Origin of the sequence: Bradyrhizobium sp. ARR65, assembly GCF_000472385.1 — a bacterium.
GTDB lineage: Bacteria > Pseudomonadota > Alphaproteobacteria > Rhizobiales > Xanthobacteraceae > Bradyrhizobium.
Map to the genome: position 1 here is coordinate 1 of NZ_AWZU01000023.1, position 109362 is coordinate 109362.

A 109362-nucleotide genomic window follows, 5' to 3' on the forward strand; every position below is an offset into this window, starting at 1 on the left:
CGCCACCCGCCCAGGCGCCGTCACGGCTGCAATCGGCTCGACGCTCTTGCGCTCACAAGGCAGCATCAGCCCCGCGCAATAGTCCCGAAGCGGCTGCGCTCGATCCTTGTGCCCAATCACGCTCACCAGGCCATCGACATAAGCGGCAAATCGCGATTCGCTGCTCTTCAACCCCCCGCGAGCCATCCTCAGTCCCTTCCGCTGATCGCAACCTCCCCCAANTACCGGATTCATTGCGGGCCAACACTGTGACTTTCTGACTCAGTAGAANTAGAGCATGATCCGGAAAAGTGTGAAGCGGTTTTCCGAAAAGATCATGCTCAAACAAGAATCTAAAGCGCGATGGCGTTTCGACCTAACCCCGTCGCGCTTTAGAATTTTGCCGAAGGATCAGGGCTGAAGCATGTTTTCCTTGGCCGCCCGCCGCAACGATTGCGGCGGCTGGCCGAAGGCGCGGATGAACGCACGGCGCATGCGTTCGGGATCGCGGAAGCCCGTGACTTCGGCGACGCGCTCGATCGCTTCGCTTGAGGATTGCACGCGCGAGCGCGCCACCTCGATGCGCAAGCGCTCGATCGCCTTCGAGGGCGTGGTGCCTGTCTCCGCGATGAAAGCGCGGGTGAAATGCCGCGAACTCATGCCGGCGCGCTCGGCGAGATCCTCTACCGTCAGCTTTTGGTCGAGATGTTCGCGCGCCCAGGTCAGCAGCGCACCGAAACGCCCGGTCGGCGCCTTCAATTCCAGCAGCGAGGAAAACTGCGACTGCCCGCCGCTCCGGCGATGATAGAGCACGAGCTGGCGCGCGGTCTTCTGTACGACCTCCTCGCCGAAGTCCTCACCCGCCATCGCGAGCGCCAGATCGATGCCGGCGCTGATGCCGGCCGAGCTCCAGATATTGCCGTCGCGGACGAAGATCTGGTCAGGCTCGAGCTTCACCTTCGGATAGGCGGCCAGGAATTGCCGGGTGCGCCGCCAATGCGTGGTGGCGCGCTTGCCATCGAGCAGGCCGGTTTCGGCGAGAATGAAGGCGCCTGAGCAGACGCTGGCGACGCGGACGCCGCGTTTCGCCACCGCACGCACGAATTGCAGCGTGCACTTACTGGCTGCGGCGGCATCGACGCCCTCGCCGCCCGCGATGATCAGCGTCGTGAGCGCGGAGGGCGCGCCGAATTTGCGCGCCAGCATCTCCACGCCGGCTGAAGACCGCACAGGCCCCGGCTTTGCGGCGATGACCTTGATCGGAACGGGCGCCTTGGCGAAGCGGCCGGCGATTTCGAACACCGAAATCGGCCCCGCCGCATCGAGCAACTGGAAATCGGGAAAGATCAATATGCCGATCATCTCTGCGCCCGTGTCTTAAAATGAGGGAAGTTAGCCATTTAAGACGAAAACCCACCATGGCACGCTGTTGCCGTCAAGCGCAATCTTTGAGGAGGTCCTTGCGATGTCCGCTCCCCTGCAAATCGGTCTTCTGCTGTTTCCAAAGCTCACCCAGCTCGATCTCACCGGCCCCGTGCAGGTGTTCGCCGGCGTTCCCAACGCGAAGCTGCATCTGGTCTGGAAACGCATCGAGCCGATCACCAGCGACTCCGTGCTGACGCTGACGCCGACGATCACCTTTGCGGACTGCCCGCAACTCGATGTGATCTGCGTCCCCGGCGGCGCCGGCGCAGACGATATGGTCAATGACGAGGAGGTGCTGGCCTTCCTGCGCAAGCAAGCGCAGCACGCCCAGTTCATCACCTCGGTTTGCACGGGATCGCTGGTGCTCGGTGCCGCCGGGCTGCTGTCCGGCTATCGCGCCGCGACGCACTGGTCGGCGCGCGAGCATCTTGCCGCGTTCGGCGCGATTCCGAGCAAGGAGCGCGTCTGCGTCGACCGCAACCGCATCACCGGCGGCGGCGTCACTGCAGGGATCGACTTTGCGTTGACGCTGGTCGCGCATCTCGTCGATCGTCGGATCGCGGAACTAATCCAACTGCGCATGGAGTATAATCCGGCCCCGCCGTTCAATGCAGGATCGCCGGACACGGCGCCTTCAGAGGTGCTCGCGCTGGTCAATGAACGTATCGCGCCGTTCAAGGCGCGCCGCGCCGAAGCCGTTGCACGCGCGGCTGCGCGGGTCTCGGCGCACGCCGCCAGGGCGTGAAGCCCGCGACGCCAAAAGACGCCAAAAGAAAAAGGCCGCCCGGTTTCCCGGGCGGCCTTTCCTTCCTACGGTGGACGCACATTGGCGGGCGATTTCAGAACCTCGTTCGCCAGGGGCCTATCTCCCAGCCCGGTCCTACTCGGCATCCGCTGCTGCAATCGGGGCAGTCGCGATACTGGCACCCGAACCGACGCGATGGTCTCCCATCTCCGTAAGATGGGTGCATGAAGCCACAACCACGCGTAGAGCACAATGCGCGCCTACACGCTGTCCCCGCTGTTACCGTTGTTCACAGGCCACCACGCGCCGCAACGACGCTTGCGCGCGCTGCACCACGCGCGGCGGAATTCTTCGAAGCAAAGGGGAGCCCGGCAGGCCTAGTCTAGCTACCCGGCGTCCACGGCACGTAGTCGCCGGTCGCCTTGGGCCGCTTGCCACTGGCAAGCGTCGAGCCGGATGGCCGATAGGCAAACGGCGTGCCCGTGAGGTTCGGCACGTGCGGCTTTTCCCATTCGCGCGGCTTGTAGTCGATCTCGGTCGGCGGGGTGTCGACGACGTGATGCAACCAGCCGTGCCATGATGGCGGAACGCGGCTGGCTTCCGCGAGCCCGTTATAGATCACCCAGCGTCGCTCAAAATGCAGAACCGGGTCGATCTTGCCGCCGCGGGTGCGGTAATAGCGGTTGCCCTGCTCGTCCTGACCGACCAGTTCGCCAAACCGCCAGGTCCAGAGTTGCGTGCCGAAGGTCTGGCCATTCCACCAGGTGAAGAATTTCAGCAGGAATTGTTTCATGCGGCGGGCAACCTCTTGATTTGCCGCTGTTTGCCATCCGAAGGCCGAATTGTCCAGTCGAGCCGAAGGCGTCAACGCCTGGATCAACTATTTGCGATGCTTGATCCGGCTCAACATGTCGCATGCCCGCCAGGGAACATTACCGCAGACGGACAATTAAATGCACATCACGTCGCGCCTCACGTCAATGGAGCTCCTATCATGCGTAAATTCGGCCTTTTGAGCGCCTCAACGGCCCTCGCGCTGTCCCTTGCCTTAGCAAGCCCGAGCCTCGCCCAAAGCAAGTTTGGTGGCGGTGGTGGCGGCGGCCACGTGGGCGGCGGCGGGATGGGCGGCGGCGGTGGCGCCCGCATCGGCGGCGGTGGCGGGATGGCCGGCGGTGGCGCGCACTTTGGTGGCGGCGGCGGTTTTACCGGCGGCCGAGTCGGCGGCAGCTATGCTGCAATGGGCGGATCGAAATTCGGCCCCGGCGCCGGTGCGGTTGCAACAGCTCCGGGCGCAGGCGGCGGCTGGCGCGGCGGCGCGACGGCCTGGAACGGCGGTCCGCGCGGCTGGCACGGCGGCGGATGGCATCACCGGGGCTGGTGGCCGGGCGCGGCGTTTGCGGCGGGCGCGGCACTGGGTAGCTACGCCTATTACGGCGGCGGGCCGTATTACGACGACGACTATTATTATGGCGACTACGGCCCCGATTATTACGACGCGGGCGTGACGGTCGTAGCTCCGGTCGGCGGCGATGCGAGCTACTGCGCGCAGCGCTATCGGTCGTATGATCCGGCGAGCGGCACCTATCTCGGCTATGACGGCCTGCGGCACCCCTGCCCGTGAGCCGGAATCCCAGATGAAATGAGAGCGGCGCCTTCGGGCGCCGTTCTTTTTTTGCCTCAACTGCGGGTTGCCAGCGCCACCGCGGCGAGCGTGAGCACGAGCGCGCCGATCTGACCCGCCCCGAGCGGCTCATGCAGCGCCAAGGCCGAGGCGAGCACGCCGATCACGGGCACCGCCATGGTGCCGATCGCCGCGATCGAGGCGGGCAGCCGCGTCAGCGCCGCAAACCAGCTCACATAGGCGATGCAGAACTGCACCACGGTGGAATAGAACAACAGCGCCCAGCCGATCGGCGTGACCGCCGCCCAATGCGTGGTTTCGATCGCAAGCCCCACCAGCGCGACCGGCAGGCAGCCGATTCCGATCTGCCAGGCGGCGGAAGGAATCGGCGGCAGCTTGACCGGCCAACGCTTGGCGAGCACGGTGCCGACCGCAAAGCCGATCGAGCCGCACAGCGCCATGACCATTCCCGGCAGTTTTGCCAGGCTCGCGTTAAACCCGTTGCCGCCCATGATCGCCGCGAGCCCGGCGAAAGCCATCACCAGCGCGATGCCGCGGAGCAGGGTCGGCCGCTCCCCGAGCACTGGCCAGGCGAGCGCGGCGGCCCAGACCGGCATGGTGTAGGCGATCAGCGCCGCTTCGCTCGCCGGCAGCCATAGCAGCGCGAGCCCCATCAGCACCATCCAGCCGGTGACGTTGAGGGTGGCGGCCACCACCAGCCGCGGCCAAAGCTGAATCGGAACATGCAGGCTCTGTCCGCGCATCAGCGCGAGCACGGCCAGAAGCACCGCGCCGACCACGCCCGTGGTCCCGCGCAGCGTCAGCGGCGGCAGTTCGGAGAGCAGGAATTTGGTCGCGGGCCAATTGAAGCCCCAGCCGATCGAGGTGATCGCGAGGAAGGCAAGCCCGGCGGGCGCAATCCGTGCCCGCGCCGCCTTTGGCGCTGATTCTGTCATGGAAGAGAAGCTAAGGTCGAGGAATCGCGGCGCGACTTTGGCGCCCTTGCGGGCCTTCCACCATACGTCCACGGACATGCCAGCCAAGACCTACCCGTTGCCTTACGTTTGAGTCTTACAAACGCAAGGCTTTGCGCCCCACAAAATCTCGCCCTGTGTAAAGGGCGGGCAACGCCCGGGCGGGACCCCTTGGGGATATTTTTTAGCTTGGCGAATCCTGTTGGACTCACTGATACTTGCGGCCATCACAGGCGCGGCATTGGCCCCTGTTATCCCCCCTCTTTCCACCATATTTAGTGTTTGATTCAGAAAGTCGCACTAGTCCTTGACGGGCGCAACGGAGCGTCCTAGCCTCCAATCCGTTCGGCGCGAGTGTGTTTTGGGTCCCCGCCGGTCGCTCCCACAAGGGTTCCAGAATGACCACTCCGTCCGCCGGTCGAGGCAACGGGTGAAGGGCTTGTCTGCCCTGATTCTGGGGAAATCCGGGGCGCTAAAACGAGGCCGAAACGGCCCTAGAAGCGTATCGCGTGAAGCGTTGGGGCGTTGAACGCATGGTCCGAGATTCCGGGGTGGGATCTCAAAGGGACGTGCCGGGTGCGGGATCGATCCTGGTCGATCGCGCGCCGTGAGAGGCGGGCCGGGAAACTCACCGGCTTGAGCATGCGAAACGAACGACCGCAGAGCGAAAGCTCGGCGGCCTGGGAGGTTCGCGTAAGGTTTAAAAAACTGAACCGGCCGCCGGTCAGCGGTCCGGTCAAAGAGAAGACGGGGCACGACAATGCGAATCGAACGTCGCCACACCAAAGCAGGCGAGTCACCTTACGCGCGGATCGATTTCCGCCAGACGACCTCCGAGATCAAGAATCCGGACGGATCGGTGGTGTTTCGGCTGGATAATGTCGAGGTGCCCGCCTTCTGGTCGCAGGTCGCCTCCGACGTGCTCGCGCAGAAATATTTCCGTAAAGCGGGCGTCGCCGCGCGCCTGAAGAGGGTCGAAGAAGAGACCGTGCCCTCCTGGCTCTGGCGTTCAGTGCCGGATACCGAGGCGCTGCAAGTGCTGCCCGAGAATGAGCGCTTTGTCAGCGAGCTCTCGGCCAAGCAGGTGTTCGACCGCCTCGCCGGCTGCTGGACCTATTGGGGCTGGAAGGGCGGCTATTTCTCCAGCGAAGAGGACGCACAGGCGTTCTTCGACGAGCTGCGCTATATGCTCGCCATGCAGATGGTGGCGCCGAACTCGCCGCAATGGTTCAACACCGGCCTGCACTGGGCCTATGGCGTCGACGGCCCCGGCCAGGGCCATTATTACGTCGATCACAAGACCGGCAAGCTGACCAAGTCCAAATCGGCCTACGAACATCCGCAGCCGCACGCCTGCTTCATCCAGGGCATCGAGGACGACCTCGTCAACGAGGGCGGCATCATGGACCTGTGGGTGCGCGAGGCGCGCCTGTTCAAATATGGCTCCGGCACCGGCTCGAACTTCTCCAAGCTTCGCGGCGAAGGCGAGAAGCTCTCCGGCGGCGGCCGCTCCTCAGGCCTGATGAGCTTCCTCAAGATCGGCGACCGCGCGGCGGGCGCGATCAAGTCCGGCGGCACCACGCGCCGCGCGGCCAAGATGGTGGTGGTCGACGTCGATCACCCCGACATCGAGACCTATATCGACTGGAAGGTGAAGGAGGAGCAGAAGGTCGCCGCCCTCGTCACCGGCTCCAAGATCAACCAGAAGCACCTCAAGGCCGTGATGAAGGCCTGCGTGAATTGCGAGGGCTCCGGCGACGACTGCTTCGATCCGGAAAAGAACCCAGCGCTGCGCCGCGAGATCAAGCTCGCGCGCCGCGCGCTGGTGCCCGACAACTACATCAAGCGGGTGATCCAGTTTGCCAAGCAAGGCTACAAGGACATCCAGTTCGATACCTATGACACCGACTGGGACAGCGAGGCCTACCTCACCGTATCAGGCCAGAACTCCAACAACTCGGTCTCGCTGAAGGACGATTTTTTGCGCGCGGTCGAGACCGACGGCGATTGGAGTCTGATCGGGCGCACCAACAAGAAGGTGACCAAGACGCTGAAGGCGCGCGATCTCTGGGAGAAGATCGGTTACGCCGCCTGGGCGTCCGCCGATCCGGGATTGCACTTCAACACCACGATGAACGACTGGCACACCTGCAAGGCGTCCGGCGACATCCGTGCGTCCAATCCTTGCTCGGAATACATGTTCCTGGACGACACCGCCTGTAACCTCGCCTCGGCCAATCTGCTCACCTTCTACGACACGCAGACCAAGCGCTTCGACGTCGGCTCTTACGAGCATCTGTGCCGGCTCTGGACGCTGGTGCTCGAGATCTCCGTGCTGATGGCGCAATTCCCGTCCAAGGCGATCGCCGAGCTGTCTTACGAGTTCCGCACCCTCGGCCTCGGCTTTGCCAATATCGGCGGCCTCCTGATGACCATGGGCCTGCCCTACGACTCCAAGGAAGGCCGCTCCCTCTGCGGCGCGCTGACCGCCATTATGACCGGCATCGCCTACAAGACCTCCGCCGAGATGGCGGGCGAGCTCGGGACCTTCCCGGGCTATAAGAAGAACGCGGCCCACATGCTCCGGGTGATCCGCAACCACCGCCGCGCCGCCCATGGCAACTCCGCCGGCTACGAGGCGCTGTCGGTCAACCCGGTGCCGCTCGATCACGCATCCTGCCCGCAAGCCGACCTGATCGCGCACGCGAAAGCCGCCTGGGATGATGCGCTCTCCCTCGGCGAGCAGAACGGCTATCGCAACGCGCAGGTCACCGTGGTCGCGCCGACGGGGACGATCGGCCTCGTGATGGATTGCGACACCACCGGCATCGAGCCCGACTTCGCGCTGGTGAAGTTCAAGAAGCTCGCCGGCGGCGGCTACTTCAAGATCATCAACCGCGCCGTGCCGGAAGCGCTGCGCGCGCTCGGCTATCGCGAAAGCGAGATCGCGGAGATCGAGGCCTATGCCGTCGGACACGGCTCGCTCGCCAACGCCCCCGGCATCAACGTCACGACCTTGAAGGCCAAAGGCTTCACGGACGAGGCGATCGCCAAGGTCGAAAAGGCGCTGCCGACCGCCTTCGACATCAAGTTCGCCTTCAACAAATGGACTTTTGGCGAGGACTTCATCCGCGACCAGCTCGGCATCGGCCCGGAGGCGATTGCCGCGCCCAATTTCGACCTGCTCGCGGCGCTCGGCTTCACCAAGCGCGAGATCGAGGCGGCGAACGTGCACATCTGCGGCGCCATGACGGTGGAAGGTGCCCCGCACCTGAAGCCGGAGCACTATGCGGTGTTCGATTGCGCCAACCCCTGCGGCAAGATCGGCAAGCGGTATCTGTCGGTCGAAAGCCACATCCGCATGATGGCGGCGGCGCAGCCCTTCATCTCCGGCGCGATCTCCAAGACCATCAACATGCCGAACGACGCCACGGTCGAGGACTGCAAGGCAGCCTATATGCTGTCCTGGAAGCTCGCCCTGAAGGCCAACGCGCTCTACCGCGACGGCTCGAAACTGTCGCAGCCGCTCAACTCGCAGCTCATCAGCGACGATGAGGACGAGGACGATGCGGTGGAAGCGCTCTACGAGAAGCCGATGGCCGCGCGTGCCGCGCAGGTCTCGGAGAAGATCGTCGAGAAGCTGGTCGAACGCATCGTCGTGATGCGCGAGCGCGAGAAGATGCCCGATCGCCGCAAGGGCTACACCCAGAAGGCGGTCGTCGGCGGCCACAAGGTCTATTTGCGCACCGGCGAATATGACGACGGGCGTCTGGGCGAAATCTTCATTGACATGCACAAGGAAGGCGCGGCGCTGCGCTCCTTCATCAACAACTTCGCGATCGCGGTCTCGCTCGGCCTGCAATATGGCGTGCCGCTGGAGGAATATGTCGACGCCTTCACCTTCACCCGCTTCGAGCCCGCGGGCCCCGTGCAAGGCAACGACTCCATCAAATACGCAACCTCGATCCTCGACTACGTCTTCCGCGAGCTCGCGGTGAGCTACCTGTCCCGCTTCGACCTCGCCCATGTCGATCCCAACGAGACCGGCTTCGACGCGCTCGGCAAGGGCGTCGAGGAAGGCAAGACCCCGGACGATGGCGGCGCAGCCACCCAGGCGGCGAAATATCTGTCGCGCGGCCTCACCCGCTCGCGCACGGATAACCTGGTGGTGATGCGCGGGGGCGGTAACGTTCCCTCGCAGGCCGAGGGAGGGGGGTCGAATAGAGTGACCGCCCTCTCCTCCCACGGCGGCGCCAATCGCGCTGGTGATGCGGTGGAAGGTGCCGCGGCACTCAAGCACGAGGTGAGCCACGACCTCTCGCCCACCGAGAAGCTGGAAGCCCTGCAATGGAGCAAGCCCGGCACCGCCACCACCCACGTCGCCACCAAGGCCGAACGCCGCGCCGAAGCGAAAGCCAAAGGCTACGAAGGCGAGATGTGCTCGGAGTGCGGCAACTTCACCCTGGTAAGGAACGGCACGTGCATGAAGTGCGATACGTGCGGGGCGACGACGGGGTGTTCGTGAGGGCAGCCGTCAGTTCCCCGGGGGCTTGTCCCGGGCATTCATGAACCAAAAAGGGCAGCCGAGAGGCTGCCCTTTGCTCTTGTGCAGACATTCAATTCGGGTTCAACCCAAGGTTATATTTGTGCTAAAGGGGGCAGCCTTCCAACAGCAAAAAGCAACGCGTAATCATGGGGTGGTGGGATTCAATTTTGACCGAGCGGAAGCATATCCGAAATGCTCCCGCGCATTTTTCGGCTGCTGTATTTTCTAGTGTTACGCTGATCGCAGTTGGAATGTGGTTTTTGTTGTCATTCCGATACGATACTAAGATCGACATCGACGAGAGCATCTGAAAACCAAAGATGCTACTATAGAGTTGCTCGGTAAAACCATCGATATCCAAAACCAGCAACTTACCACATTTCGCAATATTCCGGCTTCCGGTAAGACCGATTCTTCAAGTAAATCATCGCCCAGTGAGCGCGCTTCTGCCGGAAGCGCTGTCATCCAGTTTCCCTCCGATCCAAATAAGCAGCCTACACTTACAAGTAGCGAGAATTTGTGGAGGTGGAATTACACGGTGTCGAAACTTCAGCCGAGCGATGGTTCAAAGCCAATTTCTACGAGCTATGCGATATTCTTGGTATTCGACAAGCCAGTCGATTTTAAGCTCATGTCGGTTACCTCGTCGAAGCCTGGGGCGGTACCACAATGGTCGTTGGCAGATTCTTCTGAACGCACTGCCTTGCTATTCTTCATGGGCGACTTAGCCGATCAATCGATTACGTTGCGAACTGGCCCGTAGGAGGGGTGGAGTGAAGCGATACCCATGAATTGCGGTTCGCGATGATGATGGGTTTCGCAGCAAGTGTAGCGCCGTAGGGCGGATTAACGAAGGAGTAATCCGCCATTCCATCCGACGGATCGGCGGGTTACGCTGCGCTAACCCGCCCTAATGGCTACATCCCTTCCTTCCCCGGGATGTCGTTAGCGGTGCCCCACAGTTGGGAGAGATCTCGTTGGAGCAATCTTAGGTCTTCCCTCTGCCTCAGAGCATTACGATAGGCACGATTCATGATTTTTGGTGCCTCATCGTGGTCAGTCGCGTGAATCATATGGTACATTACGCGCCCTCCACGCTCGCGGCTGTAAATCGGCCAACCGTATGCGTGCTTATAGCCGAGTTCCTCGCTTATGCGCGTGCAAAAGAGGTTCATGCGATCGAACGAATTCATTCCTCGAAGTTGAGCGTAATCTGGACGCCCCCACCATTTTTCGAGGATCGATTTGTTTTTGATGCCCTCCATTGATCGATCAAGCCAACCCGTCGCAAGAAAATAGAAAAGTTCGATCTTGTAGTCCGACCTATGTTTGGAGAGCGTGACGAGCGTTTGCCACTCACATTCGAACGTGCGCTGATCCAAGAGACAAAAGGTGGCAACGGAATCGTCGATTCCACTTGTCTGGAGCAAACTGGCGACATTCGCGTTGAAATCGCCCGGGACGATTTCGATAGCTCTATTTTTGATGAACGGTTGAGCGTCCTTCAATGCTCTGAGCATCTGAACGCTCTTTGGATTCAACTCGCAGAGCCAGAAATTGCGAAGAAACGGCGGCTTGGACTCCAAAACCATCTTGGCCGCCCAAGCATCTCTTCGCTTCAAATACTGGGGCCCCGCAAAGCCGTCTATATACGCCCCGTGCTTCGTAATAAGCACGAAATAGAAAAGATACCGCTCGATAAGCTTAGCTTTGTTCTCCGTCCAAATTGCGCGTTCGGCCGGTTTGAACTTTAGCGGCTTATCTGCTGGCGGCGGCAGATCGTCAAATAAGTTTAGTTGCCCCTTCACAATTTAGGATTGTGATGCAGCTTTATCCTTCTCGTCAAGCGGCAATGATAGATAACCTCCGGTTCTCCGGAAAATTCCGACAAAGTCTCCCATCGAGCAGCCCCCCGCCCTTCCCGTGCGCATCGAGGGCTTCAGCTTCCTTAGCTGAAAGCCCCATCTCAAAGCAGAGCGGGTTGTTCAGAAATGAACCCCATTGCTTGTGGAAAGCGGCCACTCCGAACCGTTCGCAATCAGCGACGATGTCCCTAGCCCATTGCGGATGCATTGGACGCGCGCCATGCCCGCTTTCGCCACCAGAAATGAGCCAGTCTGGCTGCGGGCCACTCGTCCGGAGCCGCAGCGGACCGATTGCAGGTTCATATGAGATGAACCTGATCACAGCAGGAACCATCGCAAGGACCGGCCACCGCTGATCGAAATGGTCTTGATTTTCAGCAGTTGCGCCTAACCATACATTGGGCTTGCCACTCGCCGGCCAATTGGGAGGTAGCATCTTCAAAATATTCTGCGGCCGTTTCGTTAATAGAAGCCAATCTAAGTCTGGCGTAGCTTCGATCAAGTCGAAGAGATCCCGACGCCAAGTCTTGTCGGCTTTGTTGTCGAACACGTCAGCAAGCGACGCGCAAAAGACTCGTTGACGCCGGCCGTGTCGCGCCATGAACGATGCGGCTCCCGCCTGCCATTTAAGCGGCGTCCGCCAATAGGCTTCGGACGTGCGGCGACGCGGTTGGTTTCCCCACTTCACAAGACCTGAACGTTTCGACCAAGACTCAGCATAACAATGATCGCAACCAGGGCTGATGTTGGTGCAGCCAACCCATGGATTAAACGTGTGATCAGTCCATTCGATCTTGGAATCTTGAGCCATGCGCGTTCACCTCGATGGTTCAACCATGACAACCTATAGTTAAGCAATAGTTTTTGTTCTTATTTTGTTCCGAACAACCTTAGCGCCCGTGCGGCAACTGTTTCCTTGGTGGAACGCGGGCCTCGGAAGGGTGTTCGTCCATCGCGCATTCCACGCTTGGATGGTCCGGCGGGCGATCGCGGGTGACGGCGACTAATCACCTCTGGACTTCGGCAGCCCATAGGAGCCTCGAACAATGGCAAGCATTCCCGACGAAGGCGGCCTCGACCACTCGCTCGCCCTTGTTTCCGAAGGGTACAATTTCATCACCAATCGCTGTCGCAAGTTCAATTCGGACATCTTTTCCACCCGTCTGCTCGGACGTGCGTTCTACTGTATCAGGGGCGCCGATGCGGCTGCGATGTTCTATGAGCAGGGTCGCTTCACGCGTCAGGGTGGATTGCCGAATTCGGTGCTGCACCTGTTGCAGGACGAAGGCAGTGTTGCGGTGCTCGATGCCGATGCACATCACCATCGCAAGGCAATGATGATGTCGCTGATGTCCGCGGGACGCCTGCAGGAGATTGCCGAGTTGGCGTCCAGCGGCTTGCGCGATCACGCGCGGCACCTCATCGGGCATGGCGCCGTGGTCATGCACGGCGAATTGCGAAAGGTGCTCTGCGCCGCAGCCTGTCGCTGGGCGGGCATAGACTTGAATGAGAGTGATCTTGCCGATCTCACCGTCGACATCGGCGCGATGATCGACAATGCCGGATCGGTCGGGCCGTCCAACTGGATCGCGCGGGTCGAGCGTCACGGGGCCGAACGTCTCCTGCGCGGGATCGTCGAGGACGTGCGCGCCGGGCGGGCCCGGCCGGCGGAGGGAACGGCCCTGCATGCGATCTCGGTGCACCGTGATCTCGACGGCGAACTCCTCAGTCCCGAGGTTGCCGCGGTTGAGCTGCTCAACATCCTGCGGCCCACCGTCGCGATCGCGCGCTTCATGACCTTTGCCCTGCTCGCGCTAAGGGAGCATCCCAAGGCCCGCCAGCGGCTCGGCAGCGACGATACCTATCTGGAAGCCTTTGTGCAGGAGGTCCGCCGGTTCTACCCCTTCTTTCCATTCGTGGCCGGGAAGGCGCGAACGCAGTTCGACTGGCGCGGCTGTCACTTCCATGAAGGCGACCTCTTCCTGCTGGACCTCTACGGCACCTGTCATGATGACGCATCATGGGACGAGCCGATGGCGTTCCGTCCCGAGCGCTTCATCAAATGGCCTGGCGATCCCTTCACAATGATTCCGCAAGGCGGAGGCGATCATTTCGTCAATCACCGCTGCGCCGGCGAATGGCTGACCATCAACGTGATGAAGGCGATGCTGCGAACGCTGGCACGCGACATCGACTTGGAGACACCGGAACAGGACCTCTCCATCGATCTCGCCAAAATGCCGGCGCTGCCGACCAGCGGCTTCCGCGCGGAGGTCAAGGCTCTGCGGGAATGAAACGCCGTGCACAGCCAGCGTGCCGCCAAGCGTGAGCGCGACGGCCGCGATTCATCCTGGCTTTCGCATTCAAAAATCGCTGCGCGCAAATCGAAATTTGCCGAGCGGAATCAAGGCCTGTGACGGCATTCAAGATGCCGGCGCAAAAATATTTCTCTTTCGTTTTTTCAGAAATTGATGTTTCTTGCTTCCCGTTCCGCTTCCTTGCAGAGGGACGTACGCGTCGTCACGAACGTGGAGCGGAATGCGGTGGACGTGATCGTGCCGATCGACGAGCGGCAGGCATCGCGGACGGCGAAGTCGTGTGGTCCTGGCGCGCCCATGCAGGCGCCAAGTTGGCGACGATGCTTAACGCTCGCGCCGATGACGGTGGCAAACAAGCTGGTTCACCGGGGAGAGCTCGAAGTAAGCCGTAAAACCACTCGCGCAGGGAAGGCCGGCGTGTTTTCCGCCTGTACCTGTGGTCAACGCGCTCTCGCGCAAATTTTTCGCGCGGGGGCCCCGGGTGCAAGCGGCCACCCGGTCTTCCCTGCGCCCTCTGCTCTAGAGCGTGACAAAGGCGCAAAAGCTCGGACGCGACATGCGCCGCGAGAAGGTGAACTCATGTTTTTTCCAGCGTGATGCCCGAGCCCATCCATGCTACGCCAAGTCCTTCTCGCGCAAGATCCATGTCAAGACAAAGCAAGAGCCTCCTCTCTCCCCTGCGCCTGAGGCGAAGCGTGCGTTGGGCGCGAGGCAAGCTGGGGAGAACGCCGCGGGCGATCCGGATCGTTGGCGCCGCGGCAGTTCTTCTCGCGGTCATCTCGCTGACGAACCTTGTCTATCACGTGGTCCACAAGCCGACCGAACTGTTCTTCTTCGTCGGCAACGCGCTCGACAAGGAGCCGGCCGAGACGTGGCGGCAGTACGGATCGCTCTTCCGCACCTATTCCACCGGCACGATCACGCCCGAATTGCTGGCCGCGCTGGCGCAGGTCGAAAGCACAGGCAATCCGGTGGCGCGCACCTATTGGCGCTGGCGATTGAGCCTGAATCCTTTTGCAATCTACCAGCCGGCCTCGAGCGCTGTCGGCCTGTACCAGATGACCGATGCAGCCTACGCCGAGGCCGCGCGCTACTGCATTCGCGGGAATGCTGTCGCGGACGCCGGCTGCGGGTTCACCAGCCTCTATATCCGCGCGATCCCGAGCCATGCCGTCGAGCTGACGGCCGTGTATCTGGACCGCAATGTCGCTGATGTTCTCGCCCGCGCGGGCGATGCGAAGGCAAGCCCGCAGCAGAAGCAGGATCTGGCCGCATTCATCCATCTCTGCGGCGCAGGTCCCGCCAGGGCCTTCGTGCGCCGTGGCTTTCAGACGATGGCCGGCGAGCGCTGCGGCGATCACCTCGTCGCGGCCTATCTCGCCAGGGTCAATGCGATGAAGCGCCAGTTCCTGCGCCTTGCTGCCGACGGCCGGAATTAGCGTTGTGAGTCCGGCGCTTCATTTCGTCATTCCGGGACGGCGTGCCAGCGCCGAACCCGGAATCCGGAGATTACGGCGGGAGATTCCGGCTTCGCCCTTCGGGCGCCCCGGAATGACACTGCGTGAATCAGACGTCGGAGACATTACACCAGGGGCTAACGCGCTAGCCTCCACCCGGCTTGAAGAACATCTTGTCGAAAGCACACACCGCATCCGGAATACGCCCAAATGAGATGCTCCCAATCACGCGATTCTCCGCGTCGTACACATTGATGATCGGAAATTCACTGGCATTCGGACTTGTGTACAGCAAAGCCTTCGCCGCACTGTAATTGACGGGTCCACATCGAACGCGCCCTGCATCGCCCTTCGCAACGCTATACCACGCTCCGGCTATCTTGTAGTTCGTCGGGTTCGGGCCGCTGTCCTCGGCACGGGACGCTTGCCCCGTCCAAAGCAGCGCCAACACCAGCAAAGCAACTCTGGTTCTCATTGCCGTGCATTCCCTCGATCAGGTGTCATGCGGACCGCCATTGGTGTTAGCAAGCCTAGCCCGGATGAGCTCGCAGCACAGATCAACGAAAGCGTGATCCGCCATTTTTCGCGCGGCGGGTTACGCTGCGCTAACCCGCCCTCCTTATTGTCGCATCAGAGCAGCACACCACGTATCTTACACCCATGTCGCGCATGATCTTCCTATCGACTGCCATTCTCCTCTCGCTCCTGCCGGCCGTTGCGTTCACCGCGCCCGCGCACAAACGTCACAAGCCTCACTGGCATGGCTATGGCTTCCTGCCCGGCTATCATCAGCCGCCCAACAACAACGTTCCGGTGTTTGGCGAGAAGGGAGCCATCCGCTCTACGCCCGACGATGCCCCGCAGTACTGGTACAACGGCGAGTGGCACTATTTCGGCCGTCCCGGATTTTACCGTGGGCGCTACAACGGCGGCAGTTTCGGCCCGTGCTGGTCCTGGACGCCGATCGGGCCGGCGTGGAATTGCGGCTAGCAAGCCTACGTGCACACGCGGATCAGCAACGTGTCGGCCAAGGCTCGCAGAGCGAAGGCGAAGCGTTACCCCCGTCCCGCCTTTGGGCACAATACGCCGGCGCTATTGCGCGCTGCGCGCTCGGTCTGCCGCAGCAAAATGCGCCATCTGGTCTGCGTGTGCCTTGACGAAGGACGGACGGGCCGTGGCGCGCGCGACGTAGTGACGACAGGCGGGATGTCCCGCCAGCCCATCGAACCGATCGACAATGCGCAGCACATCCGCCATGAGGATATCAGCGACGGAGAAGGTACCGGCCAGCCATTCGCGTGCTGCCAAGACCGGCTCCATGTGCTGGAGCCGCGATTTGAGGAACGCGTCCAAGCGCTTCCATCCGGGCGTATCGGCGGTCTCGCCAGAGAACTTGAAGATCAACCAAGGCAGGCTCGCCATCTCCACCGAATTGAGCGCCGCGAACAGCCATTGCAAAGCCTCGCTGCGACGGCGCGGATCGGCAGGCATCAGCGCCTCACTCCGCTCGCCGAGATGGAGCAGGATGGCGCCGCTCTCGAAGATCGAGATCTCTCCATCGATCAACCACGGCACCTGGCCGAAAGGTTGATGCGCGAGATGCTCGGCATTCCGAGGGTCAAATGGGGTACTCTTGACGCGATAGGGCAAGGCGGCCTCTTCCAGCGCCCAACGCACACGCAAGTCGCGCACGTAACCCCGCGGCATCTTGGGAACCCAATCGAAGGTGGTCAGCGTCAGGTCGGCCATTCGGCATCTCCGTTTCTTCCTTCGCAGCAAAGGACGAACGAACGGCTCGCGTGCCGACATCAGCGACAACTTTTTTCCTCGCTGCGGAACAGGAGCTGAATCGCCGATGCTGGGTCTATTGCGCTCCTCCTCACCCCTATCGGGGTGCGCGTTCGCGCGGCGCTTGAACCCGCCAACTCCTTTTCAGACCAATGGAATGGTGAGGCGATGCTCCGCGCCGAACCGCCTTGCCGGAGCGAATACAGCCGCTCGCAGTTGCAGCCTCTCCTGGCGCCGATAGAAGGATTGCAAGTCATGGCGAACGTTCTTGAAATCGCGAAGGCCTCGATCACCGCGTTCAACGAGAAGGATTGGGACAGGATAAGAGACCTTTATGCCCCTGATGCGGTGTATGACGAGAAAGCCACCAACCGCCGCATCCAGGGCCCCGATCAGATCATCGAGGCCCTGCAAGGCTGGACCACCGCTTTCCCCGACGCCACGGGCACCATTATCCGTGAACTGGCCGTCGGCGACACCGCCGTCCTCGAGCTCGTATGGAAGGCCACTCACACCGGCCCCTTGCAAACGCCGTCAGGGACCATTCCCCCATCGAACCGCGTTGCGGAACTGCCGGCTTGCTCGTTGATGCAGATCGAGGGTGAAAAGGTCAAATACGACACGCACTATTTTGACCTCCTCACCCTGCTCACCCAGGTCGGCGCGGCCGGTCTGCCGCCCGAGCAAAGCCGCGCGGCATAACAGGGCATAGGTCCGGTGAGCGAAGGCGTAATCCGCCACTCCATTCAAGAGATCGGCGGGTTACGCTTCCGCCGTCGCTTGTTAAGCTATCAATCGAAGGTAACACCCATTCGAAAATCCCTTTGCCAGACGACGCGGCACGACAGCCTCAAGCGATCTTCCGGGATCAGCAGCGTGAACTCTTTGACGCGACGAACGATAATCATTGAGTCCGGAAGCTCCAACGCCGCGCCTGTGCTGGAAATGTCGCGAACCGTGCACGGATATTTGTCCCCACCATAGTCGATGGTGGCCCGCTTGTTGACGCGATAACGAGGCGCAATACGACCCTCGATCATGGAGACTCAACCTCCGGCATATCACCCGCAGAGGTAGTATTATTGAGATAACTTAATTAATCTTAACTGAGCAAAGCTTTATTTGGGCGGGCAAGGATGCACTTGTCCGTCGTAGCCTCGATACGTTCCAGACTCGGAATCGTAGGAGTGGAACTGCATGCAGGCGGGGCTTCCCTTCTCGTGCTTGCGCTTGCCTGCGGCCCCATCGCGAGGTGCTGTTGCCTCACTGTCGGTGTCAGCCACCTTCCGCTCGGGCTTCGGTTTCTCTCCGACGGTCTTGCCTTTCGGGGCGGCCGGAGCATTCGCCACAGCGGCCGCTCCATTGTTGCTCGACTCGTCGGCAGCGTCCTTTGTAGCAGGCGTCGCCGCCTTGGAGGCGGCCGGCGCCGCTTCGGGCGCGTGAACCTCGCTTGTGCTGCTGGGCGGGTTGGGAGCACCGCCCACCGTGGCCGACTTGTCCATGTCGGCCTTGTATCTGTCGAGAAACTCTTTGCACTCGAATGGAAAGACAACTTCGCCGGCAGCCGTGATGCCGATCGGCATGCAATTACCTTTTTGCGGCGCTGCTTGCTGCGCGGGCGTTTGATCTGGCGTGGAGTTCGGGTTGATGGCGCCGGTTGTCTGCTGCGCCATGCCTGCGCCGCTCGCCGTCGCGAGAAGGAGTAATCCGAGACTATGACTTAACAATCTCATCGAAACCACACTCTGACTACGGGCAATGCAGAAGTGGCGCACAAAGATGGGGCGTTGAAATGCCGAGAGGATGGCACTTTGGTGACCGCTGGCCCTTCGACACAAGGGAGAGATCGACGAGGCGCTTGCATTCTCGCATCGCACCCTCGCGCTCGCGCCAGACCACGCGCTCGTGCGCACCAATCACGCGCACCTCCTGCTGATGTGCGGCGATCTGCGAAATGGCTTCGCGGAGTATCGTTGGAGAGTGAAATCCAAGGCCTTGTCCGAGACCATCCAGCGGTTCAGCAGCCAGGAGTGGCAAGGGGAGTCGTTCGTGGGCCGCACGCTGCTGCTGTTTTCCGAACAGGGGATCGGCGATGCCCTACAGTTCATACGCTATCTGCCGATGGTCGCGGCCAGGGGAAGGACAATCGTGCTGCAGGTCCGGCAAGGGTCGAGCAGTGGCATCGTGCCTTCCGCGACGTTGCTGCATTGAAGGTCGGGATCGTCTGGGCCGGCAGCCCCACGCACAAGGCGGACCGCTATCGCTCGCTGACGGCGCAGGCAGTGATGCCGCGCCTCATCACGCCGGGTGTGCAGCTCTACAGCCTGCAGAAGGAGCCGCGGCCTTCGGTCCTGGCCGGGCTTGCGCCAGACGTGATTGATCTTGTGCCAAGGCTCGGCGACTTCGCCGACACTGCCGCCGCATTCGATCTCGTCATCTCAGTGGATACGTCGGTGGCGTATCCGGCCGGCGCCATGGGCCGCCCCGGCCTGGACATCTGAGGCGCGCCGTTCTGAAGGGGGAGCGGGATTGGCGCATAGCGGATGCTGGAAAGCGTAATCCGCCATGCTTCTCTGTTAGGTCGGCGGGTTACGCTTCGCCAACCCGCCCTGCTTCTGGATGGATGGAACTCAGTGACCGGCCCCGGTGGTGATGGGAGCGGTGGTCGCCGTCTTCAGTTTCCGCTGCGGCATCAGGATGCTCGGCTGGTGGAGAGAGGCGGCGGATGCAGCCGGCTGCTCCTGGACATTCTTGGCGCCCAGCAAGCCGACCTGCACGGGAGAGACCGGAAAACCGTTCACTTCATAGGTCGGCCGCTCGGCGGCGAAGGCGGCACTGCTAGCCGCAATGGAAGCGGCGGCTGCGATTGACAAGCTAATCTTCTTCACTGTTCATTCTCCTCGGAAGGATTCGAAGAACAGTCTAGACGTTTCTTGCTGCATTGCGGCATGTGTTTGTTGCATTGCAACATCGCGCTTCGCGCATAGTACCCGCCCCCTGCGGACGACCCAGTTCCGGTTCGAGTCACACGGGCCGTGCCGCCGGGTCACGTCATTAACGGGCTCGCCCGCCGCGCACGCCATCACGCGCGGACATCCACGAAAGAGGCCGCTTATAAAACGCGCTGCTGATGGCCGACCGGCTCGCCGCTCCGAGCGTCGGCTCTGGAGACCGGCGAGCGTCGGCAAACAGCCGGCCCCGACGGCGCCTCTGCGGTCACACCAATCCGTTCACGATCTGCTCGTATTGGTCGTCGGTGAAGAGCCTCACGGTCGTTGTGCGTAGCGCTCCGATGCCGGCCAGCGACAGGACGAATTTGGCGAGCGTCTCATCATCGGGCGCATCCACTCGGATCATGAAATCGTAAGCGCCAAGTGCAAGGTAAGCCTCCTTGATCTCCACGCCCAGCTTCTTGGCCTTTTCCCGCGCTGCCGCCCGACGGGTCGGCATCTCCTTCATATTGCGCACCGCCTGGTCGGTGAAATTGCACAGCAACATATGCATGGACATGACAGTCTCCCTTGATCATAGGGCCGCACCACCGGTCCAATGTGGGGAAGGATGCCATAAAGCCTTGTCCATTCCGAGCCCGCTTCGCGGCTCAAGACGGCGGTTGCCGTCAACATGTGTGTTCCGCCAGGCTGGTCTTTCGGAACGTGGAAGAAGGTGGGCGACGCACAAGTTTTCGCGGCCCGCCTCCTGGGTCGAGCCGCCGCGCAAATCAACGTTGCGCCCCAGATACGTTATGCGATTTTCTTGCTCCGCAGCCCCTCATGTGGATGGCGACGATCGCCACGTCGATTGGATTTGCGAACATAGGTGATCAGTGCCTCTGGATTTTCGAGCTTGCTCTTCAGCGCCGCGAGCAATGCGTCCTCGGCTTCGATCGTGAGCGCCCTGGTGCGCGCCCCGGTTTTCAACCCGACCGTATAGTTGGCCATAACAGCTCCCTTGGTTCTGTTCCCCCACGATGAGCCCTGCCCTCGATCCTCGCGCAGGCGATTTGACAGGCGATGAGGCTAACATAGGACAGCCGCTTGGCGCCAACGGCGGGATCATTGAAGACGATCGATCCAGCCCGCCTGGCCCGGATGCCGGTGACCGGGCAATATGATATAGACGCAGTGAAGTCCTTCTGACCGCATAACCAAAGCCGGTCCGGCGCCGTCCGGATTTGCGCCTTGAGGGGTCACAGCAAGGGAACGACAAGCGGGGGAAAACGACCATGGCCGATCTTAGTTCAATGTCTTCTGCGGAGCTCGCCCATCGCATCGCGATTCTGCGCGACAACATCCGCCAGATCACCGCACAAGCCACCTCGCAGTCAGGCGCCGCGGACGAGGAGCGAAACGCCGAGCGCCTCGCGCGGCACAACGATGAGCTTGAAGCCCTGCTCAAGGAGCAGGAGCGCCGTTTGGCCAAATGACCACGCCTTCCGCGGGATAACACCGGCAAGCTGCATCGCTGCGTAAAGTCACACCCGAGCGAATGAGCGATTTCTAGCCGGACTTCCCGGCTTCGACCTGGCTACAAAATTCGGTTGTCCCGATCGGCTGGCGGCGTTGGCGCGCGTGTCCTGCGGCCAATAAAAATTGTTTCGATTTGTCAGCTTGCAAAAGCGCGGTTGTTAAGATTTGCGCACCACTTTGCCGCGCGCGGGCTCCTGCCCCCAAGACGATGGGTCGCGTCCGACCGGATGAGTGACGAAGAAATGTCGGACACGCCAGAAAGAGATGCCGCGGTCGAGGAGCTTCTGTCCCGATTTCCGGGACCCATCACATTGCACCCGTCGCGCGAGAAATGGGCGATGCTGGCCGCCGGCTCACTGCCCTTGGTCGTCATCGGCCTCTTGATCCTCGATGATGGCACTTACCCGGTTTGGGGCTGGATCGGCATCGGATGTTTCGGTGCCTGCCTGCTCGTCTCCGCAGCCCGGCTCACTCCTGGAGCGGCTTCTTTGACGCTGGATGCAAGCGGATTCGCGGAACGAACGCTGTTCCTCCAGCGGCCCCGCGCGCACTGGCGCGACATTACCGCTATCAAGGCCAACGCGGCGCCTGGCGCGCGTTCCGAGATCAAGTCGGTCTGGTACCGCAACCCGCAGTCGAAGGAAGGTGGGCCCGCGAGCGAAGACGCGGCGCAGCCGAGCCGCAATGTCGCGCTCATCGACACTTACGGATTGTCCGCCGAAGCACTCGCCGAGCTGATGCTACGCTGGCGGCAGCGAGCGCTTGCGGCAGAACGAGACAGAAGCAGCCGCGTCGATCTCTTGATCTGACAATCCAGGCCGATGAGCAGATAAGCAGGAGGCGCCGTTACGTCCTATGCGCTTGCGTTTTCACTTGATCGTGCATCGTGCCGCAGCCGCCATTAACCGGGCCTTAAATTGTTGGCTACAAAAACTGCTTCCACAGCGCGGGACTTTGGTTCGGGGAGTCCCAATGAATTATCAGGCGTTCACAAACGACACCCTGTTGATGATGCACCATGGTGCGCGAGGCGCACTGGCTGTGGACGACGAGCTCAACAAGTTAGGCCAGGAACGACGATTTCGAGTTCGCGAAACACCTGATTGGATCGAGCATGCAAGCGCGCTGGAAGCAGAGATGCTGAGGCGCGGCATGAGCTTCGATGCGATCACATGGTCTGAAGATCACGCTTCGGCCGCCAAGCTTACCGATCTTCCCGGGCGGACAGATGATCATGATCCCCCGCAAAGAGACCCCACGTCTGTCGGCCACGGCCAGACCGTGGAGGCCCAGATTGAAGGCCAGATTGTCGAAAGCGCCGCGCGCCTGCGCAGCAGGATAGCCGCAATTCTCAAGATGACCTCGAGCGGTTGAACCGCTGTTCGCCGACCTTCGTTGCGATCACCTAGTGCCGCGCCGTTTCCAAGGTACAGCCGCGATTGCGAGCGACAGCAGCTTTGCCAGCGCCGCCAACTATCGCATCGCGGCTCCGCGCTCACCACCATCGATCTGTCGTCCCATCAGCGCGATCGCCTTCTGGTAGACCCCCGCCGCATTCCAGGCTTGGATGGCCGCGAAATTCGGCTCGCCCGGCTGGTAGCCCGCGCCGGCCTGCCAGCCATGGGCTTTCAGGAAGTTCGCGGTCGAACTCAGAGCATTGGCGGCGTTGTCGAGATTGCCGGTGCCGTATTCCAGCATGGTCTTTGGCAGGAACTGCGTCTGCCCGAGTTCACCGTGCATGGAGCCGCGCGTGCTCGCCGACAGCACCCCGCGATCGACCAGTTTCAGGGCAGCATAAAGCTGGTCCGTGAAATATTCCGGCCGCCGGCAGTCATAGGCGAGCGTGGCAATCGACGACAGCATGTTCTGATTGCCGCGCTGGCTTCCGAAGCCGGTCTCCATGCCCCAGATCGCGATCAGCGGGCCCGGCGGCACGCCGTAGCGTTGCTCGATCGATGCGAACAGCGCGGCGTGGGACTGTTTCATGGCGCGACCGCGCGCCACGATCGTGGCGGCGCCGCGCTTGGCGAGGAATTGATCGAGCGACAGGCTGAAACTATGGAGGCTGCGGTCGGCGGCGATGGTCGCGCTCGCATAATTCGTCTGCATCAAGGCGGAAATGCCCGCTGCGCCGATGCCTTTCGCCCTCGCCTCCTCGGCAAACGTCCGTTTCCAGGCCTCGAAGCCCCCTGGGCCGCTGCCGCACTGTGCGGCCAGCGCGTTCGAGCCGAGACACGCCAGAACCGCCCAGGTGGCGAATGTGGCCGCCGCAAGCTTCCTTGCCTTAATCATTCAAAAACTCCCTTTCGCCTGCGAGCCGTGTCGGCGCGGCGCCGATTCCACTCCGCCGCGGCACTTCATCGCGGGAGTCAGTATAGCTCAAATAGCCGCAGCGCCGTAGGCCCTAAGGGGGATCAGCAAACACGTCCCGCATGCGGAGCCGCGCGGCCACCTACGTCATGGTGCCCGGCATGAAGCACCTTATCTCGACCCGTAACGGTCCGCCGACCGTCCAATGATAGATCGGCCATACTATTGTGCGCCCGGCACGGTTCGGCTCTTTAATCACGGCCTCGTCCGGCACGTCCCACCACTGGCCTTCGATGCGCACACGATAGTGGCCCTCCTTCGCCTCCCAATCGACATCCGCCAATGCGGTCCCGTCGGCGTCGGAGCAGCAAGGGCCTTTGCTTGAGTGCAGGCTTTCGAACCAGCCCTTGAGTGGAGAATTCGCGTAGCGGCCGTCCAGGTCGCGCGCCGCCGCGTCGTGAAGCGTTAGAATATGAACCGCGATAGCGAGGACCAGAAAAAATGTCACAAAGATCGCCCGGTCCCGCCAAACTGCCGTTGATCGTTCCATCACCATCGATCCGTTGAAGCCTCTCGGAATTCGCAAAGCCGCAGAAGGTGACGGCGTTCCAAATTGGGAAGCCAGCCGCCTCATCCCCTGAATTGTGCATTGCAAAATAGGTGCCGGCGGAAGCGAGCACCGTAGTCTTACGGAGTGCGCTCATCCTCGTTCGCGCCGCGAACCTTGCGGCATCACGTCACCGCGAAGCGGGATTCCAGCAGATCCACTTCTCTCACGAGCTTGCGGGCCGTATCGTCTGAGAGGGCGCGTTCGCGGGCGATGCGATACAATTCCGCGCGTTCGGCACGAAGGCCGACAAGGCGAAGGCGGCGTTCGATATCGTCGATTTTCTGCGCCAGCTCGGCTTCCTTGCCCACCTTCGAACGACCATCAATACGCTGGCGATACAGCGCCATGATGCGAACGCCGGCGTCGGTATAGAGATCGGCGTCGCTTTGTCCTTCGCCCATGTCGTGTTGGGCCTGCTCAATCGCCTGGATCGCGGCCTCCGCTGCGGCGACGCGAGCCCGGTCCTCTTCCTCCTGATGCGACGGCTCAGGCGGCAGCTCCAAATCCCGCAGCAGATACGGGAGCAACAGGCTTGCGGCGAGCAGCGAGACGATGATGACGCCGCCGGCAAGGAAGATCGCGAGATCCCGCGCCGGGAAGACAGATCCATCATTCATCGTCAAAGGCAGCGTCAGCACACCCGCAAGCGTGATCGCGCCCCGCACGCCGGCGAATGCGGTTGCCGCGATCAGCCGCCAACCGGGAATATATGGCTTTTCGCCCTTCAGATGCGCGCGAAACAACGTAAACCGCAGCGAGGTCCACGCCCAGACGTAGCGCAGGAACGCAAGCGTGAGAGTGATTGCGATGACATAGACCAGGAGCCAGACCGGATCATGGTGCCCCGTCTCGTGGACGACCCTCGCCGCACCGTCGAAGAGATTCGGGAGTTGCTCACCAAGCAGGACGAAGATCACGCCATTGGCGGTAAACTGTACCAGGTCCCAGACGGCGCTGCGGCGAATGCGGGTGACGGGCAGCGCCTGGCCGCCCTGCTCGGCGTAACTCATGGTGATCCCGGCGGCCACCGCCGCAAGAATGCCCGAGCAGTGCAGGCGTTCGGCCAGAAGATACGCGCCGAACGGGATCAGCAGGCTGATCAGGATCTGTGAGCCCGTCTCTTCGCCGAAATGCCGCGACACCCAGTTCTTCGCCACGGTCACGGCCCACGTCACTCCGACGCCTATCGAGATACCCCCCGCAGCAAGCCAAAGGAAGGTCGTGAACGCCGCCGGCAGCGAGAACGTCCCGGTAAGCGCTGCGGCGACTGCAAATTGCATGCAAACGAGGCCGGACGCACCGTTGAGCAGCGATTCTCCTTCCAGGATGTGCATCAACCGGCGCGGAATCGGCACGCGCGCGGAGATCGCGGACACCGCGATAGGATCGGTGGGAGAGACGATGGCTGCCAACGCAAAGGCCACGGCCAGCGGCATCGTCGGAATCATCCAGTTGATGAAGTAGCCGACGCCGACGACCGTGAACACCACGAGCCCGAGCGCCAGCTCCAGGATCGTGCCCTTGTCGCGAAACAGACCTTCCTTCGGGATTCGCCAGCCGTCCAGAAACAGAAGCGGCGGCAAGAACAGCAGGAAGAAAATGTCCGGCTTTAGTTCCACTCCGAGATCAGCGACCGACGCAATGAGCGCGCCGATAACGATCTGGACGAGCGGCAGCGGCAGAGAGATCGGCGACATGCGCGCGAGCGCGCCACTGACAATCACGGCCAAAAGCAGAATCAACGCAACGGTAATGGTCTCCACGCTCTCCCTCGTGATGCTGAAGGATCTTCGTACGGCTCCCTATATATCGTCTCCGGCTCTGCCACGAACCGCTTTGTGCCGCAGGTGGCGGCTACTGCACACACGACGTGCCGTAGCGCCAATCTGCCGCATGATCGCGGCCTGCTCTCGACCGCAAATCAGCCGCATTCGCGCCAATGTGCTGGGACGACCTTCGCCAACCGTCTTGAGACTCAGTGTGGCCTGGCCGCTACTGTGAGAACTTCTTCTCAGGACGCGCAGCATTCGATCCGCGATCCGCTGTCGCGGCATCCTACCTGATTCAGATCGCCGTTTTGGACCCTTGCACCGACCGGCATTGAGCGATTCGACAATCGACATCAAAGGCACTGAGCCGATCGGCGACGATGTCTCCGTCATCTTTGACCTGGATGCCCGCTTCGGTCCCTATTCCCTGCGTCTCTCGAAAGGACCAGGAACGGTTGCTGCGAATGCCGGCGTGCCGCAGAACCTGCAAAGCGCCTACGCCGACTCAATCCGGGCAGGCCAGTGGTACAACGCCAAGGGTACGTAGGTGTCTGTTCTCCCACCCACGGTACTCTGACGCTTTTTCGCCAGAACTCGCTGACACTGGATGCCGTCTTCGACTATGACCCGTTCGGCGCCTCCTATGCTTTTTCGCCGATCGGCTTTCCGGGGATCACCTGCGGCGGCGGCAACACCGAGAATATAGGCAGTCCACATCGGTGAAATACCGGATCAAGGTCGGCAACTTCCGCGCGGGGGCGCTGTGCCAGTTCGGCGGTTACGGCGAGAACAATGCTTTGAAGACTTCCCGCGCCTGGCGCTGGATCGTCCTGTTAGCAGACCACTTCCAGCGGAGGTCACGGGGCATCATCAATGCCCGACATAATCCATCCGACCGCCATCCACCGTGATAATCTGGGCCGTCAGCCATCCGCTGTCCGGAGCGGCCAGGAAAGCCACGGCGTTGGCGATATCGGCCGGCTCCCCGATCCGCCCCATGATCGATCGCTCGGCGATGGCCTTTTCGATCGCCTCCCATTCGGCGGCACTGCGCTTTCCCTGCGTCATATCCGTACGGATGAAACCCGGCGCCACGGCGTTCACGGTGATGCCCTGAGGTCCGAGTTCCATCGCGAAGCGCTTGGTGAGGATTGCGGCCTCTGCTTTGGTCGCAGCGTAGAACGCATTGCCTGGCAGGGCGGTGCCGAATGCGGCGATGGAGGCCACGTTGACTATCCGGCCGTAGTGACGCGCGCGCATGCCTGCCATCACCGCGCGCGTCGCGTGGATGATGCCGTCGGCATTGACGCGCCGCATGCGCTCGAACTGCTCGTGGTCGAAGGTATCGAGCGTCGCCTGATAGACCACCCCGGCGTTGTTGACCAGGATCGTCACCGGACCGAGCTGCGTCTCGGCCTGCGCGATCATGACCTGGATGGCGGGAAAATCCGCGACATCCGCACGGGCGGCGATGGCGCGCCCGCCGCCGGCCTTGACTTCCTGCACTACCTTTTCGGCCGCTTCACCATGCGCGGCATAGTTGATGCATACGGCTGCGCCCCGCTCTGCGAGATGAAGCGCAATCGCGCGGCCGATACCGCGCGCACCGCCCGTAACCACCGCCACCTGGTCGCTCCACGTCATCATCGTCCTCCTCGGGCTGTCACACGGGTCTTGCTTGGGACTCCTCGCCGCAACGAATGGCGCGGCAACACGTTCCCATTCGATGACTACGCGCCCGCGACCGGCGCCTGTTCTATTCGCCTGGCCGGTCCGGGCAAACGATATCGACGCGCCCACCCTGTCCGGGATGGATCACAAGATGGAAGCCGTGCAGCTTCACGATCGCTGCCACCAGGCTCAGCCCCAGGCCAACGCCCGGCGTGTTGCGGATCTTATCGGAGCGATAGAAGCGTCGCAGCACCGCGTCACGCTCCTCCTCGCTAATCCCGGGACCGGTATCTGTCACGCGCACGATGGTCTGATCGTCGAATGACAGCAAACCGATGTCGACCTTGCCGCCTTTGGGTGTGAACTTGATGGCGTTGTCGACGAGGTTGGCCACCGCCTCGAACAGAAGATCGCGGTCCGCCCGCACGATCCGCTTATGGCTGATCGCGACCCTCAACGTGATGTCCTTGTCCTCGGCGATCGGCTCATAGACGTCGCAGACTTCGCGCAGCATCTCGTCCAGCGCCACGCTGCCGAAGGCCGCGGAGCGCCGGCCGTTTTCGATCTCGGCCAGCCGCAACAATGCCGTGATGATCGCGAGCGCCTGATCGATGCCCGCAATTGCCTTGTCGACGACCTGCTGCAGTTGCTCGAGACTCTGGGCATTGGTGCGGCCGCGCTCGAGCGCCAGCCGCGCGCGGGTGAGTGGCGTCCGCAGGTCATGCGCGATGTCGTTGCCGACGCCGGCGAGCGCGTTGATCATGGCCTCCATTTCGTCGAGCATGCCGTTGACGATGCCGGCGAGCCTGGAAAACGGCTCATCGACGTCGCGATGCGGGAGCCGCTCCTGCAGATTGCCTGCAATGATGCGCTGGACCCGCCGGTTCACCTCCTCGACGCGGCGCTGCGCCCGCACGCTTAGCCAGGCTCCCGCCAGCAGGCAAAGGCAAAAGGCCGGCAGCAGGCCTAAGGCCAGCGCCTGGCCGACGACATGGGAGATTTCCCGGGCCTCGTCGACATTGCGTCCCATCACCAGCACATTGCCCGTGGGCAAGCGCTGCCCAGCCGCCCGCACGAGCTGGGCGCCGCGGTCCTCCTGATCCATCCGCCGGACATATGCGTTCTGGACGGTCCCATCGAGCTTGAGCTCGGGCAGGCGCGCGAGATTGCCCGCGAGGCGATGTCCGTCGGAATCGAACAGCCCCGCAAACTGAACGCCCCTGGAATCCTCCGCCAGATGATCCTCGATGGCATTGATCCTCCGCTCCGGCGGCAACGCCGCCAGGACTGTCACCTGGTTTCCGATCATGCGATCGGTGCGCACCACCAGGTAGTCATCAATGCGCAGATAGATGAACCCAAACAGCAGGAGAATGAAAGCAGCGAACACGCCCGCAACGGCGGATGCCCACCGGAAGGTGTTGGATCGTATGAAACGTACCTGCGGCATCGAGTTGACGCGCTCGCACACTCCTCCCCAAATTGCGACGGCATTCGGCGTGCCCGATGAAGCCATCACGAGGCGTTGCGCAAGATAAAGCCGGCGCCCCGGACATTGTGGATCATGGGCGCCTCGCCCGCGCCATCCACCTTATGCCGCAGGCGGCCCATATGCACGTCGACGAGATTGGTCGCGGGGACGAATTTGTAGTTCCAGACCTCTTCCAGCAGCATGGCGCGCGTCAGCAACTGATCGCTCCGCCGCATCATGTATTCAAGCAGCCGGAATTCGCGTGGCAAGAGGTCGATCTGCCGGTTGCCGCGCTTTGCCGTGCGTTTGAGCAAATCCAGTTCGAGCTGCCCGACCCGCAACGTGGTCTCGCGGGATTCCACGGGCCGGCGCAGCAGAGCCTCGATTCGCGCGACGAGCTCGACGATGGCGAACGGCTTAGTGAGGTAATCGTCGCCGCCCATGCGCAAGCCGCGCACGCGGTCGTCGACGGCACCCAACGCGCTCAGCACCAGCACCGGGGTCGAAAACTGATCCTTGCGCAGGGTTTCGATGACGGCGAGACCGTCCATCCCCGGCAGCAGCCGGTCCACGATCATGGCGTCCGGCCGCAACGCGCGCGCCTTGTTCAGACCATCGACGCCGTCTGCGGCCCATGCCACCTCAAAGCCCCGATCTGCGAGCTCGGCGGAGATCTCCTCAGCCGTTTCGCCGTCATCTTCGATGAGAAGTACCTTGGTCATCCACTTGGCCCCGACTGCCGCCCCGATATTGGCGGTGCGCCCATCGCGCTTATCCGAAAGCATACGCCTCTCAGCAGGCAGCGCCAGCATATCGATGGTGGCAAGGCATCCCGTTTACGCCTGTAAGAGCCGGACAGCGACGCCCGCCCCTCTGAGGGAGGAGGCATGAAGGGGCGGCGCGCGCTGTCCTCTCTGCGGCCTGGTCCGCCGCCTTCCTGGCAAGCTCGGCGGGACCGCTCGTGGACAGAGTTATGCGCGAGGAACGGTCTGCGCCATTAAATAGCGTTTTAATGTTGCCCCTGCCGCATCTGACTTACCGTTTCTTCGGCACGACCCGATGATCATCCCGACACGCGCTCAAGATCAAGTGATGGCGCGACCAGCTGGTGTATGCGCTTGTTTCGACGCTGCTTGTTATCGAGCGCGCGTGCGCGCGTCGCATCCTAAAAACCTTTTTAGTCGAACTCGCGCGCGATCCCGACCATCTTGATCGCTAGCCGCGGCAGATCGCGCACCGCTCACTGCCAATCGCGTTCGAGGAGTCTGTCATGAAACGCCTTCTGATCGTCGCAGTCATCTCGCCACTACTCACAGGCCCCGCCTTCGCGCAGATGGCCGTGACGCCCACGCCCTCGGTATCCGCGACCTCGCCTCTCGGAATTGATCCAAGCACGCCGGTCGGCGGCACCGGAATCCCGCTCGGCGCGACAGAGATAGCTTCTCCTGGCGTAAGCCCGGCGCCGACGTCGACCGGCGCGGTCGGCACCTCCGGATGCGCGACCATCGGCACGTCGCCCTCGGCGATGTTCGGGTCGACGGCCACGTTTGATGGCGGCGGCACGACTCTCGGCGCCACGGCGCCCGCCACAACGGCTAGCACGATGTCGATGTCGGCGTCGCCAACCTCGACCATGATCGACACGTCGGGCATGTCCGGTATGTGCGGCTCCGGTTCGTCCAATATTGCAACATCGTCGACGCCGATGACGCCGGCTGCGCCCGGCGGTCTCGGGCGGCCTGGCATTCCCCTGGATTCGACCGAGATCGGCAGTCTCGGAGTCAGCTCCGCTGCGGCAATCCCGACCCCGAGCGTCGCCCCGACGTCCGATCTTGTGGTCCCAACGATTCCGACGATGCCCGTCATCACCTCGCCTACCACAACAACGGCAATGCCGACGACGACAGCCATTTCCTCCCCGAATCCCAGCACCCTGCCCGGCCTCGCAGCGGGAGCCACCCAGCTCCGCTAGGCAGACATTTCCAACCACGAGCAAGCAGCCATGAAGAAAGCAGTGGTGGTTTCCGCAAGCCTGCTGGCCGCGGTCGTTGCGGGCGGCCTCCTTTATTCCAGCCATGTCAGTCCGCTGCGGAAGGCGGTCGCAGCTCCGGCGCCGCCCCCGTCGGTTCCGGTCGTCGCCGGCGTTGTCGCCCAGCATGACGTGCCGATCTATCTGAATGGGGTCGGCACGGTGATCGCGTACAACACCGACGTCGTGCGCGCCCAGATCCAGGGGCAGATCACCAGCATCAACTTCACCGAAGGTCAGGCCGTGCATGCCGGCGACCTGCTCGCCCAGATCGATCCGCGCCCCTACCAGGCGCTGATCGAACAATACACGGGGAATCTCGAGCGCGATCAGGCCCAGCTCACCAACGCGCAGGCCAACCTCACGCGCTACAGTCAGCTCGGAGATAAGGGCTGGGCCACGCCGCAACTAATCGAGACGCAGAAGGCGCAAGTCGGACAGTTGCAGGCGGCCATCAAGACCGACAAGGCGCTGATCGACGCGGCCAACGTGCAGCTCAGCTATACCCGGCTGACTTCGCCGATCGAGGGCGTGGTCGGGATCCGCCAGATCGATGTCGGCAACATCATCAGCCCGTCAACGACGAACGGCCTCGTCGTCGTCACCCAGCTCGATCCGATCTCGCTAATCTTCACGCTGCCCGAGACGGTGCTGCCGCAGATCCAGCGGCGGCAGCAAGAGACCAATGCCCCACTGCCCGTCCTCGCTTACAGCCAGGACAATACGATCCGGCTTGCCGAAGGCCAACTTGCGCTCGTCAACAATGAAATCCTGCAGACCACCGGCTCCATCCAGCTCAAGGCGAACTTCCCTAACAAGTCGCGCGCGCTATGGCCGGGCGAGCTCGTCAACGCGCGCCTCCTCGTCGACGTCAGGCACAACGGCCTGACGGTCCCGGCTTCCGTCGTGCAGCAGGGACCGAACGGAGCCTACGCCTATGTCATCAACCCTGACAACACCGTGTCGGCACGCCAGATCAAGGTGGCGCAGATCAGCGACGGCCAGGCGCTCATCGATTCGGGACTGAAAGCCAACGAGCAAGTGGTCGTTGACGGACAATACAAGCTGCAGCCGGGCACGCATGTCACGATCCTGCACGGCAAGGCGGCCGAGGAAGCGGCCGCGCAGGATGCAATGCAGGCGCCGATCCCATGAACATATCAGCTCCCTTCATCCGACGGCCGATCGCGACCGCACTGATCATGGTGGGATTGCTTGCGGGCGGACTCGTCGCCTATCCCCTCCTGCCGGTGGCGGCGCTGCCGAATATCAACTACCCGACGCTCACGGTCACCGCTCAGTTGCCCGGCGCCGATCCGCAGACCATGGCGTCTTCGGTCGCATCGCCGCTCGAAACGCAGTTCGGGGAAATTCCCGGCCTCAGGCAGATGACCTCGGCCAGCGCCCTCGGCTACACCCAGGTCACGCTGCAGTTCGATTTAAGCCGGCAGATCGATGGCGCCGTGAGCGACACGCTCTCGGCGATCAATGCCGCGAGCCCGTATCTCCCGACGGGCTTACCCTATCCACCCACCATCCGAAAGGTGAACCCCGCCGACACGCCGATCCTCGTGCTGGGCGTCACCTCGGACACCTTGCCCATCACCACCGTCGATGCCTATGCGGAAAACATCCTGCAGCAGAAGATCTCGCAGATATCTGGCGTCGGCCTCGTCGGCGTCGGCGGTCAACAGAAAGCATCGGTTCGCGTCCAGGTCGATTCGCAGGCGCTCGCTGCGCGCGGCATCAATCTGGAGGACGTGCGCACCGTGCTCGGCCAGGCGAATGTCGACCTCGCGAAGGGCACACTCAACAGTCCACGCCAGACCTATACGCTCAATACCAACGACCAACTGTTTCAGCCCGACAAATACGCCGACCTTGTCATCGCCTACCGCAACGGATCGCCGGTGCGCCTGCGCGATATCGGTCGCGTCATCAGCGCCCCTGAAAACGACCTGATCGCGGGCTGGTACAATAACCAGCGCGCCATCATTCTGGCGATCCAGCGCCAGCCCGGCGCCAACGTCATCCAGACGGTCCAACGCATCAAGGACATGATGCCGGCCCTCCAGGCGTCGATTCCCGCCGCCATCAAGATCAATGTCATCTCCGACCGGACCGATACGATCCGGGCGTCGGTGGCCGACGTGCAGTTCACGCTGCTGCTCACGGTCGCACTCGTCGTGATGGTCATCTTCATCTTCCTGCGCAGCCTCTGGGCCACCATCATTCCCGCCGTGACCGTGCCGTTGTCCCTGATCGGCACCTTCGCCATCCTTTACGAACTGGGCTACAGCCTCGACAACCTTTCACTGATGGCCCTGTCGATCGCCGTCGGATTCGTGGTCGACGACGCGGTGGTGGAGATCGAGAACATCACGCGGCACATCGAGGAGGGCCTTTCTCCCTATGACGCGGCAATGAAAGGATCCGGCGAAATCGGCTTCACGGTGATGGCGATCACCTTTTCGCTGATCGCCGTGTTCATTCCCCTGTTCCTGATGAGTGGCTATGTCGGGCTGCTGTTCCGCGAATTTGCCGTCACGGTCAGCGTCGCCCTTGTGCTTTCGCTCGCGATCTCACGCACGCTGACGCCGATGATGTGCGCTTACCTGCTCAAGCCCGAGAATAAGCAGCATGGTTGGATCTACCGGATGTCCGAGCGAGGTTTCGACGGTCTGCTCAGCGTTTATGAGGCGGGATTGAAGATCGTGATGCGCCATCGCTTCATCACGCTCATGGTGATGATCGGCACGATCGCGTTGACCGGATATCTCTACGTGATCGTCCCGAAGAGCTTCTTTCCCGAGCAGGATACGGGATTGATCATCGGCCAATCGGAGGCGGCACAGGATATTTCCTTTCAGGCCATGGCTGAGCGCCAGCAGGCTTTGCTCAATGGCATCATGCGAGATCCGGCCGTCGCCAGTGTCGGCTCGGCCGTGGGCGCCGGCGGCGGCACTTACACGATCAACGACGGACGCGTGTTCATCCAGCTCAAACCCGCTGATCAGCGTGACCCGATCGACAAGGTGATAGCGCGCCTGCGGACCAATCTCGCCAAGATCCAGGGCATCACCCTGTATATGCAGCCCGCCCAGGACATTACGATCGGCGCGCGGCTGAACAAGACGCAGTTTCAATACACCATGAACGATGCCGATCCCGGTGAACTCAATCACTGGGCTGGGCTGTTCCTTGACAGGATCAAGAAGCTGCCCGGCGTCACCGACGTCACCACCGACCAACTCGCTGCCGGGCCGTTGCTCGACATCACGATCAAGCGCGAAGTCGCATCAAGCTACGGCATCCTGCCCTATACCATCGACAACACGCTCGACGACGCGTTCGGCCAACGGATCGTCTCGACCATGTACACCACCTTGCAGCAGTATCATGTCGTGCTCGAGGTGAATCCCAAATTCCAATATGGGCCGGAGGCGCTCACCGGCATCTACGTCAAGTCATCGAGCGGCCAGGAAGTGCCTCTCTCCACGCTGGTCGACAGCGTGGTGAAGGTCGCCCCGCTCGTGGTGAACCACCAGGGTCAGTTCCCCTCGGTGACGATCTCGTTCAATCTGGCACCTGGCGCTGCGATCGGCGAGGCTGTCAGCGGCATTCAGGCGATTGCAAAGGAGCTACACCCGCCGCTCTCATTGCAGACCAGTTTCCAGGGCAACGCGCAAGCGTTCGGTGCATCGCTCAAAAGCACGCCGATCCTCATCGCCGCATCGCTGTTTGTGATCTATCTGATCCTTGGGGTGCTCTACGAAAGCACCATCCATCCGATCACGATCATCTCGACCCTGCCCTCCGCTGGCGTCGGCGCGCTGCTGCTGTTGATGGCGGCTCACTACGATCTGAGCGTCATTGCCATCGTGGGCATCATCCTGCTCATCGGCATCGTCAAGAAGAACGGCATCATGCTGGTCGACTTCGCGCTGCAAGCCGAACAGAATGAAGGGCTGACGACCGAAGAATCAATCTACCAGGCCTGCGTCAAGCGATTCCGGCCGATCCTGATGACCACGATGGCGGCCCTCCTCGGCGCGGTACCGATGATGGTGGGGACCGGGGTTGGATCGGAGATCCGCCAGCCGCTCGGCTATGCCATCGTCGGCGGCCTCGCCGTGTCGCAGGTGCTGACGCTCTACACCACGCCCATCGTCTATATCTATCTCGACAAGCTGCAGACTTGGTTGTTCGGGGCGAAGGAGCACGGCCTCGCCGGCAATCCTACGCACGTCCCGGCCGAATGAGCGGCAACTCCAGCGAGGATTAATCGAGCGCAGCATGAATTCCCCTGACATCCAAGTCATCTCACCCGACCAGTTTGACCGTGACACGGCGCAGACGCCGGGCTCCGAGCGGTACGCCGCAATTTCGCCGTCGCTTGGAATTTTCTCCGCCCTTTGGGGTGGCCTGTTTGAGGTCAGGCCTGGAGCCAAGACGGGAATCCACCACCATGGCGAGCAGGAAACCATCGCTTACGTGCTATCAGGCGTTTGCGAGATACGCTGGGGCGAGCGGGGGCAGTTCAGCGCGCGCGCCAAGGCCGGCGACTTCATCCGCGTCCCGCCATACCTCCTGCACATGGAAATCAACGCCTCGCAGACCGAGCCGTTTCGCTGGGTGGTCGTACGTAGCACCGCAACGCCCATCGTCGTCAATTTGCCCGAGGACACCTGGCCGTGACTCGATCGGCCTCGCAACACGCTCACGCCTTGCGCATACCCGTGAACGAGCTCGCTGAAATATCCGGTAGACCGACCGGGGGACACGACCTACGGTCCGAAGCCTGTCCTGGTCGCAGGCCGACCTTCATTCCATTTTTGACACAGTAACCTTGATCGAGAACACATGAAATCGCCGCACCTTCTGTTCCCGCTGTCGGCTCTGATCGCTTCTGCCGCGCTGACTGCGCCGACCCTGATCGCCGGCGAGCAGACGCGGCTCTCGCCCGCGGCCCTTCGCGAGATCGCGAAAGTGGAAGCCGAGATCGACCACATCGAAGCGCAGACGCTCGAGCGGCTGAGCACGCCTCCCGACAATCAGGTGCAGCAGGTCGAACTGCTCGGCAAGGCCATCCTCTACGACAAGCAGCTTTCCGTGAACCGCAACGAGGCCTGCACGTTCTGTCATATGCCGGAGACGGGATTTACCGGACCCGTTTCGGAGCTGAATCGCACCACGGGATCCTATCCTGGATCGGTGCGTACCCGCTTCAGCGAGCGCAAGCCGCAAAGCCACGCCTACGCGCCGCTGTCGCCGGTGCTCCACTACAACGCCGAACAAGGCGATCTTGTCGGCGGCAATTTCTGGGACATGCGCGCAACCGGACGCAGGCTCGGCAATCCCGCCGCGGAGCAGGCGGAGGGACCGCCTGTCAACCCGGTCGAGATGGGCCTTCCAGATGCGGCCTGCTTCGTCTACCGCGCCTCGCAGCGGCCCTATCGCGCACTGTTCGAGAAGGTGTGGGGCGCGCAGGCCTTCGCGGTTAGCTGGCCGACTGACACGGAAACGGTCTGCAACAATCCCGGCCCAGCCCCTGCCAACGATCCCCTGCCGGTCCATCTTAACACGGTCGATCGCGGCCGGATCACCGCGACATTCGACCAGATGGCGCAATCCATCGCAGGCTACGAGGCCGCCCATGAAGTGACCGCCTTCTCGTCCAAATTCGATGCGGTGCTGGCGGGCAAGGCGCAATTCACGCCACAGGAGCAGGCCGGCTACGAATTGTTTCGCGGCAAGGCGCGTTGCAACGAATGCCACCGCGACGGTGGTCCCGGCGAAGATCCGCTCTTTACCGATTTCACCGCAAGTAACATCGGCGTCCCCGCCAATCCTCGCCTCCCCTACTACGCCGAGGGTTCACCCGACGATCGCGGCTATGTCGCCAACAAGAACGGTATGTCCTTCGTCGACCTCGGCGTCGGCGGCTTCCTCGAGCACGGTCATCCGCTGAGCGATCCCTCGCCGGTTGATGCGCGCTGGCAACCCTTGGCGCCACAAAATCGCGGACGCTTCCAGGTGCCGACGCTGCGCAATGTCGACAAGCGGCCGAGCCCCGATTTTGTCAAAGCCTACGGCCATAACGCCTACTTCAAGAGCCTCAAGGAGGTCGTGCACTTCTACAACACGCGCGACGTGCTGCCGCGCTGCGCGCCGAACGATCCGCGCGAGGGCACCGGTTGCTGGCCGACCCCCGAGACGACGGAGAATATGAACAAGAGCAAGATGGGCAATCTTGAGCTGTCGGATCAGGAGGAGAATGCATTGGTGAGCTTCCTGCAGACACTCACCGACGGCTACGACTCTGGCGGCCAGAAATAGAAAAGGCCGGCGGCGCGGGCGAGGCGCGCCTCGCCCTTCCCGCGCATCGGCACCTCACCTGCGGTGATGCCAACGGCCATGGTGGCCAGGGAGTACGCGCGGCGCGAGATCATAGGCACCATAGCCGTCGTCGCAATTCGTAATACCACCCCCGATCGCGGCACACGAATTCTTCAAGACCGGCCAGTCAGGGGACAGCCTGGCTGCGGGCGTTGGCCTGCCTCCATTGAGCACGTCGAGATTGGGATAGAAGAACGCGAACGCGCCCGGCTCCTGGATGGCGGCTTGCGCGAATGCCGGTGTGACCATGCTTGCCGACAGCAGCACGGCCGCGGCGAGAGTCTTCAATGAAACCATTGTCGTTTCTCCTGTATCGATCAAATGCGCGCGGCCAAGACGAAGCGATCGCGCTTCACGGGGATGAGCGTGCTGCCTGGACTGCGAGCTATTTGCTTTGTTTCAGCATCCGATCGCGGATGCCCTGCACCAGATGTAGGGAGGCGGCGCGCCTATCCCATTAAATTTTGCTTCACGAAGCTCAACTCGCCTTGAGCGGTGCGTGACACGTCAACAACACAATGCGAGCCATCGTCGCGCGGTGCGACTTGGCTCACCCAAACCTGATCGCGAAATCAATTGGGAAGATCCGAACGGCGCGGCGGATCGCCACGCGGGCTGCACCCGCTCAATGCATGTTCATGGAGCTCATGGCACCAGTGCTGCTCGCAGCACCCGAGACCGCGCTCGAACGCTGCTGCGCCGCCTCCGGTCTTGCCGGCGAAGCTCCGTCGATGGCGCGCTGCATCTGCGTAATTTCCTGTCCCTGTTGCGCAACAATGCTTTGCGCGAGCTCGCGAAGCTGCTTGTTGTGCCCGTATTTGAGCTCTGCTCGTGCCATGTCGATTGCGCCTTGATGGTGCGGGATCATCATGGCGACGAAGTCGCGATCTATATCGCCTGACGGATCGACCATCATGTCCCTGCTCATTTTGCTCATGGCGAGATCATTGTCGATCATGAATTGCTGCTCACTGTTGTCCCTTGGCACAGGCAAATGGTGCTTGCCCGTCTGGTCCTGCGCGAGGGCAAAGGAGGTCGCCGAAACCGACATTGTCGTCGCCAGCGAGATGAGTCGCTTGCGCAGGAATGACCGCGATAGCCAGGCCATGGCAACCTCCATAGGAGCGAAGACTCCGCGGATGTCTCCACCCGGCGGGGTTTAAGCGCGCCAATGGTCGCGCACAGGTCCGGCAGTCTCAATTAAAAAGCCGTTTACGATCGTCTCTAACGCGTGAACCCGGCCGTTCGAGACTTCAACTCAAGTTGAATTCCCTGGAGTCTCGTTGATCGAGCGCGGCGTAGCCTTCGACCGTCAATGGCGCGACGCTGGACAAGGTGCTCGCCGCATTTTTCGAGCCGCTTGAGATTCTCAGGGGTCGCCATTGCCCGACAGAATCTGCGCCGCGCCGCCGAGGCCGCGCCGAAAGGCCTCGTCAAACGTGACGCCGCGAAGCTGCCATCGGTGCTGCCGGCCTTGCCAATCGATCTGCCACTCAGTGGCCCATCCGAGCTCCTGATCGCTCCAAACGAGATGTCCGGCGAGCGCCACTTCACCGCCAAGTTCGGCCGCGGCGGACGCGGGCTGCGAGGATGCCGCTTTCGACGCTTCCGCGAGCGTGACGCCCAATTTCTCAAGGGCTGCGCTGCTCGGCAGCACGACACTCATTCCCCGCTTCATTGCTGCGCCAAGGAGAGATTCGCGCTGCAAATCGGACTGCCGCGCATCCGATGTCACCATGTATTTTCGTGCGCCCTGCTCCATCACGACGAAGACGGCCAGAACTGGACGATGCGAGAGCCATGGGTTCAGTCCGAGGGTGCGAAGCAGCGCATCGACTTTGCCCTCGTCGAACTCGACGCTCAAATCATAGGGCCGATCGCGCGTGCCCTGCTCGTCACGGGTCGGCGTACCCGCCATCTGATCGTGATAGCTATAGGCTCTGACGTAGTCACTCGCCTTGGCTTTGTAGGCAGCCAACCGTGGATCGCCTGCAAGCTTTTGCGCGCCGGAGACCTTGATCAGAACGTCCTCGAGACAGACGCCGAAACCGATTGTGCGGTTCGGTTCGCCTTGGCCCGTGACCACGGCCTGCGCGCGATAGAGACTATCGGCCGCGGTCGCCATCGTGCCGCACCAACAGGTCGCAACCAGCGCCAGCAACGCGCTGATGAGTCTGTGTGCCGCGCGGCGGGCGCCAACCTGCCGCCAGTAATCCGTCAGATATCGAGTGACCACGCTCACCTCCCGATCTTGAGCGTCCATCATATTAATCGGCCGCTGCTCCTCGATGCACACCAGAAACTCAGCACCGCAGACGGTCCCGCGCAGGCCGGTGTGAATGGGGAACGGTATCCCGCTGCCCACAACTCACATGATGCCCGCAATATCAAGTGGACACGGAGGTCGCCCGTCAATTCCAGCCACAATTTGCACTTTTCTCGCCGCTAATGACTGGATTCCAAGCCGGGGCAACGTCGGCAGCGTCCTTGTCGAGTGCAAGACGGAGCGGCTATGCGCGTCGCGGTGATCGTTGTGTCGCTGTTGGTGGTAGGTACGCCATCGCATGCCTCGGATTCGTGCATGAGCATGGCCGAGGCGCGCCAGCATTTTGGTTCGGTGCACATCTACTGGCATGGGCCGGATCATTGCTGGGACGCCACGCCGACCCGGCAGCGCATCGCCCGTCGCTCGCAATCCAGGACCGACAGGCCGGTTCAGCGGGAGGCCATCCAGCCCAAATGGCGCGAAGCCATGTCCGAGATGTTGTCAGACGCCGCCCCGGCTCAAGCGCACTCAGCGCATGCGTCCTGGGCGCCTGACGCGAGCGAGACGGCTTCCGACGCCCCCGATTGGCGCGACCGCTGGGTGGATATCGCTCAGGTCGCGCCACCGAGCGCCGGCGACACCGCCGTGGCAATGAGTGCAGCGACCAGTGCCGAGCGCAAAATCGAGCCCATCGTCACGCCCGGCGTGGTGATCCTGGTGTTGCCGACACTTATCCTCGTTCTCATAAGCGCCGAGCTTGTGCTCCGCACTGCGTCTCTTAGACGGCGATGGTAGGACTTCGCTAAAAGCGCGCGGATGGATGAATCGGCGTAGCAGAGACTACTGGCGAATAGCCGTGATCTCCGCCTCATCCTTGCCGGCGCGCACGACATCGCCCACTCGCTTGCCGAGCAGCGCTCTGGCCAAGGGCGAGACATGCGAGATCGAGCCTTGGGCCGGATCGGCCTCGTCCTCGCCCACGATCCGGAATGTCTGCTGCCGGCCGTCCTCGCGGAGGATGGTAACGGCGTGTCCGAACTGGACGGTCTCTGCAGTTTGTGCGGGAACGCGCAACTGCGCGGTGCTGCGACGCGCGCTCCAGTAGCGCAGGTCGCGTCCCGCGCTCGCCAGCGCCTCGCGGTCGCCCGCAGCCTGAGCCTCACCATAGGCAGCGCGCGCGGCCTCCAGCGCTTGTTCGATCAAGGCAAGCCCGCGCTCGGTGACCAGATTGAGGTGCTCGGAAACCGGCCGGTCCGGAAGCGAATCGACAAATGTATCCTCGTTGACGAATGCTCTGCTCATGTCCTCTCATGTAGGTCGTCGCAGCAATTTGTCATTAGATTATGATCCGATTAGACGAATCGGATCATGATCCCATTCCTTGCTTGAGCCTCAGCTCCACGCAAACGCTTCGCGTTGTTAGCTAAGGAAAACCGGTTTCCACTTTGCGCTAACGCGGCCCTCCGGGTCCGGATCATGCTCTAGCGGCGCAAGCGCCGACGCTTTCTCTTCGCTGTACCAGCCGACCTACTGCACCACGTCCAGCTTCACCTTGGCGACACCCTGGTCGACCATGCCGAGCGCCTCAGCCGCGGATTGGGAGACGTCGACCACCCGCCCCCCAACATAGGGACCACGATCGTTGACCCGCACCGTTACCGAGCGGCCGGTGGCGACGTTGGTCACGCGCAAGCGTGTGCCGAACGGCAATGTGGGATGCGCGGCCGTCAATTCGTGCGCATCGAATTTCTCGCCGCTCGCGGTCTCCGACCCCTCGGCATAGAAGCTGGCCATGCCTTGCGAGGTCGGCTGCCTCCTCCTGGCGTGATCCTCCGATGCGGCAGCGGTTCTTCGCAGGAGCTTCACACGCGCATGCGTCGCGACATGGATGTTCTGACGATGTCCGAGCGAAGCCTGTCGCGTCGGAGCAACCGGCGCTAGGCTATTGCTGACGACGGAAGACTGCGCGCACGCCGCAAGCCAGGCTGCACTCAACCCGACGGCCGACAGTTTCATGAGCCTGCGAGCACCGGCAACGGAACTGATCCGCATATACGCGCGGTTTACGCCACAACTCACCTGCAGCATTCTGGCACGGCCTGTCGAAGACATCCTGTCCCCCCTGAGTGCCAGCCTCCAGCAACGCCACGTCCGCAGCGAATGGGGGCAGAAGCGTGGCCGCGGCCGCACTGGCACGCCAGCGGCGTCACGATTTCACGTTGAGTGTGGCGATCTGGTCACAAATAGCGGCGACGGTTACGTGATCCGTCGGCACGAGGATGCATTGCGCGGCAGTGTCGATGACGCTAGCCTCGCTGAAAAACAGGGAGGCAACGATGCGGCACGCGGCATTCATCACGGTAACAACAGGCTTGCTCGCGCTTGCGGCGCCCGCTCATGCGGAGCCCCGCTCGGCCTATGTCACGCTGGTCCTGGAGGCGTTCGCCGCGAAGGTGGAATGCCCCGGCACTGATGTCGTGTATCAGGATCTGGTGCAGAAGGCGCAGGAGATGCACCAGCCGGACGGAACGACGGAAGCGGTGCGCAAGGCCATCGCCTACATGCTCACGGGCGGCAAAATGGGCGAGCGCGGCGATGAGGAGCTGAGCAAGGAAGTCGCCCTCGCGGTGCAGTCCACGGACTTCGATCAGAAACGGCTGGGGATGGAAGGGTGGTGCGAGACCGCGAAGCCGACCCTTGCCGGGTTCATTCGCAGCAAGAAATAGCAGCGCAGCCTATCAGTCTCCCGCATGACTGCCGCCGCGCCCGCGGTATTCCGGTGAATTGGCGCGGTCGTCCTCGTGTTCGGTGCTCACATCTATGATCTGTTCCGGCACGTCCGACAGCACCGGGCTCCAGCGATGAACGAAGCTAGGTTAACAGGCGTGAAAGCCTCGGCTGCGCTGCCGGGCGCCGGTCTGGCAGCGCATCGCCAGCGCGCCATACGATCTTGATCTGGAACTCGCGGTCATCGACGCCGAAGACCCGCACGCCCTCGTCTTCCCCTGCCGCCGCGGTGTTCCCGGCTGGGTCAATGCGGAAACCGCCGATCCCGTTGATGTTCACCCGACACATTGGCGGGAATGGCAGAATTAGCCCTTCGCCTCCAGTTCCCGATACGGCCTCGCTCTGTCCACGGCCCCATACTTTCCATTCCTTGGCCTTGCTTTGGTCAAAACGGGAGTGAGTCTTGGGCAGTCCGACATCAGCGGAAATCCGACGGCCGCCCTCATTCGGTAACATGGGGCGGAGCAAGGAGGCCCAATGGATTCCACAGTGAAGCCGGAACAGACCGGCGCGCACGATGTCCTGCTCGTGCGCGGGGACGACAAGCCTACAAGTGACTATGAGAAGGTGGTGCGCGAAGAACTCGCGCGTGTGCAGGAGCGGCTTGCCAAGCTTGCGAGCGAACGCGCGCCAGAGCCTCCAAAAGCTGACATCGCGCCGGCCGCGTTGGATCCGAAGATAACGACCTTTCGTCCCACTGTTGTCGACGATCTTCATGGCGCCGGCGAGCGGCACGCGCTGAGGAAGGCCGCGATGAGCGGTGTCACCGCCCTGCTTCTGGCTATGGGCGCGGCGGGCGCCGCGATCGCCTGGCAGTCGCCTTATGCCGATGCGCCCAAAGCCATGATCGAGCACTGGGCACCACAACTTGCCTCGATCTTGTCGCTGCCCTTGAACAGAGCGGCGCCGGCCGCGGAGCCCACCGCGCCGGCCGTTCAGCAGACGGCCGCGGCGGACACAGCCGCTCCCCAAGCCCCGGCACAACCAGCGCCGGCACAAGCGGAAAGCCCGCCGCAAGATGCCGCGCCCGCGGTCGCCGCACCGTCTGCTCCGGATGTGGCCCAATTGCTCCAGTCCATGGCGCGCGATCTCGCCAACCTGGAACAAGGCATGGAGCAGCTCAAGGCCAGTCAGGACCAGCTCGCGCGCGACAATGCGAAACTCGCCGAGCAGCTCAAGGCGACCCAGGAGCAGATGACCCGTGTCATTGCGCGGGCCTCCGAGCCGAACCTGCGGCCCAGCAGGCCGCCTGCGCCGAAGCCGGTTGCGCCGCCCCCGCTGCGCAGGCCGGTGGCAACGCTTCCGCCGCCGCAGACTATCGCGCCCGCGCAAGCCGCCGCGGCACCGCTCCCGCAACCTGCCCCGGCGCCGCAGATGCAGGCCGAAGAACCGGACATGCTTGCGGCGCCGCGTCCGCCGAAAGCTGTTCCGTAAGCTTGCCGGCCGCCAACTCCTCCTCACACTGGGCAACCACCTGCGGGTGGACGCGTTGATGAGGAGCAAGGAGGCAGCCATGACGCAGAAACAGCGCGAGAAGAGGAATGGCGGCTTGCGCGTGCGCGCATCCGGCCAAAGCCTCAATCCCGGCGACGAAGCCGCCCCCGGAACTCCCGGCACCGGCGAAGACATCTGCCCGCAATGCCAAGGCAGCGGCCGTATCGACGGCGCAGCCTGTCCGAATTGCGGCGGCCGCGGCACCATCATCAGGGGCATTGGCGGTGCCTGATTACGAGCGGCGGACAAGCGTCTGCGCGGTCCGCTCATCTCTCCCTCATCTCGAAGGAGACGCCGCATGGTAAGGACCGAAGACATCAGGGAGCACATGGAGATCGTGGGCAATGATGGCCGCCACGTCGGCACCGTTGACCACGTGGAAAACGGCGAGCTCAAGCTGAGCAAGTCCGACGCCCCCGATGGAATGCATCACTTCCTGCCGCTCGCCACCGTCGAATATGTCGACGAGTGCGTGCATCTGAACCGCTCCAGCATCCGCGCGATGGCCGAGTGGCGCTGAGCGCCTCGGTCTAGCGGAAGGAGCGAAAATCCGGCGCAGAAATGCGATCGCATACGCATGCTGCGACTGCACGCAAAGCAAGACGACGGCGCCTCTCTCTACGCAGGATTCATCACCAGCGATGCATGATAATCGCGGGATGGCAAATTGACTGCGCTCGCGTTGCCCCGCTCGACTGCAGGCGTCGATCTGCCCACCTGCCAGCTTTTTTGGCGAGGCTCATTGGCCCGCTCCATTTGCCTGCTTGACGACACATATCGCTGCGGTTATATGTCAATCAATAGCCAGTGAGTTATAAATTCCAGATGCGGAACGTTCACGACGTCCTCTTCAGAACGCTCGCCGACCCAACCCGGCGGTCCATCTTCGAGCGGCTGTGCCGTGAAGGAGAGCAGACGGTCGGGGCCCTGACGGCGCGGGCCGGAATCTCGCAACCGGCCGTCTCAAAGCATCTCGGAGTTTTGAAGCAGGCCGGGCTGGTACGCGACCGCCACGAAGGTCGCCAGACGCATTACAGCGCGCAGCTTGGCGCCTTGGCTCCGCTGATCGACTGGACCAGCCAAATGGCCGCCTTCTGGCAAAGCCGGTTCGACCACCTCGAAGATCTGCTCAAAAGGATGGACCAATGAACGAAACGTCGGCCGAAACGCTCTCCGTCGTCGTCGAACGGGAGATACCTCATCCGGTGGAAAAGATCTGGCGGGCGCTGACGCAACCACACCTGATTGAGGAGTGGCTCATGAAAACCGACTTCAAGCCCGTCGTGGGTCACCGCTTCAATCTGCGCGGAGACTGGGGCGGCGTGCTGGACTGCGAAGTCCTTGCGATCGAGCCGAACAGAACGCTGTCCTACACCTGGAATTTTGCGCATGACGATGCGGCGTATAATCTGAAGAGCGTGGTGACCTTCACGCTCACCCCAACGAGCACTGGCACCCATCTGCGCATGGAGCAATCGGGCTTCCGACCGGATCAGAAGCAGGCCTATGGGGGCGCCAAATACGGTTGGCAGAAGTTCTTCGCAAATCTGGAGCAGCTCCTGGCGCGAGATTGAAGTCGGCGCTCGTGCGGTCTCCGATCTGCTATCTTCTGCTTCGGCTTGCTTGGGAGGTTTCATTGGATTGGAACAAGAGGATTCGGCAGCTCCATCGCTGGCTGTCGATTGCATTTACGGCGGCCGTCATTGCCAACGGGCGACACACCGGCGGACGGGAGTGACCGCAATGGCCGCCAAGACTTCCAAGATGCCCAAGACGTCGGCGAAGGTCGCAAAGAAGGCGGCCGCGAAGCGGTGCGCTGCGACCCCGCCCCTCCTTGCCGGCGGCAACCCTCAAATCGCGAAGGGCGAGGGTGATGCTCGCGTGCAGGCCTACATCGCGGCCATGCCGGGTTGGAAGAGCGGCGTCGGACGGCGCATTGATGCGCTCATCGCACGCACCATCCCGGGCGTGCGCAAGGCAGTCAAATGGAACTCACCGCTTTACGGGATCGAGGGCCAGGGCTGGATTCTGGGCCTCCATTGTTTCACGAAGTACGTCAAAGTGGCCTTCTTCCGTGGCACATCGCTGCGCCCTGTCCCGCCCGGCGTGTCCAAGAGCAAGGACACGCGCTATCTGAACATCCATGAGGACGATCAGCTCGACGAAGCTCAGTTCGCCGCGTGGGTAAAGCAAGCCAGTCAATTGCCTGGCGAGCGAATGTGAGCGACCAGTGCGCGATCTTCAAGCGAGGTGAACGACAACAACCATGAAGAAAGTGACGACCACCGTGAAGACCACGAAGAGCGACAAGGAAGGAAAAGGCGGAGACTCCCCTTCTCGACTGATAGACGCGAGAATCAAGGAGCTCGGCGACTGGCGGGGCAAGATGCTCAGCCGGATTCGTGCACTGGTGAAGCAAGCTGATCCTGAGGTCGTCGAGGAGTGGAAATGGAGAGGCGTTCCGGTGTGGTCGCACGACGGATTGATCTGCACAGGCGAGACTTACAAGAACATCGTGAAGATGACCTTTGCCAAAGGTGCGGCTCTGAAGGATCCTTCAGGGCTGTTCAATTCCAGTCTTGACGGAAATACAAGGCGCGCCATCGACTTTCACGAAGGCGACGAGATCGACGAACAGGCATTGAAGACGCTCATTCGCGCTGCCGTGGCCCTGAACAAGTCAACAGCCCAACGCTAGCGCACTTAGCCGATGAAGCCGGCGAAATCGAACGAGCGCTTTCGACCAAGCCGTCATTGCGAGGAGCGAAAGCGACGAAGCAATCTAGACTGCATCCGCGGAGAAAGTCTGCATTGCTTCGTTGCAGCTCATCGGGCCGCGCGCTTCGCGCGGACCCGTTGGCTCACAATGATGTCGCAGGTTGAGCGCGCGTTCTCGCGATTGGCACGATCTCGGCGACCGCTCTAAGCCACGCGATCAAGCATTTCTAAAACGCCGCGGCGCGCGGCGGCGATGCTTTGCATGCGCTGTTATGCCTGTCGCGCTACACGCATGGCCGGCCCCGACATCGCCACGCTGCCAGCGCAAAATCGTCAAAAAACCAAGTCTCAAGAACCTCTGCTACCCGCGATTGACATCTGCAAGGGGTTCTCGCCTTGGCTCGTGCTGCTTTCGCTTCCGTACTCGCCTCGTCAGCTCTCCTGTTTGCAATCTCCTCCGCGCAAGCCGAGTCCGGCCTTGCCTCCTATTACGGCGGCCGTGGTCATGCTGGTGAAATGACATGCGCGCATCGAACCAAACCGTTCGGCAGCATCATCACCGTTACGCATGGGGGCCGTTCCATTCAATGTCGCGTCAATGACCGCGGCCCCTTCATCCGCGGGCGCATCATCGACGTATCCATGAGCGCCGCCCGCGCGCTTGGCATGACGCGGTCGGGCGTAGTCCGTGTCTCGATTGAATGATCGGGCGGCCGTCAAGCCGCCCAATCCATGATCGCGTCGATGAAGGTCTGGGCCTGGCGGACCGCGTCGGCTCTTGTGGCGCAGACCCCGACGGTAACTGTTCTGTCCTGGCGAACTGTCCACTTCCAGCCTTGCGGGAAGCCGATCTCGGCTACCCAATAAGAGATGCCACGGTGTTTCACGGAAAATCTCCGGCAACATCACGGGTAATGCGCTAAATCCTTTGCTGTTCCCGCACCAAAGGAGCACCTGTGCCGGTTGCCGTTCAAATCTGCAGCTCGTCGGGCACACTGCCAAATCGCCTCAGCACCGTTGTTCTGAAATCCGGGTAGCCCGTGCGCACGAACGCGATGGCGCCAGCGTGACCAAGGATCGTCCAATAACCCTTGGCGCGCTCGATTGCGGATGCGGGGCTCGCGCATTTGAAAGGCTCCCCCGCAACGAAGCCCTCGTCGGTCAGGTCAATCGGCATGGCAATGAATTGGGCGATGTCACCCACGGCGTTTCCCTCTATTCTTTTGTAAGAAGCGAATGCCGAATTTCGGCAGGGCATATTGACCCAGATCAACTATTGCTGCGGGCCGGACAGCGGGATTTCGCGCTCGGCGCGGAAGACATTAGCGTAAAGGTTGGCAATCCATTGCCGTCCGCTCGAGGTCTTGTTGAGATAGCCGATTTCGGTCTGGATATGCGGCGCCACGCTATTCCAATAAAACTGCGGATAGCGATGGACGATGTCGGCGGGTGATTCATAGCCAAGCTGGCGGTTGATGCCGACCTCTTCGAACTCGTGATACAGCGCGTTGGCCTTCCTGATGTAGTTGGGATCGCCGAGTTGCCCGATGAAGTCGGCCGCACGAACGATCGAGGCCTCCTCGTCATATTGCTGGCCTTCCGATGGCGGAAATCTCGTGCCTTCGATCGCATCGGCGATGCGCTGCTTGTCGAGCGCCGGCAGGCCATCAATTCGCCTCATGACATAGAGCTTGGAGCGGTCGACATGGTAAGGCATGAGGCCGGCATCCGACGCGCCGCGCGGAAGCGTCACCTTGCCGCCCGTCTCATCGATCAAGAAGCCATCTTCGCCATCCTCCTCGAACAAGCCGCGCACATAACCGATATCATGGGCGAGGCATGCGATGATGACGTGCGCATAATCGTCTGCGCTTACATCCGTGTAGGCCGAGCGACCGCGCAGAATGTCGTGTCCTGCCAGAGTGACCAGCAACGTATGTTCGACATTGTGGTAGAGCGCGTCGCTGTTTCCGATGCATTCCAGCGCAAGCCGGGCCGCTCCCGGCACGAGGTCCAGGAAATGAGCCTGCGAAGAGCCGAAACGACTTTGCATGAAGCGCCGGAGAAACTCCTCCAACGCGCCGACCGCCAGCTCAGGTAAAGTGATCATGAATGCGGCCCCTCTCCGCTCTGGCAACCGCGCAGATTCCTGACATCCCATGTCATCGCCGATCGAGTTCCAGGATAGCGCATCTGCTTGCCGACAACCATAAGCCCGGCGCCATACGGCTTGACAGTCCTTCTCGATCGGAGTTGCATGAGGCCTGTCGTCAATGGCGACAAATCTCGAGAGAGAGGAGGTTTTGATGACGCCACCTCCGCAGAGACAGCCGCGTAGTGCGACGGGATACGTTCGGACCGTGGCATAGCGGCGAACACGCGAACGGCACGCCGGGAGAAGGTTTTGCGGGCCGCATCAGTGAGGCAAGGCCCCTTACCTCCCCGGCTGTGTGTCCCGCGTGAAACTCCCGCATAGAAGAGGCGCAGAGAGTGCGGCCCCGCCGTCGGCGTCCCGCAGCTCAGAGGAGCTGAGCGGAAGCGACATCCCTGAGTCTTCGCAACGTCCAGCCGGTGATCGATGAGGATCGCCGCCGCTCAAGCAACATTGACTTGAGCGCCTGCCTGTTCGTCCGCCGCAAGCGCATCGAGATCGACGAGTTCCGCACTGTCGGGAGTGCCGTCGCCGTTACCTCCAGTACCGTGAACATGCATCAGGGTCTGCACGCGGCGGGCGTTGAGATAGTCGACATGCTGATGCCGCAGCGCAAGCGGCAGCAATGTTTTGGGCAGTTCAACCAGCGCGAAGGCAGGCACTTTGCGCACCTCGCTACCTTCGCGCCAGAGCAACGGATTGAGCGTGTAGATCACTTGCCGCTCGATCTCAGGAACCTTCGGCTGCGCGACCTCGGGCGGTGGCAGCAACGGGACATTGGCATTGCCGGCGCGCGTGCGCATGGCGAGGCTCCGCAGCTCCCAGCAAACGAGATCGGCGGCCGAGAGCACCTCCCCGCGCACAGCATCGACGCTGGCGGAGAACGTCGTGGCTTCCGGCGACGACACCGCGCTTTTGGTTACGGCGTCGACCAGCGCCGCGGCACCGGCGGCAAATCCAGGCACGGCCTGCTCGATCGATGCGGCAAGCGACTCGATCTGGTCGGCCAGCAATTCGCGCTCGCGCTGCGATCTCGCATCCGCCAGGGCGCGTTCGGTAGCAACGATCTGCTGGTCGATTTCCGCCAGCGCGGCACGCAGGGTCCTGGCGCGATCCTCCACCAAGCGCAGCTTGGCTTCCGCGCGTTCCAACTTGGCATTGCTGGCGCCGGCCACCGCCAGCCGCTCGGCCTCGGTGCGGTGCTCGGCGAGCACTGTTTCGGTCGCGTTCAGGCGACCGGCGAGCTTGTCTCGCTCGACCTGCTTGCTCTTGAGCGCAGTCGCGAAGCGCTCGACCGGGCTGAGCTCACGCTTGAAGAAGGCCATGGCAACGTCCCCGCGAAAGGCGCGACGATCTGCCGAATCAACCGGCGGATCCAATGCTACGCGACCTAATCGCGAAGTTGGATAAGATTGCGGCTCAGCCGCACGGTCTATACACCGCTTTTAGATCATGGCCCGATTAGAGGTCGGATCATGATCTAATCTCTTTGTTTGAGCATGGTCTTTGCGGAAAACCGGCTTTCCACTTTGCCGGGTCAGGCTCTAGCTGCGACGGCCAAAGAGAGCGGCGGTGGAATTTTGACCAGGCGGCAACACGACCACCGTGGTGCCGAGCTTCACCCGATTGAAGAGATCGACGACGTCCTCGTTGGTCATGCGGATGCAACCGGACGAAATCGCCTGGCCGATATATTCGGGCTGGTTGGTGCCGTGGATGCGATACAGCGTGTCCTTACCGCCTTCATAGAGATAGAGCGCCCGCGCGCCCAACGGATTGGCCGGACCGCCAGCGACGCGCTTGGGGTAAGGACCGAGTCGCTCCTGGATCTCCTGAGTCGGAATCCAATCCGGCCACTCGGACATGCGGCCCACGGTGGCGACGCCGGACCACGCCATCGCTTCTTCCCCCACCGCGACGCCATAGCGGATCGCCTTGCCGTTCGGCAGCACGTAATAGAGGTAGCGCGCGTCGGTATCGACCAGGATCGTGCCCGGCTGCTCCTTGCGCGTATAATCAACGATGTGCCGCTGGAATTGTTGTGGGATCTGCGCCTGTGCATAGGGCGGATGAGCCAGTAGCTGCCGATCCCTCGGCGTCAAAACCGCATCCGATGTCGGTGACAGCGTTGCCTGCATGCAACCGCCAAGCACCAACAGCCCCATCAGCGCCAACGCGTGCCCATACCTCGACATCGCCCGCCCTCCAACGCTACGTTAACTATATTGGCTGCCTCAATCGTGCTGAAATGATGGCAGCGTACAATCAAACCAACTTGAGCGCGAGTTCGGCCGCGCTCACAAAAGCTTGGAGCTGACGAAAAGCGCACGCACCGCATCGGTCGCCTGCACCGTCAGCATCGCATCGTCTGCAGCGCGCTCCAGCAAAGCGAGAGCATCGCCATACAAGGAGCGAAACTCCATCCACTCGATCTTGCTGTATTCGGTCAAAAACCGATAGGCCTGACCGACGGTCGCGATCGAAACCGTATCGCCGTTCAACCTGATCCTGAACGTCGTACGCAGCGGCGTTTCGGAAGCGACCGCCTTGCTCATTTCCGGGTTCGACGACGACACAACAAAGGTCCGAATTCGCGGGACGCATTGCCCGCGGAGACAAGCGTCAAGACTGCGAGGTGGCCCGCTGCGAGGCCGACAATGCATGATTCAGGCTGGGCACGACGACAAGGCGATGGATCTCTCCGTCGTTGTAGGCCTTCAGGAAACGCTCATAGTTCTTGATCGACACGCAGCCGTTCGAGTCGCCTTCAGGCCCGAGCATGTAGGGGTGCACGAGCAGCCCGGATCGCCCGAAAATGCTGCTGCCATCGGCCGGCGTCATGCGCAAAGCTGGAACGCCATGAAACAGCTTTTCCCGGGGCTTTAAGTCATACACCGCCGGCGGGGTCGCACCGACCATCCGCTGGTCGACATGGCCGGGATCGTCTCTTAGGCCGCCCATGCCGGAATGCGCCTCGAGACTCACGCCGCCAGGCAGATAAACGGCGCGTGCGGAAATGTCGTAGACGGCCGTGGTACTGTCATAGCCGAGCGCCGCGAGATCCGGTCCGTGACGCATCAACCCGCTCTCCGGCGTGAGGGAGGCCAGCGTGACACGTCCCGGCAGCAAATCCGAGAGCTTGTCGAGCAGCGTGCGGTTGTCCGCTTTCGGCGCATTGTCAGGCTGGCTCGCAGGCAGGCTCGCTTGCGCGTCCAGGCTTGCTACAACCACCGGGCGCGGTCTCGGCAATGGAATGCCGCTCGCCGTCACCGCTGGCTTGCCCTCGTCGGCCGATTTGGCCTCTTCGGCGGTTTTGGCGTCCTCGGCCGGCTTGGTATCGATGGATGATCTGACGTCCTCGATCGAGGCAAAGCGCCAATCGCCATACATGAGCTGCTGGGCCAGCAGGGCCTTGGCGTCCCAAAGCTTGGTCTGGATCGCGGTCAACGCCCGACGATCAAGGGACTGCAGAGCAGGCACGTCCACTGTCCGTTCGCGCCCAGAGATCGCTGCGAAACGATCCTCGAACAAAAGGTGATCCGACCCGGGGGGCAATGCTGCGGATGCGAAAGAGCTGGTCTGGCTGGAATCAGCAATCCAGGCAGCCGCTCCCGCTGATATTGCGAGAGCAGCGAGGACAAGCACCAGCCTCTCGGACCGCCCCATGGAGCGGCGCGACGGCAGCCTGTCAGCCTTCGTTGCGTCGAAAGCCATCAACTCCCCAAGTCCCAACTCCCTAAGTCCGCACCCCAAAGTCCACGCCTGCGGAGCGAGCGCCCCGCAAGGGATTCTCTACCAGCCAAAGACAATATGAGGCCCCAAAGTGCGGCAGATTCGAGACAAGACAGCGCCCATCCCTAGGCTCGCAACCTACTTTCTATCATATCACCTTTGGTTAATCACCTCCTCAAAGGCCGCCTGCGATGTCCGATCCCTACGACCTCCAGCGTTTCATGGATGCTCAGCGCAACGTCTACGCGAATGTCATCGCTGAGTTGAAGGCGGGCAGAAAGCGCAGCCATTGGATGTGGTTCATCTTTCCGCAGATCGCGGGCCTTGGCTTCAGCGCGATGTCGCAACGCTTCGCGATCACTTCGCGCGAGGAGGCGACCGCCTATCTCGAGCACGATGTCCTTGGCCCACGCCTGCTCGAATGCACGCGCCTCGTCATGGACGTGAACGGCAAATCGATCCACAGCATTTTGGGATCGCCTGATGACATGAAGTTTCGTTCGTCGATGACGCTGTTCGGCGCGGTCTCGGAGGATCCGCTCTTCAGCCAGGCGATCGCGAAATATTATCCCGACGGTGCGGATCAGGCGACGCTTGCCATTCTGGCGCGGCTTGATGGCAAGCGCGATCTGAGGCCCAGTCCGGAATAAAGAACGGCGCAACAGCCTTCGCTGCGACGCCGTTGCTGGTCGCCAATGCGTTGCGTCTCGTCAGCTTTGATTCGGGCCGCGCATGATCTTCATCGCAGCCTCGATGTGGCGCCACTCCCTGGCTTCCTCGCTGTCGCCCTTGCTCTCGCAAGCCTGCGCATTTCGGGCCGCATGGGCGATTGCTTCAAAGCCGTGCTTTTCGAGCATCTGCCGCGCGATCATGTGAATCTGCGTCTCGGGTATCATATCGGGCTCTCCCCTCGGCTGGCCGCTCTCGGGAACGGAAGTTCCGCCGCTCATTGCGGCGCCGTATCAACCGGCTCGGCGGTGACCGTGTTCCACGTTGCCTTCTGGCCACGTCATCGCGTTTTCTTGCTCGCGATAGCCTGCGCGCCCCGGAACGTACTTTTCTCGCCGCATTTCCTGATATTGCTGCCCCCAAGTGGGGAGATTTCGAATGAAGCGAGCGATCGTGACTGCGGTATTTGCATTGTCGTTGGCCTCGTCCGCCGCCGTAGCGGAGGAGCGCGCGACCGACGCTGCGCTTGGAGCGGTATCGGGAGCCGTCGTGCTCGGGCCAATCGGCGCGGTCGCCGGTGCTGTCGTCGGCTACACCGCAGGACCCGCGATTGCGCATTCCTGGGGCGCGCGGCGATCCGGCAGACCGCGCCAGGCGCGTCGACCGCCCCGCCCGGACGCGCAGGCTTCCATGAGTAGCAACGAGCCCGCGCCGAGCATTCAGTCCAGCGCGCCGCCCGTTTCGACCGCCCCGGCAGCGAGGCCGGTGCCGCAGGCCTCTGCCGCGCCTCCACCGGTCCAGCCGTTGGAGTGAGTCTGGCGCTGCCTCAAGCGCTGTCGACGGCGCGACAGATGCATCTCCGCTTACAGCATCGCAAAACCCATCGCGAAAATCGCGCGATGGGTCTTGCTTTATCAGAGCGCGCAGAGGCGATGCACCTCATGCGATTATTCGATCACTGTTCGATCGACTGCTTGACGGCGCGATGCCGGCGCACATGGTTGGGCTGATAGGCGAGCGCTGAACGGGCGCCCTTGAGCGAGGTGCTGGCGTCCTTGTAGAACGGATCGCGCATGCAGGTGCCGAGACCGCCGGACATCGTCGCCTGGCATTGCTCCAGCGTATCATAGCCGCAGCCGCGCATGCCCGAGGTATTGACGCTGCAATATTCGCCCGCCTGCGCAGCCGGCGCCGCAAAAGCAACCAGCGCCAGCGCCGAGAGCGCAGCGGTAGCAGTCAACATCTTGTGGATCGACTTCATGGTGATTTCCCCTGTCAGTAAACAATCGGATGCGCGGGATACCCGCCGTCCACCACTGACTTGAGCCTGCAGAGGCCTTTTGATAATATGAAAGAAACGGAATAGCTTATTCGGATTGGGCAAAGAATGTCCGGTATCCAGCTTGCCGAGCTGATGGCCTTTACGGCTGTCGCCGAGCACCTCAGTTTCACCAAGGCAGCTCATCAGGTGGGCATCGCGCTGCCGACCATGAGTCAGACCATCCGTTCGCTCGAAGAGCGCCTCGGGGTGCGCCTGTTCAATCGCACCACGCGCAGCGTCGCGCTCACCGAAGCCGGCGAGCGGCTGCTTGGCGAGATACAGCCGGTCATCGCCGGCCTCGATCATGCGCTGGAGAGTGTCAATCTGTTTCGCGACAAGCCGATCGGCACGTTGCGTCTCGCGGTATCGCGGCCTTCATCCATGCGCAGGCTTGCGCCGCTGCTCCGACCCTTTCTTGCCGAATATCCCGCAATCCGCCTCGACATTGCCGTCGACGATACGCATGGCGACATTGTCGGCGGCCGCTTCGATGCCGGTATCCGTGTCGGTCAACGCGTTGAACGCGACATGACGGCGTTACGCCTGGGTGACGATTTCAGGATGATGGTGGTCGCCGCGCCAAGCTATCTCGCACACCATCCGAAGCCGGCCGTTCCACGCGATCTTCTCAACCACAATTGCTTGAGATACCGGGCGCCATGGGAAGGCGCCATCCAGCCCTGGATTTTCTGCAAGGGCCGTCAGAAGAAGGAGGTTTCCATCGAGGGCTCGCTGACGGTCAACGACATCGAGTTGCTCGTCGCCGCCGCCCTCGATGGCGTCGGCATCGCCTATCTTCCGGAGCCGTTGGCCGCACCGCACGTCGCGCAGGGCCGGTTCGTGGCGCTGCTCGATGACTGGTGCGGCGGCACAATGCCAGGAGTCTTCCTCTATTATCCGAGCCGCCGCCAAATGCCGGTGCCGCTGAAGGTCTTCATCGAGTTCATTAAGAAATGCCGAAAGCGCGGCATCGAACGTGAAGAGCGGATGAAGGCATCGACATCCACCACGCTCGCCGGGACGAGAGCCAATGACGCGATCGGCACGCTGACATCCCTCAATAAGGCGGAGCCTTCCGCGCGCGCTGCGCCTTCGCCGCTTCAACCCACCAGCTAAGGTCGTCGGCAAAGCGCGGAAACGCGTTCTCCAGCGCCTTGCCGCCCTCGCCGATCGGCTTGCCGTCCGCTGAAAGCGTCTGCGCGATCGGGCCCGCCGCGATCGTGCTCGACACAACCACCATGCCCATTTCGGACAGCGTGCCGTGCCAGGTGGTCGCCGCGCGAGCGCCGGAGAAACGGCCCGCCGAGTAGCTCGCAATCGCGGCCGGCCGCCAGAACCATTCCTCCAGGAAATGATCGGTGAGATTCTTCAAGCCCGGCTGAACACCCCAATTATACTCACCGGTGACGAAGACGAAGCCGTCGGCGTCGCGGATCTCGCCGGCGAGCTTTTCCATCACCTCCGGCGCCTGCCCCTTCGGATACTCCTTGTACATGCGATCGAGCATCGGCAGGCCGACAGCCTTGGCATCGATCAGCGCCACATTGTCGCCGCGCGCGCGAAAACCCTCGACGACGAACTGCGCGAGGCGGATGCCCATCCGGTCGGAGCGATAGGAACCATAGAAGACGAGGATGCGGTGGCTCATGGGCGCATTCTAGGCTGCCAACCTCTCCAAATGAAGCCAAGCCGCGCGTTTTCCAGTTGTTAAGCAAGCCGTCGCCCCTGGGGCGATCGTGGCCCAAAAATGCCAAAATCTTTTTGCGAAAAAGTCAGCGTTGAGATGGAGAGCCTAATGATGCGGATCGCAACGATGATCTTCGCGGGCTCGGTTGCCGCGCTAACAGTGCTGGCAACGCCCGCTCTGGCAAGAAACAATTCCGATGCGGCCAAGCCCGCCGAGGACAACGCATCTTCGGCGTCGCCCTGTCACGCCTATCAGATGGCCGCCGACGGATCGTGGACCCAGTTGCCGTGCCAAGAAGAAGGGGCCGCGCGGCAGCCGCCACCGCGGAAATCCGTAACGCGCAACGGTACGGAAGCCGAGACGCATTGAGATGACGAACGGCACGCGCAGCGCGAGGCGCGGCTACCGCCGCGCTTCAGCCGCCGGCACAACGAAGGTCTGGCCGGGATAAATCAGGTTGGGATTGCGGATCTGCTTCTGGTTTGCCTTGTAAATGACCGCATAGCGCGTGCCGGCGCCCAAGGCACGGTTGCTGATGCGCCACAGAGTGTCGCCGCGGGAAACAGTGACAGTCGCGGTCTTCGGCGCGACCACTGCCGAGCGCGCGGCCGTATCCGGCGCGACGGTCGCCACGGCGGCAGCGAGATGCGGCTGCCGTGTTGTCGCACCACTCCGCGGCCGGCTGGACGCCGTGGGCTGCGCCGGCACGGAGGCGGTCTGCACCGCATCTGGAACGCTGAGCGGTACCTCGGCGCGCGCGGTAACCTTTCCAGAACTCGCCTCGATCTCATCAAGCCTGACACGATAGTTGCCCGGCGCTAGGCCTTCATTGATCGTGGCGGCGAGATGCCCATCGGCGCCAGCCGTCGCCGACGCAGCGAAGCTGTCGTTGAGATAAAGCTTCACGGCAGCGCCGGGCCGCGCGCGGCCGCTGACATGGAGTTTGCCGTTCGGTTCGATATCGACCGCTTCCACGGCCACCTTGTCCGCCGCTTGCGCGAGCGATTGTGACAACACCACGGTGGGCTTGTCCGGCGCCATCAGCGCAACCATCGGCTGGTCGCTCGAACTGGGCTCAAGTGCCACCGCCACGCTCTGCTTGGAGGCGACCTCCTTGCCGTCCGCCCCGCGGGCACGCAGTGTCAGGCTGTAGGTCCCCGGCGGGAGCGGAGGCGGAACCATCGCAAACTGTCCGGACTGACCGGCGACCGCGCGATCAAATGGCTCGCCATTGCGGAGCAGCTCCACGGTCGCGCCCGGCGCCGCCCGGCCCGCGACGACCGCCTCGCCCGTCCGCTCAACACGGACAATGTCGAACTCCGGCGCGCTATCTGCGGCGCTCGCCGGCGGCGGGGACGCCTCGTTAAGTGCGCCGGCGAGGTCCTTCGCTTGCTGCTGCACCGCAGCAAGCGCCGGCGGCGCCGGATCACGCGTACTGGGTGTCGGCTCTCCGACAGCGGATGCGGCGGCTGCGGTCTTGGTCTCAGCCGGAGGCCGGTCGGCGATCGGCCGGTTGGCGACGACCAACGCCACACCCGCTGCCGCAACAAAGGCGGCCAATGGTACGGCCATTCGGCCCATCGAGGTGGCGCTCATCATATTCATTGGTTGGCCGAACCGCTGACTCGTTCAAAAAGGGCTTCCAGAACGGTGATCACACTGCGCCCAATCACTGCGTTCATCAAGTCGATCTGAAGGGCCGGTCTCGGTTTTGCCCCAGGGATATGGCAGGCGGCAAATCGTCCGGAGGTAAGGGAATAGGGCAAAAATCAGGGCGCTCGCGGGCCAGCCTCAAACCACCACAGGCCCTGTTCGATCGTCGTTATCTTTCAGCGCGTCTGCGGCGGATGCTGTTCAACAGGTGCTTTCGCGCGAGACAACCGGGAACCGTCTGCGTGAAGATCATTCTTAAACAAGCGTCCGCGGCGCGACGGCACTTCGATTGAATCGCACCGCGCCCACTCGCGCGAACGGCCTCGAAACTGCGCCCCCTACTCAGCCGCTTGCTGGCCGCCCCCCGCCACCTGTCCGGTGACCTCACCCGTCGGCTCCGCACTCAGCCAACGATAGATCAAGCCGCCCGCGGCGCCCCCGATCAGCGGCGCGACCCAGAACAGCCAAAGCTGCGCCAGCGCCCAGCCACCGACAAAAAGCGCGGGCCCGGTGCTGCGTGCCGGGTTCACCGACGTATTGGTCACGGGGATGCTGATCAAATGGATCAGCGTCAGCGCAAAGCCGATGGCGATCGGCGCAAATCCCGCCGGCGCCTTGCCGTGGGTTGAGCCCATAATCACGAACAGGAACATCATCGTCAGCACGACTTCGCTCAACAGGCCGGCCCCCAGGCCATACTTGCCGGGCGAGTGATCGCCATATCCGTTCGCCGCAAAACCGTTCGCGAGGCTGAAATCAGGCGCTCCGCTGGCGATGGCATACAGCACCGCCGCGGCGACGATCGCACCGATCACTTGCGCCACCACATAGGGAATGACGAGACTGGTGGGGAATCGGCCACCGCATGCCAAGCCCACCGTAACGGCCGGATTGAGATGGGCGCCGGAGATATGTCCGATGGCATAGGCCATGGTAAGCACGGTAAGACCAAAGGCCAATGCGACGCCCAATAGTCCAATGCCCACGTGAGGAAATCCGGCCGCGATCACCGCGCTGCCGCAGCCGCCAAACGTCAACCAGAAGGTGCCGATCGCTTCGGCCGCATATTTTTTTCCGTTCATCACCGACCTCCTTGGTGCCCGAGCTTCTATTTTGCTTCTTCGAGTCTCCATGTGGTTGCAACACATGCTAAACCTGGAGTGAGCAACGAACAAGATACAACCAAAGCGATTAGCGAAAGCGGCAGCGCGCGACGGCGCGCGCTTGAGTTCGAAACCGGCCTCAGCCGAAGCGCGCGGCGCTGAATTTTGGTAGCCAGCAACACCTCGCATTCGGCGGCGCTTCATCGCTGCGCGAGCTCGCGCTCCTCGCCGTCGCTAGCGTGCAATCGAGCTTCACACTCGAGCAACACACGGGCGCAGTTCTTATTTGGGCCACACCTGCGCAAGCTTTTTCCACGCCCGCGCCATCTTTTCGAGCGACCGCGGCTGCACGTTCCTCTCGGGCGCCGTCGCGTGCATGGGGAACATGATGATCGAACTTCAAGAGAAGGCCGAAAAGTATGAGAGCAAAGCGGCGCAGTGCCGGGACTGGGCCACACAGGCGCCAGAGGGTCCTCAGCGCGCGTTCTTTGAGGTGCTCGCCGACTACTATGAAGGTCTCGCAGCAGACTTCCGCCAGGCCATAGCAAAGCGAACGGCGGCTTGAGCCAACTCCGGCCGAGCCAAATCCAACTAACAAATCCAATTAAATCGAGTCTGGCAGCCGAACTAGCGCAGGGCGGCCAGCGTGGCAGGACCGAGATACCGTGCCAGTGTATCGTGCCGCAATAAATCCACAGTTCAAAGAACCAATGGACCCGGCCTGGGGGTCAGACCATGGGGGGACTTCACCATGACTGACAGCGAAAGGTGGAAGGAACGAAGGACTGAGGTGGCACGCTATCGGGCGATGGAGCGGGAAGCCACCGATCCGCTCGCGGCGGGTTTGCTCCATGAGATCGTTTCGGACTTGGAGTCTCAACTCAACGACCTTGCCGAAGTGGAGGCGCAACTGATCCTGATACGCGACTACGCGCTCGAACCGGGGCGGATCGAATTTCACGAGCGCTCGGTCTCGTGTCTGGTGCGAAGTCTGTCCGAGCATGGCGCTGCCATCGACGTGATCAGTCCGCGCGGCATTCCGGATCACTTTACGCTGGTGCTCCCGCTGGAAGGCGCGACCCACCGCTGCCGTCTTGTGTGGCGGAGGGATATGGAGATCGGGGTAACGTTTCAGCGAAACTAGCCGCTCTTGCCCAACAGCAGATCGATCGCGATCGACTGCGCCGAAGCCGTGCGACAATCAAGGATGGGCACACGCCCAAAGGCGGGACACGGCGATCAGACGGGCCCATGGCCACTCTGACTGCAATTGACGTGTTGTCCGCAGTGCCTCCGCTCAGTAGCAGCGGATGACGTTGACCGTTTGCTCCTCACCGTTACGCCCGGGGACCTTCACGGCCTCCGCGGGGCAGCTTGGCACGTAGGGCCGCTCCGAAGGCGCAACCAGCGGCGGATATCGATGGGCCCAGTCCCAGGGCACATCGTATGTGTAGGTGTAGTGGACGTCGCTTGACACCGATGGCGGCGGAATGTCGGCCAAAGGCTCGCCATAGGATGGTCCGTAATAGACGTCTCCTGGCCAGAAGAACCCACCGTCGAATCTCCGGTGATGCCGGAACGCTCGCGCGACGGCGGGACGGGAAATCGCGTGCGGCGAGGCAAATCCGGCACGCGGCGCTGATCCCGATCTCGCAAGCGCCTCGTCCGCGGCGAGCATCAGCACCGCTGCGCTGACGGACGCGACAAGCGTCCCATAAATTCGATGCGTCATGGTACGTACCAACTCGACGGTTGCTGAGCCGCCCTCCAACGCGACGCTAAGCCCGGCCCTTAGCGCCCGCAAACCCATTATGAATTATTGGTTAAGGCGTAAGATTAATGCAGCGAATTGTCCGAAACATCGGACCGAAAACTGACGCTGCCGGACAATATCCCCGTCCTCCCGGACAAGCGAAGTGCAGATCCGGGACCAACCACAGGCCGCAGTTGCCTGTGAACAACCTCGGCCACCCCGAATCGACTAACGGATTTCGAGGTACCGGCCCTGGCTTTCGCCAGGGCGACAGATCGCTGCGCAGCTTACCGCTTATGAAACACCAGCGTGCGCAGTTCGATGCTTTCGCGCGGCGGCGTATCGGTGGGCGTGGTTGGATCGACAAAGGCCGTGTGGGGCCCGAAACGCGTACGGCCGTCGGTTGCGGAGTCGTAGCACTTGAGTAGGATCGCTTCGTCCGGCGTCATCTCGGAGAAATAAAACCAACGGTGGTTGGGATTGTATTTCACCGAATAGGTTTCGCCGCGACGATTGGGATAGATCAGGTCGGACGCGACGAGATCACCTTCCGCAACCGTCTGCCCATCGCACATCGCAAGCGGTGTGTCGCGCACGGGCCCACGGATCGGCCGCCACAGGTTGATCACCTGCACGCGGCCCTTCAAAAGCTCGTCCGCCTCGTCAGGCACATGCTCGCGCACGCGGTTCGCACCCGAGGTCACGGTCTGGTCGACATGCACGCGCGTGGCCGGCTGGCGTGGGCCGGCACCTCGGATGTCCGGCGCACCTTCGACACGCCTGCGCACAGTGTGATCGAAAATGACGACACGATCAGCTTTCAGCGTCGCGCGAAGGAAGGCTTCCGCAAGCGGATAATAGACGCGCTTCACCTCGTCATCGTCGTAGAAATTCCTGACCACGGTCGGATGCCGGACCAGTTGGAATCCCTCGCGATCCAGCGAGAAGTTTTTTGCGATCAGGCGGCCGTCGAAGATCGGAACTTGATGCGGCTCCGGCAGCGCCGTCGACTTCGGCTCACCCGGCGGCGGATCGAAAGCATAGGTGCGCGGTTTGCCGGTGGTCGGCGCGAGATAGTTCAGCTCGGCAGTCACGAAGGGAAGCGATTCGATTTTTGTTTCTTGCAGGCCCATTTCCAATCTCCCGAACGTCAACGTCCCATTGGATGTTTGACGCGCGGCGCGCCGCGGCAAGTGCGGCTGCGAAATAGCAAGGTTGCTATCGTTGCAGAGCGCGAAGTGGGAAAATTCTTGTCCGGAACAGAAAATCACGGGAACAACCCGTTCCCGCCTCGCGCGTTGGTGAATTACGCCACCTTGGCGAAATCCGGTGGACGGCGCTCCGCGAAAGCCTGGAAAGCTTCGCGGGCTTCGGCCGACTGCAGCCGGGCTGCGAAGATTTCGCCCTCGGCCTCCATCTGCTTCACCAGCATCTCGCCGTTGCGCATCAGCCGCTTGGTCGCAACCAGCGAGCCCAGCGGCTGCTTTGCAAGACGCTGCGCCAGCGCGATGGCTTCAGCATCGAGTTGCTCCTGCGCCACCACGCGGTTGGCCAGCCCCCATTCAAGCGCCACTTTGGCCGAGATCGGCTCGCCCAGCGCGAACAGCTCAAAGGCGCGGGAGTGCCCGATGCGCAGCGGCATCAACAGGCTCGAGGCCGCTTCCGGGACCAGGGCAAGGCTGACGAAGGGCGTGGACAGGAGCGCATTCTCCGCAAGCACGACCAGATCGCAATGCAGGAGCATGGTGGTGCCGACGCCAACCGCCCGTCCCTGCACCGCCGCGATCAACGGCTTGGTCGAGCGGCCCAGCGAGCGGATGAAGCGCGTCACCTGACGCTCACCTTGCGCTTTGCCCGCAGCCACCGCCGCGAATTCCGAAAGGTCGTTGCCGGCAGTGAAGGAATCGCCTTGGCCCTTGATCATGATCACGCGCACGCCGGCGTCACTCTCCGCGGCTTCGATGGCGTCGGCAAGACGGCCGTACATCTCATTCGTCAGCGCGTTCTTCTTCTCGGGCCGCGCCAGCGTCAGCGTCAAAATGCCACTGCTGTTCTCGATCTGCACATGGTCGGTCATTCGTCATCTCCTCTGGGAAATTTGCTCTGAATGCTGGTCAGCCAGCGTGCAACGGTGTCGATCTCGTCGCTGCTGAATCCTTGCGTAAGACGCGCGTTCATCTCGCGTGCAGTCTCCCTGGCGCGCACCAGCGCTTTGCGGCCTTTCGGCGTCAGGAAGACCCGCCATGCGCGCGCGTCCTTCTCGTCCGCGCGCCGTTCGACCAGACCGGCGGTCGCCATCCGGTCCACCAGGCCGCTGATCCCGGCCGGTCCGAGATCCAGCGCCGCCCCCGCTTCTCCCATCAGGGCGCCGTCCTGCTTGCCGAGCACGAACAACAATCCCGCTTGCGCCGGCGACACAGCCTCAGCCGAGTTCGCTACCGCCGCGCGCTGCACACGCCGCTGCGCCACGCTCAGGAGATAGATCAGACGATGCTCTTTTCGCGCGCTCACGTGCCGAACCCGGGGTCAATTACTTCGCATGCGAAATATTTAGCCCCGGATGATATGCCTCGTCACGGAAAAAAATGCGGAGAGCACGAGGCCCCCACAGATCTTTCTCTTCACCTGCGCCGCAAACCACCTGCTTGCACCGCTCGAAACGCGCTGGATAATGTCGAACCGGCGCTGACCAATGAGCGCCCAACACGTCTTAAAGGGATGGAAATGAACGCTCCGCTTGATCCTGTGATCGCCCAGATCATTCCGCTGCTGCCGCTTCGCGATCCCAAAACCATGACGCCGCAGAGCTGCCGCGAGGCGCTGCGTGCCCTCGCGGCATCCCGCGCGTCCGTTCCTCCTCCGCCTGTCGCAAGTGTCGAGGACATCAATGTCGAAGGCGCAGCCGGACCGCTTGCGGCGCGGGCCTACCGCGCCACTTCCGCCGCGTCTCCGACGGTCGTGTTCTTTCATGGCGGCGGCTGGGTCGCCGGCGATCTCGAAACCCATGACCGGCAGGCGCGCTGGCTTGCGATCGAGACCGGCGCGGTCGTGGTGTCTGTCGACTATCGGCGCCCGCCCGAGGTCCCTTTCCCCGGCGCGTTCGAGGATGCGTTCGCCGCGTTGCAGGATGTCGCAAGCCGCATCGACCAGTTCGGCGGCGATCCGAGGCGTTTGGGCGTGGCCGGCGACAGTGCGGGCGGCAATCTTGCGGCGACGACCGCAATCGCGGCGCGCGACCACGGCCTTTCCCTTGCCGGCCAGCTCCTGGTCTATCCGGTGACCGACGTCGTCGGAAGCTACGCTGACGCAAAAGAGAATGCGCGCTTCCCGTCGCGCGCCGAGAATGCCGAAGGCTATTTCCTGTCGCGCGCAGTCATGGAATGGTTCTGCGGTCACTATCTTGCCGACAAGAGCCATGGCGCGGACTGGCGCGTCTCGCCGCTGCGCGCCAATGATCTTGCGGACGTCGCACCCGCCGTGATCTGCACCGCCTGGTTCGATCCGTTGCGTGATGAGGGCGCGGCCTATGCAAAGGCGTTGCAGGCGGCCGGTGTGCCGACCCGCTATTACGAAGGCTTGGGGCTGATCCATGGGTTCTTCGGAATGGGCGAGGCATGCGAGGCCGCACGGCTCGAGGCACAACGCGCGCGTGCGGACTTCAAGGCATTGCTCGCGCACGGCATTTGAGTGAACGAATTTCTGCAACGGATGATCCCATCGCGCTTGATCGCGTTGCATTTTCGCGTTCCAATCGAGCCACTCTGCTGATCCTAGGGAGGTCCCTCATGAAAAAGCTATTCCTGGCCGCCATCATCGCCACCTTCGCGGCCGGCTCGGCCTTTGCGCAGGATTCCTGTGAAAGCAAAGCCGTCGGCAAGGACGGCAAGCCCTTGGCGGGCGCCGCAAAAACCTCATTCATGAAGAAGTGCATGGCCGACGCCTGCGCGGCCAAGGCTGTCGGTTCGGACGGCAAGCCGCTCGCCGGCGCCGCCAAGACCAGCTTTATGAAGAAATGCGAGAAAGGCGGCGCCTAAGCCTCTGCGCCATCAAACAAAAAGGGCGGCTCGTGGCCGCCCTTGCGCGTTCAGAGATTACGTGACGTCACTGGCCGCTTGCCGTTCAGGTGCCCACTCGCAAGGGGGTGTGCAGCTTGCGCAGGCAGGCGATCACCGAAAGCGCGGTGATCCGGCCGGTCTTGGGATTCTCCGAGGGGATGTTCTCGATCATCATCGAGAAGCGCGCCGAATCCGAATCCACCTCGATGCGGTGGGTGTTGCGCGTCACCGTCGGATCTGCCCAGATTTCGACCATGGTGCGGTCGGGACCGATGCCTGCGAGCGACAACGCCACCGCCACGTTGATATTGGCTGGAAAGCCCTTCGCCGCCTCCCGCGCCGTGCCCTCGAAGATCTTCACCGGCACGGTGACGCCATCGAGGTCGATCTTCTGTTCGACGATATAGGGAGCGCCGGCAAGACCGCGTGGCGGCTTGCGGGTCGACATCCGTACCGAGTGGATCGTGCCGACCGCGGCCGCGGTCACGGCATCGAGCCCGATCAAGGCGCCGGTGGGCACCACGATCTGGCCACCGTTCTTGCGGGCGAGATCGATCAGATCGGTGTTTTCGAGCAGCGCGCCGGCGCTGAGCACGATCGCGGTCTTGCCGCGCGAGACCACCGGCCCAACGATCGACCGCACCAGCCCGCTCGGCGCACATTCGATGACGATATCGGCCACGTCGGCGAGCTGCTCGATCGGCAATGCGGCCGGGGCAGCCTTCAGCCTGCCCAGCCATTCGCGATGCTTGTCGATGCTCTGCGCCGACACCGCGCTCAGGACCAGCCCGTCGATCCCGGCATCGATGGCTTTGGCCACGCTGGTGCCGATGGGCCCAAGCCCGGCAATGGCCACGCGCGAGGTGACCTTCGAACCACCCCTCGCCTCCGCCCCTCTCACGCTCCACGGCTCAAGCAAGTTTGCAACGTCCTCCGTCAACCGAGCCTTCCGGCCAATCCTTCACCTAACCTGTGATGAGATTAGTTCCGTCGGCTGCCTCGGCGGTTCACCTCTCCCAGCGGGGAGAGGTGAACCGAGACTGCGGCTAATGCCGATTGAACCAAACGCCATCTCGCTCTACGCCGCGGTTACCGCGGTTTCAGCGCTCGTTCAATCCCGCTTGAAGCGGTAGTCGAAGCGCTCACCATCGGCCTTGATCAGACCGACCGTCGGACGCGGAAAGTGGATCGGCAGGATCAGAGTATCGGTATCGGCTACCGATGCGAAGAACTTCCGGCGTGACAGCGCCGACTGCTTCGGGTCCCAATCCGGTTTGGCCGACCAATCCGGCTCGCGGCACTGGATCACATGGTGCATCAGGTCGCCGGTGACCACGGCGCGCTTGCCCCGCGAGGCGATATTCACGCAGCAATGGCAGGGCGAATGGCCACGCGTCGGCGTCAGGGTGATGGTGTCGTCGAGCACATAATCGTCGTCGACGAGCAGCGCCTGCCCCGCCTCGACGATCGGCAGGCAATTGTCGCGAAACACCGTGCCGGGCGGATCGTTTCCCTTGGCATGCTCCTCTTCCCAAACAGCATATTCGCGCTTGTGGAAGATATATTTCGCGTTCGGAAAGGTCGGCACCCAGCGCCCATCGCGCAGGACGGTGTTCCAGCCGGTGTGATCGATGTGAAGATGGGTGCAGAACACATAATCGATCATCTCGAAGCTGAGGCCGAGCGCGAACAGTTCGTTGCGCCAACGCTCCTTGCCGGGAAAATCGAACGGTGGCGGATGGCCCTTGTCCTCGCCGGTACAGGTGTCCACCAGGATGGTGTGACGCGGCGTGCGGACCACGAAGGTCTGGTAGGTGATCAGGATCTTGCCGAGCGAGGCATCGAAGACCTCCGGCTCCATGGTCCTCAAATGATGCTTGAACACCGCCTCATCATAGGCGGGAAAGAAATCCTGCGGCCGGCGCCACGGGCCTTCGCGCTCGATCACCGCATCGATGGTGACATCGCCGAGCCTGATTTGCTTCATCGCATCCTCCCAATTTTTTTCGGGAGGGTATCGACAGGTCAGCGGCGGTTCAAGGCACGCAGGCCGGCAGGCCTGCTATGCATGCCGCTTGAAATATTGCACTTCGCGCTCGTGCTTTTCCGCTGCGGCGCGTGTCTTGAACGTGCCGAGATTACGGCGCTTGCCAGTCTTCGGATCGATCTTGCGGGAATAGAGCCGGTACTGACCGGATCGCAGTTTGCGGATCATGGTGTTCTCTCCTCAACCTTCCGCATTAACGGCGATCGTCCTTCGCGCGTTCCGCCTTGCCTGGCGGCCGGCTGCGAGATGCAGCCGCACGAAGGCCATCGAGCTTCATTTCTTGCCGGGCGGCGCGAAGCTTTGGTCACCGAAGGGCTGCTCGGTCGGCGGGCGGATGACGATAAAGCTGCGGTTCATCGATTGGTGACAGGTGTTGCACCCTTCCGTGAGCTCTGCGACCGTCGCGGCAAATCGCCTGCTGTCCTTGGCCCTGACCGCGTCCTCGATCGCGCTCAGCGGTTCAACCATCATGGTGACATTGTTCACGGGGATGCCTTCATACAGCATGGCGGCTTCGGCCAGGCTCGTCCTCAGCCGCTGCAATTCATAGTCGGCGAGATCCCAGTTCTGTGCCTTGCCGGCAAAATAGAGCTTGATGTGCCGGGTCTGCGCCGCGTTCATGATGTCGCCGAGCTGCGGCACATATTGCTCTCCGGCCGCAGCCACCGACCCGAGTTCGGCAACCACCAAGGGCACCGGCGCGCAGGCAAGCACCGCCCCCAAGATCCATCCGCGATGCGTCATCCGATCTCTCCAACCCTCTTCCCGTGTTGTCGCGATTGCGCCCGCGGCGAACCGGCGGCCTTCCGGCACGCGTCCCTCCTCTATGCCGCATCGCGGCGGGCAATATTGCGCTTGATCAAGATCGACGCCCGGCGCCGCTCGCGACTGCGCTAAAAGCAGAGATTGGTGACCAGATTGCCGCGCTTGTCCTTGATTGCGATCGGACATTGCAGCCGCTTCAGGGCCGCCTTCGCATCCTCGTCGCCGAGGTCGGCCGCCCTCTGGTAGTAGGCCTTGGCGGCTTCCACATCCTTCGGCCCGCCGCGCCCCTCTTGCGAAAAGGCGCCCATGCGCTCGAGCGCGCCGGGATGGTTTTGCGCCGCCGCCTTTTCAAACAGCGCACGGGCTCCGACATCGTCCTTCGGCCCGCCGGTGCCCTCGGCCAGCATCAGGCCGAGCTGATACTGCGCCTCTGCATTGGTCTCGGCGGCCTTCGCGAGCAGGTCGCGCGCACGCGCCGGATCGGATGGCGTCGTGCCACCGCTTCCGCCAAGGGCGGCAAGATTGGAGATGCCCCGCGGATTGCCACCCTCGGCAGCCCGCTCGAACAGCTTGCGCGCCTGCGCGTCATCCTTGGCAAGCCCGCTTCCCGTGCCATAAAGCACGCCCAGCTCGACCATCGCAGAGGTCGAGCCCCTGTCTGCCGCCTTGCGCCAGGCGGCGACCGCTTCCGCGGTCTGCTTGTTCGCCGCATAGGCGCGGCCGAGCTCATACATCGCGCGCCGCGAGCCCGCCGCCGCCTGCTTGCAGAACTTGATTGCGGTTGCGATATCGGAGGGCGCAATTTCGGTGACGCCCTTGATGTCAGCCGGCTTGTCGGGATCGGAGGGATCGGCCGCGATCCGGTCGCACAGGACAAGATCGGCGGATTGCGCGTGCGCGAGCGACGGCGCCCACGCGCAGGCCATCACGGCAAAGCAAATCCGGTAAAACCATTTGGTAATCATCATCGGACGTTGCTTCGCGCTGCGGGCAAATTCAAGGCTCGAGGCCGGTGTCGCGCAACACGGACGCGACCTCCGGCGAGGCGAGAAAACGCAATAGCCGATCGGCGTCGGTCGGGCATTGGGCGCTCGCCATGCGTGCGGCGGAGAACACCGCAGGCCTCTGCAGCTCACGCGGGACCGGGCCGATGATCTCCACGCCCGGCACCTGCTTCAGTTCGCTGATCTGCTGGACCGCAAGATCCGCTTCGCCCGACACCAGCCGCTCCGCCGTAAACCCTGACGAGATGATCGTGGCCTTGGCATTGATCTCGGATGCGATCTCAAGGTGTTCGAGCAATTGCGCGAAGAAGACGCCGCTCGCCCCCAGGCGCGAATAGGCCACCGAGCGCGCGACGAGGAGGGTGGCACGAAGCGCCGAGGGCGTCGCGATGTCGGGATGCGGCGCACCGGCCTTGACGGCAATGCCGACAAAGGAGCGCGCGAGATCAGCCTGGCTCTCCGCGACGACCAGCCCCTCGCGTACGAGTTCATCGAGTCCTTCGCGCGTCAGAATCACGACATCGGCGGCCTCGCCGGCACGAAGCCGCGGCAACAAAACGAGCGTCGGCGCGAAATCGGCATCAATGCGGATTCCCGTGGCCGCCTCGAACTGAGCGGTCAGACTGACAACGGCGCCCTTCAATCCGAGCGTCGAGAGCAACCGAGCGGAAACGGCCATTAACGATCGCACTCCCCTGCGGCTCAAAGCCTGTGCATCAGTCTCAAAACGTAGGCGCCGACATGGGCGAAAGCGGAATTGCCACCAAGCATCTTGCCACCGCGTGCATACATCACGCTGCGGCCGATCGCTTCATCAAGCTGGAATTGGACCGTGTAGAAGCCCCCGAACAACGGATGCCCCCGGTTCTCGCCTTGCTCTGCGCTATCTAGCGCGGTTCATCGGCCGAGGGAAATGACGTTGCCCACACGTCCACATTGACCAAATGGCACAGCAGGGATGTCGGGAAAGCGATGGTCCGCCGGAGCGGTTTGCGCTCCGACGGACCAGAGGGGTGGACCGGGCGCCCCCACCCGGTCTTTACCCGTTTTAGGCTGTTAAGCCGCAGCTTTCGCGCCGGTCGGCACCGTCGCGATGGTCTTCAGGATCTGCGAGGCGATCTGGTAGGGGTCGCCCTGTGAGTTCGGACGGCGGTCTTCCAGATAGCCCTTGTAGCCGTTGTTCACGAAAGAGTGCGGCACGCGGATCGAGGCACCGCGGTCGGCCACGCCCCAGCTAAAGGTGTCAATCGAAGCAGTCTCGTGTTTGCCGGTCAGGCGCATGTGGTTGTCCGGGCCGTACACCGCGATGTGCTCGGCACGGGCCGCCTTGAAGGCCTCCATCAGCTTCTCGAAATACTCCTTGCCACCGACTTCGCGCATATATTTGGTGGAGAAGTTGGAGTGCATGCCGGAGCCGTTCCAGTCGGTATCGCCGAGCGGCTTGCAGTGGAATTCGATGTCGACGCCGTACTTCTCGGTCAGACGCAGCAAGAGGTAGCGCGCGATCCACATCTGGTCGGCGGCGGTGCGGGAGCCCTTCCCGAAGATCTGGAATTCCCACTGGCCCTTGGCGACTTCCGCGTTGATGCCTTCATGGTTGATGCCGGCGGCGAGGCAGAGATCGAGGTGCTCTTCGACCATCTTGCGGGCGATGTCGCCGACATTCTTGTAGCCGACACCGGTGTAGTACGGACCCTGCGGCGCCGGATAACCGTCAGCCGGGAAGCCGAGCGGGCGGCCATCCTTGTAGAAGAAATATTCCTGCTCGAAGCCGAACCACGCGCCGGGATCGTCGAGAATGGTCGCACGCTTGTTCGAGGGGTGCGGGGTCTTGCCGTCGGGCATCATGACCTCGCACATCACCAGCGCGCCATTGGTGCGCGCAGCATCCGGATAGACGGCGACCGGCTTCAGCACGCAATCGGAGCTGTGGCCTTCGGCCTGCATCGTCGAGGAGCCATCGAAGCCCCACAGCGGGAGCTGTTCCAGCGTCGGGAACGAGGCGAATTCCTTGATCTGAGTTTTGCCGCGCAAATTCGGCGTCGGCGTGTATCCGTCGAGCCATATATACTCGAGCTTGTACTTCGTCATTGAGCCTCTCTATATTGATAATCTCGAAGGCGGGGAAACCGAAGGGATTGGTCGCGACCCGCAATACCCGGCCAAGATCGGCCGGGTAACCCATAAGCATTTCGCGTGCCAATTGGGCCGTCGAAGGCCACGGCCCTCCCTATTCCCGCCTCCCCGCCCGGTCTCCCTGTGGCACCCGAAGGGTGCGGCATAGGAGCGCGCCACCGCCTTCGGCGCTGGAACAGAAATGGCAGCAATCATGACGGATTCGCGCCCGAATCCGGGGCAGCTACGCCCGCGAGGGCGGAACACGATTAAAGCCGCGGCAACCGAGAGCAAGATTCGGCAAAGGTAGCGTCCCGTTCCAGCAACCTTCTTAAGCCCCCAAGCGATGGCCGATCGCGCTGTGCCTCCGCGAGGGCAAGCCTGCAACCGCCCACAAATTAGGCAGGAAATGATTTTTCTTTAGTCACATTGCATCGACGGGAGCACCGGCCGATATCGGAATCGGTAACCACAAGAGAACGAGTCGGGCGCACGATTGAGGCCGTGTGCATCGGCTAAGGAGCATGCTGATGACGACCAGTCCGAGCTATGGATCTGCCAAGATCTACGAGTTTCCGGTCGGGGGCCGCGCGGCTCTCGGCGATCGCCGCCACGGCGAGACCAAATCCCCGATCGACCAGAATACGCCCCGCGTGAACGAAGTCCTCTGCAGCGGAAGCTGGTATCACGAAGAGGCGATCCGGGAAGCCCAACGGTCGCGGGAGCAGTGATGTCAGGCACACGCCCCAGCGGGCGCTGGCAGCACAATCTGCGCAGCGACAACTGAAAGAGGCCGAAACACGGATGTTTCGGCCTTTTTCATTTAGAACAGCTCACATGTAGAACAGCTCCCAAGCCGCTATAGACGCGCGCCGCCGCTTCCGGCACGATCCGCTGGCACGACCTTCCGCCGCAACCGACGGCTCTTGCTGATGCCAGACATCCCGGCCCGCCATTTTAATCTGCAAGGCGCCAGCAATTTTCGCGATCTCGGCGGCTATGCGACGCGTGACGGTCGCATCGTCCGCTGGCGCCAGATTTTCCGCTCCAATCATCTCGGCCATCTCACGGCCGCCGATATCGAGATCGTACGCGCGCTCGGCGTGAAAAGCGCGTTCGATTTTCGCGGACTGGAGGAGCGCGCGGGCGCGGCCTGCGGACTGGAAGAAATCACCGTCCATTCGTTGCCGATCGAGCCCACCGTGATGCGGCGTTGCGCGCAAAGCTCGCCGCGGGGTCCCTCTCCGCTTCGGACGCACTGGACATCATGCGCGAGTCCTACCGCAATTATGTGCGCCTCAACACCCACAGCTTCCGCGCATTGTTTGTACACCTTCTGGGCGATCATGCGCCGCTGGTGATCCATTGCACTGCCGGCAAGGACCGCACCGGCTTTGCCTGCGCGCTGGTGCTGCATGCGCTCGGCGTGCCGGATGAAGTGATCGCCGAGGATTACCTCCTCACCAATCGATTCTACCGTCGCGATCCAGCTTCTGCGACCGATCTGCCCGACGATGTCAAACAGGCCATCGGATCGGTCGATGCGTCGTTTCTTGCCGCCGGTTTTGATGCGATCCGTGCCGACTACGGCCATCTCGAAAACTATTTCGAGCAAGGCCTCGGTGTTGGCAACCGCGAGCGCGCGGCGCTCAAAGCGCGCTATCTGTCGTGAAGTGGCGGCCCAAACACGAAGCGCGGACGTTACGCCGCGGCGTCCATTCCGGCTTCCGCATCGAGGTCGGCGATCACTTCCTCGAACGCCATGATGGCCTGTTGAACCGCGGCAATCTGCATCAACTCCCAGCCACTGATCGGGCCACTGCGATTTTGCAAGGAGACAACGAGATCGCGGCGCTGCTCCTTGAGCTGGACAAGTGGCAGGCCGTGGTCATGTAGATGTGGCATGGTGAACTCCAGCCCCGATTGACGTGGATTGCAGGATAGAAGGGCGGTTCTGGTTATCCGCTTACAAAGCTCCGGATAATTTTAGGAAACGTCGCGCGAATAGCCGGTTGGGTCTGAAGAACGCTCGCGGCATTGCCAGGCATTTTCAGGTGGCGATAGTGTGCGTCTCCACTCATTGCGACCAGGAGGGGAACGGATGAACGGACAAGTACTCGTCATCACGGGCGCGCTGGGCGCGCTTGGCCGGGTCGTGAGCGAGGTCGCGCTCGCGCGCGGCGCACGGATCGCAGGCATCGATCACGCTGCCTCGCACATGCAACCCACGCCGAACAGGATCGAGCTCGGCGGCGTCGACCTCACGGATGCGGCGCAGGCCAAGAGCGCTATCGATGCAGCGGCGGCCCATTTCGGCAGGATCGACGCGCTGATCAATATCGCCGGAGGCTTTGCCTTCGAGCCGGTCGCCGATGGCGACAGCAAGACCTGGCAGCGGATGTATGCGATCAACGTGCTGACCGCGTTGAACGCCTCGCGCGCGGCACTCGGCCATATCTCCAAGTCCAACGCCGGCCGCATCGTCAATGTTGGCGCACTCGGCGCGCTGAAAGCCGACGCCGGCATGGGGCCCTACGCCGCCTCTAAAGCCGGCGTGCATCGTCTGACCGATGCTTTGGCCACCGAGTGGAAGGGCAAGCTCACGGTGAATGCCGTGCTGCCCTCGATCATCGACACCGAAGCCAATCGCGCCAGCATGCCGAACGCGGATTTTTCAACCTGGGTGCAGCCGGGTGAACTTGCCGAGGTGATCCTGTTTCTGGTGAGCGATGCGGCGAGCGCGGTGACCGGCGCGCTGATACCGGTACGTGGCCGCGTGTGAGAAATCCCATCCCTCGTGTCTCTCGCAGCCTGTTAGACTCTCGCCTGCTGAGTCGCAGCCCTCGCCGGAGCCAACTTGGAGACCGCGCTTTATCTTCCCGTCAAACGCTTTCTCGAAAAGCTCGGCTTTTCGGTCAAAGGCGAAATCGGCGGCTGCGACCTGGTGGCGCTCAAGGGCGAGGATCCACCGGTCGTGGTGATCGGCGAGTTGAAGCTGAGCTTTAATCTGGAACTCGTGCTGCAGGCGGTCGATCGCGCCGGCGCCTGCGACGAGATCTGGCTTGCCGCCAAAATGTCGGCGCGCGGCAAGGGACGCGAGAACGATGCGCGCTACCGCAATCTCTGTCGCCGCCTCGGTTTTGGCATGCTAGGCGTCACCGCGCGCGGCGATGTCGAGGTTCTGGTCAAGCCGCCGACCACGAGTCCAAGGCGAGATCCCAAGAAGCGGTCGCGGCTGGTCACCGAGCACCAACGACGCCTGGGTGACCCGGTGCTGGGCGGGTCGACACGCGCGCCAATCATGACGGCCTACCGGCAGCAAGCCCTCGCTTGCGCGTCGGCCCTTGCCGACGGGCCCCGGCGTGTGCGCGACCTCAAGCCCGAAATTCCGGATGCGCCTAAAATCCTGCTCAACAATGTCTATGGCTGGTTCGATCGCGCCGAGCGCGGCGTTTACGTGCTCACCGATGCAGGACGTGCCGCGCTAAAGCGATGGCCGCAGCCAAGTCCCGCGTCGACCACAGCAATGGAAGAGGCACCATGACGATTACCTTGCGGCGATTATTCACAGGCAATTGTGTGCGATTCCGCCAGCGCATGGCTGGATTGCCATCTCACTTTCATATTGCAATGCAACATTATGGCTTCTAGGTATCCCGGATCAACGAGAGGCCCCAATGAGCGAAGACTGGAATACCAAGTATGGACCGCGACGTGTCAGGCGCGATCCGCCCACCCTCGATGAAGCGATCTTCGCCGCAGCCGGAATCACCGAGGATCTCGAGGCGCAGGCGGAGATCGCGGCGGCCCTGATGGGGATGCCGCTCGATGTCGTACAGGCCGAAGTGAAGAAGCAGAACCGCGTTGCCGCGCGGACCGGCGGTGTCACACGGGTGATCGCGGGCGAGCAAGGCGCGCAGCGCGCCGTCGTCGTCGAGCGGCGGGTCGTCAGGCGATTGGCGACGACCAAGCGGACCGGCACTTAGCTAATATCTCCGGCCCGCGCGCGCCGATGCGGGCCCCGAATTTCCTTCGATAATTTCCTTCGATGAAGAGAGAAAGCTGAGGGGAGCGCGGCTCAAGCTGCGCGCCCTGAACTGTACATTCTGGAAAACAGCTTCCAGCAGGCGCGGTTGAGATTCATCATCGCGCGCGCAGCCACCAGCGGCGTATCGATGGCGAGCTTGGCAAGCTCAGCCTGGGGCTGCAGCGGCACGTCGATCGTGCCGGTGGACTCGCCACGCCGGAACACGAGACGTGCGCCGAATTTCGCGGCCAGCGCCCGCATCGCATGGTTCTGCGCGCCGGTCGTGATGCGCAAGCGGCGATAGCCTTTCCACTGCGCTTCCGAGATCAGCCGCTTGAACAGGATGCTGCCGACGCCCTGCCGGCGCACGCACCTTTCCACGCTGAAGGCGACTTCAGGCAGCCCGTCCTCCGACTGCTCCGGCGGATGCAATTCGGCCGCACCGCGCACGACGCCGCTTTCCATATAAGCGACGATGATGGTGCCATCATCGGCGCATTTGGCGGCGTAACGCTCAATGAAGTTGTCGTCCAAAAAGCCGTTGAAGCGATCGTGCCGGCTTTCCGCATCGAGCCTTAACAGGTGATCGCGCAACAGCGGCAATTCTTCCCGTTGGCTCAGAGTCCGCACATAGCCGAAGCCCGGCCGAGGGCGGTAGGTATCTTCGTATGGCACTTCAAACTCCTCTTGGAAAAGCCCTCGAGGAGGCGTCGAATCCCTAGTTGAGCGGGAATATTGTGCATTGCACCATGTAATTCAAGGCCGCGCCCGGCCCAATTTCGGCGATCAACAGCAACAAATCGTTAATAAATTCGGGCCGCCGTGGTCACAAGAGGACCATCTGGGTTTGGGTGACGACGGCGACCAACTTGCCCTCCTCAGTCTCCAGCCGCGTCTGCCAGACCTGGGTACGGCGGCCGCGATGCACGGGCGTTGCCGTGGCGATCACTGCGGTGCCCTCCTTGGCCGGTCCGATGAAATTCGTCTTGCTTTCGATCGTCGTGGTGCCCTTCGCCTCTTCCGGCAGGTTGATCACGGTCGCAGCCGCGCCGACGGAATCGGCGAGCGCCATGACGGCGCCGCCATGAAGGATGTGGCCGAGCGTGCAAAGCTCGGGCCGCACCAGCATCCGCGCTACGACCTTGTCCTGGCTCGCCTCGGTGAAGCTGACGCCCTTGAGTTCCGCGAAGGGCATCTTCAAGGAGTTGATTTTTTCCAGCGGCGTCATGCGTCCTCCCGTCTGCTCTGCCGGCTACGGCACGACAGCATGAACGCAGCAGGTCATTCAGGCAATGACGTCCGAGGTAATGGTTGTGATGTGCTCGCCTTATGATCTGGGACGGGCAGCCTGCCGGCTTCCGTGGTGCACGCGCTCGCAGCGCAGGTTGCCTGCGCGAACACATCGAGCCCCTTTGGCCTAGAGCATCGTAAGATGAATGATGCCGTCATGAATCTCGCCACGCGCGAATCTTTCACGAGCGGCGCGCTCAAATTCCCTCCGATGCTTGTGAAGATAACTGAGCGCCTGGTTCTGCGTCCGGAATGTCGTCTCAAGACGACACATTTGCCGAACTGTACCTATGGCCAGAACAAAGGTGATCGCTTGCCCGTCACGCGACTTGACCTCCGGCACGATCCGCACAGTTTTGGGCATGAGGCCGTCTCCTCAGTTCGTGACAGATCGTCGGCTGCAGCTTGCCGGGCAGACAATCGCTGTATTCAGCCGTATCGTACAATCCGTCTCTTGCGCTTCTTCTTTACGGCTTGTGGAAGAGCATCCGACTTTTTCACCTCGTCCGCTTCCCTCGCTTCCCGCAACGCGCGAAGACGCTGCATGTTTTGACGGACTTCGATGGCCTGCTTCTCCAGATCCGCCATCGCTCGCGCGCCTTCTTCCTGCGCCAAACGCTGCCGCTTGGCGCGCAAGAGACTTTCGGGGGAAGGTTCGACTGGTTTCTTGCCGCTCATCGCTCATCCGAATTGGAAAACAAGCAATGCCCGCTCAATCCCGGGATCGAGCGGGCAACACGGCCATTTCAGTACATCCGTGAAATGGCGTAGCGATTAAGCCAGCGACAAGTTTTCGGCGCTTACTTTACCACGCATCTTGTCGGTCTTGAGCTCGAACGAAACCTTCTGGCCTTCGGCCAGGCCGGAAAGACCCGCCCGCTCCACGGCAGAGATGTGCACGAACACATCGTTTCCACCGTCGTTGGGCTGGATAAAGCCAAAGCCCTTCTGACCATTGAACCACTTAACAGTACCTGTCGGCATTTTTCCTTCTCCAAAACGCATTCGCGTGACGCCACGCGATTTCAGATTCAACTGGTCGGATGTCTTTGGGAAGGAGCCCGCAGGCGCATTCAGAAAGGCACAGCGGCTAATCGAACCCGGACAAGCTATGCGCTTTCTCGACAAAGCACAAGTGGATCAGGCCGCGAAACTCCTGAGTTCGCAAGCCAAGGCTCAATCAACGATCAAAAAGAAAGCCCCGCGCCCCTGTTCAAGCCTCAATCCGGGTCATATCATCATGAACCTGACAGGCGGGACGACGATGACTGAACCGAAGTTGGAAGTTCCCGCCGAGCTGCGTCAGCTCGCGGAGAGGACGATCGATCAGGCCGAACAAGTGTTCGCCTTGTTGTTTGATGCGGCGCGCAGGTCGACTGCAGCGGGCACAACCTCAACAGCAGAGCTCACGAAGCAAGTGCTCGCATTCTCGGAAGAGAGCTTGAAGACCAGCTTCGAGCACGCGCGGAAGGTGGCGTCGACCGCCAGCCTTCAGGATGTTGCCACCGCTCAATCCGAGCTTGTGAAGCGCCAGATTGCCGGCGCCGAGCATCATATTCGGGAACTCGCCCGAGCAACCGGATCAAAGGACCGGACCTGACGTTTCTCTCCTAAAGGCAGCTCAAGCGCCGCCGCGTAACGGCGAGTTTACAGCGGCTCCGCATTCTCCCCGGCTGATCCGTACCGGGCTCGTGCCTTGATAAGCTTCGGTCGTCCGGATGCCGATGCATCCTCGCCCTGGCCTTCAATCGATTTGTGCGTCAACCAATCTTGAGGAGCAACACGCGTGCAGGTATTCGTCCGAGACAACAACGTCGATCAGGCACTTCGTGTCCTCAAGAAAAAAATGCAGCGCGAGGGCGTGTTCAGAGAAATGCGCCGCAAGCGCTTCTATGAGAAGCCATCGGACAAGGCTGCGAGAGAGAAGACGGAAGCTATCCGGCGGCGGCACAAGCTCGCGCGCAAGCAGGCCATTCGAGACGGACTGATCGCCGCTCCCGCCAAGAAGCGCGCCGCGAGGGGTATCGGCGGGAGAGGATCGTCCGCCAGTGTTGCCCAGCCGCGCCAAAGCTAACCGAGATCCCTCGCAAAAAGCTCAAGAAGTGCACTCGTGCCTGCAGTTTTAACGTGCGTGGCGTACCGACTGGGCGTAGGCTGTCGATATTGCCGCCCCCTCCGAGGCATCTAGCGGTGACAGAGAGTGTTGTGCTCCCGCCCTCAGAAAAGGAAAGGAGTACCTCGTGCCTGACGCGCAGCTCACAAACAAGCTTTCGCCCAGTCAAGTCGTACGTCCGCGCTGTCCGGCGTGCGAGGCGTCGATGGATGTCTTGCGTGTTGTAGCGGGGCGACCTGGGTTCGAGCACCGGACATTGAGATGCACGAAATGCGGAGTGATCTACGAAGCACAAGCTCCCGTAGATCCCATCGATTCCGACGCCGTCGGTTGGCTTCACGGTGGACTGAAGCCTCCCGAATAAGGCGGCTGGGCCTAACTTCGCTGCGGTTGGACAGGAAGAGTGATCGCGAGCCTTATCCTCCGGCAACAGCTCAGGCGTGCGCGTCTTTGCGCCGGAAGCGAACATCAGTGAGACCAGAAGCCGCGCGGCATGATTTCGGTCAGGCGATGCACCGACTCCATTTTTCGATCGAAGATCACAGGCTGGAATCGCGTTTGGCGCGCCACTCTACGCTGGAGCACGATACAGCGGCCCGCAGGCACACTTTCCCGCGCAGGCGTGCTTCGCTCTGACGACCCGGCCTTGACGCAATCCGACTTTGGCATGATGCGCAGGCCGTCGAGGTCATGCGGCCGCACTGAGAGAGCAACGTCTGCACCGGCGCACTTCCGCGAGGCGTGTAGCTCGGCGCTCATTACCCGGCACGATGGGAAATCATGACCGCCTCGCCCCGGAGAGTCCTTGTCGATTCGGGTCCAACTGCTCTCGCCGCCAAAGACACACGGCGATCCACACGCAGCCGACTGCGACCAGTAATCCATGCGCAATGCGGAGGGGCTGCGCGCCGAAGAATTGCGGAATATACAAGGCCATCCCAACGGCGAAGGGAACGCCGCTTGCCTTCGGATATCGACAGGAGTGCCAAAGCGCCGTTGCGGTCGCAATTGCGGAGGCGGCAAGGAGCAGCAGGCCGGCAAGGAACATGGCGAGACCAGGGCCGGAACGGATGACCTCGACCAGGCCTAGCGGAGAGGCAGAGCGCTGCCGCAGCGCTTCCTGCCCCAGCGCGTGAAGGCCATAGGCTTCGCCGCCGTAGAACGGAAGCGTAAAGCCTGTGCCAATTATGCTCAGGACGAGGGCGACAAAGAGCAGGCGTTCCGCGGACGTCCCGAGCAGAGAGCGTTGCAACCCGAGCAGACCCAGCGGCAACAGGGTAAACGCCACAATGGCAAGCATGTGCGCAGCTAGCCATGTCCCAGATCCAAGGGCTGCGGCGCCGAGCAGCGAACTCTCGTCGGAGAACGGGCGAAGTGCCGGGTAGATCACGAACATGATCCCGGAGATCACAAGAGCGCTGGCGCCGAAGCGGATAGGGTTCGCAAACATCAAGTCCTCTAAGGCGATTACATGAGCATGATCTCGCTGCCATGCGCCTCAAGCGTAGTGTTTCCGAGAAGGCACAGCGAAGTTGGGATGGCCCTTTCGCAAATTCGGATGGTTCATCATAGCGCCAGGCGAAACAATATGGTGCCCATCTTCATCGGCCGTGGCGCGCCCCTTCACGAACTGCGATGGCGTATCTCACAATGAACCGGATCCGCCCGGCACGATCCGCTCGTTCAGTTTCTGATCGACGGTCTCGACCGTGCGGTCGATCTCGACGTTGGGCATGCGAAGCTGATGCGAGATCAACTTCACCAGCAGGTCGACCCGCTCGATGAAGGGCGCTCCACTGGCCACCGCCCGCGCCGCCGATGAGGGTTTGAGCAGGCTTTCCGCCGCTTTGGCATATTTCTCGAAAGGAACCTGATCCTTCGCCTCCGCCCCCAAACGCCGAGCGACAGTGTCGACATGCTCGTAGATGGACTGCGAGAGCTTTAGATCGCCGTGCACGGCGTCACGGATCGACTGCGGCTCGTGCAGCGTGATACAGCGGTAATTCCCGGTGAGTAGCATCGACCATTTGGCCAGCGGGACGAACAGCGAGTCGAATACTTTGAGCTTCACCGGCACGTCCTGGCCGTCCAATGTCACTGCATCGATGTCCGCTTCCAGCTCCCGAAGCACTTTGTTGTGCTGCTCATCTGCAAATGTCGCCGCCTTGAAGTTTGTCGGCAGCCCGACATGAAGGACATTCGCCGCCTCTTCCGGCGGACGGAAGGCCTGCGGATCAGGCGAGCAGAGCGTCACCAATCCCGGCTTGAAACGTTCCCACACCTGCGCATTGGTATAGGCCTCCTCGAGATTCATGTCCGCCAATGCCGGAATCCGCTTGAGGTAGGGCAAGGGCGGCATGTTCATGATCGAAAGACAAGGCAGCCCCGCCTCGGCGATTTTGACCATCAGAACGCGAACGGTGTGATTGGCGTATTGCGGTTCCTGCATCGCAAGCGCAACCAGATCATAGCGGGAGACGTCGACGTCAGCGGGCGTCGTCGCATCCAAGTTGCCGGGCAGATCGCGTGAAAAGATGGCCCGGTGAACCGCCTCGTCGCGCAGCTTGATGCGAACTTCGGTGCCATCGCGGTTGATAAGCTCCGCCGTCTTCTTGCGGCAAACCAGGGTCACGTTGTGACCTGCCATCAAGAGCTTCGTCCCCAGCAGGGAGCCGTACGAGGCCCCAAGGATCAGAATGTTGCGCGCCATGCTCTCCCTTTCACTCCCTTCTTCTACTTCTACGCCCCCACCCAAGCGGGGCTTTCGTTGACGATCCGCGTGGCGGAAACGGACCGGGCTAGGGCTTACATTACGAAATGGGAATAGCAAGCGTCGCCCGGATGACCGCAAGCGACATCCGGATTTTCCCGGGCGAACTCCCCGGGATTATCCTACTGATCCGCATGTAGATTTCGTAGGGTGAAGCGATTATCGGTGAGCGATGCCCAGTTTCCAGATCTTGCTCCTGTTCTTGGCAGCCGCGCTGCTTGTGGCGATCACGCCGGGGCCAGGTATCTTCTACATCGTGGCGCGAACGCTGGCCGGCGGCAGAACGGAAGGGTTGGCATCGAGCGTCGGTCTGGGTCTCGGCGGCCTCGTCCACGTTCTCGGCGGCGCCGTCGGCCTATCCGCGCTCGTAATGGCAAGTGCGAAAGCCTTCACTTTGCTGAAGATCGCGGGAGCCCTGTATCTCATCTGGCTCGGGCTCAAGACGTGGCGCGGAGCGCGCCTCGCCGAACCAAATAAGGTGCAGACAACCGGGGTGCGCCGGGCCATTCGCGAAGGCATCCTCGTCGAGGCGCTGAACCCGAAGACGGCCGCATTCTTTCTCGCCTTCATCCCGCAGTTCGTCGACCCCGCCGCGAACGTCGCCACGCAGTTCATCGTCCTCGGGGTCATCTCGGTTGCGCTCAACACCAGCGTTGATTTGGTCGTGACCTATTGCGCCGCGAAAGCGCGAGCCGGGCTTACAAGGCGACCGTCGTTCATCGCCAGGACGCGACAGGCGTCGGGCGCCATCATGTGCGGACTGGGAGCTACGCTACTCTTTGCGCGTCGCGCAGGTTGATGTCCGAAAGCGGCGCCCAAACCTGCCGATCGGTGCCTGCTGGGTGAGCGACAGCGAAGCGTGGCCCGGATGAGGGCAGCACCGGGTTTTCATGCGCGAGCCATCCCGGACATCGCTGCGCTTAATCGGGCTAGTGCCGGCTTACGCCGTCTGAACAACGGCCCGCCTAGCGCTGGGCTGAAACGATCAGCATCATCGGCCGCTCCACCTCGTCAGCCAAATCGGGTTGCGCAGCGAGCTGTTCAGCTGTGGGGGCCCATTCTTCGACGTGCCTCACCAGAAATCCCGCGTCTATCAACGTGTTCAACGTCGTTCCGATCGTGCGGTGCTGCTTCAGTACGCCCTTTACAAACCAGTCCGTCCTGCGAGGTCCTTCAACGGCGTAGCGATTGACTGGCCACGTCCTGCGGCCATCGTTACCAACGGACCAGCCAGGTTGCGTTGGAGCCATATAAATCGGATGTTCTATGCTGAAAATGAAGCATGCGCCCGGAACCAGCGAGCGGTGCACGCTCCTCACCAGTCTGGCGAAATCCTCGATGTAGTGAAGAGCAAGCGAGCTGTAAGCAAAGTCAAAGCTTGCTTCGGGCAATTCGATCTTTTCGAGATCGGCGATCGCATAGCGAATATCGTCGTCGTTGGTCGACGCTTTGGCGCGGGCGATCATGTTCTCGGAAACGTCAAGCCCGAGCACACATGCTGCCCCATGTTCCCTTGCCCACCGGGCAAACCAGCCAAAGCCGCAACCCAGATCGACGACACGTTTTTCGCGGAGATCCGGCAACAGCGCGCGAATGGAGGGCCATTCCGGCGCGCCCTCGAGCCCATGAACTGAACGCGCGAGCTGGCTGTATCCGGTGAAGAACTCGGGATTGTCGTAGATATTCTGCGCCATTCTTTCGTGCGATTTTCTACGCCCTCGTCCGCCAACCTGACAAACACTTCACCCCACAATGTCATCGCGGTGACGCGCGCTCCGCGTCTTACGCCTTCTCCACCCCGCACCACTCGGCGATGAACAGCGCGGTCGCCTTGGTCGATTTGCGCAAGCTCTGCAGGTCGACATATTCGTTGAAGCCGTGCATGGCCGCGCCGGCCGCGCCGAAACACAGGCTCGGGATATTGTAGTTCAAGCCGTAGAAGCGCGTATCGGTCAGCGCGGTGAACACGAGGTCCTCGACCTCGCCCCCGTAGACCGCTGCATAGGCCTTGCCGAACGCGGCTTCGGGCTCTGCGGAGTCCTTCAGCTCATAGCCTTCGGAGAGGAAACCCGACCATTCCACATCAGGCGGATTGTTAGAGAGGAAACGGTGATCGCGCGCGGCCGCCGCAACGCAGGCGAGAATCTCGTTCTGCGCCTCTGCAATCGACCAGCCCGGCAGGACCGCAATGCGGCAGTCGACGTCGCACCAGGCCGGCACGCTGGACGCCCAGTCGCCGCCCCTGATGATGCCGGGGTTGAAATTGATCGGATGGGTGAGCGCTTTGAAATGGCGGTCGCTCTCGGCGCGCTCGTTCCATTCGGCTTCCAGCTTCTGCAACGCGCCGATCAGATGATAGGCCGCGGTAATGGCATTGGCGCCGATGCCTGCCTCGAACACATGCGCCGGATGGCCGCGCACCTTCAGGCGAAACCAGATCACGCCAACCTGCGAGCGCACCATCTTGCCGCCGGTCGGCTCGGGGATGAAGCAGGCATCCGCCCGATAGCCACGCTGCAAGGTCGAGAGCGCGCCGACGCCCGTGCTCTCTTCCTCGATCACGGATTGAAAGTGAATCCGCGCCGTCGGCTTGAAGCCCGCGGCCTTGATCGCGTCGAGCGCGTACAGCGCGCCGATCGTCCCCGACTTCATGTCGCAGGCGCCGCGCCCATACATCTTGCCGTCCCTGATCACCGGCGAAAATGGCGGCGTCTCCCACATGTCGAGCGGGCCCGCCGGCACGACATCGCAATGGCCCTGCAGGATCAGCGATTTTCCTGCGGCGGTGGCGGGCCGGTAGGTGCCGACGACGGTACGTGCCTTGGAGAAATCGTGTTCGACAGGTCCGAAGCCGCGCAGGTCCTTCAGATCGTCGAGATTGATATGCCAATCGTCGACCTCATAACCGCGTTCGCGCAGGAGATCGCCGATCATGTCCTGGCATGGGCCCTCCGCACCACGGGTCGAGGGGATCGCAACAAAATCGCGCGTCGTCGCGAGCTGTGCGTCGAAAGCCGCATCGACTGCCTCGAGGATCCTCTGTGTGGTTTCGCTGTTCATCTGCGCCCTGTTCCTATTGCCGCCGTATCAACTCACGTCCTACGGGAAGTCGGGCGGCCTTTCGCTCTCTTTCAGAATCAGAAGCCCGTCCCTACAGTCACAGCCCGCAAGCTGGACACTCGAAGCTGGATGCTTGGCCCCGTCATGATGCTGCCGTTATGCGCCCGCCTTTGCCACGTCACCGCGCTCGCTCTGGCGCTCGCCGCGCTCGCGCGACCTGCTCATGCGCAGTATGTCGGACGTGAGCAGGACATCGTCAGCTTGCGACTGGGGCAACGTGTTCTGGTCGATGACGGTACCTGCCCCGCCGGCGAGGTCAAGGAAGTCTCCGGTGCAAAAATGTCGCCGACCGGTGTTGTCCCTGCCCGCAGATGCGTGCCTCGCCTCGGACCGAAGAAGAAATAGAAGGCGAGCCGATCTGTCGGTCGCCATCTCTCGTTCGTGCCAATAACCAGCAAGGGCTGCGCCCCCACCTCACGCGTCACTGGATAAAGTCGCCGCACTTCTGCACGGTGCTGTCGGCGGCTCCCCAGGGCATGATCGGCACGGTCGAGGTCGAGTTCTTCGGCGAGCCTTCGATCAGCTTGTCGGAATAGACCATATACACCAGCACGTTGCGCTTGGCGTCGCAGCCGCGAACGATTTGCATCTTCTTGAAGAACATCGAGCGGCGCTGCCGAAACATGTCCTCGGCCTGCTCCAGCTTGTGCTTGAAGCGGATCGGACCGATCTGGCGGCAGGCCAGCGAAACATCCGAGACTTGTTCGGCGAGCCCGAGCCAACCCGTGAAGCCGCCCTTCTCCGGCACGGTGAAATGGCAGGCGACCCCCTCCACCTCCGGATCGTCGATGCCGTAGGTCGCGAGCTTGTCGTTCGGGCTCATCAGCTTGAACACCGTCGAGCGGCGAAAGATCAGGTCGGGCTCGTCGGCGGCGCGCGCTGCAGAAAACGAAAATGTGAACAGGAGCGGCAGCAGCAGGGCGAGCCTGCTCAAACCGCTGTTAAATTTGGTTACAGCTCGTGAAGTCATTGGAATCTCCGGGTCTGCCGATCTCAAGGCGCTGACGCCGTACGGCCGCGTGCCATCCGCAGGTCGAATCGAAAAACAGCACTAAATCATAGATTTGCGCACGTCATTGCGTCCGGCTTGAGAGCGCGTTTTGGACCAGCCTTAGATCGCAAACAAGGTCCGTGGCCGCGCTTTTGCCATTTAAGCGCGCCAAGTCTTGACACGAACGTCTTGCCACGAACGCCAAAGGGGTAAGCGTCAATTAACTGAATGTGAGGCTTTTTTGCTACGCTCCGCGCGCAAACTCGCGAAGATTCGAACCGTTACGCCATGAACGCGTTTTGCGTCTGCAACAACAAACCGCATAGAGCGGTCGGAGTTTGAGGGTATTGCACGTGGGCTTCCATCGGGATTTGATTGCTGATCTGGCAAGCCCGCGATTTTGGCGGGCGGCTGCGCTGGCCGCCACCGGAGCCGTCGGCACGACCTCTCACGCGGACGCTGCGGTTTATTATTGGCGCGAGTATGATCCTGGCTACTACTACCGGCCTGAGCCCGCGGTTCAGCCGCGACGACCGAGGACACCGCACCCCGTCAGGAAGGATGTTGCCGAAAAGGACGCCGCGGCCAAACCGCAAGCACCTCTGATCATCGCGGTCTCGATCAACAAGCAACAGGTGAAGATCTACGACGCGAACGGCTTCTTCGCACAGGCACCGGTATCAACGGGCATGCGGGGCCACCCAACCCCGATGGGCGTGTTCAGCGTCATCCAGAAGCACAAATGGCATCACTCCAACATCTATAGCGGCGCGCCGATGCCGTATATGCAGCGGATCACCTGGTCCGGCGTTGCTTTGCATGCCGGCGTGCTGCCGGGCTATCCGGCTTCGCATGGCTGCATCCGCATGCCCGAGGCGTTCGCGATCAAGATGTGGAATTGGACCCGGCTCGGTGCGCGCGTGTTCGTCACGCCAGGCGAGCTGGTGCCCGAGAGCTTCTCGCATCCCCTGCTCCCCAGCCTGAAAGTCCCGCTGCAATCGGCATCGTCCACGGGGACTGACAGCAGCGATCCGCTAGCCGCGAAGGCCGACAAGGGCGCGGTCGAAGGCAAGCCAACCGAGGTTGCGCTCGAGCTGCGATCCACTGTCGGTCACGGCATGAAGGTGGACACGACGCCCGGTGAAAAGACCCGCACGGCCGACGCCACCGGCGATGCGGGGACCGGCGAGGTCTCCGTTACAATGTCGGACGCATCTTTGGCGCCAAGAGGCGATGTAGTCGAACTTGCCAATGCGGCGGCGAGCTCGGAGGTCCACGCCGAGCAAGCGGACGCCGCCACGAATGCCGACAGTCATACTACCAAGCCCGAGACCGCGGGGGCCGCACGCCAGGCCGATCCCGCTGACGCGAAAGGGGAAGCCGTAAAGGCGGCAGCGCCAAAGCTGGACGACGCCAAACCCGATGCGACCAATCCGGCTACGGCTGCGCCGAGTGAGAATGGCAAGCCGGCTGCGGCCACGGACACCACGCCCGGCAGCGATGCCGGTAAGGATCAGACCCGCCCGCCCGACGCGGCAAAAGCTCCGGCCGCAAGGGTGGAGATCGCCAAGCGCGCCGGCCAGATCGCGGTGTTCGTCAGCCGCAAGGACTCCAAGCTCTATGTGCGACAGAATTTTGCGCCGCTCTTTGATGTCGCCGTGACGATCGCGCCAAGCGACCGCCCGCTCGGCACGCATGTGTTCACTGCCGTGGTCGACAAGACCGACGCCAACGTGCTGCACTGGACGGTGGTCTCGCTGCCGGTCTCCTCGCGCAGCCTCCTGCGCGAGAACGAGCGCGCGCAGACGCACCGCAAGGGCGCGCGGCCGGTTGCGGACGAGGCCAAGCCGTTGCCGATCCCGGACAGCCCGGCCGAGGCGCTGGACCGAATCGCCGTGCCCGCCGACGTGATGGCTCGCATCGCCGAGGCGCTCACGACAGGCAGTTCGATCATCGTTTCCGATCAGGGTATCAATCAGGGCGAAACCGGCGAAGGCACGGATTTCATCGTCTCCCTGCGCTAGTCCTACCGCGTCATAAGCAGATCTAGGCCCTCATCTTGAAGAGCCTGTGCAGCACGCGTCTTGAAGGATGAGGCCGGCATCCGGGCCTCATGGTTCGAGACGGCGCATTCGCGCCTCCTCACCATGAGGGTTACTGACGCAGTAAGACCCATGCTGCGGGTCCAAAGGGCCGCGCTGCGCTGGGCGGGAACCGAGAAAAGCGAAGCGCGCGGACAGCATGATTGCCAGGCCATCGCGCTGCGGTCGCTTTATCGAAGCGGGTCGGCTAAAACATGCCCCGTATGACCCAGCTTTCCACGCCCGCCGAGACGGCCGCGCCGCGATCCGATGTCACCGATGATGCCTTCGACCGGCTCACTCCGCTCGGCTGGAGCAAGGGCCTGGCCGCGATCCTCGCTGGCCTTGCCGCGTCATTCCTCCTCTTCGGCTACGCGCTCGTCTACTGGCGCAACGCCGACATGGACTTCATGGTGATCTACAACGCGCTTGTCATGAACGATGGCAAGCCGCAGCATTTCTTCGATCACACCGCTTATCTCACCATCCTCGCGGTCAAGTCATGGTTCCGCCTGCTGCACGGCGCGGGCCTGCTCGATGCCTATACGCTGCCGGCGATTCCGAAGGCGAGCGACGTCGCAGCTTTCGATGTCACGATGACGGCGGCCGTGCGGGCTGGACGCGTGCTCGCTTTCCTGATCGCGATCTGCTGCGTCCTGATCTTCGCAGGCCTCATGCGCTTGATCGTACGCGACTGGCGCGTCGCCATCCTGGCCGTGCTGGCTTTCGCCTTGTCCGGCGGCATTGCCGTCCATTCGCGGATTCTGCGCAGCGAGCTGCTCGCGGCCTGTCCCGTCATTTTCGCACTGATGATCCTGATCGCCAGCGGGCGTCGCGCCAGTGCATGGCGTCCGCTCGCGATTGCGCTCGCGGCCGCTCTTTGCGTGCTGGGGCTGGAGAACAAGGTACAGGCGATCCTGTTGGTGGGCGTGCTTCCGGTCGTGATCCTGCCCTTTGGCGGCGCGCGAAGCACGAGCGTTTCCTTCTGGCAAAATACGCGCTGGAGCTGGGTTGCGGCCGCATTCGCCGGCGCGATCGCGCTCGCCACGGCGTGGGTCGCGTGGCCACTGCTGGCAACCGGTTTCGATCGCCACCTGCTGGACGCAACGGAATTCCATCCGCTGCTCCTAGGCCGCTACGGGATCTATCAAGCCGCCCTCGCCCTTCTCATCGGCGTCTGCATGATCGCCTATGCCGTGCTGTGGCGCATCAGCACCGCGGAGACGCTGACCGCGATCTGCGCGGCCATCGCCGGGGCCGCCCTCGCGCTGCTCCTGCTTGATGTCGATTACAACACGAGCAACGTGATTGCCGTGGTCAATCCGCTCGAGAAGATGCTGACGTTCGCCGATTCCAGCACCTCGAGTGCCGCGAGCGGATCGAACCCTGCCGCCGGCTTGCTGCTGCTGCTTCAGGGATTCGGGTCTGTCCTCGCGCGCTTCACCTTCGTCCTGCACTCCTCCGCGCGACCGACCGTGTTTTTGACCTGGCTGATCATTCCCGGCATCGTCTATGCCTTCAGGCGCGGCGAAAAGCGCGCCGCGCTGCAGTCGCTGCTCTTGATACTCGCGGCGATCGCGATCGATACGCTTGGCGTGCGGCGCGGGCTGAAATCCGAGTATTTCATTTTCACCGATCCGCTGATCATCCTCGCCGGCGCCGTCCTGCTCGACCGCCTGCGCGATCTGCGCTTCCACAAATGGGCCTATCCGATCGCCGTGACGCTGGTGGCATTGCATATCGCGGTCGGCCAGGCCGAGCCGATAAAGTATGCGCTCAAGCGCACCGGGCCGGAGTCGGTTTGCGAGTGGAACGGCTATTACATGCCGCTGTTGCCCCTGCCCTGGTGCCACATATAACGCGTTCTTGAGCGGCGGGTGGTGATCGGCTCGGCTATCTTGGCGGATAGTTGTCGGGGAGGCTGCCATGATCGACCGCAGGACCGTGATCGCGGGCGCCTTCACTGCGCTGGCCGCTTCCGTGGGGAACGACAACGCGCGCGCCGACCCCGCGATGAGCCGTATCACCGCTTACGCGTTTTCCTTCCCGGCGCTATCGGGCGCAGACATCCGGCTCGCTGAGTACACCGGCCACCCGCTGCTCGTCGTCAACACCGCCTCGCTGTGCGGCTACACGCCCCAATATGCCGGGCTGCAGCAGCTCTGGACCGAATTTCACGATCGAGGCTTCGGATTGATCGGCGTTCCCTCCAATGATTTCGGTGGCCAGGAGCCCGGCGGCGCGGCCGAGATCGCGGAGACGGCACGCCACCAATATGCCGTTACCTTTCCGATCGCCGCAAAGGCCGTAGTCATCGGGCCCAGTGCGCATCCCTTCTACAAATGGGCGGCCGAGGCGCGGCCCAAGGATGTTCCGCGTTGGAACTTTCACAAATATCTCATCGGCCGCGACGGCTACATTGCCGACGTTTTCGCATCGCCTGTCGAACCGACCGACACCCGCATCAAAGTGGCAATTGCCAGGACGCTTGCCGACGGCTGAAAGAGGAGCTGTCTAGTTAACCGGTCCACCGACAATTCGGCTAATCGAGCCTCGAATCGTTGCCTTGGCCGCGGGTCCGACTATGATGTTTCGGGGTGAAACGGTCCGGCTGACGGCGCTTGCGCCACCTAGCCGAGCGGCACAGGTCGCCGCGTGCTGAGCGGCGCAAATCGAGGAAAAGCAAGATGCGTATAGCGGCAGGATTGATCTTCGCAGTTTCGCTGTGTGCGCCTGGCGTCGCTTGGTCGCAGAGCGCCCCTCCCAAGCCCGCCGCGGCTCCACAAGCCGCGCCCGCTCAACCCGCGCCACAACAGCAGCAGGCCGCGGCAACGCCCGCTCCCAAGCAGGTCCAGCCCTCGCGACCCCCCTGTAACAATCCCAATGCGCTCGGTGTCGGCCGCACCGTGGAGATCGACACCACAGGTGGACCGGGCTTCGGCTTCGAACATTTCAAGGAGCTCGACTTCCTGCATGACCACGAGGTAGTGCTGACCTTCGACGACGGTCCGTGGCCGGAGAACACGCCGTCGGTGTTGAAGACGCTGGCCGACGAATGCACTACCGGCATCTTCTTCTCGATCGGTAAGCATGCGACCTACTATCCCGAGATCCTCAAGCAGGTTTACGCTGCCGGCCACACCATCGGCACCCACACCTGGTCGCACGCGAACCTGAACAACAAGAAGCTCACGGACGATCAGCGCAAGGACGAAATCGAGAAGGGCATCAGCGCGGTGAAGTGGGCGCTGGGCGGCATCTCGCCGGCACCCTTCTTCCGTTTCCCGGCGCTGCAGCATCCCCCGCAGATGGTCACCTATCTCGGGACCCGCAACATCGCGATCTTCTCCTGCGACCTCGACTCCTTCGACTTCAAGGCGAAGAACGCCCAGCAGGTCATCGACGTCACCTTCAAGAAGCTCGACAAGCTCGGCAAAGGCATCATCCTGATGCACGACTTCCACAAGCACACGGCGGAAGCCCTGCCCGAGCTTTTGCACCGCCTGAAGGCCGAGGGCTACAAGGTCGTGGCCATGCGCGCCAAGGCGCCGGTGCAGTCGCTGCCGCAGTATGATGCGGAACTCCAGAAGGAGGACATCAAGCTCCCGACCGTGAGCCAGCGGCCGGTCTCGAGCGTCGTGACGACCGTCTCGCAGTAGCTATCCGCAAGATCGCCAAGCCGCGGCCCGATTTGACCGCGGCTTGAAGAGCTTCCGCCAGCACGCCAATGCCCGGTCTTCACTTGCGCGAGACCCCGCAAGCCGAGCTTGGCGCCTGCTTGACGAGCGATTAAATCTGGTGTCATGAACTTCGCGCAATCGGACCACGTCATCGTACGGCTGAAGAACGTGGTCGTCGAGACCTCCTGCGGCATACATCCGTGGGAGCAGCACCCGGAACGGCCCAACAAGCTCTCGATCGATGTCACCCTGTTCGCCAAGCTCGAGCATCGGCGCCTCGAGCAGTTCGGCTACATCGACTACGACGGAATCAGGGACTTTCTGAAGCAGTTCCCAAACCGTCCGCACACCCCTCTGCTCGAAACCCTGCTTGATGAGATCGTCGAGAAGTGCTTCGCCGACGAACGCGTCGACGCCTGTCACGTGTCGATCACGAAATTGAACATCTTCAACGAGGCCCAACCGAGCGTAGAGGTCTATCGTACCCGCGCCAAGTGGAAATAACCCGATGTCGGGAGCGACCCGCATGCCGGGCTTTCACATCGAGGGCTACGTCATCATCTCGGCCGACGGCATGCTTGCCAACGCCGATCACGTGATGGACGAACTGAAATTCGATGCCGACAAGGCCTTCTTCACGGCGGCACTCGACCGCGCCGCTCTCATCGTGCATGGCCGGAATTCGCAGGAAGATCAGCCCAATTCGCCCAAGCGGAAGCGGATCATCCTGACCCGCAAGATCGCTTCGCTTGCCTCCGATGCCGCGAATCCCAAGGCGATCCTGTGGAATCCGGCGGGTTGCAGCTTCGAAGAAGCCTGCGAACTGGCCGGCGTGACGTCGGGCACGGCCGCCGTCATCGGCGGGCCCAGCGTGTTCGACCTGTTCATGGATCGCTATGACACGTTCTGGCTGTCACAGGTCGCCCGCGTGCGACTGCCCGGCGGCGAGCCGTGCTTCGGCGGGGTCCCCGCGCGCTCACCGCAACAGGTTCTCGCCTCGCACGGCCTGACCGCCGGCGAGACTCAAGTGCTGGACGCAGCCAACGACGTCACCGTCACGCCCTGGCGTCGGCCGCGTTGAGCGAAGCCGGCGCTACACGTCCCCGTAGGCCGGCTCGGCCGCGCGCGGTCCTCTCCCGTAACCCGCGATGATGAACAGAGCGCCGATGATCGAGAGATTCTTGAGCGCGTCGACCACGGTCTTGGCGTTCTCGGGCGGCGATTGATTCCAGAAGTCGTAGAAGAAGAAGGTCGAGGCGGCGATGTAGAGCATCAAGATGATCGCGAAGAAACGCACGCCGAAATTGAGCGCGATCATCAATCCCGCGATGACTTCGAAAGCACCGGCGGCGATCGCAAGGACCTGCGGCATGGTCATGCCCGTCAGCGTTTCCATCTGCGTCGCGTAGGAGGCGAGCTGGTCCGGAATCGCCAGCTTGCCTGCGATGAAATCGGCGGTCGCCTGCATGGCGAAGAGCTTGGTCGCGCCGACATAGATGAAGAGCACGGCAAACAAAACTCGCCCGAAAGTAATTAGAGCTGGCATGGTCGGCCTCGTCAGACGCGTGTCAGGCGCGGGATCGATCGCGACAAAAGCGCAAGCGGATTATGGATGGTCCGCTGACGCTTTTCAAACGCCAATCGCGCCCCCACGCCCGAAAGCCGCCCGTCGGGAATCCCGGCCTTCAGGTGAAGAGGGCCGGCTGCTGCCGGCCAGCGTGCTCCTGGGCCTCCACAGCGGCAACCGCGGTCATGTTGAGGATGCCACGCGCGGTCACTGACGGCGTCAGAATATGGGCCGGGCGCGAGGGTCCAATCAGGATCGGCCCGACCGGGACGGCGTCCGTCAGCACCTTGACCATCTGATGGGCCACGTTGGCGGCATCCAGATTCGGCATCATCATGATGTTGGCTACGCCTTCGAGCAGCGAGTGCGGCAGGACCAGCTTTCGCGTGGCTTCCGACAGCGCGGTATCGCCCTGCATCTCGCCATCCGCCTCCAGCTCCGGATGATGTTCCTTCAGAAGTGCGGTGGCGCGGCGCACCTTGCGCGAGGACTCGGTGTCGTAGCTGCCGAAATCCGAATGCGAGAGGAAGGCGATCTTCGGCTTCAGATTGAAGCGCTGCACGTGGTTGGCGGCCAGCGCCGCGATCTCGGCCAGCTCTTCCGCACTCGGATTGGAGCGCACCTCGGTGTCCGCGATGAAATAGGCGCCCTTGGCCGTGATCAAGAGCCCGAGAGCCGCGAAGTCGCTGATCCCGGATGCGCAGCCGATGATCTCGCGCACGTGGCGCAAATGGCTCATATAGCGCCCTTCGACGCCGCAGATCATGGCATCGGCTTCGCCGCGGATCACGGCAAGCGCCGCGATGACAGTCGCGTTGGTGCGCACCACCGTGCGCGCGGCGTCCGGCGTGACGCCGCGGCGGCCGGCGACCTCGATGTAAGACTGCACGTAAGAGCGGTAACGCGGATCGTCCTCGGGGTTGACGAGGTCGAAATCCTTGCCCGCCTTGATCGAAAGCCCGAGCCGCTTGATGCGCGCTTCCACCACCGACGGCCGCCCGACCAGGATCGGCTTGGCCAGCTTTTCCTCGAGCACCTGCTGGGTGGCACGCAACACCCGCTCATCCTCGCCTTCGGCATAGATGACACGGACCGGCTGGGTCTTGGCCTTCGCAAACACCGGCTTCATGACGAGACCGGAGCGGAATGCGAAACGCTCGAGGCCAGCGGTATATTCGTCAAAATTCTTGATCGGCCGCGTCGCGACGCCGGAATCCATCGCGGCTTTCGCCACCGCCGGCGCGATGCGCTGGATCAGCCGCGGATCGAACGGGCTCGGGATCAGCGAGCCCGGCCCAAACCCCTGTACCTCCGTGCTGTCAAAGCCGCGCGCGACCACGTCCGATGGTGCATCGCGTGCCAACTGCGCGATCGCAGCCACCGCCGCATGCTTCATCTCTTCGTTGATCGCGGTGGCACCGACATCGAGCGCGCCGCGGAAGATGAAGGGAAAGCAGAGGACGTTGTTGACCTGGTTGGGGAAATCCGAGCGGCCGGTGCAGATCATGGCATCGGGCCGCGCCGCGCGCGCCTCATCGGGCATGATCTCCGGGATCGGATTGGCAAGCGCGAGTACCAGCGGCTGGTCCGCCATCTGCTTGACCATGTCCGCCGTCAGCACGTTTGGCGCTGAAAGGCCCAAGAAGATATCCGCGCCGCCGATCACGTCCGCAAGCTTCCGCTTGTCGGTCTTCTGCGCATAGACCTCTTTCCAGCGGTCCATCAGCGTGTTGCGGCCCTGGTAAACCAGGCCCTCGATGTCGCAGACCCAGATGTTCTTGCGCTGCGCGCCCATCGACACGAGCAGGTTGAGGCAGGCGAGCGCGGCCGCACCGGCCCCCGATGCGACGATCTTCACATCCGAGAGCTTCTTGCCGTTCAGCAGTAACGCATTGGTGATCGCCGCGCCGACGATGATAGCGGTGCCATGCTGGTCGTCGTGGAAGACCGGAATCTTCATGCGCTCCTTCAGGCGCGCTTCGATCTCGAAACATTCCGGACCCTTGATGTCCTCGAGATTGATGCCGCCAAATGTCGGCTCCAGTGCCGCCACCGTCTCCACCACACGCTCGATCGTGTCGGCGGCGATTTCGATGTCGAAAACATCGATGCCCGCGAATTTCTTGAACAGGACGGCCTTGCCCTCCATCACCGGCTTGGAGGCGAGCGGCCCGATATTGCCGAGCCCGAGCACGGCGGTGCCATTGGAGACGACCGCGACCAGATTGGATCGCGCGGTCAGCGCTGCCGCCTGGGCGGGCTCCTTGGCGATCTCCGTACAGGCGGCCGCAACGCCCGGGGAATAGGCGAGCGCCAAGTCGCGCTGGTTGGCCAGCGGCTTGATCGCCTGAATTTCGAGTTTTCCCGGCCGCGGCAGCCGATGATAGGCCAGCGCCGCGGAATGGAGATCTTCAGAATAGGACGACATACATTCTCCCGCTTTCCGGCTCCGAACTGGCAGTCCAGAACCGGACCGTCTTTTCCGGCAAGTTGAGCCGGATGTGAAGCACGTGTAACCGTCTGCATGCAACATTCGATGACGCGGCAGTCAACTGGGCATAGCTGCAAACCATGCCTCTGCCGTCCATCCCCTACCCGTTCGCCCAACAATGTGGCAAATGCCCCCGGCGCAATCCGGAGTTGACGGAATGATGAAGATCCTGGCGGGACTGATCGCCGCGCTGGTATTGGCGGTCGCGGGTTATTTCGGTTTTGAGTCTTATTTGCAGCATCGGATCGCGACCGAGGTGGAGGCGGCGTTCGAGCAGCTCCGCAGCGCAGGCGCCAAAGCGAGCCACGGGAAGATTTCGTACGATCCCTGGAAACGGACCCTCGCTATTGCAGATATCGCGACCGAGTCGACGGCGCAGCCGCCGCTCAGCCTAAAAATTGCGTCCCTGACGGCATCGGGTGTCGGTCAACCGGATGCCGCCCTCGTCTCGGCTGACCTGATTGAGGCCGCCGACGTCGAAATCAGCTTCGCGATCATCCTCAACGGCTCGCAACTGCAATACACCTACAAGATGCCAAAGCTCCTGTTGGCGGCCTATGCTGGCCCTCGGCAGCCCCCACAGTTGCCCGCGTCGGCTTCGGCGATCGACCTCTATCGATTCGCCATTGCCCAGTTTGCCCGCGTCACCGCATCCTCGGTCACCGTACCCAGCCTGTCCGCCGTCGTGAAATCGAGCGCAAACATCCCCTTCGCAGGTGAATTCACCTATTCGGGGGTCGCGATGCAGGGCATCAAGGATGGCAAGATCGCAACTGCCACGGTGGACAAGGCTGCTCTCGCATACAACACCCAAAGCGCCGGCAAGGCCGACAGTATCGACGGCACTTTGGCCAATCTTACTTTGCATGATCTCGACGCGACCGCGGCGGCGACTGTGCTCGATCCCGAGAAGGCCAACGACGACCACTCTTACCGGGTCTATCGGCAGATCTCGACCGGCGCTTACGACATCACGTCGCAGCAAGGCGTGCACATGCACCTCGATCGAATTGCGGTTGACGATGTCGAGGTGCGACCATCGCGGTTGCAGTTGCCGGCCCTGCTGGCAGCGCTTCCGGCAGCGGGCACGACCCCGCCTCCAGCGCAGGCGCGCGAGATGATGGAAAGGCTTGCGGGGCTCTACGAAGGACTCCACGTCGGCAATTTCGAGGTCAGCGGCATTTCGATCGATACGCCGCAGGGCCCCATCAAGCTCTCCTCTCTTCAGCTCAACATCGATAGTGGAAGGGGCGATCTTGGTCTGGAAGGCCTGGATGCGCGCACGCCGAAAGGCCCATTACGGGCCGAGCATTTCGCGCTCAAATCGCTCGATCTCGCCAAGCTCATGCGTCTTTCGGCGTCGCTCTCAAATCCGCCGTCTGGCCAGGCGCTCGCATTCTTCCAGGTGGTTGGCGGGGCCGAACTCAAGAACTTCGTCGCGCCCTACAAGGACACCAACAAGCCGATCAGCATCGATACTTTCAGCCTCAATTGGGGCCGGTTGGTCGGACCGATCCCGACCGAAGCCCATCTCGCCGCAAAGATCAGCACGCCCGTCGACGCGACCAATCCGGCCGCGCTGCCGCTCCTCGCAGCCGGCATCGACACGGTGGCGCTGGGTGCTGATCTGGGCGCGGCCTGGCACGAGCCATCAGACGCAGTCGCGCTGGAGCCGATGGAGGTGGAGATCGGCGGTGTGCTGAAGGCATCTGCACGCCTTTCGCTCGCCCGCGTGCCACGCGAGGTATTTTCGCCTGATATGCAACAGGCTGCTGCGCTGGCCGCGCAAATCGAGGCGGGCGCGGTCGAGCTCAGCTTGCATGATCTCGGCGGTGTCGACCTGCTGGTCGGGCAATATGCACGCAGCCAAAACGTCAGCCGCGAAGCGGCGCGCAGCGCGATCATGGAGGCGATCAAGACCAATGGCGAAAAGGCTGCGGCGGCCAATCCCGATGCGGAAGGCGCCGTGGAGGCGATCACCCGGTTCATCGAAACGCCGCAGCAGACGTTGGTGCTCAAGCTGACGCCGGTCGGCAAGGTGCCGGCACTCAAGCTGCTTCAGCAATTGAAGACCGATCCGTTCGTCGCGCTGGCGCAGTTCAAGATCGAGGCTTCGACGGGGCTTTAATCCAAAGGCGCGACGGTGGATCGCGCCTTTGCTTCTCTTTACGAATTCGGATTGCGCTCTACGACTTCTGCGGCAGGTTGACCCGGATGTGCAGTTCGCGGAGCTGCTTCGGTGTCGCCTCGGAGGGCGCGCCCATCAGAAGGTCCATCGCCTGCTGGTTCATCGGGAATAGCGAGATTTCGCGCAGATTCGTGGTGCCGCAGAGAAGCATCACGATGCGGTCGACGCCGGCCGCCATGCCGCCATGCGGCGGCGCGCCGTACTGGAAGGCGCGGTACATGCCACCGAAGCGGTCGATGACTTCCTGCTCACCATAGCCGGCGATCTCGAACGCCTTCACCATTGTCTCGGGACGGTGGTTGCGGATGCCGCCCGAGGCGATCTCATAGCCATTGCAGGTGATGTCGTACTGGAACGCCTTGATGGTCAGCGGGTCCTGCGTCTGCAGTGCCTCGAGCCCGCCCTGCGGCATCGAGAACGGGTTATGCGAGAAGTCGACCTTCTTCGCCTCCTCGTCGTATTCGTACATCGGGAAATCGATGACCCAGGCGAGTTCGAAGCGATCCTTGTCGATCAAGTTCAACTCTTCGCCGACCTTCGTGCGGGCAAGGCCGGCGAACTTCCAGAACTTGTCGGGATCGCCGGCGACGAAGAAGGCGGCATCGCCCTCGCTCAGGCCAAGCTGCTGGCGGATCGCTGCGGTGCGTTCGGGCCCGACGTTGTTGGCAAGTGGACCTGCGCCCTCATTGCCTTCGCGCCACATGATGTAGCCAAGACCCGGCTGGCCCTCACCCTGCGCCCAGGAGTTCATGCGGTCGCAGAACGCGCGGCTGCCGCCGCCACGCCCCGGTATGGCCCAGACCTGGTTCTTGGGTTCTTCGAGCATGCGGGCGAATACCTTGAAGCCGGAGCCGCGGAAGTGCTCGGAGACGTCCTGCATTACGATCGGGTTGCGCAGGTCGGGCTTGTCGGTGCCATATTTGCGGATCGCTTCCGCGAAAGGAATTTTCGGCCAGCCCTTGGTCACCGGCTTGCCTTTCGCAAATTCCTCGAACACGCCCGTGATCACCGGCTCCATGGCCGCGAACACGTCCTCCTGCGTGACAAAGCTCATCTCGATGTCGAGCTGATAAAACTCGCCCGGCAAACGGTCAGCGCGCGGGTCCTCATCACGGAAGCAGGGCGCGATCTGGAAATAACGATCGAAGCCGCTCATCATCAGGAGCTGCTTGTACTGCTGTGGCGCCTGCGGCAGAGCGTAGAATTTGCCCGGATGGATGCGGGACGGCACCAGGAAGTCGCGCGCGCCCTCAGGCGAGGACGCGGTCAGAATAGGTGTCTGGAACTCGAAGAACCCCGCTCCCTTCATGCGCCGGCGCATGGAATCGATGATCGCACCCCGCGTCATGATGTTCTGGTGCAGCTTCTCGCGACGCAGGTCGAGGAACCGGTACTTAAGCCTGATGTCTTCGGGATATTCCTGCTCACCGAAAACCGGCAGCGGCAGTTCGGCGGCCGCGCCCAGCACCTCGATGCCACTGACGTAGAGCTCGACCTGACCGGTCGGCAGTTCCGGATTGTCGGTTCCTTCCGGGCGGCGGCGCACCTTGCCTTCCATCCGCACCACCCATTCCGAGCGCAGCTTTTCGGCGTCGGCGAAGGCGGGCGAATCCGGATCGACGACGCATTGGGTGATCCCGTAATGGTCGCGCAGGTCGATGAACAGCACCCCGCCATGGTCGCGGATGCGATGGCACCAGCCGGACAGGCGAACGGTTTCGCCGATGTGGCCTTCGCGGAGCTCGCCGCAGGTGTGGGTGCGGTAACGGTGCATGGAACGTCCAAAACTGATTGTCGGAGGAAGCGACTCGGAACGCCCAAAGCCGGTCCGAAACGCGGGTCAGGGTTTAGCCGAGCCTTACCCTCGCGGCAACGACCGTAAGGCGAGTTTGGGCTCGAAAAAGCCGGGTGCCGTGCCTATCTTGGGGTCATGACGGTGCATTTCCCCTTCCAAAACACCTATGCGGCGCTGCCGGGCAATTTTTTTGCCCGCGTCGTTCCGACACCGGTGGTAGCCCCGCGCCTGATCAAGTTGAATCGGCCACTTGCGATTCAACTCGGCCTTGATCCCGACCTGCTTGAAACGCCGGAAGGCGCCGAAATCCTTTCCGGCAAGACCCTGCCGACGGGCGCAGATCCGATCGCCATGGCCTATGCCGGGCATCAATTCGGGCAGTTCGTGCCGCAACTTGGCGACGGCCGCGCCATCCTGCTCGGCGAGGTCATCGACAAAGACGGCGTTCGTCGCGACATCCAGCTCAAGGGATCCGGACCCACTCCGTTTTCACGCCGGGGCGACGGCCGCGCCGCCTTGGGTCCGGTCCTGCGCGAATATGTGGTCAGCGAAGCCATGGCTGCGCTCGGCATTCCGACCACGCGCGCGCTTGCCGCCGTGATCACCGGCGAGCAGGTGATGCGCGAAACCGCCCTGCCTGGCGCCGTGCTGACCCGCGTGGCGTCGAGCCACATCCGCGTCGGCACGTTCCAATATTTTGCCGCGCGCGGCGACACCGATGCCGTTCGACGGCTGGCCGACCACGTCATCCTCAGGCACTATCCCGAGCTTGCCGGCACCGAGCGCCCCTATCATGGGCTGCTTGCGGCCGTGATCGCACGCCAGGCCGACCTCGTGGCCCGCTGGCTCCTGGTCGGCTTCATCCATGGCGTCATGAACACCGACAACACCTCGATCTCGGGCGAGACCATCGACTACGGCCCGTGCGCGTTCATGGATCATTACGATCCCGCCCAGGTCTTCAGCTCGATCGACGAGTTCGGCCGCTATGCCTACGCCAACCAGCCGCGGATCGCGCTCTGGAATTTGACGCGCTTTGCCGAATGCCTGCTGCCGCTGTTCTCGGACGACAAGGACAAGGCGGTCGAGCAAGCGCAGGAAGCGCTCATTGAGTTCGGCGAGATCTTCAACGTCGCCTATAAAGCCGGGCTGCGCGCCAAGATCGGCCTGTTCACCGAGCGCGAGGACGATCACGCGCTGGCACAGGCGCTGCTCGATGCGATGGCCAGAGGCCAGGCCGACTTCACCCTCACCTTCCGCCGCTTGAGCGATGCGGCCGGCGACGCCACCCTCGATCCGGAGATCCGCAAGCTGTTTGCGGAGCCAGAAGCCTTCGACGAATGGCTCGCGCGCTGGCGGCAGCGGATCGGCGAGGAGCCGCAATCGGCGCCAGAGCGGCAGGCAGCGATGCGCGCCGTCAATCCGGTCTTCATCCCGCGCAATCACCGCGTGGAAGCGGTGATTAGGGCGGCGATGGACCGCGACGACTACGCCCCGTTCGAGGAGCTGCTGACGGTGCTGTCAAAGCCCTACCAGGACCAGCCGGCGTTTGCCGACTACGAGCTGCCTCCGCAGCCGCATGAGCGGGTGTGCCAGACATTTTGCGGTACCTGATGGGCATTAACAGTGCATCCACCATTTGCGGGACCGGCGCCACCGTCGGCACACCAAATTAACAAATCGTCAACGGGCCCCTTACAAATCTCGCTTGTTTGTTGGGGGATTTGCCGTGGATGCATTGGTTTTCGAGTTTATGGGGCTGGCGATGCTTGCGCTCTGCGTCATCGTCCTGGCGGTGCCAACTGGCCGGCGACAGTCCCGACGGGTACGTGATCACTAGATCCAGGCCCAGCCTGTGGCTCCTGCTCCGTCTCTCACGATCGGGGGCCGCAGGGACCTAAATGCAAGGCTCGAATTCGTCGCGAGACCCTTGACAGACCAGCACTTTCGGCAGCACGCCTCATTTTATGGAAGTGATTACCAACAGCTCGGAACTTGCAGCCGCCTGCGATCGCCTCGCCCGGCATCCGGTCATTACCGTCGACACCGAGTTCCTACGAGAAACCACCTATTACCCGCTGCTCTGCGTGGTGCAGATGGCGAGCCCCGAAGAGGCGGTCGTGATCGACGCCCTGGCTGACGATATCGATCTCAAGCCGTTCTTCGAGCTCATGGGGAACGAGAAGGTCCTTAAGGTATTTCATGCCGCCCGCCAGGACATCGAGATCGTCTGGCACCGCGCCGGGATCATTCCTCATCCCATCTTCGACACCCAGGTCGCGGCGATGGTGCTGGGATACGGCGATTCCATCGCCTATGACCAATTGGTGCAGCGCATTACAGGGCATCGGCCGGACAAGACCCACCGCTTCACCGACTGGTCACGCCGGCCGCTGACCAAAGAGCAGATCCATTATGCCGTCTCCGACGTCACCCATCTGCGCGATGTTTTTGCCGCCCTGGACGCGGATCTGAAGAAACGTGGCCGCAACAACTGGGTCAGCTCGGAGATGGAGATCCTGACATCGCCCAAGACCTACGACTTCCATCCCGAGCGTGCCTGGGAGCGGCTGAAGACGCGGGTGCGCAAGCCGAAGGAATTGGCGGTGCTGATGGAGGTCGCGGCCTGGCGCGAACAGGAAGCACAGAGCCGGGACGTGCCGCGCAGCCGCGTGCTGAGGGACGAAGCGGTCGGCGACATCGCGACCCACGCACCAACGACCTTGGAAAAGCTCGGGCACCTGCGGTCACTGCCGAAGGGTTTTGAGCGCTCCAAATGGGGCACCGAGATCGTGGCCGCGGTGCAGCGCGGGCTGGCGCGCGATCTTGCGAGCCTGCCGAAGCTCGAGAAGCCCCGCGGGGCCGCCAACGGCGCCGCCACCGTCGAGCTGTTGAAGGTGCTGCTCCGAATGACATCGGAGCGCCACGGCGTTGCCAGCAAGGTGATCGCAACCGTCGACGATCTCGAGGAGATCGCGGCCGACGATGAGGCCGATGTGGCGGCGCTGCAGGGCTGGCGGCGCGAATTGTTCGGCGAGGCCGCGCTGGCCCTCAAGCACGGACGTATGGCGCTCGCCATCGAGCGCGGCCGCGTGGTTGGTGTTCCCCGAACCTGACCGCCCTGCTTGGGACGTCGCCCTCCTCGCGTCACCACCTGAATGCGCCGCGGAGGCCGATTTGCCCCTAGTTCCATGAAGGGGTCAATCCGGGTTGATCGGCGCCGCCAGGCGATTGCAATACATTACGCCTCCGCTGCGACAGCGCCATCTGTGCCAAATTGTTACAGGGGGATTCCGCAACCCACGCCAGAACCTTGCGAAGGCGCAGATTTCGTGTTGCAATCCGCCCTGCAATCGGAATTGGCCGTTAGGCTGTGCATTTCGCGACGTTGATACCGAAGACCCGGAAATTGAGCAGACTTTCGGAAGCCCGTTTGTGGCGTGGCACGCTTGATCGCGTGACCGCGTCTTTTTTTCGTCCAGACCAGGAGACAGGCGATGCATAAGGGCACCGTCAAATGGTTCAACCCGACCAAGGGCTATGGGTTTATCAGGCCGATCGGCGGCGAGAAGGACGTGTTCGTCCATATCTCGGCGGTCGAGCGCGCCGGGTTGACCACCCTCAACGAGAATCAGGTCGTGGAATATGACCTCGTGGAAAATCGCGGCAAGACGTCAGCGGAAAACCTGAAGGTCTCTTAGATCATGATCCGATTACACGTAGTCGGATCATGATCTAATCTCTTTGCCTGAGCATGATCTTTTCGGAAAGCCGGTTTCCACGTTTCCGGATCATGCTCGAAACTGCATCGCGATCGGCACTCGATCATGATTACCCCCGGCCCTTGTGTCGGGGGATTTTGTTTCCGGCGGTACCGCTCATTCGCCGACGACGGGCGAAATCAGGAAATTGCCGGCAGCCGCGCTCGCCACCGTCTTGCAGATGTCGCCCTCGAGTCGAACCTGGCCACTCGCCAGCAATCTGAGCGCGTCGGGATAGATGCGGTGCTCGACTTCGAGGATCCGCTCGGACAGCGTATCGGCGCTGTCGTGATCGCTGACCGAAACCGCTCCCTGCATCAGGATGGGACCGGCATCGGTCGCGGGAATCACGAAATGCACGGTGGCGCCGGAGATCTTCACGCCCGCGCGCAGCGCCTGGCCATGTGGATCGAGGCCGGGAAACGACGGCAGCAGCGAGGGATGGATATTGAGCATTTTCCCATGCCAGCGTTGCACGAAATCCGCCGTGAACAGTCGCATGAAACCGGCGAGGCAGATCAATTCGATCCGGTGCTCGTCGAGCACCGCCTGCAAGGCCACTTCGAACCCGGCCCGATGCTTGCCGAACGGCTTGCTCTCGACGACGACGGTCCGCACACCCGCCTTTCCGGCCTTTTCGAGCCCCGCGGCATCGGCCCGGTTCGAGATCACCACCGCAATCTCCGCCGGAAAATCCTCCGCGGCCGCGGCCTTGATCAGCGCGGCCATGTTCGAGCCCCGGCCGGAGATCAGGATGGCGACACGGCGTTTCATGGACCTCACCGTGAAAGATCGAGATGGCCGTTGTAGACGACGCGGTGCTCGCCCGCGGCCGGGATCACTTCGCCGAGCAGCGTGACGCTTTCCCCGCTCGCGGTGAAGACATCGCTGACTGCTTCCACCGCATCCGCCTTCACCATCGCGATCATGCCGATGCCGCAATTGAACGTCCGCAGCAGCTCGAGTTCGGCAACTCCTCCCTGCTCCGCCAGCCATTTGAACACCGGCAGCACCGGCACGCGCGGCAGATCGATGCCGACGCCGAGTTGCTTGGGCAGGACCCGCGGAATGTTGTCGGTGAACCCGCCGCCGGTGATGTGCGCAAGCCCCTTCACCGCGCCGGTCTCACGGATCGCGCGCAGGCACGATTTGACGTAGAGCCTGGTCGGCGCGAGCAGCGCACCACCCAGCGTCATCACCGGCGAGAACGGCGCCGGCGCATCGAAGCCGAGCCCCGACTGCGCCACGATCTTGCGGACCAGCGAATAGCCGTTGGAATGAACGCCCGACGACGCAAGCCCGATCACGGCATCGCCAGGCTCGATGTCGGCGCGCGGCAGGAGCTGGCCGCGCTCGGCCGCGCCGACCGCAAAGCCGGCCAGATCATAGTCGCCGTCCTTGTAGAGCCCGGGCATTTCGGCAGTCTCGCCACCGATCAGCGCGCAGCCGGATTCCCGGCAACCTTCGGCGATCCCGGCAACGATCGCCGCGGCAGCCTCCGGCTCCAGCTTGCCGCAGGCGAAGTAGTCGAGGAAGAACAAAGGTTCCGCGCCCTGCACGACCAAATCGTTGACGCTCATCGCGACCAGATCGATTCCAATCCCGGAATGCAGGCCGGTTTCGATGGCAATCTTCAGCTTGGTGCCGACGCCGTCGGTCGCGGCCACCAGCACCGGATCGGCAAAGCCCGCCGCCTTGAGATCGAACAGGCCCCCGAACCCGCCGATCTCGGCATTGGCGCCGGGGCGCGCGGTGGCGCGAACCAACGGCTTGATGAGATCGACCAGGCGATTGCCGGCGTCGATATCGACGCCCGAATCTGCATAAGTGAGGCCGTTTTTGCGCTCGGTCATGCCCAATTCCGCTGGAGCGTCATTCGGAAACGAGCCCGACCCTGGCTTGGGCCGCAGGCTGGAGATCGGCTTTCCGAAAAGATCATGCTCGACAATAGGCTAAAGCGCGTCCTCGCGCTCTAGGGTTTGGGCTCGCTTACGTCGGATTCCGGCCGGGTGCAATGGCTCGCAAGGCCGGGCGGCATATACTATGTGTACATCACAGCCGGCTTAAGCATGGAAAGAAGCCGGATCCTTCAAGTCGGGCGGGTTGCCGGGAAGCGCCGCGTGAGTATTCCGAACATTATTACCCTGGGCCGCATCCTGCTGGTCCCGATCGTCATCTGGGCGATCGCCTCCAACCAGATGGAAATCGCCTTCGGCGTTTTCGTCATCGCCGGCGTCAGCGATGGGGTCGACGGATTTCTGGCAAAGCACTTCAACATGGCGAGCGAACTGGGCGCCATGCTGGACCCGCTTGCTGACAAGGCGCTGCTGGTCTCGATCTATGTCGCGCTGGGGATCTGGGGCGCGATCCCGCGCTGGATCGTGATCCTGGTGGTCTCGCGCGACATCATGATCGTCTCTGCCGTGATTGTGTCATGGTTGTTCGGCAAGCCGATTCCGATGAAGCCGCTGATGGTTTCGAAGATCAACACCGTGGCGCAGGTCGCGCTGGCGGCCCTCGTGCTGGCCTCGCTTGCCTTCGGCTTTCACCCCGGCCCTTACGACCTGATCCTGATGGGCATCGTCACCGTGTTTTCGCTGGCCTCCGTCTCCCGTTATCTGGTGGAGTGGGCACAGCACATGAGCACGATCGAAATGAAATGATGGCCAGTCCCGTTCATCCGCGTCAACTGGCCTTTGTGTTGCCGCACGAAGAGAGCCTGACACGCGACAATTTTCTCGAAGGTCCCGCCAATGCGGCCGCGCTGGCGCTGATCGATGCTTGGCCGGAATGGCCCAACCGCACCACGATGCTGGTCGGGTCGGAGGGGTCGGGCAAAAGCCATCTCGCGGCGATCTGGGCCGAGCAGTCGGGCGCGCGCTCGATCGCCGCGCACGCGCTCACGCCGGCCAATGTTCCGGGCGCGCTGGCAACCGGCGCGCTGGTCGTGGAGGATTTGCGCGCCGGAGACTTCGACGAGCGCGCGCTGTTTCACCTGCTCAACCTGGCGCGGGAGGACGCCGCCTTCGTGCTGATGACCTCTCGCATTCCGCCGTCCGCATTGGAGGTCGAGCTGCGCGATCTGCGCTCGCGGCTGCGCGCCCTGCCGACGGTGTCGCTGCTGCCGCCGGACGATCAGCTATTCCGCGCGTTGATCGTAAAGTTTTGCGCCGACCGCCAACTGGCCGTCGACGAGGCAGTGGTCGGCTACCTCGCCAACAGGATTGAACGCTCTTACGCCGCCGCGCGCGAAACGGTCGAATTGCTCGACCGCGAGGCGCTGCGCCTGGGGCGGCCCATCACAAGGGCCTTTGCAGCGGAGGTCCTGCGCGGCAAGTCGTGATGGCGCCGCGACTTCGCCAAAGCGACCGCTACGGGACGGCCAACCAATGCGGCTAGTCTAAGAGAGCGGCTGCGTCTCCGGGAACATGTCCACGATCTTGTTGGTCATGCCGTTCACGATCAGCACCTGATTCTTCATTTTCACATACAGGTAGTCACGCAATTCCGGCATTTGCGACAGAACTTGTCTTGGCAGCGATTGAGCCTTGACGCCCTTTGGAAGTGCCGCACCAACAGCAGGTGTAAAGTTCTCGGCTGGCTTGGTGGTCTTTTGCCGGAACTCGATCTCGGTGTGCTCGGTCAGCACGGTCTTGCGAATCTGCTCGCGCTGGGCGTTTGTGAGGTTGAGCTTCGGCAACGATGGGTTCTGCGGCACCTTTGTGCCGTTGCTCAGCTCAACCGCGCCTTGCGCGTTCGGTTGCGCCTGCGAGATTGCGCTGCCGCCGAGGACGATCGCAAGCACGGCGAATGCGGTCTGAGCCCTCATGGCCTTACATCCTTTCCGGACACGCCGCCCTTGAAGGCAGTAACGAACGGCTTGTTGGTCCGTTCCGCCCACGGCGGACGCCGACCGAGCAGGTGGACGCCTGAGCTACCTGGCAGAGCGGATATGCCCTGCCCTTCTCCTACGGGAGGCTTCGAGCCAAAAGCTGCCGTTCTATGGATCCTTGGGCACTCTGATGGGGGTCACCCGATAAAGGTCGGCCGGCGCGAAATCATCCGTGAGCACGTCCGCACCCTCTGTATACAGCTCGGTGACGCGCCTGCCGACAAGAACGGGCAACGGATAGCGGAAACGGTATTCCCCCTGCAGCACACGAGCGCGCTGCATCAAGCTTTCGGCGGCCGGCCTTGAAGCGGGTACTGCTACCGCAATCGCCTGTGTCTCGTTCGGTTCGCTCCAGGCCGGATAAACATCGACGGTCGGGAACACCGTATGCAAGGTGACCAAGGTCGAAAGGTAAAGTTTGGTGTTGGCGACGACGTTGGATGCCACGACGCCTCCGGGAGCAAGATGTTCCTTGACGAGCGTATAAAACTCCCGCGTCAGCATGTGGAAGGGAACGCCCAGCTCGCGAAACGCGTCCAACAGGATGAGATCATAGGCATCCTTGTGGCGATTGAGATAAACACGCCCGTCGCTCTCGATGAATCGGACCTTATCGGTCTCGCGCAGCCCGAAATACTTTTTGCCCGCTGCAATGACGCCGGGATCGAGCTCCACCACATCGATTTGAGCTTCCGGCATGGCGCGTCCCAGATAGGTCGATATGGATCCGGCGCCGAGCCCGATCATCAGAATGCGCTTGGTGTCCCGCGGATAGGCGAGCGCCACCGGCATGATCCGGTTGTAGGGGACCGGCATGTTGTCGGGATCTTTGAGATCGACGAGCGAGTTGATGTAATCGGGACGTCCCTTGTACCTGCTGCTCAGGCTGAGGAACGATCCCTGCTTGTCGATGAAGAGATCATTGTACTCGGTTTCCAGATGCACGACGCGGCCGTCGCTGTGCTTGAGCATCTGCGCGCGCACGTTTTCGTCGATGAGATCATCCGCGCAGGCGCGACTAATGCCGAGCAGGAGGACCGCGAGGACGAGCCCGGCGGTCGACCGAACACCCTTTCTCGCCAGGTGCATGCGATCGAAGGTGAGCAAGGACAGTCCGCAGCCTGCGCCGACAGCACCAAGCCAGAGCGTGATCGCGTGCGTCCCGATTGCCGGAATGAGGAAAAATGTCGTGCCAAGAGTGCCCGCGATCGAGCCAGCGGTGGACACGCCATACACGGTGCCCGAGACGGTCCCGGACCGCCGGGTGGCGCGCAACACAAGCCTGACCGCAAATGGCGAATAGACGCCGAGCAGCATCACCGGCAGGAACATAATCGCGAGGGCGGAGCAAAGGCTACCGAGGCGCACATTGTCGACGTTGTCGAGAACAAAGCGCAATATCGCGTCGGCAAAGCTTGGCAGCGCCAGCAGGTAGACGGACGCAACGCCAACGATCGCACCGAGGACGGCCGCCGATACCGTGCGATCGGCGATGACGCCGCCGAGGAAATAGCCTGCTGTCAGCGCCGCCAGCACCGTCGAGATCAGCGCCGCCCAGGTGTAGATGCCGTTGCCGAAATAGGGGTTGAGATAACGCGAGCCGAGCATTTCGAAACTCATCACGATCGCGCCAGTAATAAAGGCAACAAGATAGATGGCTGCCCGAAACACGACGGGCGATACCTTCCCGCCCATCTCAATCGAGGTCGGTGTCACGCTGTCCATATTCACTCAACCTCCCTCAGCGCCCTCCCCCGTATTGTGATCACAATGCTGGCTTCCATCCAGATCATAATCCGATCAGACGGAATCGGATCATGATCTCATCTTTTTGTTTGAGCATGACATCCGCGCGAACGCTTCGCGTTTATTAGCTAAGGGAAAACCAGTTTCCACTTTTCCGGCTCATGCTCCAAGTGGCGCGAGGACGTCGATGGATCAAGTACATGTCCGAGCCAATACGGCCAGATTGCGCTGCTGGTTGAGACGCTGCGCTATCGCGGCTGATCCAAGTCTCAGCCGTCCATTTGAAAGGCCCAAGCGCAGATTCTCCCTGGTGTGGATTTTCTCGGGGACGCCATAGCCAAACCCGCAGCTTCCGCGAGCCAAGCAAGCCCCGAACCGGCCCGGCACGCCGCAAAGGGGCTTCCGGTATCACTCAGGTTCGCCTAGAAGTTGATCAATGAATGAATTCGCCTTTCATCCCGAGGACAAGGCCCGGTCACTGATCGACAAGCAGCTCGCTGGCTGCGGGTGGATCATCCAGTCCAAGGCCGAGATGAACCTTGGGGCAGGACTGGGCGTGGCCATGCGAGAGTTTCAGACCGCCTCTGGTCCGGTGGACTACGGTTTGTTTGTCGGTCGCAAGCTCTGCGGCGTGATTGAGGCCAAGTCGGAAGGAACGACTCTATCGGGCTACTCCGAGCAAGCTGCTCGCTACATCGCCGACGTACCGCCGAACTTGGTTCGCGAAGAGGGCCAGGTCCGCTTTGAATATGTCTCGTCGGGCACCGAGACGATATTCCGCGACCACGCCGATCCCGATCCAGCATCGCGTCGCCTCTTCACCTTTCACAGGCCCGAGACCCTGGAACGATGGCTGAAGGAACCAGCCACCCTGCGCGGCAGGCTTGCGTCGATGCCTCCCCTGATCGCCGACGGATTGCGCGCCTGTCAGATCGATGCAGTGTCGGCGCTCGAAAAATCCATGGGCCGGAATCGCCAGCGGGCGCTGGTACAGATGGCAACCGGCGCCGGCAAGACCTTCACGGCCTGCACCTTGAGCTATCGCCTGCTGGCGCATGCCGGGTTCAGGCGCATCCTCTTCCT

Annotated in this window: 124 protein-coding genes and 2 pseudogenes (1 of these 126 only partly in view); 58 read left to right on the forward strand and 68 right to left on the reverse strand. The window is 62.3% G+C overall.

What is annotated here, in order from left to right; all coding sequences use genetic code 11:
• Together F758_RS51980 and F758_RS0123510 are read right to left on the reverse strand one after the other, a co-directional pair.
• Positions 1–186: pseudogene (locus F758_RS51980) on the reverse strand (IS701 family transposase); the annotation flags it as partial.
• 204 nt (positions 187–390) lie between these two features.
• A complete protein-coding gene (locus F758_RS0123510) occupies positions 391–1341 on the reverse strand; it encodes a GlxA family transcriptional regulator (protein WP_024510167.1) in 951 nt (316 codons plus the stop codon).
• Between the two features lie 103 nt (positions 1342–1444).
• Here F758_RS0123510 and F758_RS0123515 point away from each other — a divergent pair, with 103 nt between their 5' ends.
• Positions 1445–2149 (forward strand): DJ-1/PfpI family protein, encoded by a 705-nt coding sequence (locus tag F758_RS0123515; RefSeq protein ID WP_024510168.1) that lies wholly within the window; start codon positions 1445–1447, stop codon positions 2147–2149.
• A gap of 382 nt (positions 2150–2531) precedes the next feature.
• On the opposite strand, the gene F758_RS0123520 is transcribed toward F758_RS0123515, so the two are convergent.
• On the reverse strand, positions 2532–2942 hold the full coding sequence (locus F758_RS0123520; RefSeq protein WP_024510169.1) for an NADH:ubiquinone oxidoreductase subunit NDUFA12: 411 nt from the start codon (positions 2940–2942) through the stop codon (positions 2532–2534).
• A gap of 201 nt (positions 2943–3143) precedes the next feature.
• Between F758_RS0123520 and F758_RS0123525 the strand changes: the two genes are divergently transcribed.
• Positions 3144–3770 carry a BA14K family protein gene (locus F758_RS0123525; RefSeq protein ID WP_024510170.1) on the forward strand — a complete coding sequence of 209 codons (627 nt, stop codon included), beginning with the start codon at positions 3144–3146 and terminating at the stop codon, positions 3768–3770.
• Positions 3771–3826: 56 nt separating this feature from the next.
• On the opposite strand, the gene F758_RS0123530 is transcribed toward F758_RS0123525, so the two are convergent.
• Positions 3827–4726, reverse strand: coding sequence for a DMT family transporter (locus F758_RS0123530; RefSeq protein ID WP_024510171.1), 900 nt, complete (start codon positions 4724–4726; stop codon positions 3827–3829).
• Positions 4727–5504: 778 nt separating this feature from the next.
• On the opposite strand from F758_RS0123530, the gene F758_RS0123535 reads away from it, so the two are divergent.
• Together F758_RS0123535 and F758_RS49770 are read left to right on the forward strand one after the other, a co-directional pair.
• Positions 5505–9269 (forward strand): vitamin B12-dependent ribonucleotide reductase, encoded by a 3765-nt coding sequence (locus tag F758_RS0123535; RefSeq protein ID WP_024510172.1) that lies wholly within the window; start codon positions 5505–5507, stop codon positions 9267–9269.
• Between the two features lie 355 nt (positions 9270–9624).
• Positions 9625–10053, forward strand: coding sequence for a hypothetical protein (locus tag F758_RS49770; protein ID WP_157450124.1), 429 nt, complete (start codon positions 9625–9627; stop codon positions 10051–10053).
• Positions 10054–10207: 154 nt separating this feature from the next.
• On the opposite strand, the gene tcmP is transcribed toward F758_RS49770, so the two are convergent.
• Both tcmP and F758_RS0123545 read right to left on the reverse strand, forming a co-directional pair.
• Positions 10208–11098, reverse strand: coding sequence for a three-Cys-motif partner protein TcmP (gene tcmP / locus F758_RS0123540; RefSeq protein ID WP_024510173.1), 891 nt, complete (start codon positions 11096–11098; stop codon positions 10208–10210).
• 34 nt (positions 11099–11132) lie between these two features.
• Complete coding sequence (locus F758_RS0123545; RefSeq protein WP_024510174.1) at positions 11133–11966, reverse strand: DUF5131 family protein; 834 nt, start codon at positions 11964–11966, stop codon at positions 11133–11135.
• Between the two features lie 235 nt (positions 11967–12201).
• Between F758_RS0123545 and F758_RS0123550 the strand changes: the two genes are divergently transcribed.
• Positions 12202–13449, forward strand: coding sequence for a cytochrome P450 (locus F758_RS0123550; RefSeq protein WP_024510175.1), 1248 nt, complete (start codon positions 12202–12204; stop codon positions 13447–13449).
• A gap of 167 nt (positions 13450–13616) precedes the next feature.
• Here F758_RS0123550 and F758_RS0123560 read toward each other — a convergent pair whose 3' ends face one another.
• Entirely contained in the window at positions 13617–13829 is a 213-nt protein-coding gene (locus tag F758_RS0123560; RefSeq protein WP_024510176.1) for a hypothetical protein, read from the reverse strand.
• Between the two features lie 288 nt (positions 13830–14117).
• Here F758_RS0123560 and F758_RS0123565 point away from each other — a divergent pair, with 288 nt between their 5' ends.
• On the forward strand, positions 14118–14912 hold the full coding sequence (locus F758_RS0123565) for a transglycosylase SLT domain-containing protein (RefSeq protein WP_024510177.1): 795 nt from the start codon (positions 14118–14120) through the stop codon (positions 14910–14912).
• Between the two features lie 163 nt (positions 14913–15075).
• Here F758_RS0123565 and F758_RS0123570 read toward each other — a convergent pair whose 3' ends face one another.
• The gene (locus F758_RS0123570; protein WP_024510178.1) at positions 15076–15405 is read right to left on the reverse strand and encodes a hypothetical protein; all 330 of its coding nucleotides are present in this window, start codon (positions 15403–15405) and stop codon (positions 15076–15078) included.
• Positions 15406–15590: 185 nt separating this feature from the next.
• Between F758_RS0123570 and F758_RS0123575 the strand changes: the two genes are divergently transcribed.
• Positions 15591–15920 carry a hypothetical protein gene (locus F758_RS0123575; RefSeq protein WP_024510179.1) on the forward strand — a complete coding sequence of 110 codons (330 nt, stop codon included), beginning with the start codon at positions 15591–15593 and terminating at the stop codon, positions 15918–15920.
• A gap of 102 nt (positions 15921–16022) precedes the next feature.
• On the opposite strand, the gene F758_RS0123580 is transcribed toward F758_RS0123575, so the two are convergent.
• Positions 16023–16679 carry a glutathione S-transferase family protein gene (locus tag F758_RS0123580; protein ID WP_024510180.1) on the reverse strand — a complete coding sequence of 219 codons (657 nt, stop codon included), beginning with the start codon at positions 16677–16679 and terminating at the stop codon, positions 16023–16025.
• Between the two features lie 207 nt (positions 16680–16886).
• Between F758_RS0123580 and F758_RS0123585 the strand changes: the two genes are divergently transcribed.
• Entirely contained in the window at positions 16887–17420 is a 534-nt protein-coding gene (locus tag F758_RS0123585; RefSeq protein WP_157450125.1) for an ester cyclase, read from the forward strand.
• A gap of 89 nt (positions 17421–17509) precedes the next feature.
• On the opposite strand, the gene F758_RS0123590 is transcribed toward F758_RS0123585, so the two are convergent.
• Both F758_RS0123590 and F758_RS46625 read right to left on the reverse strand, forming a co-directional pair.
• Positions 17510–17758, reverse strand: a complete 249-nt coding sequence (locus tag F758_RS0123590; RefSeq protein WP_024510182.1) for a PilZ domain-containing protein — start codon at positions 17756–17758, stop codon at positions 17510–17512.
• A gap of 78 nt (positions 17759–17836) precedes the next feature.
• The gene (locus F758_RS46625) at positions 17837–18391 is read right to left on the reverse strand and encodes a BA14K family protein (RefSeq protein ID WP_024510183.1); all 555 of its coding nucleotides are present in this window, start codon (positions 18389–18391) and stop codon (positions 17837–17839) included.
• 307 nt (positions 18392–18698) lie between these two features.
• On the opposite strand from F758_RS46625, the gene F758_RS53010 reads away from it, so the two are divergent.
• Positions 18699–18929, forward strand: coding sequence for a hypothetical protein (locus F758_RS53010; RefSeq protein ID WP_198026550.1), 231 nt, complete (start codon positions 18699–18701; stop codon positions 18927–18929).
• On the forward strand, positions 18926–19219 hold the full coding sequence (locus tag F758_RS53015; RefSeq protein ID WP_024510185.1) for a hypothetical protein: 294 nt from the start codon (positions 18926–18928) through the stop codon (positions 19217–19219). Before F758_RS53010 ends, F758_RS53015 begins: the two co-directional genes overlap by 4 nt.
• Positions 19220–19348: 129 nt before the next feature.
• On the opposite strand, the gene F758_RS0123610 is transcribed toward F758_RS53015, so the two are convergent.
• The 3 genes from F758_RS0123610 to F758_RS0123620 all read right to left on the reverse strand — a co-directional run bounded on the left by F758_RS0123610 (position 19349) and on the right by F758_RS0123620 (position 20659).
• Positions 19349–19606, reverse strand: a complete 258-nt coding sequence (locus F758_RS0123610) for a hypothetical protein (protein WP_024510186.1) — start codon at positions 19604–19606, stop codon at positions 19349–19351.
• A 328-nt stretch (positions 19607–19934) separates the two neighbouring features.
• Entirely contained in the window at positions 19935–20228 is a 294-nt protein-coding gene (locus F758_RS0123615; RefSeq protein ID WP_024510187.1) for a GYD domain-containing protein, read from the reverse strand.
• Positions 20229–20461: 233 nt separating this feature from the next.
• Complete coding sequence (locus F758_RS0123620; protein WP_024510188.1) at positions 20462–20659, reverse strand: hypothetical protein; 198 nt, start codon at positions 20657–20659, stop codon at positions 20462–20464.
• 284 nt (positions 20660–20943) lie between these two features.
• Between F758_RS0123620 and F758_RS0123625 the strand changes: the two genes are divergently transcribed.
• From F758_RS0123625 to F758_RS50920, 3 genes are all read left to right on the forward strand, one after another.
• Positions 20944–21144, forward strand: a complete 201-nt coding sequence (locus tag F758_RS0123625) for a hypothetical protein (protein ID WP_024510189.1) — start codon at positions 20944–20946, stop codon at positions 21142–21144.
• Between the two features lie 285 nt (positions 21145–21429).
• Positions 21430–21996: a hypothetical protein gene (locus tag F758_RS0123630; RefSeq protein ID WP_024510190.1), complete on the forward strand. Its 567-nt coding sequence runs from the start codon at positions 21430–21432 to the stop codon at positions 21994–21996.
• 163 nt (positions 21997–22159) lie between these two features.
• The gene (locus F758_RS50920) at positions 22160–22561 is read left to right on the forward strand and encodes a hypothetical protein (protein WP_024510191.1); all 402 of its coding nucleotides are present in this window, start codon (positions 22160–22162) and stop codon (positions 22559–22561) included.
• 99 nt (positions 22562–22660) lie between these two features.
• Here F758_RS50920 and F758_RS0123640 read toward each other — a convergent pair whose 3' ends face one another.
• The 3 genes from F758_RS0123640 to F758_RS0123650 form a co-directional block, all read right to left on the reverse strand.
• Complete coding sequence (locus tag F758_RS0123640) at positions 22661–23479, reverse strand: lytic murein transglycosylase (RefSeq protein ID WP_024510192.1); 819 nt, start codon at positions 23477–23479, stop codon at positions 22661–22663.
• 160 nt (positions 23480–23639) lie between these two features.
• On the reverse strand, positions 23640–24005 hold the full coding sequence (locus tag F758_RS0123645) for a hypothetical protein (protein ID WP_157450127.1): 366 nt from the start codon (positions 24003–24005) through the stop codon (positions 23640–23642).
• Between the two features lie 224 nt (positions 24006–24229).
• Positions 24230–25870 (reverse strand): Na+/H+ antiporter, encoded by a 1641-nt coding sequence (locus F758_RS0123650; protein ID WP_024510194.1) that lies wholly within the window; start codon positions 25868–25870, stop codon positions 24230–24232.
• A 337-nt stretch (positions 25871–26207) separates the two neighbouring features.
• Between F758_RS0123650 and F758_RS0123655 the strand changes: the two genes are divergently transcribed.
• Positions 26208–26423 (forward strand): hypothetical protein, encoded by a 216-nt coding sequence (locus F758_RS0123655; protein ID WP_024510195.1) that lies wholly within the window; start codon positions 26208–26210, stop codon positions 26421–26423.
• 323 nt (positions 26424–26746) lie between these two features.
• On the opposite strand, the gene F758_RS0123660 is transcribed toward F758_RS0123655, so the two are convergent.
• The 4 genes from F758_RS0123660 to F758_RS0123680 form a co-directional block, all read right to left on the reverse strand.
• The gene (locus tag F758_RS0123660; protein ID WP_035722871.1) at positions 26747–27523 is read right to left on the reverse strand and encodes an SDR family NAD(P)-dependent oxidoreductase; all 777 of its coding nucleotides are present in this window, start codon (positions 27521–27523) and stop codon (positions 26747–26749) included.
• A 109-nt stretch (positions 27524–27632) separates the two neighbouring features.
• Positions 27633–29018 carry a sensor histidine kinase gene (locus F758_RS0123665; RefSeq protein WP_349543189.1) on the reverse strand — a complete coding sequence of 462 codons (1386 nt, stop codon included), beginning with the start codon at positions 29016–29018 and terminating at the stop codon, positions 27633–27635.
• Positions 29019–29062: 44 nt separating this feature from the next.
• Positions 29063–29740 (reverse strand): response regulator transcription factor, encoded by a 678-nt coding sequence (locus F758_RS0123670; protein WP_024510198.1) that lies wholly within the window; start codon positions 29738–29740, stop codon positions 29063–29065.
• Positions 29741–30233: 493 nt separating this feature from the next.
• Positions 30234–30929: a hypothetical protein gene (locus tag F758_RS0123680; protein WP_024510199.1), complete on the reverse strand. Its 696-nt coding sequence runs from the start codon at positions 30927–30929 to the stop codon at positions 30234–30236.
• A 91-nt stretch (positions 30930–31020) separates the two neighbouring features.
• On the opposite strand from F758_RS0123680, the gene F758_RS0123685 reads away from it, so the two are divergent.
• The 4 genes from F758_RS0123685 (at position 31021) to F758_RS0123700 (ending at position 37386) form a co-directional block, all read left to right on the forward strand.
• Complete coding sequence (locus F758_RS0123685; protein ID WP_024510200.1) at positions 31021–32202, forward strand: efflux RND transporter periplasmic adaptor subunit; 1182 nt, start codon at positions 31021–31023, stop codon at positions 32200–32202.
• Entirely contained in the window at positions 32199–35309 is a 3111-nt protein-coding gene (locus tag F758_RS0123690; protein WP_024510201.1) for an efflux RND transporter permease subunit, read from the forward strand. Before F758_RS0123685 ends, F758_RS0123690 begins: the two co-directional genes overlap by 4 nt.
• A gap of 34 nt (positions 35310–35343) precedes the next feature.
• Positions 35344–35745: a cupin domain-containing protein gene (locus F758_RS0123695; protein WP_024510202.1), complete on the forward strand. Its 402-nt coding sequence runs from the start codon at positions 35344–35346 to the stop codon at positions 35743–35745.
• A 165-nt stretch (positions 35746–35910) separates the two neighbouring features.
• Positions 35911–37386, forward strand: a complete 1476-nt coding sequence (locus tag F758_RS0123700; protein WP_024510203.1) for a cytochrome-c peroxidase — start codon at positions 35911–35913, stop codon at positions 37384–37386.
• 54 nt (positions 37387–37440) lie between these two features.
• Here F758_RS0123700 and F758_RS0123705 read toward each other — a convergent pair whose 3' ends face one another.
• From F758_RS0123705 to F758_RS0123715, 3 genes are all read right to left on the reverse strand, one after another.
• Complete coding sequence (locus F758_RS0123705; protein WP_024510204.1) at positions 37441–37743, reverse strand: hypothetical protein; 303 nt, start codon at positions 37741–37743, stop codon at positions 37441–37443.
• Positions 37744–38071: 328 nt separating this feature from the next.
• Positions 38072–38554: a CopM family metallochaperone gene (copM, locus tag F758_RS0123710; protein WP_024510205.1), complete on the reverse strand. Its 483-nt coding sequence runs from the start codon at positions 38552–38554 to the stop codon at positions 38072–38074.
• A 261-nt stretch (positions 38555–38815) separates the two neighbouring features.
• Positions 38816–39682: a DUF2066 domain-containing protein gene (locus tag F758_RS0123715; RefSeq protein ID WP_245286569.1), complete on the reverse strand. Its 867-nt coding sequence runs from the start codon at positions 39680–39682 to the stop codon at positions 38816–38818.
• Between the two features lie 276 nt (positions 39683–39958).
• On the opposite strand from F758_RS0123715, the gene F758_RS0123720 reads away from it, so the two are divergent.
• Positions 39959–40507 (forward strand): hypothetical protein, encoded by a 549-nt coding sequence (locus F758_RS0123720; protein WP_024510207.1) that lies wholly within the window; start codon positions 39959–39961, stop codon positions 40505–40507.
• A 45-nt stretch (positions 40508–40552) separates the two neighbouring features.
• On the opposite strand, the gene greA is transcribed toward F758_RS0123720, so the two are convergent.
• The gene (greA, locus tag F758_RS0123725; protein ID WP_024510208.1) at positions 40553–41014 is read right to left on the reverse strand and encodes a transcription elongation factor GreA; all 462 of its coding nucleotides are present in this window, start codon (positions 41012–41014) and stop codon (positions 40553–40555) included.
• Positions 41015–41239: 225 nt separating this feature from the next.
• The gene (locus F758_RS0123730; protein ID WP_035722874.1) at positions 41240–41728 is read right to left on the reverse strand and encodes a septal ring lytic transglycosylase RlpA family protein; all 489 of its coding nucleotides are present in this window, start codon (positions 41726–41728) and stop codon (positions 41240–41242) included.
• 320 nt (positions 41729–42048) lie between these two features.
• Here F758_RS0123730 and F758_RS0123735 point away from each other — a divergent pair, with 320 nt between their 5' ends.
• Complete coding sequence (locus F758_RS0123735) at positions 42049–42438, forward strand: hypothetical protein (protein ID WP_024510210.1); 390 nt, start codon at positions 42049–42051, stop codon at positions 42436–42438.
• A 145-nt stretch (positions 42439–42583) separates the two neighbouring features.
• Here the strand turns inward: F758_RS0123735 and F758_RS53020 are convergent, their stop codons facing one another.
• Complete coding sequence (locus F758_RS53020) at positions 42584–42778, reverse strand: hypothetical protein (RefSeq protein WP_024510211.1); 195 nt, start codon at positions 42776–42778, stop codon at positions 42584–42586.
• A gap of 198 nt (positions 42779–42976) precedes the next feature.
• Here F758_RS53020 and F758_RS46630 point away from each other — a divergent pair, with 198 nt between their 5' ends.
• The 8 genes from F758_RS46630 to F758_RS0123785 all read left to right on the forward strand — a co-directional run bounded on the left by F758_RS46630 (position 42977) and on the right by F758_RS0123785 (position 47416).
• A complete protein-coding gene (locus F758_RS46630) occupies positions 42977–43933 on the forward strand; it encodes a hypothetical protein (RefSeq protein ID WP_024510212.1) in 957 nt (318 codons plus the stop codon).
• Between the two features lie 79 nt (positions 43934–44012).
• The gene (locus F758_RS44430) at positions 44013–44225 is read left to right on the forward strand and encodes a hypothetical protein (RefSeq protein ID WP_035722876.1); all 213 of its coding nucleotides are present in this window, start codon (positions 44013–44015) and stop codon (positions 44223–44225) included.
• A gap of 66 nt (positions 44226–44291) precedes the next feature.
• Positions 44292–44513 (forward strand): DUF2171 domain-containing protein, encoded by a 222-nt coding sequence (locus tag F758_RS0123755; protein WP_024510213.1) that lies wholly within the window; start codon positions 44292–44294, stop codon positions 44511–44513.
• A 305-nt stretch (positions 44514–44818) separates the two neighbouring features.
• Positions 44819–45142 carry an ArsR/SmtB family transcription factor gene (locus F758_RS0123760; RefSeq protein WP_024510214.1) on the forward strand — a complete coding sequence of 108 codons (324 nt, stop codon included), beginning with the start codon at positions 44819–44821 and terminating at the stop codon, positions 45140–45142.
• On the forward strand, positions 45139–45567 hold the full coding sequence (locus F758_RS0123765) for an SRPBCC family protein (protein ID WP_024510215.1): 429 nt from the start codon (positions 45139–45141) through the stop codon (positions 45565–45567). The genes F758_RS0123760 and F758_RS0123765 overlap by 4 nt, the downstream gene beginning before the upstream one ends.
• A 169-nt stretch (positions 45568–45736) precedes the next feature.
• Positions 45737–46216: a DUF1801 domain-containing protein gene (locus tag F758_RS0123775; protein WP_024510216.1), complete on the forward strand. Its 480-nt coding sequence runs from the start codon at positions 45737–45739 to the stop codon at positions 46214–46216.
• A 43-nt stretch (positions 46217–46259) separates the two neighbouring features.
• The gene (locus tag F758_RS44435; RefSeq protein WP_035722878.1) at positions 46260–46691 is read left to right on the forward strand and encodes a DUF1801 domain-containing protein; all 432 of its coding nucleotides are present in this window, start codon (positions 46260–46262) and stop codon (positions 46689–46691) included.
• A gap of 416 nt (positions 46692–47107) precedes the next feature.
• A complete protein-coding gene (locus F758_RS0123785; protein ID WP_024510217.1) occupies positions 47108–47416 on the forward strand; it encodes a septal ring lytic transglycosylase RlpA family protein in 309 nt (102 codons plus the stop codon).
• 11 nt (positions 47417–47427) lie between these two features.
• Here the strand turns inward: F758_RS0123785 and F758_RS50925 are convergent, their stop codons facing one another.
• The 7 genes from F758_RS50925 to F758_RS0123820 form a co-directional block, all read right to left on the reverse strand.
• Positions 47428–47598, reverse strand: a complete 171-nt coding sequence (locus F758_RS50925) for a hypothetical protein (protein WP_198026551.1) — start codon at positions 47596–47598, stop codon at positions 47428–47430.
• Positions 47599–47681: 83 nt separating this feature from the next.
• The gene (locus tag F758_RS0123795; RefSeq protein ID WP_024510218.1) at positions 47682–47915 is read right to left on the reverse strand and encodes a hypothetical protein; all 234 of its coding nucleotides are present in this window, start codon (positions 47913–47915) and stop codon (positions 47682–47684) included.
• Between the two features lie 69 nt (positions 47916–47984).
• Positions 47985–48821: a metal-dependent phosphohydrolase gene (locus F758_RS0123800; RefSeq protein WP_024510219.1), complete on the reverse strand. Its 837-nt coding sequence runs from the start codon at positions 48819–48821 to the stop codon at positions 47985–47987.
• A 485-nt stretch (positions 48822–49306) separates the two neighbouring features.
• On the reverse strand, positions 49307–50188 hold the full coding sequence (locus F758_RS0123805) for a hypothetical protein (RefSeq protein ID WP_024510220.1): 882 nt from the start codon (positions 50186–50188) through the stop codon (positions 49307–49309).
• Between the two features lie 219 nt (positions 50189–50407).
• Positions 50408–51058: a L,D-transpeptidase gene (locus F758_RS0123810; RefSeq protein ID WP_024510221.1), complete on the reverse strand. Its 651-nt coding sequence runs from the start codon at positions 51056–51058 to the stop codon at positions 50408–50410.
• Between the two features lie 102 nt (positions 51059–51160).
• Positions 51161–51418 carry a hypothetical protein gene (locus F758_RS0123815; RefSeq protein ID WP_024510222.1) on the reverse strand — a complete coding sequence of 86 codons (258 nt, stop codon included), beginning with the start codon at positions 51416–51418 and terminating at the stop codon, positions 51161–51163.
• 67 nt (positions 51419–51485) lie between these two features.
• Positions 51486–52577 (reverse strand): DUF2778 domain-containing protein, encoded by a 1092-nt coding sequence (locus tag F758_RS0123820; protein WP_024510223.1) that lies wholly within the window; start codon positions 52575–52577, stop codon positions 51486–51488.
• A gap of 209 nt (positions 52578–52786) precedes the next feature.
• On the opposite strand from F758_RS0123820, the gene F758_RS0123825 reads away from it, so the two are divergent.
• Positions 52787–53245, forward strand: a complete 459-nt coding sequence (locus tag F758_RS0123825) for a DUF1810 domain-containing protein (protein WP_024510224.1) — start codon at positions 52787–52789, stop codon at positions 53243–53245.
• A 60-nt stretch (positions 53246–53305) separates the two neighbouring features.
• Here F758_RS0123825 and F758_RS0123830 read toward each other — a convergent pair whose 3' ends face one another.
• Positions 53306–53491: a hypothetical protein gene (locus tag F758_RS0123830; RefSeq protein WP_024510225.1), complete on the reverse strand. Its 186-nt coding sequence runs from the start codon at positions 53489–53491 to the stop codon at positions 53306–53308.
• 211 nt (positions 53492–53702) lie between these two features.
• Here F758_RS0123830 and F758_RS0123835 point away from each other — a divergent pair, with 211 nt between their 5' ends.
• Entirely contained in the window at positions 53703–54077 is a 375-nt protein-coding gene (locus F758_RS0123835) for a hypothetical protein (protein WP_024510226.1), read from the forward strand.
• A 142-nt stretch (positions 54078–54219) separates the two neighbouring features.
• On the opposite strand, the gene F758_RS0123840 is transcribed toward F758_RS0123835, so the two are convergent.
• Positions 54220–54525 (reverse strand): DUF3551 domain-containing protein, encoded by a 306-nt coding sequence (locus F758_RS0123840; RefSeq protein ID WP_024510227.1) that lies wholly within the window; start codon positions 54523–54525, stop codon positions 54220–54222.
• Positions 54526–54651: 126 nt separating this feature from the next.
• On the opposite strand from F758_RS0123840, the gene F758_RS0123845 reads away from it, so the two are divergent.
• Entirely contained in the window at positions 54652–55701 is a 1050-nt protein-coding gene (locus F758_RS0123845; protein ID WP_024510228.1) for a LysR family transcriptional regulator, read from the forward strand.
• Here F758_RS0123845 and F758_RS0123850 read toward each other — a convergent pair.
• Positions 55643–56233, reverse strand: coding sequence for an NADPH-dependent FMN reductase (locus F758_RS0123850; protein WP_024510229.1), 591 nt, complete (start codon positions 56231–56233; stop codon positions 55643–55645). The genes F758_RS0123845 and F758_RS0123850 overlap by 59 nt on opposite strands.
• Positions 56234–56380: 147 nt before the next feature.
• Between F758_RS0123850 and F758_RS0123855 the strand changes: the two genes are divergently transcribed.
• Positions 56381–56641, forward strand: a complete 261-nt coding sequence (locus tag F758_RS0123855) for a hypothetical protein (protein WP_349543198.1) — start codon at positions 56381–56383, stop codon at positions 56639–56641.
• A 33-nt stretch (positions 56642–56674) separates the two neighbouring features.
• Here the strand turns inward: F758_RS0123855 and F758_RS0123860 are convergent, their stop codons facing one another.
• Both F758_RS0123860 and aqpZ read right to left on the reverse strand, forming a co-directional pair.
• The gene (locus tag F758_RS0123860; RefSeq protein WP_245286570.1) at positions 56675–57844 is read right to left on the reverse strand and encodes a LysM peptidoglycan-binding domain-containing protein; all 1170 of its coding nucleotides are present in this window, start codon (positions 57842–57844) and stop codon (positions 56675–56677) included.
• A 419-nt stretch (positions 57845–58263) separates the two neighbouring features.
• Positions 58264–59007 carry an aquaporin Z gene (gene aqpZ, locus F758_RS0123865; protein ID WP_024510232.1) on the reverse strand — a complete coding sequence of 248 codons (744 nt, stop codon included), beginning with the start codon at positions 59005–59007 and terminating at the stop codon, positions 58264–58266.
• Positions 59008–59413: 406 nt separating this feature from the next.
• Here aqpZ and F758_RS44440 point away from each other — a divergent pair, with 406 nt between their 5' ends.
• Entirely contained in the window at positions 59414–59593 is a 180-nt protein-coding gene (locus tag F758_RS44440; protein ID WP_157450128.1) for a hypothetical protein, read from the forward strand.
• 186 nt (positions 59594–59779) lie between these two features.
• Positions 59780–60172, forward strand: coding sequence for a hypothetical protein (locus tag F758_RS51995; protein ID WP_245286571.1), 393 nt, complete (start codon positions 59780–59782; stop codon positions 60170–60172).
• A 153-nt stretch (positions 60173–60325) separates the two neighbouring features.
• Here F758_RS51995 and F758_RS0123880 read toward each other — a convergent pair whose 3' ends face one another.
• From F758_RS0123880 to F758_RS44450, 4 genes are all read right to left on the reverse strand, one after another.
• Positions 60326–60760, reverse strand: a complete 435-nt coding sequence (locus F758_RS0123880) for a hypothetical protein (protein WP_024510235.1) — start codon at positions 60758–60760, stop codon at positions 60326–60328.
• 308 nt (positions 60761–61068) lie between these two features.
• Positions 61069–61914: a CmcJ/NvfI family oxidoreductase gene (locus F758_RS0123885; protein WP_024510236.1), complete on the reverse strand. Its 846-nt coding sequence runs from the start codon at positions 61912–61914 to the stop codon at positions 61069–61071.
• Between the two features lie 173 nt (positions 61915–62087).
• Positions 62088–62858 (reverse strand): enoyl-CoA hydratase, encoded by a 771-nt coding sequence (locus F758_RS0123890; RefSeq protein WP_024510237.1) that lies wholly within the window; start codon positions 62856–62858, stop codon positions 62088–62090.
• Positions 62855–63292: a MarR family winged helix-turn-helix transcriptional regulator gene (locus tag F758_RS44450; RefSeq protein ID WP_035722883.1), complete on the reverse strand. Its 438-nt coding sequence runs from the start codon at positions 63290–63292 to the stop codon at positions 62855–62857. The genes F758_RS0123890 and F758_RS44450 overlap by 4 nt, the downstream gene beginning before the upstream one ends.
• Before the next feature lie 213 nt (positions 63293–63505).
• On the opposite strand from F758_RS44450, the gene F758_RS0123900 reads away from it, so the two are divergent.
• Positions 63506–64468, forward strand: a complete 963-nt coding sequence (locus F758_RS0123900; RefSeq protein WP_024510238.1) for an alpha/beta hydrolase — start codon at positions 63506–63508, stop codon at positions 64466–64468.
• 98 nt (positions 64469–64566) lie between these two features.
• Positions 64567–64815 carry a hypothetical protein gene (locus F758_RS0123910; protein WP_024510239.1) on the forward strand — a complete coding sequence of 83 codons (249 nt, stop codon included), beginning with the start codon at positions 64567–64569 and terminating at the stop codon, positions 64813–64815.
• A gap of 85 nt (positions 64816–64900) precedes the next feature.
• Here F758_RS0123910 and F758_RS0123915 read toward each other — a convergent pair whose 3' ends face one another.
• The 7 genes from F758_RS0123915 to F758_RS0123950 form a co-directional block, all read right to left on the reverse strand.
• Positions 64901–65737, reverse strand: coding sequence for an aspartate dehydrogenase (locus F758_RS0123915; RefSeq protein WP_035722915.1), 837 nt, complete (start codon positions 65735–65737; stop codon positions 64901–64903).
• Positions 65738–65947: 210 nt separating this feature from the next.
• On the reverse strand, positions 65948–66823 hold the full coding sequence (locus tag F758_RS0123920; RefSeq protein ID WP_024510241.1) for an MBL fold metallo-hydrolase: 876 nt from the start codon (positions 66821–66823) through the stop codon (positions 65948–65950).
• A gap of 75 nt (positions 66824–66898) precedes the next feature.
• Entirely contained in the window at positions 66899–67051 is a 153-nt protein-coding gene (locus F758_RS49780) for a hypothetical protein (RefSeq protein WP_157450129.1), read from the reverse strand.
• 105 nt (positions 67052–67156) lie between these two features.
• A complete protein-coding gene (locus F758_RS0123930) occupies positions 67157–67627 on the reverse strand; it encodes a hypothetical protein (protein ID WP_024510242.1) in 471 nt (156 codons plus the stop codon).
• A gap of 149 nt (positions 67628–67776) precedes the next feature.
• Complete coding sequence (locus tag F758_RS0123935) at positions 67777–68574, reverse strand: tetratricopeptide repeat protein (protein ID WP_198026554.1); 798 nt, start codon at positions 68572–68574, stop codon at positions 67777–67779.
• Positions 68575–68644: 70 nt separating this feature from the next.
• Positions 68645–69331: a substrate-binding domain-containing protein gene (locus F758_RS0123940; protein ID WP_024510244.1), complete on the reverse strand. Its 687-nt coding sequence runs from the start codon at positions 69329–69331 to the stop codon at positions 68645–68647.
• A 377-nt stretch (positions 69332–69708) separates the two neighbouring features.
• Positions 69709–70743: a glutamine synthetase beta-grasp domain-containing protein gene (locus F758_RS0123950; RefSeq protein WP_024510245.1), complete on the reverse strand. Its 1035-nt coding sequence runs from the start codon at positions 70741–70743 to the stop codon at positions 69709–69711.
• A gap of 554 nt (positions 70744–71297) precedes the next feature.
• Between F758_RS0123950 and F758_RS0123955 the strand changes: the two genes are divergently transcribed.
• Positions 71298–71498: a DUF2735 domain-containing protein gene (locus tag F758_RS0123955; RefSeq protein WP_035722919.1), complete on the forward strand. Its 201-nt coding sequence runs from the start codon at positions 71298–71300 to the stop codon at positions 71496–71498.
• A gap of 201 nt (positions 71499–71699) precedes the next feature.
• Positions 71700–72439, forward strand: a pseudogene (locus F758_RS44455) (tyrosine-protein phosphatase).
• Positions 72440–72468: 29 nt separating this feature from the next.
• Here F758_RS44455 and F758_RS0123965 read toward each other — a convergent pair.
• Positions 72469–72672: a hypothetical protein gene (locus tag F758_RS0123965; RefSeq protein ID WP_024510247.1), complete on the reverse strand. Its 204-nt coding sequence runs from the start codon at positions 72670–72672 to the stop codon at positions 72469–72471.
• Positions 72673–72868: 196 nt separating this feature from the next.
• On the opposite strand from F758_RS0123965, the gene fabG reads away from it, so the two are divergent.
• The 3 genes from fabG to F758_RS0123980 all read left to right on the forward strand — a co-directional run bounded on the left by fabG (position 72869) and on the right by F758_RS0123980 (position 74753).
• Entirely contained in the window at positions 72869–73549 is a 681-nt protein-coding gene (fabG, locus tag F758_RS0123970) for a 3-oxoacyl-ACP reductase FabG (protein WP_024510248.1), read from the forward strand.
• A gap of 75 nt (positions 73550–73624) precedes the next feature.
• Positions 73625–74311 carry a DUF2161 domain-containing phosphodiesterase gene (locus F758_RS0123975; protein ID WP_024510249.1) on the forward strand — a complete coding sequence of 229 codons (687 nt, stop codon included), beginning with the start codon at positions 73625–73627 and terminating at the stop codon, positions 74309–74311.
• Positions 74312–74444: 133 nt separating this feature from the next.
• A complete protein-coding gene (locus F758_RS0123980) occupies positions 74445–74753 on the forward strand; it encodes a hypothetical protein (RefSeq protein ID WP_024510250.1) in 309 nt (102 codons plus the stop codon).
• A gap of 92 nt (positions 74754–74845) precedes the next feature.
• Here F758_RS0123980 and F758_RS0123985 read toward each other — a convergent pair whose 3' ends face one another.
• From F758_RS0123985 to F758_RS0124005, 5 genes are all read right to left on the reverse strand, one after another.
• Positions 74846–75469, reverse strand: coding sequence for a GNAT family N-acetyltransferase (locus F758_RS0123985; RefSeq protein ID WP_024510251.1), 624 nt, complete (start codon positions 75467–75469; stop codon positions 74846–74848).
• 151 nt (positions 75470–75620) lie between these two features.
• A complete protein-coding gene (locus tag F758_RS0123990) occupies positions 75621–76022 on the reverse strand; it encodes a PaaI family thioesterase (RefSeq protein WP_024510252.1) in 402 nt (133 codons plus the stop codon).
• Positions 76023–76211: 189 nt separating this feature from the next.
• Positions 76212–76448, reverse strand: coding sequence for a hypothetical protein (locus F758_RS0123995; protein WP_157450130.1), 237 nt, complete (start codon positions 76446–76448; stop codon positions 76212–76214).
• Between the two features lie 65 nt (positions 76449–76513).
• A complete protein-coding gene (locus F758_RS48060) occupies positions 76514–76762 on the reverse strand; it encodes a transcriptional regulator (RefSeq protein WP_084305612.1) in 249 nt (82 codons plus the stop codon).
• Between the two features lie 96 nt (positions 76763–76858).
• Positions 76859–77068 (reverse strand): cold-shock protein, encoded by a 210-nt coding sequence (locus F758_RS0124005; RefSeq protein WP_024510255.1) that lies wholly within the window; start codon positions 77066–77068, stop codon positions 76859–76861.
• Between the two features lie 127 nt (positions 77069–77195).
• On the opposite strand from F758_RS0124005, the gene F758_RS0124010 reads away from it, so the two are divergent.
• Both F758_RS0124010 and rpsU read left to right on the forward strand, forming a co-directional pair.
• Complete coding sequence (locus F758_RS0124010; RefSeq protein ID WP_051387026.1) at positions 77196–77684, forward strand: phasin family protein; 489 nt, start codon at positions 77196–77198, stop codon at positions 77682–77684.
• A 186-nt stretch (positions 77685–77870) separates the two neighbouring features.
• A complete protein-coding gene (gene rpsU / locus F758_RS0124015; protein WP_024510257.1) occupies positions 77871–78158 on the forward strand; it encodes a 30S ribosomal protein S21 in 288 nt (95 codons plus the stop codon).
• Between the two features lie 817 nt (positions 78159–78975).
• Here the strand turns inward: rpsU and F758_RS0124025 are convergent.
• Complete coding sequence (locus F758_RS0124025; protein WP_024510259.1) at positions 78976–79647, reverse strand: hypothetical protein; 672 nt, start codon at positions 79645–79647, stop codon at positions 78976–78978.
• Positions 79648–79842: 195 nt separating this feature from the next.
• Positions 79843–80907, reverse strand: coding sequence for a ketopantoate reductase family protein (locus tag F758_RS0124030; RefSeq protein ID WP_024510260.1), 1065 nt, complete (start codon positions 80905–80907; stop codon positions 79843–79845).
• Between the two features lie 232 nt (positions 80908–81139).
• On the opposite strand from F758_RS0124030, the gene F758_RS0124035 reads away from it, so the two are divergent.
• Positions 81140–81766, forward strand: a complete 627-nt coding sequence (locus F758_RS0124035) for a LysE family translocator (protein WP_024510261.1) — start codon at positions 81140–81142, stop codon at positions 81764–81766.
• Between the two features lie 166 nt (positions 81767–81932).
• Here F758_RS0124035 and F758_RS0124040 read toward each other — a convergent pair whose 3' ends face one another.
• Positions 81933–82661 carry a class I SAM-dependent methyltransferase gene (locus F758_RS0124040; protein WP_024510262.1) on the reverse strand — a complete coding sequence of 243 codons (729 nt, stop codon included), beginning with the start codon at positions 82659–82661 and terminating at the stop codon, positions 81933–81935.
• Between the two features lie 88 nt (positions 82662–82749).
• Positions 82750–84027, reverse strand: a complete 1278-nt coding sequence (locus F758_RS0124045; protein WP_024510263.1) for an ArgE/DapE family deacylase — start codon at positions 84025–84027, stop codon at positions 82750–82752.
• Positions 84028–84174: 147 nt separating this feature from the next.
• On the opposite strand from F758_RS0124045, the gene F758_RS48065 reads away from it, so the two are divergent.
• Positions 84175–84432, forward strand: a complete 258-nt coding sequence (locus F758_RS48065) for a DUF6719 family protein (protein WP_502689176.1) — start codon at positions 84175–84177, stop codon at positions 84430–84432.
• A 76-nt stretch (positions 84433–84508) separates the two neighbouring features.
• Here F758_RS48065 and F758_RS0124055 read toward each other — a convergent pair whose 3' ends face one another.
• Complete coding sequence (locus tag F758_RS0124055; RefSeq protein WP_024510265.1) at positions 84509–85057, reverse strand: CreA family protein; 549 nt, start codon at positions 85055–85057, stop codon at positions 84509–84511.
• A gap of 374 nt (positions 85058–85431) precedes the next feature.
• Here F758_RS0124055 and F758_RS0124060 point away from each other — a divergent pair, with 374 nt between their 5' ends.
• From F758_RS0124060 to F758_RS0124085, 6 genes are all read left to right on the forward strand, one after another.
• Positions 85432–87102: a L,D-transpeptidase family protein gene (locus F758_RS0124060; RefSeq protein WP_024510266.1), complete on the forward strand. Its 1671-nt coding sequence runs from the start codon at positions 85432–85434 to the stop codon at positions 87100–87102.
• A 281-nt stretch (positions 87103–87383) separates the two neighbouring features.
• Positions 87384–89018, forward strand: a complete 1635-nt coding sequence (locus F758_RS0124065) for a hypothetical protein (RefSeq protein ID WP_024510267.1) — start codon at positions 87384–87386, stop codon at positions 89016–89018.
• A gap of 67 nt (positions 89019–89085) precedes the next feature.
• On the forward strand, positions 89086–89661 hold the full coding sequence (locus tag F758_RS0124070; RefSeq protein WP_024510268.1) for a glutathione peroxidase: 576 nt from the start codon (positions 89086–89088) through the stop codon (positions 89659–89661).
• Between the two features lie 185 nt (positions 89662–89846).
• Positions 89847–90818 carry a polysaccharide deacetylase family protein gene (locus tag F758_RS44460; protein WP_024510269.1) on the forward strand — a complete coding sequence of 324 codons (972 nt, stop codon included), beginning with the start codon at positions 89847–89849 and terminating at the stop codon, positions 90816–90818.
• 144 nt (positions 90819–90962) lie between these two features.
• Positions 90963–91343: a dihydroneopterin aldolase gene (locus F758_RS0124080; RefSeq protein ID WP_024510270.1), complete on the forward strand. Its 381-nt coding sequence runs from the start codon at positions 90963–90965 to the stop codon at positions 91341–91343.
• A gap of 4 nt (positions 91344–91347) precedes the next feature.
• The gene (locus F758_RS0124085) at positions 91348–91920 is read left to right on the forward strand and encodes a dihydrofolate reductase family protein (protein WP_035722889.1); all 573 of its coding nucleotides are present in this window, start codon (positions 91348–91350) and stop codon (positions 91918–91920) included.
• Between the two features lie 12 nt (positions 91921–91932).
• On the opposite strand, the gene F758_RS0124090 is transcribed toward F758_RS0124085, so the two are convergent.
• Complete coding sequence (locus F758_RS0124090; protein WP_024510272.1) at positions 91933–92385, reverse strand: DoxX family protein; 453 nt, start codon at positions 92383–92385, stop codon at positions 91933–91935.
• A gap of 139 nt (positions 92386–92524) precedes the next feature.
• Entirely contained in the window at positions 92525–94834 is a 2310-nt protein-coding gene (locus F758_RS0124095; protein WP_024510273.1) for an NADP-dependent malic enzyme, read from the reverse strand.
• 220 nt (positions 94835–95054) lie between these two features.
• Here F758_RS0124095 and F758_RS0124100 point away from each other — a divergent pair, with 220 nt between their 5' ends.
• Positions 95055–97025: an aq_1923 C-terminal domain gene (locus F758_RS0124100; protein ID WP_024510274.1), complete on the forward strand. Its 1971-nt coding sequence runs from the start codon at positions 95055–95057 to the stop codon at positions 97023–97025.
• Positions 97026–97083: 58 nt separating this feature from the next.
• Here the strand turns inward: F758_RS0124100 and aspS are convergent, their stop codons facing one another.
• Complete coding sequence (aspS, locus tag F758_RS0124105; RefSeq protein ID WP_024510275.1) at positions 97084–98859, reverse strand: aspartate--tRNA ligase; 1776 nt, start codon at positions 98857–98859, stop codon at positions 97084–97086.
• Positions 98860–99015: 156 nt separating this feature from the next.
• Between aspS and F758_RS0124110 the strand changes: the two genes are divergently transcribed.
• From F758_RS0124110 to F758_RS0124120, 3 genes are all read left to right on the forward strand, one after another.
• Positions 99016–100494 carry a protein adenylyltransferase SelO gene (locus F758_RS0124110; protein ID WP_024510276.1) on the forward strand — a complete coding sequence of 493 codons (1479 nt, stop codon included), beginning with the start codon at positions 99016–99018 and terminating at the stop codon, positions 100492–100494.
• A 353-nt stretch (positions 100495–100847) separates the two neighbouring features.
• On the forward strand, positions 100848–101996 hold the full coding sequence (rnd, locus tag F758_RS0124115) for a ribonuclease D (RefSeq protein WP_024510277.1): 1149 nt from the start codon (positions 100848–100850) through the stop codon (positions 101994–101996).
• Positions 101997–102377: 381 nt separating this feature from the next.
• Positions 102378–102581: a cold-shock protein gene (locus F758_RS0124120; protein ID WP_024510278.1), complete on the forward strand. Its 204-nt coding sequence runs from the start codon at positions 102378–102380 to the stop codon at positions 102579–102581.
• A 177-nt stretch (positions 102582–102758) separates the two neighbouring features.
• Here F758_RS0124120 and purN read toward each other — a convergent pair whose 3' ends face one another.
• Both purN and purM read right to left on the reverse strand, forming a co-directional pair.
• Positions 102759–103415 (reverse strand): phosphoribosylglycinamide formyltransferase, encoded by a 657-nt coding sequence (gene purN / locus F758_RS0124125; RefSeq protein ID WP_024510279.1) that lies wholly within the window; start codon positions 103413–103415, stop codon positions 102759–102761.
• A gap of 5 nt (positions 103416–103420) precedes the next feature.
• Positions 103421–104494 carry a phosphoribosylformylglycinamidine cyclo-ligase gene (purM, locus tag F758_RS0124130; RefSeq protein WP_024510280.1) on the reverse strand — a complete coding sequence of 358 codons (1074 nt, stop codon included), beginning with the start codon at positions 104492–104494 and terminating at the stop codon, positions 103421–103423.
• A gap of 267 nt (positions 104495–104761) precedes the next feature.
• Between purM and F758_RS0124135 the strand changes: the two genes are divergently transcribed.
• A complete protein-coding gene (locus F758_RS0124135; protein ID WP_024510281.1) occupies positions 104762–105304 on the forward strand; it encodes a CDP-alcohol phosphatidyltransferase family protein in 543 nt (180 codons plus the stop codon).
• Entirely contained in the window at positions 105304–105984 is a 681-nt protein-coding gene (locus F758_RS0124140; protein ID WP_024510282.1) for a P-loop NTPase family protein, read from the forward strand. Before F758_RS0124135 ends, F758_RS0124140 begins: the two co-directional genes overlap by 1 nt.
• A 57-nt stretch (positions 105985–106041) precedes the next feature.
• On the opposite strand, the gene F758_RS0124145 is transcribed toward F758_RS0124140, so the two are convergent.
• A complete protein-coding gene (locus F758_RS0124145) occupies positions 106042–106446 on the reverse strand; it encodes a hypothetical protein (RefSeq protein ID WP_157450131.1) in 405 nt (134 codons plus the stop codon).
• Positions 106447–106641: 195 nt separating this feature from the next.
• Positions 106642–108258, reverse strand: a complete 1617-nt coding sequence (locus tag F758_RS46635; RefSeq protein WP_051387027.1) for a fused MFS/spermidine synthase — start codon at positions 108256–108258, stop codon at positions 106642–106644.
• Positions 108259–108715: 457 nt separating this feature from the next.
• On the opposite strand from F758_RS46635, the gene F758_RS0124155 reads away from it, so the two are divergent.
• Positions 108716–109362, forward strand: the beginning of a protein-coding gene (locus F758_RS0124155; protein WP_024510285.1) for a DEAD/DEAH box helicase family protein. Its footprint extends 778 nt past the window's final position; the window shows 647 of its 1425 coding nt (coding positions 1–647); its start codon is at positions 108716–108718; its stop codon lies beyond the right edge, outside the window.

What these genes read in the sequence shown, in the direction of transcription:
- F758_RS0123510 (WP_024510167.1), bottom strand. Translation starts at nt 1,341, where the DNA reads ATGATCGGCATATTGATCTTTCCCGATTTCCAGTTGCTCGATGCGGCG.
- F758_RS0123515 (WP_024510168.1), top strand. Translation starts at nt 1,445, where the DNA reads ATGTCCGCTCCCCTGCAAATCGGTCTTCTGCTGTTTCCAAAGCTCACC.
- F758_RS0123520 (WP_024510169.1), bottom strand. Translation starts at nt 2,942, where the DNA reads ATGAAACAATTCCTGCTGAAATTCTTCACCTGGTGGAATGGCCAGACC.
- F758_RS0123525 (WP_024510170.1), top strand. Translation starts at nt 3,144, where the DNA reads ATGCGTAAATTCGGCCTTTTGAGCGCCTCAACGGCCCTCGCGCTGTCC.
- F758_RS0123530 (WP_024510171.1), bottom strand. Translation starts at nt 4,726, where the DNA reads ATGACAGAATCAGCGCCAAAGGCGGCGCGGGCACGGATTGCGCCCGCC.
- F758_RS0123535 (WP_024510172.1), top strand. Translation starts at nt 5,505, where the DNA reads ATGCGAATCGAACGTCGCCACACCAAAGCAGGCGAGTCACCTTACGCG.
- F758_RS0123545 (WP_024510174.1), bottom strand. Translation starts at nt 11,966, where the DNA reads ATGGCTCAAGATTCCAAGATCGAATGGACTGATCACACGTTTAATCCA.
- F758_RS0123550 (WP_024510175.1), top strand. Translation starts at nt 12,202, where the DNA reads ATGGCAAGCATTCCCGACGAAGGCGGCCTCGACCACTCGCTCGCCCTT.
- F758_RS0123565 (WP_024510177.1), top strand. Translation starts at nt 14,118, where the DNA reads ATGTCAAGACAAAGCAAGAGCCTCCTCTCTCCCCTGCGCCTGAGGCGA.
- F758_RS0123570 (WP_024510178.1), bottom strand. Translation starts at nt 15,405, where the DNA reads ATGAGAACCAGAGTTGCTTTGCTGGTGTTGGCGCTGCTTTGGACGGGG.
- F758_RS0123575 (WP_024510179.1), top strand. Translation starts at nt 15,591, where the DNA reads ATGTCGCGCATGATCTTCCTATCGACTGCCATTCTCCTCTCGCTCCTG.
- F758_RS0123580 (WP_024510180.1), bottom strand. Translation starts at nt 16,679, where the DNA reads ATGGCCGACCTGACGCTGACCACCTTCGATTGGGTTCCCAAGATGCCG.
- F758_RS0123585 (WP_157450125.1), top strand. Translation starts at nt 16,887, where the DNA reads ATGCTCCGCGCCGAACCGCCTTGCCGGAGCGAATACAGCCGCTCGCAG.
- F758_RS0123590 (WP_024510182.1), bottom strand. Translation starts at nt 17,758, where the DNA reads ATGATCGAGGGTCGTATTGCGCCTCGTTATCGCGTCAACAAGCGGGCC.
- F758_RS46625 (WP_024510183.1), bottom strand. Translation starts at nt 18,391, where the DNA reads ATGGCGCAGCAGACAACCGGCGCCATCAACCCGAACTCCACGCCAGAT.
- F758_RS0123615 (WP_024510187.1), bottom strand. Translation starts at nt 20,228, where the DNA reads ATGTCCATGCATATGTTGCTGTGCAATTTCACCGACCAGGCGGTGCGC.
- F758_RS0123620 (WP_024510188.1), bottom strand. Translation starts at nt 20,659, where the DNA reads ATGGCCAACTATACGGTCGGGTTGAAAACCGGGGCGCGCACCAGGGCG.
- F758_RS0123625 (WP_024510189.1), top strand. Translation starts at nt 20,944, where the DNA reads ATGGCCGATCTTAGTTCAATGTCTTCTGCGGAGCTCGCCCATCGCATC.
- F758_RS0123630 (WP_024510190.1), top strand. Translation starts at nt 21,430, where the DNA reads ATGTCGGACACGCCAGAAAGAGATGCCGCGGTCGAGGAGCTTCTGTCC.
- F758_RS50920 (WP_024510191.1), top strand. Translation starts at nt 22,160, where the DNA reads ATGAATTATCAGGCGTTCACAAACGACACCCTGTTGATGATGCACCAT.
- F758_RS0123640 (WP_024510192.1), bottom strand. Translation starts at nt 23,479, where the DNA reads ATGATTAAGGCAAGGAAGCTTGCGGCGGCCACATTCGCCACCTGGGCG.
- F758_RS0123660 (WP_035722871.1), bottom strand. Translation starts at nt 27,523, where the DNA reads ATGATGACGTGGAGCGACCAGGTGGCGGTGGTTACGGGCGGTGCGCGC.
- F758_RS0123670 (WP_024510198.1), bottom strand. Translation starts at nt 29,740, where the DNA reads ATGACCAAGGTACTTCTCATCGAAGATGACGGCGAAACGGCTGAGGAG.
- F758_RS0123680 (WP_024510199.1), bottom strand. Translation starts at nt 30,929, where the DNA reads ATGGCTGTCGTCGTCGGCATTGCCGTTGTTGTGGTAGGCGAGGTGATG.
- F758_RS0123685 (WP_024510200.1), top strand. Translation starts at nt 31,021, where the DNA reads ATGAAGAAAGCAGTGGTGGTTTCCGCAAGCCTGCTGGCCGCGGTCGTT.
- F758_RS0123690 (WP_024510201.1), top strand. Translation starts at nt 32,199, where the DNA reads ATGAACATATCAGCTCCCTTCATCCGACGGCCGATCGCGACCGCACTG.
- F758_RS0123695 (WP_024510202.1), top strand. Translation starts at nt 35,344, where the DNA reads ATGAATTCCCCTGACATCCAAGTCATCTCACCCGACCAGTTTGACCGT.
- F758_RS0123700 (WP_024510203.1), top strand. Translation starts at nt 35,911, where the DNA reads ATGAAATCGCCGCACCTTCTGTTCCCGCTGTCGGCTCTGATCGCTTCT.
- F758_RS0123705 (WP_024510204.1), bottom strand. Translation starts at nt 37,743, where the DNA reads ATGGTTTCATTGAAGACTCTCGCCGCGGCCGTGCTGCTGTCGGCAAGC.
- copM (WP_024510205.1), bottom strand. Translation starts at nt 38,554, where the DNA reads ATGGCCTGGCTATCGCGGTCATTCCTGCGCAAGCGACTCATCTCGCTG.
- F758_RS0123720 (WP_024510207.1), top strand. Translation starts at nt 39,959, where the DNA reads ATGCGCGTCGCGGTGATCGTTGTGTCGCTGTTGGTGGTAGGTACGCCA.
- greA (WP_024510208.1), bottom strand. Translation starts at nt 41,014, where the DNA reads ATGAGCAGAGCATTCGTCAACGAGGATACATTTGTCGATTCGCTTCCG.
- F758_RS0123730 (WP_035722874.1), bottom strand. Translation starts at nt 41,728, where the DNA reads ATGAAACTGTCGGCCGTCGGGTTGAGTGCAGCCTGGCTTGCGGCGTGC.
- F758_RS0123735 (WP_024510210.1), top strand. Translation starts at nt 42,049, where the DNA reads ATGCGGCACGCGGCATTCATCACGGTAACAACAGGCTTGCTCGCGCTT.
- F758_RS46630 (WP_024510212.1), top strand. Translation starts at nt 42,977, where the DNA reads ATGGATTCCACAGTGAAGCCGGAACAGACCGGCGCGCACGATGTCCTG.
- F758_RS44430 (WP_035722876.1), top strand. Translation starts at nt 44,013, where the DNA reads ATGACGCAGAAACAGCGCGAGAAGAGGAATGGCGGCTTGCGCGTGCGC.
- F758_RS0123755 (WP_024510213.1), top strand. Translation starts at nt 44,292, where the DNA reads ATGGTAAGGACCGAAGACATCAGGGAGCACATGGAGATCGTGGGCAAT.
- F758_RS0123760 (WP_024510214.1), top strand. Translation starts at nt 44,819, where the DNA reads ATGCGGAACGTTCACGACGTCCTCTTCAGAACGCTCGCCGACCCAACC.
- F758_RS0123765 (WP_024510215.1), top strand. Translation starts at nt 45,139, where the DNA reads ATGAACGAAACGTCGGCCGAAACGCTCTCCGTCGTCGTCGAACGGGAG.
- F758_RS0123775 (WP_024510216.1), top strand. Translation starts at nt 45,737, where the DNA reads ATGGCCGCCAAGACTTCCAAGATGCCCAAGACGTCGGCGAAGGTCGCA.
- F758_RS44435 (WP_035722878.1), top strand. Translation starts at nt 46,260, where the DNA reads ATGAAGAAAGTGACGACCACCGTGAAGACCACGAAGAGCGACAAGGAA.
- F758_RS0123800 (WP_024510219.1), bottom strand. Translation starts at nt 48,821, where the DNA reads ATGATCACTTTACCTGAGCTGGCGGTCGGCGCGTTGGAGGAGTTTCTC.
- F758_RS0123805 (WP_024510220.1), bottom strand. Translation starts at nt 50,188, where the DNA reads ATGGCCTTCTTCAAGCGTGAGCTCAGCCCGGTCGAGCGCTTCGCGACT.
- F758_RS0123810 (WP_024510221.1), bottom strand. Translation starts at nt 51,058, where the DNA reads ATGTCGAGGTATGGGCACGCGTTGGCGCTGATGGGGCTGTTGGTGCTT.
- F758_RS0123815 (WP_024510222.1), bottom strand. Translation starts at nt 51,418, where the DNA reads ATGAGCAAGGCGGTCGCTTCCGAAACGCCGCTGCGTACGACGTTCAGG.
- F758_RS0123820 (WP_024510223.1), bottom strand. Translation starts at nt 52,577, where the DNA reads ATGGCTTTCGACGCAACGAAGGCTGACAGGCTGCCGTCGCGCCGCTCC.
- F758_RS0123825 (WP_024510224.1), top strand. Translation starts at nt 52,787, where the DNA reads ATGTCCGATCCCTACGACCTCCAGCGTTTCATGGATGCTCAGCGCAAC.
- F758_RS0123830 (WP_024510225.1), bottom strand. Translation starts at nt 53,491, where the DNA reads ATGATACCCGAGACGCAGATTCACATGATCGCGCGGCAGATGCTCGAA.
- F758_RS0123835 (WP_024510226.1), top strand. Translation starts at nt 53,703, where the DNA reads ATGAAGCGAGCGATCGTGACTGCGGTATTTGCATTGTCGTTGGCCTCG.
- F758_RS0123840 (WP_024510227.1), bottom strand. Translation starts at nt 54,525, where the DNA reads ATGAAGTCGATCCACAAGATGTTGACTGCTACCGCTGCGCTCTCGGCG.
- F758_RS0123845 (WP_024510228.1), top strand. Translation starts at nt 54,652, where the DNA reads ATGTCCGGTATCCAGCTTGCCGAGCTGATGGCCTTTACGGCTGTCGCC.
- F758_RS0123850 (WP_024510229.1), bottom strand. Translation starts at nt 56,233, where the DNA reads ATGAGCCACCGCATCCTCGTCTTCTATGGTTCCTATCGCTCCGACCGG.
- F758_RS0123855 (WP_349543198.1), top strand. Translation starts at nt 56,381, where the DNA reads ATGATGCGGATCGCAACGATGATCTTCGCGGGCTCGGTTGCCGCGCTA.
- F758_RS0123860 (WP_245286570.1), bottom strand. Translation starts at nt 57,844, where the DNA reads ATGGCCGTACCATTGGCCGCCTTTGTTGCGGCAGCGGGTGTGGCGTTG.
- aqpZ (WP_024510232.1), bottom strand. Translation starts at nt 59,007, where the DNA reads ATGAACGGAAAAAAATATGCGGCCGAAGCGATCGGCACCTTCTGGTTG.
- F758_RS44440 (WP_157450128.1), top strand. Translation starts at nt 59,414, where the DNA reads ATGATGATCGAACTTCAAGAGAAGGCCGAAAAGTATGAGAGCAAAGCG.
- F758_RS51995 (WP_245286571.1), top strand. Translation starts at nt 59,780, where the DNA reads ATGACTGACAGCGAAAGGTGGAAGGAACGAAGGACTGAGGTGGCACGC.
- F758_RS0123880 (WP_024510235.1), bottom strand. Translation starts at nt 60,760, where the DNA reads ATGACGCATCGAATTTATGGGACGCTTGTCGCGTCCGTCAGCGCAGCG.
- F758_RS0123885 (WP_024510236.1), bottom strand. Translation starts at nt 61,914, where the DNA reads ATGGGCCTGCAAGAAACAAAAATCGAATCGCTTCCCTTCGTGACTGCC.
- F758_RS0123890 (WP_024510237.1), bottom strand. Translation starts at nt 62,858, where the DNA reads ATGACCGACCATGTGCAGATCGAGAACAGCAGTGGCATTTTGACGCTG.
- F758_RS0123900 (WP_024510238.1), top strand. Translation starts at nt 63,506, where the DNA reads ATGAACGCTCCGCTTGATCCTGTGATCGCCCAGATCATTCCGCTGCTG.
- F758_RS0123910 (WP_024510239.1), top strand. Translation starts at nt 64,567, where the DNA reads ATGAAAAAGCTATTCCTGGCCGCCATCATCGCCACCTTCGCGGCCGGC.
- F758_RS0123920 (WP_024510241.1), bottom strand. Translation starts at nt 66,823, where the DNA reads ATGAAGCAAATCAGGCTCGGCGATGTCACCATCGATGCGGTGATCGAG.
- F758_RS49780 (WP_157450129.1), bottom strand. Translation starts at nt 67,051, where the DNA reads ATGATCCGCAAACTGCGATCCGGTCAGTACCGGCTCTATTCCCGCAAG.
- F758_RS0123930 (WP_024510242.1), bottom strand. Translation starts at nt 67,627, where the DNA reads ATGACGCATCGCGGATGGATCTTGGGGGCGGTGCTTGCCTGCGCGCCG.
- F758_RS0123935 (WP_198026554.1), bottom strand. Translation starts at nt 68,574, where the DNA reads ATGGCCTGCGCGTGGGCGCCGTCGCTCGCGCACGCGCAATCCGCCGAT.
- F758_RS0123940 (WP_024510244.1), bottom strand. Translation starts at nt 69,331, where the DNA reads ATGGCCGTTTCCGCTCGGTTGCTCTCGACGCTCGGATTGAAGGGCGCC.
- F758_RS0123950 (WP_024510245.1), bottom strand. Translation starts at nt 70,743, where the DNA reads ATGACGAAGTACAAGCTCGAGTATATATGGCTCGACGGATACACGCCG.
- F758_RS0123955 (WP_035722919.1), top strand. Translation starts at nt 71,298, where the DNA reads ATGACGACCAGTCCGAGCTATGGATCTGCCAAGATCTACGAGTTTCCG.
- F758_RS0123965 (WP_024510247.1), bottom strand. Translation starts at nt 72,672, where the DNA reads ATGCCACATCTACATGACCACGGCCTGCCACTTGTCCAGCTCAAGGAG.
- fabG (WP_024510248.1), top strand. Translation starts at nt 72,869, where the DNA reads ATGAACGGACAAGTACTCGTCATCACGGGCGCGCTGGGCGCGCTTGGC.
- F758_RS0123980 (WP_024510250.1), top strand. Translation starts at nt 74,445, where the DNA reads ATGAGCGAAGACTGGAATACCAAGTATGGACCGCGACGTGTCAGGCGC.
- F758_RS0123990 (WP_024510252.1), bottom strand. Translation starts at nt 76,022, where the DNA reads ATGACGCCGCTGGAAAAAATCAACTCCTTGAAGATGCCCTTCGCGGAA.
- F758_RS0123995 (WP_157450130.1), bottom strand. Translation starts at nt 76,448, where the DNA reads ATGCCCAAAACTGTGCGGATCGTGCCGGAGGTCAAGTCGCGTGACGGG.
- F758_RS48060 (WP_084305612.1), bottom strand. Translation starts at nt 76,762, where the DNA reads ATGAGCGGCAAGAAACCAGTCGAACCTTCCCCCGAAAGTCTCTTGCGC.
- F758_RS0124005 (WP_024510255.1), bottom strand. Translation starts at nt 77,068, where the DNA reads ATGCCGACAGGTACTGTTAAGTGGTTCAATGGTCAGAAGGGCTTTGGC.
- F758_RS0124010 (WP_051387026.1), top strand. Translation starts at nt 77,196, where the DNA reads ATGCGCTTTCTCGACAAAGCACAAGTGGATCAGGCCGCGAAACTCCTG.
- F758_RS0124025 (WP_024510259.1), bottom strand. Translation starts at nt 79,647, where the DNA reads ATGTTTGCGAACCCTATCCGCTTCGGCGCCAGCGCTCTTGTGATCTCC.
- F758_RS0124030 (WP_024510260.1), bottom strand. Translation starts at nt 80,907, where the DNA reads ATGGCGCGCAACATTCTGATCCTTGGGGCCTCGTACGGCTCCCTGCTG.
- F758_RS0124035 (WP_024510261.1), top strand. Translation starts at nt 81,140, where the DNA reads ATGCCCAGTTTCCAGATCTTGCTCCTGTTCTTGGCAGCCGCGCTGCTT.
- F758_RS0124040 (WP_024510262.1), bottom strand. Translation starts at nt 82,661, where the DNA reads ATGGCGCAGAATATCTACGACAATCCCGAGTTCTTCACCGGATACAGC.
- F758_RS0124045 (WP_024510263.1), bottom strand. Translation starts at nt 84,027, where the DNA reads ATGAACAGCGAAACCACACAGAGGATCCTCGAGGCAGTCGATGCGGCT.
- F758_RS48065 (WP_502689176.1), top strand. Translation starts at nt 84,175, where the DNA reads ATGCTGCCGTTATGCGCCCGCCTTTGCCACGTCACCGCGCTCGCTCTG.
- F758_RS0124055 (WP_024510265.1), bottom strand. Translation starts at nt 85,057, where the DNA reads ATGACTTCACGAGCTGTAACCAAATTTAACAGCGGTTTGAGCAGGCTC.
- F758_RS0124065 (WP_024510267.1), top strand. Translation starts at nt 87,384, where the DNA reads ATGACCCAGCTTTCCACGCCCGCCGAGACGGCCGCGCCGCGATCCGAT.
- F758_RS0124070 (WP_024510268.1), top strand. Translation starts at nt 89,086, where the DNA reads ATGATCGACCGCAGGACCGTGATCGCGGGCGCCTTCACTGCGCTGGCC.
- F758_RS44460 (WP_024510269.1), top strand. Translation starts at nt 89,847, where the DNA reads ATGCGTATAGCGGCAGGATTGATCTTCGCAGTTTCGCTGTGTGCGCCT.
- F758_RS0124080 (WP_024510270.1), top strand. Translation starts at nt 90,963, where the DNA reads ATGAACTTCGCGCAATCGGACCACGTCATCGTACGGCTGAAGAACGTG.
- F758_RS0124085 (WP_035722889.1), top strand. Translation starts at nt 91,348, where the DNA reads ATGTCGGGAGCGACCCGCATGCCGGGCTTTCACATCGAGGGCTACGTC.
- F758_RS0124090 (WP_024510272.1), bottom strand. Translation starts at nt 92,385, where the DNA reads ATGCCAGCTCTAATTACTTTCGGGCGAGTTTTGTTTGCCGTGCTCTTC.
- F758_RS0124095 (WP_024510273.1), bottom strand. Translation starts at nt 94,834, where the DNA reads ATGTCGTCCTATTCTGAAGATCTCCATTCCGCGGCGCTGGCCTATCAT.
- F758_RS0124100 (WP_024510274.1), top strand. Translation starts at nt 95,055, where the DNA reads ATGATGAAGATCCTGGCGGGACTGATCGCCGCGCTGGTATTGGCGGTC.
- aspS (WP_024510275.1), bottom strand. Translation starts at nt 98,859, where the DNA reads ATGCACCGTTACCGCACCCACACCTGCGGCGAGCTCCGCGAAGGCCAC.
- F758_RS0124110 (WP_024510276.1), top strand. Translation starts at nt 99,016, where the DNA reads ATGACGGTGCATTTCCCCTTCCAAAACACCTATGCGGCGCTGCCGGGC.
- rnd (WP_024510277.1), top strand. Translation starts at nt 100,848, where the DNA reads ATGGAAGTGATTACCAACAGCTCGGAACTTGCAGCCGCCTGCGATCGC.
- F758_RS0124120 (WP_024510278.1), top strand. Translation starts at nt 102,378, where the DNA reads ATGCATAAGGGCACCGTCAAATGGTTCAACCCGACCAAGGGCTATGGG.
- purN (WP_024510279.1), bottom strand. Translation starts at nt 103,415, where the DNA reads ATGAAACGCCGTGTCGCCATCCTGATCTCCGGCCGGGGCTCGAACATG.
- purM (WP_024510280.1), bottom strand. Translation starts at nt 104,494, where the DNA reads ATGACCGAGCGCAAAAACGGCCTCACTTATGCAGATTCGGGCGTCGAT.
- F758_RS0124140 (WP_024510282.1), top strand. Translation starts at nt 105,304, where the DNA reads ATGGCCAGTCCCGTTCATCCGCGTCAACTGGCCTTTGTGTTGCCGCAC.
- F758_RS46635 (WP_051387027.1), bottom strand. Translation starts at nt 108,258, where the DNA reads ATGGACAGCGTGACACCGACCTCGATTGAGATGGGCGGGAAGGTATCG.